Source organism: Asticcacaulis endophyticus, assembly GCF_014652575.1.
Taxonomy (GTDB): domain Bacteria; phylum Pseudomonadota; class Alphaproteobacteria; order Caulobacterales; family Caulobacteraceae; genus Asticcacaulis; species Asticcacaulis endophyticus.
Genome location: NZ_BMZB01000001.1, coordinates 747568 through 862910, shown reverse-complemented (window position 1 = coordinate 862910; position 115343 = coordinate 747568). Strand labels below are relative to the sequence as shown.

Genomic DNA, 115343 nt, shown 5'->3' with positions numbered 1-115343 from the left:
CCGCCGGCAGCTTTGCGGCGTCGCTGGCCACCACCCTCTGGGATCGCATGGAAGCCGTCCATCAGACCCGCCTGTCCGAGATCATGAGTTCCGGTTCGCCTCTGTGGATCGAAACCATGCAGAAACTTCAAGCCGCCGGATTGTCGCAACAGCAGGCGGTCGGCGTGATTACGTCTCAGGTTATGTCACAGGCTTACCTTCAGGCCGCGCTCGATTTCTTCCGGATTTCGGGCTGGCTGACGCTGTTCCTTGTACCGCTCATCTGGTTTGCCAAAAAGTCGATGAGCAACGGTGCCGTTCATGCGGCTGATTGATCCGCTAAATCAATCAGCCGTTTGAATGAGGCCGCCCGCTCCCCCCCTCCCTTGGGCGGCCTCAACCCTTTTGTTTGTCGCGATGTTGCAGCCAAAAACCGCTAACACTTTTTGGTACATCGCTCTAAAAAAGCCCTCCGTCTTTTCGGGAGGGCTTTAGATATCATCAGATCGCCTGACCGCCGGAAACCTCGATACGCTGGGCATTGATCCAGTTACTGTCGGGCGCTAGTAGGTTTGAGATGGCCCCGCCGATATCATCAGGCAAGCCGACCCGGCCCAGCGCCGTCACGGACGCGACATACTTATTGATCTCTTCGTTATCGCGCACACGCCCGCCACCAAAGTCGGTTTCAATCGCACCGGGGGCTATGGTATTGACCGAGATTCCACGCGGCCCCAGTTCCTTGGCCATGTAGCGGGTCAGTACCTCAACCCCGCCCTTCATGGCCGCATAGGCGGACGCGCCCGGATAGGCAAAGCGCGTCAGGCCGGTGGAGATATTGACGATACGGCCACCGTCCTTGATCAGCGGCAGCAGCTTTTGCGTCAGGAAGAACGTCCCCTTGAGGTGAATATTCATCAGGGTGTCGAACTGGTCTTCGGTCGTGTCGGCAAAGGCGGCATGACCACCAATCCCGGCATTATTGACCAGATAATCGAACGTATCGCGACCCCAGACCCGGTTCAAAACCTTGCCCACCTCAGCGGCAAATTCCGCAAAGGTTGCCGATTTGCCGACATCGAGTTGAATCGCCACCGCCTTGCGGCCCAGCGCTTCTATCTCGGCCACGGCCTGATCGGCTTCGATCTTGTTAGAATTATAGGTCAGGATGATGTCGGTGCCCTTGCGCGCCAGATGAATGGCGGTGTTGCGGCCTAAGCCGCGGCTGGCTCCGGTGATGAGTGCGATGGTCATGAGGATATCTCCAATGGTTTTTCACTGGAGACCATCATACTGTTTGTCAAAATCATGATAAATATCGTAAATATGATATCACTGATCGCAATTTACGAACAATGCGAGGCTATATGGACCGTCTTGAGGCTATGAAGATTTTTACCCGCGTGGCTGAGCTATCCAGCTTCAGTGGTGCGGCCCTTGATCTTGATCTGCCGCGCGCGACCGTCTCAACTCAAGTGCAGGCGTTAGAGGCTTATCTCGGCACCCAGCTTTTGTATCGCACGACGCGCCGTGTTCAGCTTACCCACGATGGCGAGGTGTTCTATGCCCGCGCCCGCGACATGCTGGCCGATATGGATGAAATGGAGGCCCTGTTTCAGCAAACCCCCGCCTCGCTCAAAGGCCGGCTCAGGGTTGATATGCCGCAGGGATTGGCCCAAACCCTGTTCATGCGCCATTTGCCCGAATTTATGGCCCAGCACCCGGAGTTGGAAATTGATCTTTCCTGCACTGACCGGCGGGTCGATATCATCGCCGAAGGATTCGATTGCGTGCTGCGCGTCGGCACGCTTAACGATTCAGCCCTGATGGCACGCCCCCTCGGCCATATGGCACTGATCAATGTCGCCAGTCCGGACTATCTCAAAGCCTATGGCACGCCCCGGACACTTGAGGATTTATCGCACCACCGGCTGATCCATTATGCCGCCAATATCTCTGCCCGCGCTGAAAGTGGCGACGCCGGATTTGAGTATTTTGACGGCAAAGAATACCAGACCCTGCCCATGCCGGGGGCGATCACGGTCAACAATACCGCCGTCTATAGTCAGGCGGCCCTGATGGGGCTGGGGATCATTCAGGTGCCACGCATAGGCGCCGCGCCGCATCTTTTGTCCGGCGCATTGCTGGAGGTTTTGCCCGACCATAAGGCCGCACCCATGCCGGTCAATCTGATCTACCCCAGACGCCGCCATCTGGCGCGACGGGTACAGGTGTTCATGACCTGGGCCACGGCTCTGGTGAAGGATCATATTGAGGCGTGAAGGATTTAGAACTGGTTTTTTGTGAAATTACCCGTAAACAGGGAGCCATATTTCGCAGACGCACATTTGAATTGACCCCACATGACCGCCCCCGCAGCCCCCGCGACCCCTGTGTTGAAAAACAAGGTTCTGACGATCCTGATCCTGGGGATTCTGACGACCATCAGCCCGTTCACCATCGACATGTATCTGCCGGCGTTTCAGCAGATCGCCGATGACTTAAGCACCACGACGGGTCAGGTGTCGTTGTCTCTGTCGAGCTATTTTGCGGGCATGGCGATCGGTCAGATCATCTATGGGCCACTGCTGGACCGGTTTGGGCGCAAGAAGCCGCTCTATGCGGGCCTTACGCTCTATGTCATCTGTTCGCTGGGCTGCCTGTTATCGCAGAATGTCGAAACCCTGATCGGGTTGCGCTTTGTTCTGGCGCTCGGCGGCTGTGTGGCGCAGGTCGCGACCATGGCTATGGTGCGCGACTTTTTTCCGCCCAAGGACTCCGCCAAAATCTTTTCGTTGCTGGTGCTGATTTTAAGCGTTTCACCGCTGCTGGCCCCGACCGCAGGCGGATTTGTGACGACCTATCTGGGCTGGCACGCCATCTTTATCTTTCTGGCGGTGATCGTAGCCCTGATCATGGTGCTGACCCACTTTTTCCTGCCCAGCGTCTATAAAGGTGATCCGACCGTGTCGCTGAAACCTGCGCCCGTCATTGCCAATTTTGCCGCGGTGATCAAGGTGCCGCAATTCTACACCTATGTGTTTTCGTCAGCCTTTGCCTTTACCACCCTGTTTATCTATGTGACCGCGTCTCCGATTATCTTTCTCGATATTTTCAAGGTCACGCCGGATGTGTATGGCGCTATCTTTGCCTTTATCGCCGTTGGGATCATCGGCTCCAATCAGGTCAATGTCTGGCTGACCCGCTATTACAGCAGCGAGCAGATTTTCAAGTCCGCCATGATTGCCCTGGCGGTCATCAGCACGGTGTTCCTGATCGGCAGTTATCTGGGGTGGTTCGGATTGTGGCCGACGATTTTCTTTTTCTTTGCCATGCTGTCCTGCCTTGGGATGACCAACCCCAACGCCAACGCCCTGGCACTGGCGCCCTTCACCAGCCATATCGGCAGCGCCTCAGCCCTGATCGGGTTTTTGCAGATCGCTCTGGCCACGATTGCGTCCTCGTTCGTCAGCATATTGGGGGGTGAGCATGTCTATCCCTTGCTGGGGATTATCGTCGTGGCGGTCTATACCGGCCTGATCATCCTGTGGCTAGGCAAGCGTCAGATCGTGCGCGCCGCCGCCTCAGAGGCGTGAGGGTATCCGGGACAGGACGGGGGAGATCGCCTGCATAAAAGGGGATAAGACTGAAAAAGGTATGGCTGAAAAGGTGGTTTAGCCTAATATCATCCCGCCCCGGATGGTTAATAGCAACACCTTGAAACCCGTTTGTCACCTATAATCCGATGCAAATAAGTGCCACATAGTGAAACTTATGTTGCAAACTATTGCAACCCTGAGTTACGCCGTGATCAGGCCCTGACCACACCCAGCTTATTTGACAATATATCCGGCAGGATGGGCTTTGAAATATAGTCGTCCATCCCGGCCTCCAGACAGCGTTCACGGTCCCCGGCCAGAGCGTGGGCGGTCACCCCGATGATGCGCTGCGGTGGCAAACCGCGCTCAGATTCCAGCTCCCTTATCCGGCGGGTCGTCTCAAGGCCATCAAGGCCATGCATCTGCACGTCCATCAGGATAGTGTAATAGGGTTTATCGGCCGCCATAATCATATCGAGCGCCTCAAGACCGGATTCCACGGCCACGGCCTTAAAGCCCATGTCCTCCAGCATCAGGGTCGCCACCATGATGTTGGGCGCATAGTCTTCAACGATCAGCACGGTTGGCATGGTATCGGCATTGACGCTGCGGGCCACCGGCACCGGGGCGACCGGACGCACAGGGGCTGCGGGTGCCGCCCGTTTCAGCTTAAGCTTAACATGAAACACCGAGCCGCGGCCTTCGTGACTATCGACTGTGATGGTGCCGCCCATAAGCTCAATCAGCGACTTGGCAATCGACAGACCAAGGCCCGATCCGCCAAAGCGCCGGGTAATGGTTTCATCAGCCTGAGTGAAGGTATCAAAAATCAGCGGCAGCTTGGAGGCTTCGATGCCGATGCCGGTGTCGCGCACGCTGATGCTGAGTTCGGCCAGATCACCATAGACGCTGCGCAGATCGGTAATGACTTCGATTTCGCCCTGATCGGTAAATTTCAGGGCATTGGACACCAGATTCATGATGATTTGCTGCAGGCGGGTGCGATCGCCCAGCAAGGCAGCGCCCTCCGTGCGATCGGTCATAACCAGCTTTAGGCCTTTACGCGCGATGTCAGACTCAAACATCACCCGGATATCGTTGAGGATCTCACCGGGCACAAAGGCGATAGTTTCAAGATCGATACGACCGTCTTCGATCCGGCTGATATCCAGAAGGTCATTGATCAGCTTCAGCAGCAGATCAGCATTGGTCCGCAGGGTGTCGACCATTTTCTGCTGATCACCGTTGAGTGGCGATTTGGCCAGTAAGGTCGCCAAGCCATTGACCACGTTCATCGGTGTGCGGATTTCATGGCTCATGGTCGCCAAAAACCGGCTCTTGGCCTCAGACGCGGCTTCGGCCTTTTCCTTGGCGGCTTTGAGCTCCTCCTGCTGGCGGGCGTTTTCACGCAGCAGGCGTTCCTTAGTGTAGGCCGCCAGCATAATCGCGGGCAACAGGTCGAGATAGGTCTGGTTGACATCCTTAACCGCATAGTCAGCCGCGCCATTTTCCAGCGCTTGCAGGGCGATGCGTTCATCCCCCCCGGCCGTCAGGATGACGGCGGGCGGCACCGGATCGAGATCAGTAATGTGCGACAGCAGCTCAAGCCCGCTCATGCCCGGCAGATTATAATCGATCAGCAGCAGGTCGTAATCGGTCTTTTGAATCAGCGCCAAAGCCTCTTCGGCGGTTTCGACCGTCTCCACGATCAGGCCGTTGCGGGCCATGCGCTTTTGCAGCAGACGCGCCAGAGCGGCATCATCTTCAACATACAAAACATGCTCAAGCGTCGCCGGCACCGCCGAACGGTTCGGGCGGCGGCCATCAGCCGATATCGTCGCAGACACTGGTTTCATTCTTTCATCCCTGATTATGGGGAACCTTAACGACATTGAGCATGAGCCCCAGCTTACGGATGGCATCCGCAAAGGCTTCATAACCCACAGGCTTGGTCATATAGACATTGCAGCCCAGAGCGTAACATTCGTCTATGTCTTTAGGGTTATCAGTCGTGGTTAAGACGATGACCGGAATATTTTTCGTGTGCTCATCGGCCTTGAGGCGGCGCAGAATCTCAAACCCGTCGATTTCCGGTAAGTTGAGATCAAGCAGGATCACCGTCTTATCGTGCTGATCCGGACGGCGCTTATCGTTAAAGAAATAATCGAGCGCCGCTGCCCCGTTGGGCACATGGACAATCTGATTGGCCACCCCGGCGCGCTCAAGATTCTTGATGATCAGGCGCGCATGGCCTTCATCGTCTTCGATCATCACCAGCTTGAAGGGTTCGTTAAACAGCTTGATCATGCCTGTTGCGCCTTTCGAACCGGCAGGGCCTGAGCGGCAGAGGCCAGAACGGTATTTGGCTCATCAGCCACATCATTGACCCCATTGCGGCGGGGTAGGCGCACAAAAAAGGTCGTGCCGACGCCAACCGCCGACTCAAACCAGATGGCGCCATCCATCTTGCGCAGGGTGGTTTTGACAAAGCTCATGCCGATCCCTAAGCCCCGCACATCAGAGGTATTGCGGGCGCGGCGGAATATCTCGAAAATCTTACCGGAATCCGCCGCATCGATCCCGCGGCCATTATCGCGGATGTAAAAGACAAAATCACGAGCCGTTTGCTGGCTACCGATCTCGATACGGCCCTTGCGCTCAACCGTGAGATATTTGACGGCATTATCGAGCAGGTTAGAAAACACCTGCTCCAGAGCCAGAGCATCGGTCACCAGTTCCGGCAAATCATGGACAATGACCTCAGCGCCTTTGTTCTGGATTTCAAAGCTTTGCGCACCAATGCACTTATCGATAATGGCGCGGGAATCGACCATCTCATAGCGATGCACATAGCGGCCAATGCGCGACAGGTCGAGAATAGCGGTCGTCAGCGTATCCATGCGCTCAACCCCCTTGCCGATAAAGGTCAGGGCTTCGGGGATGTCGCGGTGCAGGTTGAGATCGATCTTGGACCAGTCTTCGGGTTTGATGCTGTCCTTATAGGGCGTCAGGGTGTCTGAGACTTCGGCGATCGCCATGTCCAGCTCGCGCGAGAAGCCCTTAAGATTGACCAGCGGCGAGCGCAGATCGTGAGAGGTGATATAGGTGAAAGTTTCCATGTCGGCGTGAAGCTGACGCAGTTCTTCTTCGCGGTTTTTCTGGTCGGTAATATCGGTGTGCGCACCCACCATCGACCGCATCCGGCCATCGTCTCCGCGCTGAGCGACCGCGCGCGACATGATCCAGCGCCAGGTGCCATCCTTATGGTGCATACGAAAAACATTGGTATAGAGCGCCGACGGCCCTTCGCGGAACGCCTTAAGCGTGGCCAGAGCCGCGTCCTTATCGTCAGGGTGGATCAGGTCGATAGTGGCTTTAAAATCGTCCTTGATGTCCGCCTCATCATAGCCGAGCATCGACTTATATTCCGGCGACATATACATGGAATCATTGATGAAATTATATTCAAAGACGCCATCGTTGATGCCGTTCAGCACGGTCTTGAAACGCTCTTCTGACCGCCTATGGGCATCTTCAAATCGCTGATTGGCGACCTCCAGATTGATGATGGTCACGGTCCCGACCAACAGGATACCGATCATCAGCACATTACCGAGCACGATCACGGTCAGGAAATTGTTCTTCTGCGACTGGGCGGCCTTGGATTGCAGCCGCAGGGTTACCCCGCGCCGGGCAATGCTCTGATCCAGCATCTGGCGCAGTTCGTCCATCTGCGCTTTTTGGGCGTTGAGCGCCGCACTTGACGGCGATCCGGCGCCACGGGTGCGCACGTCGGTAATCTGATCGGCCAGCAGCTTTTGATAATTATCAATGACCTTAAGCCAGCTATTGACCTCCTCACGGGCGGCCACTTCGGGATAGGTGGTGTTGCGAAGGTTGACGATCCCGCTTTGCAGGCGCGCATAGGCCGTGAAATAGGGATCAAGAAAGGCCTCATCGCCGGTCACCATAAAACCGCGCACACTGGTTTCCATATCGACCAGATCAATGACAATAAGACGGCTCTGATCGATGACCTGAGATTGATACAGCGAAAAGTCGTTGTGGGTCTGAACCTTGTTGTACTGCTTATAGAGCACAAAGCTGAACGTGACAAACGCCAGGGAAATCAGGCAGAAAACCGCAATGTAGTAGTGTTTTCGCGCGATCGCCCACGGCAGTTTCATAGGGTAAAACCAGTCTGTGCGGGTGCAGGTTGTCTGCCCCCGCACATATTATCTCAGTTATTGTTTGCCGGCATCCTGAATGACTTCACCGGTAGATTCGACGTCCTTACCGACGCCCTGAACTGTGTTGCAAGCTGCCAGAACGGGCAGAGAGACTACAAATAGCATAATGGCCAAGCGCTTCATATTAGCTCCGATACTTATGATCGATGGGTTGATTGCCAAACCCGCACCCCGAACTTAAGACAGTAGAGACTCGGAACGTAATGTAACAATAGGCGCGCTGACGAGATAAATAAGGAACCCATAAATATGGTTAAGATTATCTTAAGCTGTGCCCCTGCGGTGACAGTCCGCCCTACAGCTTGCGCCCGGCCTTAAACCCCTCAGCAAAGGCATGGATGACGCCTTCGGGTTTGTGGTCATCGGGTTTGTGGTCGCGCTCACCGTGACGGTCACGCCCGTCATTGGCGATCAGATCAATATTCTGACGCACATTTTGCCACAGCTTGCGGGCGGCATAGAGACCCAAACCGACCACCGCAACGACTACGATCACAGCCACAAGCGTCGCCGCTAACGGCCCGCTATTAGGGGCAATCCAGATATAAAGCCCCGCAATCAGGCCGCAAAAAGCAACCCCCGCAATCAGCATCAGAAATATGCCGATCATGATCAAGCCGGTCAGCGACGCCAGCAGTTTTTCGACAAACGGAGAGGCGGTTTTCAGGCGGCGGCTGACACCGAACACATCAATCAGCTTCCCCGCCAGAGGTGCTACCACCGGTGCCAGTAACGATAGTCCAGCCAGATTCCAGGCCATGTTTTAGTCCCCCAAAGAACCGAAAATAAAAAAACCGGCAATGTCACTTAAACATAAGCGCCATCACCGGTTTTACGAAAAAGGTTTCGGCTATTAGCGGCGGGTCAGAAGCGCGCCCAGGATAAAGCCAACGCCCAAAGCCACCATGCTGGAGCGCACAGGGTTGGACTTAATCTCAGATTCGACATTGTGCGACACATGGCTGACTTCGTCGACCGCCTGATCATAGATATGGCGCACCTTTTGGCCCGCATCCGAAGCATAGTGGGACACGTCGTCCATAACGCTTTTGGCTTCGCGCTCAACCTTATGAAGGGCTTCACGAGCCGACGTCTTTACATCATTTTCGGCCAGACCTTTGGTCACACCGGCGGCGGTTTTGGTGGCTGCGGACAACATGGGTTGTGCCTCCTGAAGATGTTGAGGGGAAAAGAAAGGGTTTCACGTTCACGGGCCGTAAGAACCGGCTATACAGCAAACCGTAAGGTCGGGAAACCTTATGGCTTAAGAGTTCGGGGCAAGGGGGGCTGGGGTCGGGGTGAACCCTTAAGGGTCTGCCTTTCGCCCGTTCCTGAAACCCGTGAACGTGATGATCCCAGATTATTCGGCCCCGGTTAAGGATGCCATGTGCCGTTAGAGCCCGGCATGTAAAAAAGCCGTAAACCTTAAAGACCGTTATCTCATTTTTACGAACCCCGCCCATAGCGGGTGCGTCATATTTATACGCGGTTCCTTATAGTGAACGTCACGCGGTCATCCCTGTGGCCGGCGATTTCATTCCTTAAAGGAGATATCATTATGTCTATCAAAGGTAAGATCAAAGAAACTGCGGGCGCTGCCGAAGAAGAACTGGGCGAAGCTCTGGATAACGAAAAAATGGCCAATGATGGCCGCCGCCTGCGTAACGAAGGCCGCCTCGAAGACGGCAAGCTGCCCAAGGTGACCAAGGTCGGCTCAGAGAAGTAGATCTGTTTTTTTAGATTTGTGACTTCCTCAGAAAACTTCAAAGCCCGCATCACATGCGGGCTTTTCTTTTTATTTTTAGCCCCTTGCCGGGCGGTGGCTACGCCACCTTGGCCGCCGCCTCAACGGAGGCTTGAGCGGAATGTTTCCATAAAGTCATTCCGCTCTAAAAAAAACCGCTCCGGCCATGCGCAGCCGAAGCGGATAATAGTTGCAGGGAGGAAACCCATGAAAGGGCATAACCTTTATGCACCGACAGTTGAGCGATTGTGAGGCGCATACATGTCCAGAATGGGGCCATTTGGTACAATACCCGTCGGATTGATGTTCAGATGGCTTTGGTAGTAGTGACCTTTGATGTGCTCAAAATTAACCGTCGACGCGATATCGGCCGTCTGGAAAATATCGCGCACATAGGCCGACAGGTTAGGGTAATCGGCAATCCGCCGCAGACTGCACTTGAAATGCCCAACATAGACCGGATCAAAACGGATCAGGGTGGTGAAGAGGCGGATATCGGCTTCGGTCAGGACATTACCGACCAGATATCGCGTGCGCGACAACCGATCTTCCAGCCAGTCCAGGCTGTCAAACAGCGGCGATACCGCATCGTCATAGGCAGCTTGTGTGGTCGCAAACCCGGCCTTATAAACCCCGTTATTGACGGTGTCGTAGACCCGTTCATTGACCCCATCGATCTCAGTTCGCAGATTTTCCGGATAATAGTGGCCCGGTTTGGCCCCCAGTCCGTCAAACGCAGCATTGAACATCCGGATGATTTCTGAGCTTTCGTTGCTGACGATGCGGTTTTGATGTGTGTCCCACAGAACCGGCACGGTTACGCGTCCGCTATAGGTCGGGTTATCGCGGGTGTATATCTCGTACATGAACTTCGCATACAGCGGATCGGGCACAACGCCGGGGCCGTCAGCAAACGTCCAGCCGTCTTCGCGCATAAGCCAATGCACCACGCTGACCGATATCAGGCCCTCCAGCCCTTTCAGGTGGCGCACAATCAGGGTGCGATGCGCCCACGGACAGGCCAGACTGACATAGAGATGATAGCGGCCCGCATCGGCCTTAAACCCGCCCTCACCCGACGGCCCAGGTGAGCCGTCTGCCGTCAGCCAGTTTCGATACTGCGCTTCCGAGCGGATAAACCGACCACCGGAGGCCTTAGTGTCGTACCACTGATCATGCCATTTACCGTCAACCAACAGGCCCATCGGAAATTCCTCTTACGGTTAGGTCGCCTCCCCTTTTGACAGGGGAGGCTTGGGTTTTTAAGCCGCCAGCTTCAGCAACTCAGCGGTGGCCGCTTCAATCGCTTCGGCCTTGAACTCCGGCCCGAAAGCGATTTTCTCAGCGCGCACCACGGTCACATCCGTGATGCCGATAAAGCCGAGCATAGTCTTGATGTGGCCTTCCTGAAAGTCGATCGCCGCCAGTGGGCCTTCGGAATAGAGACCGCCGCGGGCCAGAACGATGATCGCCTTCTTGCCTTTCAGGAGGCCTTCAGGGCCGGACTCGGTGTAGCGGAAGGTGCGACCGGCGCGAAGGACATAGTCAAACCAGGTCTTAAGCAAGGCCGAGATACCGAAATTGTACATCGGTGACCCAATAACCAGAAGATCAGCGGCTTCGAGTTCGGCAATCAGAGCATCAGATGTCTGCGACAGGGCGATCTCGGCAGGGTTTTCACCGGCGGTACCGGCAAAACCGGCGATGTTCAGGCTGGATAACGGTGCCAGCGGAGCCTTGCCGAAATCATGTTCGGTAAAGGTAGCCAGCGGATTGGCGGCGGCATATTTAGCCTTAAACGCGTCGGTTAATTGTGCGGAAACCGAGCCGTCACCGGTGGCTGCGGAATTGATGATTAGGACTTTAGACATGATAAATCTCCTTAAACGGTTGGAAACCGTAATAGTTACTGTTATCTATTTAGGCCTGATGCGGGCGTTAGATGCGCACGCATCAGAGAGGTTGTGAGGGCCTCAATACCCCTCCCGCAAGGTTAGCGGCTGTGCGGGAGGGGCATTTGCATCAGGGCGTACGACTTGTTGTTGATCGCTACGTCATAGCGAAAAACCGCGAAGTCATAGCGAAAAACCGCGAACACTTTTTCGCACGTAGCTTCAGAATTTGCCGCTTTGGTAGTCAGCAAAAGCCTGATGGATTTCCTGCGGCGTGTTCATGACGAACGGGCCATGGCGGGCGATAGGTTCTTTCAAGGGCTTACCTGTCACCACCAAGGCACGGGCACCGTCAGAGCCTGCGGTCAACACCAGAGATTGACCGGCCGTCAAAACCGCCGCCTGCCCCTTAGTCACGACCGTGTGGTCGATCTCAACCGCACCGTCGAACACATAGACAAAGCCATCATGATCAACTGGCACCGGCAGACCGATATCCCCATCAGCTTTCAGCGTGACATCGACGATAAAGGGCTGCGTCGTCGGTGAGGCAATCGGGCCTTTCAGATGGCGGTACTCACCGGCAATGACCTTGAGGTGGGCATCGTCGTAGGTGATTTCCGGAATAGTTGCGGCCGGAATATCCTGATACTTGGGATCAAGCATCTTTTCCTTGGCAGGCAGGTTGAGCCAGAGCTGAAAGCCCTGCATCAGACCGTCTTGCTGCTCTGGCATTTCCGAATGGACCAGACCGCGCGCGGTCGTCATCCACTGCACATCGCCAGGGCCCAGCAGGCCTTCGTTGCCTTTTGAGTCCTTATGGCGCATCCGGCCGGCCAGCATATAGGTGATGGTCTCGAAACCGCGATGAGGATGATCCGGGAAACCGGCAATATAGGCCGCCGGATCATCTGAGCGAAACTCATCCATCATCAGAAATGGATCAACGGCGGGCAGGGCCTGCGTGCCGAGCACCCGGTTAAGCTTGACACCGGCACCATCAGTTGCGGGGATGCCACGCACCAGACGGGCGACCGAGCGGGTCTTATCAGTGCGGGTATCGCGAACGATCGAGTTGGTAACGGACATTTTCGTACCCTTCTATTAGGACAAAATGATCTTGTGAGACGATATATAGGCCGCTATGGTCGTTGCCAGAAGATACTAAATCGGAACACCGGTGTTGCATTAGATGGAACAGCTCAAAGTCGATATCGATGATCTGTCGGCCTTCTTTCTGGTGGTCGAAACCGGCAGCTTTGCGCGCGCTGCCGATCGCTTAGGCACCTCAAAATCGATCATCAGCCGGCGGGTCATGCGGCTGGAGGAAACTCTGGCGGCGCGGTTGCTAACCCGTGGCGCTAAGGGCACGCAACCCACCGATGTCGGCCAGACCTATTATGAACGTGCCCGCGAAGCCCTGGCCCAGCTAGAGGCCGCCGGTGAAGCTGTGGCCGAAGCCGTGTCCGATGTAGCGGGCCCTATCCGTTTGTCGGGGCCTTTAAGTTTTGGCGTCAGCCATCTGGCCCGTGCCCTGTCAGAATTTGCCGCCGCTTATCCAAGAGTTGAGCTTGATATTTCGTTCGATGATCATTCGGTCGATCTTATTGGTGGCGGTTATGATCTGGCGGTACGCATCGGTGAATTGGCGGATTCGTCGCTGGTCGCCAAACGCATCGGTAAGGTGCATACCGTCACGGTCGCCAGCCCCGCCTATCTTGAAACCTATGGCCGACCTGAACATCCTGATGACCTGAGTGCCCATCGCGGCATCCATTATACGAACGTGGCGCCGACCGTGAACTGGCGCTATGCCGATGGCGACGGCTTCAAAAGCTACCGAATTAACGGCATTATGCGCTCGGACAATGGCGATATGATGCTGGAAGCCGTGAAATCGGGATTAGGCATCGCGCGTTTGCCGACCTTTATCGCCAGCCGCGCCATCCAGTCCGGCGAAGTTGAGGCTATACTGAAGGCCTTTGAACGGCCACCGGTACCCATGCACGCCGTTATGCCGCCGGGTAGGGCCACCACCGCCCGCGTGCGCGCTTTGGTCAGCTTTTTGAACTTGAAATTCGGCACCGAGCTGCTTTAATTTTTCGCGGGTTTGTTGCGCAGCAATTTGTAATAGAGCCGATCTGGCATGTAGCGCAACGCCTTGATCAAAACCGTCAGGCGCTTAGGGAAATTGATCTCAAACCGGTCAGACAAAAGCCCCTTCATGATCCTCGCAGAGGCATCTTCGGGCGTGAGCAGGAACGGCATATTAAATTCATTTTTGTCGGTCAGGCGGGTTTTGACAAAGCCCGGATTGACCAGTTGAACCTTGATGCCGCTGCCCGCCAGATCCAGCCGCAGGTTTTCGGCCAGATGAATGATCCCGGCCTTGGACGCCCCATAACCAATAGCATTGGGCAGCCCCTTCATCCCCGCCAGCGATCCGGTCAGGACAATGTGGCCTTGGCAGCGCGCCATAAAGGCGGGCAAAACCGGCTCCAGTACCCGAAACGCGCCCATGAAATTGGTGTCCGCCACCATGATCGCCGTATCCGCATCATAGCGCGTGGCCGACATCGGCTCATAGGCCCCGGCATTATAGATGACCATGTCGGGCATGCCGTGGGCTTTATTCAGCGCTACCCAGGCCACATCAACAGAGGTTTGCTGCGTGACATCGAGCGGGTAAACGCCGTGGCCGTCGCCTTTCAGCTCGGATTTCAACGCCTCAAGCTTGGTCTGATCGCGCGATGACAGCGAAAGTTTCGCTCCCGCCACGGCCAGATCACGCGCCAGTTGCGCCCCAATGCCGGTGCTGGCGCCAATCAGCCAGATATGTTGGTTTGTGAATGACATATATTTAGTACGCGCCACCACGCCCAAAGGTTCAGATCAAACCCGATTTTTCAAGCCGATCACGCAGGGGTGACAGTTGCTCTTCATACCGCCTCCACGCGCCCACCCCTTCGCGATTGATGGGTTTGCGCACCTGAGCGGAACTGGCGGTCGCCACCGCCCCTTGCGCTTCGTGGGGCGACAGGCAGGCGTCTTCAAACGGCAAATCGCAGGCTTTAAGTAAACGCCGGATTTCAAATTCCGGGCACTGGATCAGGGTTTCAAGCTTTACATCGATCACCCCAAACGCCTGCCAATGGTCCATTAGCGTGCGGTAGTGACCATAGTGAACGGCCAGATCCTGAAAACTGTAGGACCAGCGATGGGCATGGGCGAACAACAGCTTATAGGCCCCGAACAGCGAATCCATCGGATCACGCCGGACGTGGATAACCAGGGCATCGGGAAAGGCCCGCCGGATCAGGCCGACATAATCATGATTGTGCGGCAGCTTATCGATGGTGTGGCCCTTACCCATCTCCAGATAGGCAACTTCACGGTCATAATAGTCCGCCAGCCTGACTGGATCTATACCGCCTGACGCCATAACCATTGCCGCATCAATCAGATTGCGGCTGCTATCCCCCGACAGATGCTTAACCCCAAGGCCGAACACCTGTAGTTCGCCCAAAGCCTCAACATCCGTGTGGCTGGCCAGAATCCGCTCAACCAGAGTGGTGCCTGAGCGCGGCAGACCGACAATGAAGATACGACGGGGACGGCGAGACGCAGGCTTATCCGTCAGTCGGGATAGCGGATAGTGCCTTATTAACGCCTCGACGGTCGCCGCTTCATCGGCCGCCTTCCAAGGAAAGGTAGTTTTTGCCGCATCTGCCCCAGTTTGCAGGGCCGCCCACGCCGCGCCCAAATCGCCGATATCGTCATATTCCTTGAAAAGCGCATAGCCGACGCGGGCCATATCATTACTGTCCGCGGGCTTCAGGGCTTTTAACCGATCAATGTGATTATCCTCACGCGTCCATTTTTTTAGCCGCGCCAGACCGACGTGCGCCCCCATATGTTGCCCGACGCGGATCGCTTCTTCGTAGCTCGCCTCAGCCTGAGCCATGTCACCGGTAAATTGCTGCACACCTCCGAGGCTATACCAGTAATCGGCGACCGCTCGGTCCGAGTTGGTTGCCCGTTTTAGCAGCGGCAGGGCTTTTTCCGTCAGATGCGCCTGAGACAGGGTGGTTCCAAGAATATGCAGACTGACGCCGTCCTTAAGACCGCACAGAAGCGCCGCGGTCACAGCCTCGCTGGCCTCACGACCGCGACCTAGCGTCACCAATGCCCGCGCTCTCTGCACCAGAAACCGCCCTTGAGCGGGAGTGCGCGGCGGGCACAGTCCAGCACCGTGACCAAGCACCTGTTCGGCCTCATTGAAGGTTTGCGCGTGCATGGCTACAGTCCCCCACAAATACCAGGCATCCAGTCGGCCGGGGGCCATATCCGTCACCTGACGGGCCGCAAGGATGGCTGCGGCATAATCACCCTCACGCTGGGCCATCGACGCGCGCATTATCAACTGATCAACTCTTTGAGCGTGGGGTCGCAAAAGCATGTTCCAAAATAAAAACCTCCCGCACCTTACGGGCGGGAGGTTCGTTCAAGCAATGCTATTCAAGGCTAAAGTCTGCCCGAGTTTAATATTTTTTATTGATGGATATACCAATGACGCGGGGACGGATCGGAATATCGAACTTACCCTGCAAACCGTATGTAGCTTCGCCCTGCGACGCCACATAGGCATATTCATCAAAGACATTATCGACATAAAGTTTGATGCCAAGATTGTCTTTCGGCTCCCATCCCAACGATAGGTTAGTCTGGGTAAAGCCTTTCAGCGTCTTATAATCCAGGTTGGCATCATCACCCCGGAATGGTTCGGCTGAGGTCGTTATTTCCGATGAATAAGAAATATCGCCGTGAAGCGTGAGCGCACCCCAATCTGAGAATGGCAATAAGTAATCAGCGGCCAGACCTATTTGCTGTTCCGGGGTACCGGGTAGCACTGTGCCCTCTTTGAAGTCAGCTATAACCCGGCCGTTGGTTCTTTCCTTGTAAAAATCCTCCGACAGCTTGGCATTGGTATAGGCATAGCCAAAGCTTAAGGTCAGGGCGTCAGTGGCCCGCCACAGGGTTTCCAGTTCTATCCCCTTGGAATTAGCCTCACCGGCATTCGCCGTGATCGGCAGGTTGCCGGGCGCCAGGGATGACAGTTGAACGTCCTGCCATTTAATATTGAAGATAGCAGCGTTAACCGTCAGCTTACGGTCGAACCATTGCGAGCGAACCCCCAGTTCATAGTTATCGACGGTGTCAGGCGCATATTCACGTTGCGACGGATCGATATCGAAGACCTGACCGCCTTCGGGCGGCAAGATGTTGGTGCCACCCCGGCGGAAGCCCTGGGAGAAGGTGCCATAGACCATTACGTCCGGCGTCCATTGATAGGAAGCATTCAGCTTATAGATGGTGTCCTTGACTTCGCCCTTACCAACGTCTTCGTTACAGGTGTATCCATTGTTGTTGGCGTCTTCATAGAGTGGAAAAACCGTACATTCCGATGATTTGGTGTTCAGCTTGAAGCTGCGCGCACCGCCGGTCACCTGCCACTGATCCGTTATGTGCCAGGTCAGTTCCCCAAACACCGCCCATTCCGAATAAAGGCTGCGACTACGACTATAGTATTCGAGGTTATCCGTGCGCGTACCACCGATAAATTCGGCAAAGCCCGGCGTAAATTCTTCGGATGTGCCAAAGAGGTTTTCATTGTCATAATACACCCCAGCGACGTAATCGAAGACGCCGCCATCATTAGACACCAGACGAAGTTCCTGAACCACCGCCTCGAAATCATCTATTTCGCGAGTGATGGCCCGGAAATCAGGGTAACTCTCATAACCATAGCCCAGACCCAGCAGCAAATCGGTCTGATCGCGCCGGCCCAGACCGGTGCGCTTGGTGTAGGAGGTTGACGAGATGATATCAGCAAAGCCAAGATCATATTTCATCTCAAGCGCCGTCAGCTTATAAAACGTGGACTGCGGCTCTTCAAAGCGTTGGCCAATCTCGTAATCACCGAGTACCCGCCCGATCATGGCGGCGCTGTTGGCCGGATAGGAGTTGGTGTAACCGTCCCCATTGCCGTCGGCTGCAGCCGGCAGCACAAAGCCCGGATTTCCGCCGGTGCGGCCGCCCGATTTGACGTTATCCATATAGTAGCTGAGGTTCGCCTCAAAGTCTTCGGTCGGTGTCCACAAAAGGGATGCCCGCGCCGTAACACGCTCCTCATAGTCGAGGTCGGACTTCGGGCCTGAGATTATAAACGGATAGTCGGTAAAACCGGAATCGTCCAGATACTGCGCCGCAACCCGCACGGCCAGTGTGTCACTGATCAGCGGCAGATTGACCATGCCATTGACCTGATAGGATACGTCGTCGGCCTCGGCGATCTGATAGACCTTGCCGCCGGCTGAGGCCTCGTACTTCATCTTCGGATCAGCCACGATATAGCGGATAGCACCACCCAGAGAACCTGAGCCGTAAAGTGTGCCCTGCGGCCCACGCAGCACTTCGACCCGCTCAATATCAAAAATTTTCGGCTGGTTAAAGACCGGTGTGTCATTGATATAAACAGCAACTGAACCGTTATCGCCGGCATTCGATACCCGCAGAGGATCAACCGACAGGCCACGCAGGATGATCGAGGCATTATCGCGTGAACCGACATCGCGCACCGACAGACCCGGTATGGCGCGCGACAGTTCCGACAGCTCGGTTATACCCTTGGTGCTGAGGTCACTGGCCCCGATAACCGAAATATTATAAGGCACTTTCTGGACGCTGGTGGCACGCCGGGTGGCGGTGACAATCACCTCCGTCACATCGGCAGCCGGATCTTCCTGCGCCATGGTGGGCAAGGCAGCACCCATGTTAAGCGCGGCGACCGAAGCCGTCGCCAATAAAGCCAGATGAATTCCGGCTTTCCCTGTCACTCTTTTATGTGTCGTCATAAATCTATCCCCTGAACACAACAAACCAATACCGAACCCAGACCCATTTTGGACACACACCCTCGCACACGCAAAAGTTTGCGCGGGATCACTAACTGCTTACGCAGCCTTGGGTTCAGCTCTTGGAGAACCCACAGGCTCACACATGTTTTTTGGCAGCGCAATATAAATATTGTTAATTAAACAATTATCAGTCTACGGATTATTTTTCATAAAATTCATATATTTCAGTCTTTTAACAAAACCTTCCCTGTGGCTTTTATGACGCGCTTTTGAAGTATCGAATTTTTCAACGGCGATGTGATCACGGTGACGCGCGCGGAGATTTAGGTTAAAATACAACTCGACCCCGTCTCAGGCCAACGCGTAAGGAGGCGCAGACCATGACGACCCATCTCAAAATCCTGTCCGAAGGTTCCTATGCCGGAAACCCGCGCAATGAAGATCGTTTAGGCTATGTTGGCGATGCCGCCTGGTTGATGGATGGCGCAACCGGACTTGGGCCCTCGAAATTCAGCGATAAGACCGACGCCGAATGGCTGGTCGGGGCGGTGTCCGGCTTCCTGACCGAAACCTTTACCAACGACCCGGAAGTCGACACGCTTGACGCCTTAAGCCACGCCATCGAGGCGGTCGGTGAAGGTTATAGGCGGGCCACCAACAACGCCGACCTCGAAGCCTTTGCACGACCATCCGCCGGTTTGTCGCTGGTTCGGGTTAATGGTGAGGATGTGGAATTGTCGCATCTGGCCGATGTGAAGGCCTATGTGTTCGACAAAGTCGGCGGCTATAAGGTTTACGGTGGCGGCCCGCTGGAAGCCCTCGACAACAGCGCGCTTGAGGCTCTGCGCAAAGTGCAGGCTCAGCAGGCTGAGCCTGACCTGAAGGCCGCCCGCGAAGAGATCAATCCGGTTCTGCGCCAGAACCGCGCCCTGATGAACACGCCCGGCGGCTATTGGGTGCTGACGCTTGATCCGGTCTGCCTTGAGGGGCTGAAAACCGAATATCTCAAGGCCGCCGATATCAGCTATATTCTGCTGGCTACGGACGGGTTTTACGACCTATGGGAAAACTATGTCATTGGCGGGCTGCACGACATCAAGCGCCGACTGATTGGCGGAGAAGACGATACCATCATTGCCGAACTGCGCCGTATCGAGACTGATGATCCCCACGGCATCAAACATACGCGCTTTAAGCTGCATGACGATGCGTCCTGGCTGTTGCTGGCGATCGAAGGCTTTGGCGAAAAGGCCAGATCGCGCACCGGCCCGGAACGGCGCGAATAGTCAAAATCTTATGTGTTTTTAATATCAGTGCGGATAAGCTGGTGGCGATGAAGGTTTATCCGCTATGAAGTTTTACCTGAAAAGCGCTGACGCCTGGGCCGCGATGGCTCAGGCCTGTGAGCAGGCCACGACCTGCATCGATTTTGAGCAATATATTGTACGTGACGATGAGGTCGGGCAGCGCTTTTTGGGCCTTCTGGCCCGCAAAGCGCGCGAAGGGGTCAAGGTGCGCATTGTGCTCGATGCCTTCGGAAGCCGGACACTTTTGACCAGCAAGATTCTGGAAGAGACCCGCAAATCCGGCGCCAAAGTCATCTTTTATCATATGCGCAAGCCACGCCGGTTCGTGCGGATCGGGGGCCTGTTTCCCCGCACCCACGCCAAATTGCTGCATGTCGATGATAGCGCCACCTATCTCGGCAGCATGTGCATGGCCGAATATATGCGCCACTGGCGTGACACTATGGTGGCGCTGGAAGGGCCTGCCGCCATCGCCGCCCGACGCGATTTCGATGTGCTGTGGCGCGATCTGGATGACGGGCAACTGGACGGTGACCCGGGCATCATTGGCGGCAATCGCGGCGGGGTTTATCTGGCGCAAAATCCCAAGGGCGGACAGCGGCCTCTTTATGAGGCGCTTTTGGCCGCCATCATGACATCGCGCCATTCGATTCGGCTGGCGACCCCCTATTTCTTTCCGCCCAAGCGCCTGCGCCGTGCCCTGAAAGACGCACAAGGCCGCGGGGTCAAGATCAGCCTTCTGCTGTCGCAACATACCGATGTTGCCATAGCCGATCTGATCACCCATGCTCTGCTGGGGCAGTGGCGGCGGCTGGACTACGACGTGCGCCTTTATCAGCCAACCGTTCTGCATGCCAAATATGCGGTCATCGACGACGATTGGGCGACGCTGGGCAGTTGCAACTTTGATCACTTAAGCCTGATTCTGAACCGAGAATGTAATCTGGTGATGCGCGATGCGGACGATGTGGCTTTGCTGGCCGCGCAGTTTGAAGAAGATTGCCGCCATGCCCTGCCCGCCGGATCGGCCACAGTTTTGAGAACCCGCTGGCATCACCGTCTGGTCGGGCGACTTGGCGCCATGATTTCTCAGGCCCTGTAAATGAAGATATTGTTCAGCAATCTGGGTTATGCGACCGGCATCAGCGGCAGCCTGTATCACCATGTCACGCGCGCCTATCGCCACCTGTATCAGGCCCCCGCGCAGCAACGCCGGGTGCTGGCGCAATTCCGCCAGATCATGGAGGCCGAAAGACCCGACCTGTGTTGTCTGGTCGAGGTGGATCGGGGATCGCTTCATTCCGGTTTTTTCAACCAGATCAAGGCCTTACAATGCGCCCAGTACGACACCTTTGATATTGCCGATAAATATGGTGAGGGCAGTCCGTTTTCGCGCCTGCCGTTCCACGATGGCAAAAGCAACGGCTTTCTGGCCCGCACGGCCTATCCGTTTTCCCGTCTTTACTTTCGCCATGGCACCAAACGCCTGATCTACCGCATCGAGATGGATGAGGGTTTGACGGTTCTGTTTGCCCACTTTTCGCTCAAACCCGTCGTCCGCCAGAACCAGTTTGAGGAAATTACTGAACTGGTGGCAGGCATAGGCGGCGAGGTGATTGTGCTCGGCGATTTCAATACGCTGGGTGGCCTAGGGGAACTCGACAGCCTGCTGGCGGGGGATCGCCTGCGCCTGCTTAACCGGCGCGATGAGGCAACCTTCACCTTTCATCAGTGGCAGCACACGCTTGATCTGTGCCTTTATACGCCGGGGCTTGAGGCGCGGCTTGGCCTTGCCATTATCCCGCAGCCGTTTTCCGATCATGCCGGATTGCTGGTGAATATAGATTAGGCCGCCGCTTTTTGACTCAGACTTTGCTCGCCGCCGATCCATACGCCTTTCAGGTTCAGATCACGATCCAACCAAACCAAATCAGCCCGTGCCCCGGCATTGAGGACGCCATACTGGGCGTCGAGGCCTAAGAACCGTGCGGGGGCGGCTGAGGCCATGACAGCAGCCTCATCAAGCGTCAAACCAACCATTTCTACGGCATTTTTCACAGCGGTGGCCATATCAAGATCAGAACCCGCCAGGGTGCCGTCAGGTCCGACACAGACGCCGTCCTCAACCCGGATCAGCTTGTCCTGCAACATGAAGGTCTTAGTCTGGGAACCGACCGTCGGCATGGCATCGGTGACAATCATGAAGCGGTCGTGAGGGCGACAACGCACGGCGATTTTGAGCGCCACCGGATCGACATGGCGGCCGTCAATGATCAGCCCGCAATAGATGCTCTGGTTCTCCAGCGCCGCCCCCACCACACCGGGGGCGCGGTGGGTGAACGGCGACATGGCGTTGAACAGGTGGGTGATGCCGGTGACGCCCTCATTAAAGGCCTGCGCCATCCGGCCATAGCTGGCATCGGTATGACCGGCGGCGACAATCACGCCCGCCTGCGTCAGGGTACGGATATCGCCCGACGTGGTGGTCTCTGGTGCCAAAGTCACCAGTGTCTTGCCATGCTTCAGGCCGGACAGCAGTTTCAGGCTCTGGTCGGTCAGGGTGCGGAACTTGGCCGGATCGTGGGTGCCTTTGCGAGCCTCATTGATGAACGGGCCTTCGATATGGATACCGAGCACGCCGGGCGCACCGTCTTCGATCGCCTGTTCAACCGCGCGCATGGCCGCATCAATGACCTCAAGCTCATCAGAGATCAGGGTCGGCAAAAAGCCGGTCGTACCATATTGGCGGTGGGCGGCGCCAATGGCGGCAATGGCCTCAAATGAAGTGTCGTCATTGAACAAAACCCCACCGCCGCCATTGACCTGAGTGTCGATGAAGCCCGGCAGCAGATAGCCGCCGTCAAGGTCGATGGCCTCACCGGCAGACGCAGATTTTGACGCCTCAAGGCTTGCGATCCGGTCGCCCGCGATGGTCAGGACATGATCAGTGACAAAGCCTTCGGGGCTGAGGATCGATCCGTTGCGGAAGGTGGTCTTGGGACTCATACGGTTCGGGTCACTTTGTTGAGGTGCGGCGGGGCGTCGGGGTTAAGGCCACGGCGCAGGGACAGGGCGTTGGCGAAGCGGTAGAAGCTCTGGATCATCAAGATTGGCTCCAGCGCCGGTTCAAAACGTCCCGCAGGCAGGGTTGAGGTCACGCCACCGCCGGCATCGGCCAGCTCGACCTTAGCGCCGCGTGACAGGAACTCGGCCGCCACCTCACGTACCCCGTCGCCAGCCGTATCAGAGGTCGCGAAGGCCAGAATGGGGAAGCCTTCGCGCACAATCGCCATCGGGCCATGACGGACCTCAGCCGAGGAGAACGCCTCGGCATGGAGGGCGCAGGTTTCCTTGAGCTTTAACGCGGCTTCCTGAGCGATGCCAAAGCCGTAGCCGCGCCCGATGACAAACAGGTTGGTGGCGTCTTCCAGCGTCGGCAGGGCGTGGGACCAATCCCGATCAAACGCAGCACGTAACTGATCGGGCAGGGCGTAGACGGCGGCTTTCAGGCCATCATCACCGGCCCATTCGGCCACGAGGGCGGCAAGGCCCGCCAGCGACACGATATAGGACTTGGTCGCCGCTACCGACAGTTCAGGCCCCGCGCACAGCGGCAGGGCCTCATCAGCAAGGTCTGCCAACGGCGAAGTGAAGTCATTGACCAGAGCGACCACAAACGCGCCGGAGTCCTTATGGGCCTTGACCGAGGTCAAAAGGTCAGGGCTGCGGCCGGACTGGGAAATAGCGATGCACAGGCTGTCAGCCGCCATAACCGGGGCGTCATAGATCGAGGCTACCGACAGCGCCGCCGTTGAGGTCGGCACACCGATCAGGGTCTCGATCAGGTACTTGCCATAGGTGGCGGCATGGTCGGATGATCCGCGCGCGCAGGTCGTAGCCCCTTTGGGCGGATCTGCCCGCAACCGTTCCGCGATCCGCGTAAGCGTTGACGCGTTGGCCTCTAAAAACCGCGCCACCGCATCGCCACCCTCGCCCGCCTCACGGTGCATAAGCGTGGTCGCCGGATTGATGGTCGAAACCGCCATTTGATCTATGGCCATAATGAAATTCCTTTGTTGGGTACGGCTCAGGCCGCCAGACGCGCACTGTCGGTCACGATCTGGCGCAGGCGCATGACGGTCTGAAGATCCGTGGTTTTAATGTGGGACGGCACGAATCCAAGGGCGAGCGCCCTCGTGTCCTGAGCCGGAAGCGTTACAGCACCAGACGCATGAATGGCCCGCACGCCGGTGATGGCAATGATATTGGCCGCGTTATCCGGCGTGATACCGCTGCCCGCCATGACCTCAATGCGCCCGGCGGCACGCTCAACCATGGCCGTGATGATCTCAAGCCCGTCCGCGGCATGAACCGCACCGCCGGAGGTCAGGACCGAGTCAAAGCCCAGATCTGCGGCTATATCGACCGCCGCCACCGGATCAGGCGTCAGGTCGATGGCACGATGAAGGGCGATCTCCAGCCCCCCGGCATGATGACGCAGTTGCATCAGGGTGGCTTCGTCCAGATGACCGTCAGGCCGGTTGGCACCGATCACGATCCCCGCCAGACCCGCCTGACGCACCGCATCAATGTCACGGCGCATCGCATCGACATCATAACGGTCGCAGACAAAATCACCGGTGCGCGACCGGATCATCGCCCGCACCGGCACAGGGCTGAGGCGCGCCAGTTCCATAAGGCCCGGCGACGGGGTTAATCCGCCCACGCTTAAGCCCAGACACAGCTCTATCCGGTCAGCGCCACCTTCGACCGCCGCTATAAATCCGGCGGGACTATCGACACAGATTTCGAGCCGGATTGTCGTCATGACATCACCGCCTCAACAGCCATGCCGTTGGGAGCCCCGTGGGCCAGCAGGATCGCCCCTTCGATAGCATCATGTTCGGGCACAGCCAGCACCGACCGCGTCCAGGGCGCCAGCCACGGCGTCAGGACATCGGCCATACCCCCGACCAGACAGATTTTCGGCGCGCCGATCTCATTTAGCCGCGCCAGATATTTCCCCAGATCCTGAGCGGCGCGCTCAACTATGCCGACCGCAATCAGATCACCATCGGCCGTATGTGACATGATCATGGGGGCCAGCGTTCCGTAATCGCCGGGGCGAGCCGTCGTCACCCATTTGACGACATCCGAGGGATGGCCGCCAAAATGGGCCATAATCGCGCGGGTAAAGGCGGTGTGCGGCGCCAGCCCGTCAAAGCCATGCAAGGCCGCGCGGATTGCTTCGCGCCCCAGCACTGCTGCCGAGGCATCGTCATTGACCTCAAAGCCCCAGCCGCCGACCGCATGGCCGCGCCCGCCGACCCACGCATAGCCCGCCGAGCCGGTGCCAGTAATCATGATCGCGCCATCACGGCCTGAAAACGCCCCAAGGCAGGCGGCATGGGCATCAGTGGCGGCATTCGCAAAGGCAAAGCGTGGGCCCGCCGCGATAGTGCGTTCACAATCCGCGCCGGTCGTTATCCCCGCTAGCCCCAGACCAAGGCTGGTATCGCTGAAAATCGCGCGCGTCAGGTGAGCCTGCGCCAAAGCCCCGTCGATGGCATCAAGAATGTGCGTCCAGATCAGATCCAGCCCCAGCCGGATATTGGCCGATCCGCCAACCCCTTCGCCCAGCAACGCCCCGTCACCGGTCACGCCTGAGGGGGCGGCCGCGCGCAGACGGGCCCGGCACTTGGTGCCGCCACCATCAATGCCAATATAAAATGTAGTCGGCTTCATTATCCGGCGACCTTTCGGGTGCCTGCTTTGGAGCCCATAATAGCAAAGAACAGGATATAGAGATAGGCCGGGACCATCAGCGCCAGAAAGACGAGTTGAAAGTCATAGGTTTCTTTGAGCACCACAAACGCCTGCGGTATGATAGCGCCGCCGCAGATGCCCATGATCATGATCGCTGAGCCGGTTTCGGTGTGACGGCCCAGGCCGCGGATCGCCAGCGGGAAGATCGCTGGCCACATCATTGCATTGGCAAAACCGAGGGCGGCCACAAAACCGACCGACACATAATCACGCGTCAGATAGGCGGCGATCACAAAGATGACACCCAGGATGGCCGAAAAGGCCAGATAGCGCTCCTGAGAGGTAAATTTGGGAATGACAATCAGACCCACAATATAGCCCACCAACATGCCAACCAGCGTAAAAGACGTGAAATAGGCCGTCTGTTCGATCGGCAAACCAAAGGCATGACCATAGGTGCCGATAGCATCACCCGCCATGACCTCAACCCCGACATAGAGGAACAGGCAGACCACACCGAGCCACAGATGAGGATAGGAAAACAGGCTTTTGCCGCCATTGGCACCGGAATCTTCCACCCTGGATTCGCCCTTGATTTCCGGCAGGGGGGATTTCAGAACAAACAGGGCCAGCAAGGCCAGAAGCCCGGCCATGGCCAGATAGGGGTAGTGAATCTTGGCCGCAAAGGCGTTCAGCAAGGCATCTTTCGCTTCCGGCGTTGTGGCGGCGGCCACCTGCTCATCCAGTTCACCCACACCTTGCAACACCAAGGCTCCGATGACGATGGGCGCCAGAATCCCGGCGAACTTGTTACAAATCCCCATGACGGCGATGCGTTGCGCGGCACTTTCAATCGGGCCGACAATCGAAATATAGGGATTGGCCGCCGTTTGCAGCACCGCAAGACCGGCCCCGATAATGAACAGGCCGGTCAGCGCGCCCTCAAAAATACGCATGGTCGCCAGTTGACCGAAAATCGCCGCCCCTATCGCCATGACCAGCAGCCCCAGCGCCATGCCCTTTTTCATGCCGGTGCGCTTTAAGATAAACGCCGACGGCAGGGCCAGAAAGAAATAGGACATGTAGAAAACCATCGGCACCAGAAAGGCTTCGACATCTGACAGGGTAAAGGCCAGTTTGACGAAGGTGATCAACGGCCCGTTCAGCCAAGTCACAAACCCGAAGATGAAGAACATGACGCCGATAATCCCGATCGTCATGAACTGGGACGCGCCTTTAAGCGGCTGGGCCGAGGCAGATGTGGTTTCCATGGGCTGCACAATACCTTTTCGAGAGGCCTATATATGACCTATTTGCCATTTTGGTATTGTTTATTAGAATTATAAATCAGGGCCGATGTCTAGGAAAATATCACTATTGCGCGATAGAAAATGAATAGCCGATCAGAGAAATTTTTCAAAAACTACGAATTATTCAATTAAAACAATTATATAAAATTAGGCACGCGCGCATTGTCGCTTAAAAATAATACCGCAGGACTGACGATTTAAAAATCAGACACTTTTACAATTGGAACTATATTGGGTCTATTTTCAGCCGCTCGACCTGCTACAGGTCGTTCAGTTCAGCCACGACGTCATAGGCATCGCCGCGATAATAGGATTGCGTGAACTCCGCCGCCCGACCGTCGCTGAGGAAACCCCTGCGCTCAATAAACAGCCCCGGATCACCGGCCCGGATACCGAGCGTTTCGGCCTGATCCGTTGAAAAAGATATGGCGCGCAAGCGTTGGAGGGCCCGAACTGGCCGATGCCCGGCCCGTTCCAGCGCCTCATACAATGAGTTTTGAACCGCCTCGATCGACGGCAGGCAATAGCCGGGTATGGTCGAATATTCGAGCGCCATGGTCGCATCATCGGCATAGCGAATCCGGTGAAACCGATAGACCAGCGACCCCGGCGACAGGCCCAGCGACAGGGCCTCTTCCGGCGTCACGGCCCCTGCGGATTTAGACACCCAAACGCTGTGGGGCTTACGCCCGCGTGAGATCATGTCTTCGGAAAAGGACGACAGTTTTGAAAAGCTTTTCTCGACGCGGGTGGCCACAAACGTGCCCGCCCCCCGGCGGCGGGTCAGCAGCCCCTCAGAGACCAGACCATCAATCGCCTTACGCACCGTAATGCGTGAAACCTCGAAATCTTCGGCCAGATCGCGCTCCGGCGGGATGGCGTCTTCAGCCAGAATAATTCGGTTTTTGATCGCTTCACGCAGCACTTTTTGCAGTTGCAGGTAAAGGGGTGCCGGATCTTCTTTTTGCAGACGTCCAACCGCCTCGATAAACGACATTCTGCGCGCTCCGCCATTCAGGGCGGCCTCTACGTGCCGCCAGTCTGATTGAATATCTATTATATTGGTATGTATCCGTCAAATTCAAAACAGATCGCTTAAGCGACGGCCTTGCACATTTCAGCTGAGGCATAATTTCGCCTTAACCCCTTTAATATGTTGCATTTGTCTCAGAGACATTCAATTTTCAGTCAAAATAATGTCCTGCGGACATTTCTGCCACCGCGTAACATAGGCGGCCAAATTGGTCCTATATAAATCGGTGTTTGAAAATTAACGCCCTTCCCTAAACGGTGAGGGCCGATTAGGCTGAGTACGAACATAAAAACAGATGCTGCAAACCCCCAGGAATTCCATGTTTAAACCCTTCATGTCCGCCCTTATGGCCTGCGCCGTCATTAGCCTTACAGCCGTCGGCGCGCAGGCTGAAACACAGCTTCTGACCGGTGCCTATAGCGATGGCGCGCTCAAAGGCATGAAGCTGTTAAAGTTTGATGCCGACCGCGATGAGTTCACCATAATCAAATCATTTGAATCGATAGAAAATGCGTCCTTTGCGCTTTACGATGCGGACAACGGCCGCCTCTATGTGACGGGTGAGGCCGATACCGGTCAGGTCGGGGCTTTTAAACTCTCCGAAGATCATATGACCCTGACATCGCTCGGCTATGTGTCATCTTTGGCGGGCTCGCCTTGCTATCTGGCGCTCAGCCCTGACAAATCACGGCTGGCGGTCGCCAATTATCACGGCGATATCGTGGCGGCCTTTAAGATTGATGCGGTAAGCGGCGCCATTCAAAGCGACCCGGACGTTCTTAAAGGGACTGACGCCACAAAGATGGGACATGCCCACTGGGTGCAATGGTCACCCGAAGGCGACAAAATCTACATGGTCGATCTGGGCCATGACGAAGTGCGCGCCTATCCTTATGATATCAAGACTGGAACAATCGGCGCGGCAACCAGCGCCTTTAAAGCACCGGTGGGTTCTGGCCCACGCCATCTGGCCTTTTCACCGGACGGACGGTTTGCCTATGTGGTGACCGAATATGCCAATACCGTCATCACTCTTAAGCGCGAAGCAAACGGCACCCTGACGGAACTCCAGACCATTTCGACTCTGCCTGCCGATTATAAGGAAAAGTCATTTGCCGCCCACATTCAGATAAATAAAGCAGGCGACACCCTCTACATGACCAATCGCGGCCACAACAGCCTGAGCGTATTCCGCATCCAGGGCGATGGGCAGCTTACGCCGCTTCAAACCATCTCAACTGGCGGTGACTGGCCCCGCTTTTTCCTGTTGCTTGAGGATGAGAAACGGCTGCTGGTTGCCCACCAGAGGAGCAACGACATCCGCACGTTTCACATCAATACCGACGGATCACTGGCCGCAACGCCCGTTAAATTTGCCCTGCCCAAGCCGGTGATGATCGTGCCGTTGAAATAGGTTACAGACTTAAATCTGCATCCGCCGCGCGGATTTCGTCTATATCTTCAGGACTGTAACCGGCGGCGACCAGACTACTCATCAGATACCCACGCACGGCAGGGGTTGGCTCAACGCCGTTAACACAAACCAGAGTGACCTTGTCGCCGTCATCGACCACAAAGGCGGCAATCTGCGGCGCCAGAGGTGATGGCGATGTCATATTTGCTGATATCAGGCGGGCATAGGCATGGGCAACCTGATCCCGATGCACGCCACTGACATAGCCTTTGTAGAGCGCGGTCACGCGCGTACCGCCGACCATAACGGTGTCAAACCCGCTCACACTAGGCCGCGCCACTATGGGCTCGGCAAGCGATGGCACGGTTAGCAGGGCACTCAGCAGACTGGCGGCAATAATCGTTCTGATTGATGTGTACATGGCAGTATACCTTTCGGGACACCGCCTATATGGGACGCATTTGGGGCTTTGCCAGACCACCGCGCTTTAAAATGTAACCGCGCCCCCTACAGAGCCGCGACTGTTACATTTGCGTCACATATGGAATCAGGGATTGATATCGGAATTGTAGTTAGGGCGAATGCCAGCTTCACGCATAGCCTGAAGGCTTAGGATGCCCAGAATTTTCGGCGCGCCTTCGGTGCCCTTGGCCACAATACCATCCACATCATAGCGATAGTCGCCAATATGGAAGAGGGCCGGGTTCTGACGGTCCTTAAAAGCCTGAAGCGGTTGTTCAGCCCCTTCGATACGGACCCAGGCGCTGTCATATAATCGGATACTCATCAAAATATACTCTTAGGATAAATGGCTAAAAAAAACCCGCGACACGGCTAAGGGGCTTCATAGCACGCCGCTTCGCGATGTGGGATGCTATTTGGAATAAAATTTATGTCATAGGGCGCGAACCTTAAAATAATGTCGCCAGTCCGGTGATTTCCATCTGGCGGGCTGTGGTCCTAAATACCGGAATATCATGCACATAATCCCTGAATGTGCCTTTATTGAGATAGCCCCGGCAAAAGCGCTCCGCATCGAACAGATCATCGATCAGATCAAGCAAGGCCCCGGTCAGATAAATCCCGCCGCGCGCGCCCATGATCAGGGCAACATCCGAGGCCATCCCGGCCAGCCAGTCGGTCACGATGCCGATCGCCTCCTGCGCACGCCGGTCGCCTGATCGGGCGCGGTCAACCACGCCCGCCGCATCCGTCGCTGTGACCGGCACACCGTCAATCAGACTGAGCGTCTCCCACACCGCACACAGGCCGTTAAGCGAAATCCCCATTTCGCGCGACACATGGCCAAAGCGATGCTGCATCACCTTAAGGACAGCCCATTCCCGGTCTGTTTTCACCGGCAAATCCGAGTGCCCGCCTTCACCGGGCAAGGCCGTCCAGCCGCCCGCACCATCAGCCACAAGTGCGGCCAGCCCCAGACCATAGTGCGGCCCCAGCACGGCAATCACGGTCTCTTCGGCGTTTTCACCTCCGCATATTTTTGAGCGTTCATTGCGCTTCAAGGTCGGAATGGCCAAGGCGCGCGCCACGAAATTATTGACCAGATTGACCCGCTGAATATCCAGCAACTGCCGCAGTTCATCGCGCGACAAGGTCATATTACCTTCGGGCAAATGGATGATGCCGTCATCTTCCCAACCGCGCGAGGATACCGCCGCCCCTTTCAGACGCGGATTGTCCTTTCGTTTGAGAAAGTCGCGGATCGCGCCGTCCAGATCGCTGCGGCCGGCACATTCATATTGTTCCGCCAACTGAGGCCTATGGCCCGGATCGGCCAGAGCCAGATTGACATGCGATCCCATAGACAGATCGCACAACAGAACCTGATCGCCCATTGCGTACTCCTGATGTTACTTGTCCCTGCGTGGCGTCTGATGCGCCCTTTATGGATCAGGAGTATCGGGCCCATTTCATAAGAAAGAAATAATAAATCGTCAGGCATCAATCCGCTGCAATGAGGCGCAGGTTTGCGCCACATGCTGCTCATGAGACGGCAGGCCGCCGACGCGAGCGGTGACACCTTCGCGGATACGACTGAGGCGATATCTGAATTCTTCTTCGGCCATGACATCGGCAACCGGGTGATGGGCCTGGGGGGCGAGCCCTTGGCCCACCAGAACGGCAAACCAACTGGCCTCTTTGAATAGTTCTTCGTGCCGTACCAGTGTCAGGCCATGCCGTTTGAAGCTTTCCAGCCGGTCTTTCAGGCTGTCGGGGATATCCATATGCTTGCAATAGGCCCAGAACGGCGTGTCTTCACGGGTCGTCAGTTTATAATGCGCAATCAAGAAATCTTTGACATTGGTATATTCGGTCAGCATTTCCTGATTGAAGTGGTCACGCTGATGGTCACTGATCCCGTCTTTCGGGAAATAGGTCATCAGCTTTGAAATCGCCGCCTGCACCAGATAGATTGAGGTCGATTCCAGCGGCTCAAGAAAGCCCGACGACAGGCCCATGGCGACGACATTGTGGTTCCACATCTTTTTGCGGTGGCCGGTGACGAATTTCAACAGGCGCGGCTCGGCCTGGGCCTTGCCGTCCAGCCGCTGCAGGATCAGTTCGCTGGCTTTGGCCTCATCCAGATAGGCGTCGCAGAACACATAACCATTGCCGGTGCGGTGCTGGAGCGGAATGCGCCATTGCCAGCCGGCTTCCTGCGCGGTCGAGGTCGTGTAAGGGGTGGCCGGCCCGACTTTGTCGCACGGCACGGCGACGGCGCGATTACACGGCAGCCATTTTGACCAGTCCTCATAACCGCTTTTGAGCGTTTGCTCGATCAGCAGACCGCGAAAGCCGGAGCAGTCGATGAAGAAATCGCCCTCGACCACACGGCCATCGCTCAGGGTCACGGACGTGATATCACCGCTGTCGCCATCCTGCGTCACATCGACAATCTTGCCTTCCTGCCGCACCACGCCCAGAGCTTCGCCGAACCGGCGCAGGAAGCGGGCGTAAAGGGCCGCGTCAAAATGAAAGGCATAGTTGATGGCGGGCAAGGCGGGATTATCGTTAGGCACCCGCGCAAACCGGTTTTGCCGGGCCGCCATGGTTTCGGCATTAAAGATACCAAAATCAGGCGAGCCGCCCGCCTCCACAAAACGCCGCCAATAGTGCAGAAAACCGATCCCGTTCATATCGACACCGTAGACGCCGAACGGGTGGAAATAGTCGCTGCCCAAGGCCGACCAGTTCATGAAGCGGATGCCGAGCTTAAACGTGGCATTGGTCTCACGCATGAAGACGTTTTCATCAAGGCCCAGAACCTTATTGAAAAACTGCATCATCGGAATGGTCGCTTCACCGACCCCGACGGTGCCGATCTCATCGGATTCGATCAGGGTGATGCTGTGGTGGCGCGTCCCCAAAAGCTTTGATATGGCCGCCGCCGCCATCCACCCGGCCGTGCCGCCACCCACGACCACGATTTTACTGATCTGTTTCATGTCCCTGCTCACGTTTATGGTTCAGGTTTTACCATCGATACCGCCGCACCAGAATAAAAAAAGCGCGCCGATCTGAATGACCGGCGCGCCGTTTAAACCCTGGTCAGGCTTTAGTATTTCAGGCGGATACCGACCTGAATGCGGCGGTCATTTTCGTACCAACCGGCCGGCATGAACTTAGCCGCGGTATTCGGATTGGCTTCCGTCGGGCCTTCGACCTGTTGCAGGAACTTGGTCTCCGTACCGAGCAGGTTTGAGCCCTGAACGTTCAGTTCGATATTGTCGGTCAGCTTATAGCGGAAGGAGGCATCGAGGAAGCCTTCGGCCTCATTCCATACCGGCAGACCGATACAGCAGTCGTTGACCGAAATCAGATATTCCGAACGCCAGTTATAGGCCAGACGCGCGCCAATCCGATCTTTTTCGTACATCAGGACGACGTTATAGGCATCATCCGACAGACCTTCCAGACGGCCCGGATTGATCGAGCCCGTCTCGGCTGAGCCTGCGGTCGCTCCACCGTCAGCCGTATCGATCACAATATTCTGGGTCGCCACACCATCGTTTTCAATACGGGTATAGTTAGCCTGAATACCCAACCCATCAAACGGGGCAGGCAGGAAGTCGAAGTAGCGCTGATAGGCCAGTTCAAGACCCTTGAGCGCCGCACCATCCCCGTTAACCGGGCCGGTTACGCGCACATCGCGGGTCACGCCATTGTTGGTGATCGGTACAATGAACGTGCCGTTCTGGATGTAGTCCTTAAACTCCTTGTAGAACAGGTTGGCAGTGAACGACCCCACGGCGGCAAAGTAATGCTCAACCGTGATATCGAACTGATCCGCCATAACCGGTCTCAGGCGTGGATTGCCGGTCGATCCGGTATAGCTGTAGTTATAGCTGAACGGCTGGCCATTCGTGCCCAGTACGATATTGGGGTTACCAACCCTGATATCAGCCTGATTCAGATTACCACGACCCAGTGCCATATAGTTACGCAGCAAACCGATATCGGGTTTAGACATGGCCCGTGACGCGGCAAGGCGCACGACCCACTTGGGGTTAACGTCAAACTTGATGTTGAAGCTCGGCAAGGTCTTAAGGGTTGAGGACTCAACCGTCGACAACGCGCTGCCGAAGTCACTGAAAGCCTGATCGTCGAGCGAATTTACCGCCAGACACTGAGGTGTTACCGCATATTGCCCGGGCTGAAGCTGGGCGATCTGCTGTGGTGTCATCGGCTCACAGTTCAGGTCAGCCGTCGTAAAGGCGGTGGGGAAGCTGATACCCCCGGCACTGGTGACTTCTGTTTTTACGACACGCAGCCCGATGTTACCCGATACACCGATACCATCGAAAATGGTGGCGTCCGGCCCGCCGAATTTCAGCATGACGTAGGCCGCCTTGGACTTTTCGCTAACGTCCAGGATTTCCGAAGGCGTGAAGCAGGAGCCGGAAATTTCGGCAGCCCGTTCACAGATCGGACTCCATGAGGATGAGGCGACGCCACCTTCATCGGTTTGGCCGCCAATGCTAAACCGTTTGGCCAGTTCCGATGCGTTTGAAATCACATCATGGGTAATGAACGGGAAAACGCTTTGGCTCAGAAGGTTATCGTCCAAAATCCCGCTAATGCTGCGGTTCTCGATATAACCCGGTTCATAACCCTGGAACGCCCCCGCAGGCCCGACACTGGGGCCGGAGTCGACAAAGTAGGACTGCGCCGCATTGGTGCTCCAGATACTGGCGACGTTCGCCCAGTTATAATTCGACCACTGATGCTGCTGCTCGCGATCGGCATAACGCACCCCAGCGCGCACGCTGTCCAGCCACGGGCTGTCCATGTCATAGGCGACATCGGCACGGAAGGCTTTTTCAGTGCCCTTTGAGTCCGTGACGTGATCCATAATCCATTCAGGTGAATAGTTACGCGGATCAGCCAGACCGTCACCAATCAGGTTGTAACGGGTGGGGTCTTCGAGTGTGATCTTGGGATATTCGCCGGTCAGGTCGAGATTGACATTGGCAAAGGACTTAAGCCCCATGCTGACATCATAGTTTTCGGTCGAGGCCTTGACATACTGACCATCGAAATTGAAGCGCAGCTTATCGGTCGGATTCCAGACGAAGTTGAGGCCGAGATCTTCAACCACGCGGGTTTCCGTCGAATAGCGCGATGAGGTAACAAAGCCGACACCGTATTCGCAGTTACGATTACCGTGCGTTACGCCGGAATTGATACAGGGTTGAATAAACGGCACGTCCACGCCGTGCTGGTTGTGGGTGCCGAACTGATCCGTAGACCCATCCAGCCATGATACAGGGTTGGTGCCCCAGTTAATATCACCCTTACCCCAGCCATCGCTGGCCGTGGTGATGACACCGGTCTGGAACAAACCATCGGAGCGGAAGGTAAACGGAACCCCCGGCACATAACAGCTCGCGCAGTTTTCGTCGGTCAGATCCGTCGGCGTGATCAGGTTCGGGTCGGTGAACGGGGTCGTATGGGTGTTGGTCGCCGGGTTGACCCAGTAGAAGGTGCTGCCGACCGAATCTTCGAACCATTCATTGGTGTAGCTGGAACGGTTATATTGCGCGGTCGCCAGCATGGTGCGGTCAGGGCTGGCCCACTGCGCCGCAAAGGACACGCCCTCGCGGGTGCGCTCATAGAGGTTGTCGTTGATTGAGAAGCCCGACGGAATGTAGACCGTTTCCGTATTGCCATAGGTGCCCGGCACAAACGGCATCATGCGCGGCAGGGTCGTGCCCTGAGAATTGGTTTCGACCACCGAATAGGTTGCGTTGCCGAGCAAACCAAATTCACCCAGATCGGTATCCCAGCGATTGGAGATCAGGGCCGACACGTTCGGCGTCGTGCTCTTGGCCAGATCGCCGTAGTTGGCTTCAAGCGTGCCGGAGATCAAACGGCCCTTCTGGTCAAACGGCAAGCGCGTGCGCAGATTGATCGTCCCGGCAATCCCGCCTTCGATCAGTTCCGCAGTCTGGTTCTTATAGATATCGACCCCGCCCATCAGTTCCGGCGAGACGTCCGACCAGTTCAGACCATAGCCTGACGTCGCGCTGAACGTATCACGGCCATTGAACTCTGAGCGCACCTGCGCAAGGCCGCGCACTACGACGCCCGACGGCTCGGCCGAAAAGCGCATGACATCGTTCTTGGCCGCAAAGCGGGTCACGGCCACACCGGCAACCCGTTGCAGGGCTTCGGCCACCGACTTATCCGGGAAGGCACCGATATCGGTGGCGGTGATCGAGTCCACGACCGTGTCGGCATTACGCTTTAAGGTCTGCGCATTTTGCAGAGCCTTACGCACACCCACGACGACCACTTCGGTCGGCGCGTCATCTTCGGAGGCTTCGGTGGTGTCTTGCGCATAGGCCGGCGCCATGGCGCCCAACGCGGTCAAGGATGCGCACAGTATAAGCGCGGCGTGCGACACGCCACCCTTCATGGTCTTCAGCATAAAATGTCCTTCCCTGTGAAATCCAATGCCGCTTTCAGATCTTTTTTGATCTGTTGATACACGACACCGGACAGCTATTTGTGCGCACAATTACCCTGTGCGTACATCGCTTCTATCCTAGAGATAACTCAGGTCTGAACGGCTGAAAAGACATTAAATAAAATTGATATAATTAAACAGCGAGCTGTGACAAATTAACGTCACACAATTGCCAGAATTGTACGATGGTGACTTTACGCCTACGCGGCTTTGGATTCAGGAGGAACGGCGGGCCCAAACGCGCCCAGAATATGCTGGATCATTCCCTTGGCCAGTTCTTCCTCGCCAAAGAAGACCGTGCCGAGTTTTTCCTCTCGGATGAAGTTCATCTCATCTTCGCTGTGGGTGCGGATCACCAGCTTTATACCTGGGTTAAGCCTTTGGGCGATCTCGCTCATCCGGCGGACATTAAGCGAATCCGGCGTGGCGATAACCAGCATGGCGGCATGTTGAATGTGGGCCTGAATCAGCACTTCGGGTTCGGTGGCATCGCCCGATACCGCAACCTTACCCATCTGGCGCAGGTCTTCGACCCGTTCGCGGTTTTGCTCGGCAACCACATAGGCGATATTCTGGGACTCCAGCGCATCGGCAATGCGCTTACCCACCCGTCCGTAACCCACCAACACGACTTGCCCTTTGAGGTATTTTGCCTCGGTCGTGGCGGGCAGTTCGGCATAGGGGTCTTCGCGGCGGTCCAGCTTGCGCCCCAGATCCGAATGCTCGACGAACCAGTTTGAAAACGGCTTGATGGCGGCAAAGACGAACGGGTTAAGCGCGATGGAAATAATCGCCCCCGCCAGCACCAGCGACATGCCTTCTGGCGGCAGCAGGTTCAGCGACATACCAAGACCGGCCAGAATAAACGAGAACTCACCGATCTGAGCCAGGCTGGCCGATACGGTCAGCGCCGTCTTAAGCGGATAGCGGAAGAACAGCACCAACCCCGCCGCGGCAATGGATTTACCGATAACGATAATGGCCACCACGCCCAGGACCTGAAGCGGCTGGGTCAGGATAATTTCGGGGTCGAACAACATGCCGACCGAGACGAAAAACAACACCGAAAACGCATCGCGCAGCGGCAGGGTTTCTTCGGCGGCGCGGTGACTGAACTGAGATTCGCGCATCACCATGCCTGCGAAAAACGCCCCCAGCGCAAACGACACTGAAAACAGCTCTGCCGCGCCGAAGGCGATGCCGATCGCCACCGCCACCACCGACAAAGTGAACAGTTCGCGCGATCCGGTGCGGGCCACCTGCCACAATATCCACGGCAGGACGCGTTTACCGACAATCAGCATCAGGGCAATGAACGCCCCGACCTGCAACAGGGTCTGGCCGATCGTGACCCAGATACCGGCCGAGACGGTCGCTTCCTTGCCCGACAACAGGCCCGACAGCGGCGGCAGCAGCACCAGCACCAGAACGGTCACCAGATCTTCAACCACCAGCCAGCCGACCGCGATCTTACCGTTCATGGTATCGATCAGATTACGGGCCTCCAGCGCCTTGAGCAGCACTACGGTCGAAGCACAGGACAGACACAGGCCAAACACGATCGCGGGTCCCACGGCCCAGCCCCACATCATCGCCATCCCGGCCCCAAGCGCGGTCGCCAGCCCCATCTGCACGATCGCCCCCGGAAGGGCGATACGCCGCACCGACATCAGATCATTAAGCGAGAAATGCAGGCCCACCCCGAACATCAGCAGCATGACGCCAATCTCAGAAAGCTGCGAGGCTATGCCGGCATCGGCGACAAATCCGGGCGTTGCCGGACCAATCAGAAACCCCGCCACCAGATAGCCAACCAGTGCCGGCAGCTTGATGCGCTCAGCAATAAAGCCAAACACCAGCGCCAGCCCAAAGCCCCAGGCTACGGTCGTAATCAGCGAGATATTATGATGATCCATGCGCCGGGCGATCCTTTCCGTGTTTTGATCCGTTATAGTCTGCGCCATAAGCGGCAGACACAACCCCAACGACGCGCGTGACACATCACGCACAGCATAGCTAACGTGCCTATTAGTCCTGAATGGACGGGACGCACGCAAATATGGGGAACCGGCACATCAAAATGCGCCATCGCCTATTAATGTCAGGTCTGACACCTCAAAGGTCAAGTCTAAATACGTATAATTTTTCTTTATTTTTGTAATAAAGCTGAGAGATAAGAAATTATACATACCCTCATAAAAATTAATCTGACCTACGGGTTTGTATAAAGCCGAAGATCAGACGCAGGCGGAATATAGTCTAAAGGCTGGTCACGGTTGGGCGGGTACGCCGTCCAGGCCAGCACATAGACCTCGCCTTTCGGGCCTTTGGTCTCAGCGGTATTAATCTGCTGTCCTTCCGGCACAGCGATGCGAGTTTTCAGGCGATCCGCAACGGACGCGACTGTGCGTTCTTCGATCAGCTTAAGGGTTTGCGCATCAAGAATAAGATCTATGGCCTGCCCCAGACGAACGACCCGCACCACCAGCCGCCCCTGATCCAGCGGGCGCGCCCCCTCGACAAAGAGTTCACTGTTCAGAGAGCCCGTGCCTTTAAAATCCCAGCGATAGCCCTGCCAGTCACTGATCTGACGCCGGTTCCAGCGGCTGCCCTCACGCCGCGCCACCCAGATCTGGGTGTTACCGGCCTGATCATACTTATGATAGGTGATCATGGCCCGCCCCAGATCATCAAAACCCACAACCGTATTGTTGTTGATCATCCCGCCCTTGACCGGCACCTGATCAACGATATCGGCCTCAGATAGACGGATCGGCAGAGTGAGCGGGCGGCCATCGGCGGCCTGCCAGTTTATCAGGTCACGGCTTTTGGCGTAGCTTAAGTCATGATTGGTTTCAGCGTGCGGGCTGTCGCGCCATACCCAGGCTATGTGGAAAAACCCGTCCGGCCCCTGCACCGGCCCGACGAAATAGGCATTGCGCTTGCCCTCACCATCGACCAGCGGGGCCGAGGTCAGCGCCTGCCAGCGACCGGTCGTTTCATCATAGATATTGTAGATTTCGTTGCCCCGACCGGATGTGCCATCGCGGTATTTGAAGATCAGCCGCCCGGCACCGTCTTTGAGGAACACCGGATAGGTCATGGCGGTCTCTTTGGCCGCATCAACCAGGACCGGCATGCGCTCTAGGGTGCGGACATCGCCGGACGGGTCGCTACGGAAATAGGTCAGCGGATCGACATGCATATTGCCCGCTACATGCACGGCGCCGTCTTTGTCGATCGCCACGGCAATCAGGTTATGACTGTCCCAGCCCAGCCAGGTATCGACCTTGTGATAGACCCAGTGGGCCGGATTGTTGAGCGGGCGCTGAGCGACCGTCAGTTGCCGGTTCGCATCATAATAGGCGACGTAAATGTGGGAGGCTGAGGTCGTGACCGCAAAGCCGACACTGTGCCCGGCCCAGACCTTATCGATCGCCTCTACGGACTGCGCCTGAACCAGAGGTGCAAACAAAAGTGCCGCGATGACCATCAGATATTTCAGCATCATGAACCTTAAGATATCCGGCGCGGAAAATAGAGCGCCGCCTCCGGCCGCCACAGCCCTTTGAGGTCAGCATAGGGCACGACATAGTAATCACCCATGCACGCCCCGATCACATGGGGCAGATCGGTCAGGGAAAACACCAGCCCCTTATCGTTGAACGACAGGCTGTAGTCGCGGTCAAAGCCCTCACCCAGACAGTCCTGTGGTGCCTGCTGTTTAAGGTCATAGGCCGATCCCGGTTCCAGCCTTGCCCGCAGGTGCGCATATTCCGCCCCATCCAGTTTCAGCAGCCGGTTGAGATCCAGCTCCTCACCGCGGCGCAGATCATAGAGCGCATAGCGAAAGCTGTTATTGGGATAGGCCCCGCCACAGTAGGTCGAGCCGCCTTCACGAATAACCATGACGCTTTCGGTGATAAAACTGACTTCGGATTGGTACTCATCCCAGCCGCCCAGGGCGCCGCCCCCGGCATCCTCGGACTGTGCGCGGCAATCGAGGCCGTACTGGGTCATGCGGTAGCGCTCGCGGTCCAGCAGCCGGTTGACCCGCGTCAGAATGTCGAGTGACGGATGGCGCGACAGGCGCGGATAGTGGATGCCCGTGCCCTTATCGGTCGCCATGACATAAGCCACCGCGCCTGCGCGCACCTCCGGCCCGTAGGTGGTCGTGGCCGCCAGTTGCCGCCACAGATAGGGATTATCGCTGACCTCATAGTCGCTCAGGTCATCAAGGGCGTAATAAAGCCCCGCGGCCTCCTGCACCGCCATCACGGCACCCACCTTGCGGTCGCCAACCGATTTCAGCATCACCGGCAAACCGCTTAAGCGTCCGGAGGCAATCCATTGCCCGCTTAAGCCCCCTGTGCGCGGCGTCAGGGTAAAGCTGGCTTTCGCCGGACACTGATCGCTTTGCAGATAACAGGCCGGGTCATATTCGCGCAGAATCAAGCGCACCCCGCGCCGTTCCACACCCAACTGAATATGCGCGCGGTGCTGACGATAGAAATAGCGGGCCGCTGAGACGTCCTGACCGGCATCCGTCCGGGTGCTCAAAATCTCCAGCACAATGGGGTGTTTACCGAGCGTGCCTTCATAGACCTGCTGATGGATCACGGGGGCGGGTTGCGCCCCGACGGGGCTGCTGAACACGGCCATAGCGGCCCAGATGGCCAATGCTGTGATACGCAAAGCGCACGCCTTCCCCTCAGTGACGGTCAGACGTTTATAAACGCCGAACCCCTGATTGCAAAGGCCTTATGCGCCGAACAATAACGCCGTTGTCCCGCGCACCATATCCTGAAGCGTTTCGCGGCTGGCGCCTGCGCGGGCGCGCACGCCCAGATTAGCGGTCAGGCCGATAATCATCTGCGACAGGGCCTTCGGGTCCTGATCGGCGCGAATGAAACCCATATCGCGGGCCTGAGCGAAAAAGGTTTCAAAGCGGATGTCAAACTGATCAATGGTGTTTTGCAGCATCTCAAGGATGCTCTCGTGCTGCGGAGCTTCGTTCAGCGCCGTACACATGAAGGCACAGCCCAGCGGATGCTCGGCCTCTCCGGTATAGGTGTCGATCATAATGTCGAAATAGCGCCGGATAATCGATCGCACCGTATCATTTTGCCCGCTGCAGGTCAGCACCGCATCAAGCTGGCTGTCCGTGCGGGCGCGGTAACGCTGCATAGCCTTGAGATAGAGCGATTCCTTATCACCAAACCCGGCATAGAGGCTGGGACGATTGACGCCGGTCGCTTCGACCAGATCATCCAGCGACGTGGCCGCAAAGCCCTTTTGCCAGAAAACCTTAAGCGCCTTATCCAGGACTTCACCCGGATCATAGGCACGCGGACGGCCACGGGCACGGCTGACGCGGGCATAGGCGCAGGCAGCATCATCGACGGCTTTTCCGGCACATTCCGCCGTTCCCGGCAGTTCCAGTTCCGCTTCAACCTCAATCCCATCGGGCTTAATCCCATCAGATTGGGGCGATGCCTTGGACCAGACTTCGGCACGATAGTGAACCATGATACCCAATACTCCTAAACGCGACCATATCCGTGCCGCGCGTTACGCCCCTTATCTTATTATTGCTGGCCAGTGTTTCAAGTCACCGCCGACATTGCCTCAAGTGTAACCGCATCAAGTGTTAATTGCCAATGCGTAAATGCCGCACCGGTTTTTGAGCGGCAATCCACCCATTATGAACTAATTTTGTGCGATTTAGTACAAAATTATTTACAAAACGTCGTTCCGGGTCTATTAATTTGCGAACCAGTACATAAATAGATCACGTTCGCGGTTATTCAAGAGCTAAAATAACCCTTTTCCGCGCTGACGGCGGGCCTTGCGTGATCGCGTACCTTTAAAAATTTTACCCCTTTCTCCCCGAAGGACACTCACATGCGCACTTTTTCTGTTTCCCAGTTCTATAAGGAACGACGCAAGACCCTCGTGGTCGCCGGCGCGTCGCTTCTGGTGCTCGGTGCCGCCACTGGCGGCCTGATCATCGCTTCATCGTCAACCGCCGCCTCCGACAAAACGGCCACCGCTGCCGCACCGGCCATTCCGGTCGGCGTCGCCATCACGACCGAGAGCAATGTCACCGCCTGGGAAGAGTTCTCCGGCCGATTAGAGGCGGTTGAACGCGTCGAAATCCGCCCGCGCGTCGCCGGGCAAATCAAGTCGGTGCACTTCCGCGAAGGCGCTTTGGTCCGTCAGGGCGATCTTTTGTTCACCATCGATCCGGCCCCTTACGCGGCTGAATATGCCCGCGCCAAGGCACAAGTTGCCGCAGCTTCCGCCCGTCTGAACCTGACCCGCTCCGAAGAGGCCCGCGCCCAGCGTCTGCTGGCCGACAATGCCATTTCCCGCAGTGAGGCCGAAAGCCGCCAGAACGACCTTCAGGAAGCTCAGGCCAATCTTGCCGCCGCTTCGGCCCAGTTACAATCGGCCAGCCTGAACCTCAGCTACACTCAGGTGCGCGCACCGGTCTCCGGCCGGGTCGGGCGCATTGATGTCACGCAAGGCAACCTTGTGGCCGCTGGTCCATCGTCATCCGTTCTGACCTCGCTGGTGTCGGTATCCCCGATCTATGCTAGCTTTGACGCTAACGAAGAGGTCATCACCCGCACTTTATCTGAACTTAAGGGCGCTAATGGCAGTATTGCCTTTGAGCGCGTGCCGGTAACGCTGGAGGTCGGCGGTGGTGAGCCGGTGACCGGCAAGCTGCAACTGATCGACAACCAGTTCGATGCCTCAAGCGGCACGGTCAGGGCCAGAGCGGTCTTTTCCAACGCCGATGGTGCGCTGATCCCCGGCCAGTTCGTGCGCGTCCGCATGGGCGAAGCTTCGACCAAGCCCGCCGTTCTGATCCACGAATTGTCGGTCGGCACCGATCAGTCCAAGCGCTTCGTGTGGGTCGTCGGCAAGGATAACGCCGTCGAATACCGCGAAGTCACGCTGGGTGCTTCGGTTAATGGTCTGAAGATCGTCACCTCCGGCCTTAAAGCCGGAGAACGGATTGTCGTGACCGGCCTGCAAGCCATCCGCCCCGGTGCGGTCGTGGCCCCGCAGATCGTCGCCATGACTGACGTCGGCAAGCCCAAGGCCTAATCCAAGAACTCCCCCTCCAAGAAGGGGAGTTCTAAGAAATCAAATTATTCAAATTCTCGCCCACAAAGGGGCAACGCTATGAATCTGTCCAAATTCTTCATCGACAGGCCCATTTTCGCCGGGGTCTTGTCGCTTCTGATCCTGGTGGCGGGGCTGTTATCGCTTCGTACCCTGCCGGTATCGGAATATCCCGAAGTCGTGCCGCCGCAGGTCGTGGTGCGCGCCGTCTATCCGGGCGCCAGCCCGAACGTGATCGCTGAAACCGTGGCCACGCCCATCGAAGAAGCCGTCAACGGCGTTGAGAACATGCTCTATATGTCCTCGACCGCCACCTCTGACGGCGCGATGACCCTGACCGTAACCTTCAAACTAGGCACCGATGCCGACCTTGCCCAGCAGATGGTGCAAAACCGCGTCTCTCAAGCCGAAGCCCGCCTGCCCGCCGATGTGCGCGCTCTGGGGGTGACTACGCAAAAGAGCCAGTCGTCCCTGCCGCTGGTGGTGCATCTTTATTCGCCCAATGACCGCTATGATGTAAATTACCTGCGTAACTACGCCCTGATCCACATCAAGGACCGTCTGCAATCGGTAAAGGGCGTCGCCCCCGTGCAGATGTTCGGCGGCGGCGAATATTCGATGCGGATCTGGCTCGATCCGCAAAAGGTCGCTGAGCGTGGGCTATCCGCCTCTGATGTCGCGCAAGCGATCCGCTCTGAAAACGTGCAGGCCGCAGCCGGTACGATCGGTTCTTCACCCGGCGTGCCTGATATCACCCTGCAAATGTCGGTGAACGCCCAAGGCCGCCTCAAAACCGAAGACGACTTCCGCGAAATCATCGTGAAGTCAGAAAACGGTGCGGTCACCCGTCTGGGCGACATTGCCCGCATCGAGCTGGGCGCTGCCGATTACGCCCTGCGTTCCCTGCTGAATAACAAAGCCGCCGTCGGTATTCCGATCAATGAAATGGCCGGGGCCAACTCGCTGCAATTGTCACGCGATATCCGCGCCACCATGGACGAACTGAAAAAGTCCATGCCCGAAGGCGTCGACTACCGCATCGCCTATGACACCTCGGAATATGTCCAGGAATCGATTGATTCCGTCATCCATACCCTGATTGAAGCCATCATTCTGGTGGTGATCGTGGTCATCATCTTCCTGCAAACCTGGCGCGCCTCGATCATCCCGCTGCTGGCCGTGCCGGTCTCGGTCATCGGTACGTTCGCCGTCATGCACCTGTTCGGGTTCAGCATTAACGCCCTGACCCTGTTTGGTCTGGTGCTGGCGATCGGGATCGTAGTCGATGACGCCATCGTCGTCGTCGAAAACGTCGAGCGCAATATCGAAGCCGGGAAAACCCCGCGTGAAGCCACCTATCAGGCCATGCGCGAAGTCTCAGGCCCGATCATCGCCATCGCTCTGGTGCTGGTGGCCGTGTTCGTGCCGCTGGCCTTCATCACCGGCCTGTCGGGTCAGTTCTATCGCCAGTTCTCGCTGACCATTGCGATTTCGACCGTGATTTCGGCAGTTAACTCCCTAACCCTGTCGCCAGCGCTTGCTGCCCTGCTGCTCAAAGGCCATGATGCCCCAAAGGACGGCTTAACCCGTTTTATGGACAAATGGCTGGGCGGGTTCTTTAATGGCTTCAACAAGCTGTTTAAGACCGGCTCAAACAACTATGCCAAGGGCCTCGGCGGTATCATTCCGCGTAAAGCCCTGATGATGGGCCTTTATCTCCTTCTGGTCGGCCTGACCATGGTGATGTTCAAAACCGTCCCTACCGGCTTTATTCCGGCGCAGGACAAGGCCTATCTGGTCGGCATGGTGCAACTGCCCGAAGGGGCCACGCTGGACCGCACCGAAGCTGTCGCCCGCGAACTGAGCGCCATTGCCATGAAGCAGGAAGGGGTTGCCGATACGCTGGCTTTCCCCGGCCTGTCGATCAACGGCTTTACCCTGGCGTCCAATCAGGCGGTGGTGTTCATGCCGCTGAAATCCTTCCATGACCGTAACTCCAAAGAAACCAGCGCCGGTGCTATCGCTGGGGCTTTGAACCAGAAGTTCCAGTCGATTGCCGGCGGCTATGTCGTCGTCTTCCCGCCCCCGCCTATTCTGGGGCTTGGCACCACCGGCGGCTTTAAACTACAGCTTCAGGACCGCGGGGCCTTAGGTTCCGACGTGCTTGATAAGGCCGCCAAGGACTTTGTCGCCAAGGCCTATCAGACTCCGGAACTTGCGGGTGTGTTCACCAACTATCAGGTCAATGTGCCGCAAATCTATGCTGACATCGACCGCACCAAGGCCCGTCAGTTGGGCGTCAACGTCAATGACGTGCTGGAGACCATGCAGATCTATCTGGGCTCACTCTACGTCAACGACTTCAACCGCTTTGGCCGCACCTATTCCGTCCGTCTGCAAGCCGACGCGCCTTACCGCGCACGGGCCGAAGACATCGGTAAGCTTCAGGTACGTTCTAACACGGGTGAGATGATCCCGCTATCGGCGCTGATGAAGATCGACCCGTCATTCGGGCCCGTGACTGCCAGCCGCTATAACGGCTATCTGACGGCGGACATCAACGGCGGCCCGGCGCCTGGCTTCTCGTCCGGTCAGGCTGAGGCGGCGGCCATGAAGATCGCTGCCGAAGTCCTGCCGCCCGGTATCGAGTATGAATGGACCGACCTGACCTATCAGCAGATTCTGGCAGGCGACTCATCGACCATCATCTTCGCTCTGGTGATCCTGCTGGTCTTTCTGGTGCTGGCGGCTCAATACGAAAGCCTTGTCCTGCCGCTATCGATCATCCTGATCGTACCGATGGGCCTGCTGGCCGCCATGTTCGGGGTTTGGGTATCGGGGGGTGATAACAACATCTTCACCCAGATCGGCCTGTTCGTCCTGATCGGGCTATCGGCCAAGAACGCCATTTTGATCGTGGAATTTGCCCGCGAACTGGAACTGGCGGGACGGAAACCGCTCGATGCCGCCATTGAAGCCTCTCGCCTCAGATTGCGGCCGATCCTGATGACGTCGATTGCCTTTATCATGGGCGTGCTGCCGCTGGTCACCTCTACCGGTGCCGGTTCGGAAATGCGCCATGCGATGGGGGTTGCGGTGTTCTCAGGCATGATCGGGGCGACTATCTTTGGCCTGTTCCTGACGCCGGTTTTCTACGTCACCTTACGCGCCCTCAGCGGCAACCGTCCGCTTAAGGCCCACACCCCGCACACTGATGATGCCGGACATCCGGTCATTGAAGGTACGCCGGTATCCTTATCGGCACACACGGAGGGAAATCCTCATGCTTAAGTCTATTACAACCCTCTCGTTGGCAGCCCTGCTCCTCGCAGGGTGCGCCACCGAACCCCTCAACTCCGCCGCCCTGACCGCACCACCGCTCGCCTTTAAGGGCGAAGCGGCCCCGGCGACGGCGGCCACGCCACCTCTGGCTATGGGTCAGTGGTGGAAGGTGTTTGCAGATCCGACCCTTGACGGCCTGATCGAGCGGTCATTGGCCCGCAACACCGATATCCGTATCGCCGCCGCCCGGTTGGAGCAGTCAAAAGCTCTGGTCAAATCGGCCCGTTCCAGCCTGTTCCCGCAGGCTGGTATCGGCTACGGGGCGTCCCGCGCCACTGAGATCGGCCAGGACCCTAAAGCCTCGACCCTGCATAGTGCTGGCATCGACCTGTCTTACGAAGTCGATATCACCGGTAAGCTGTTCAGTGCCGCCAGGGCGGCTCGTCTGGATGCGCAGGCGTCCGAAGCTCTGCTTGACGACACGCGGCTTCTGATCACAGGCTCTGTGGCGGAAACCTATTTTGCCCTGCGTGCGCTGGATGAAGAACGGGCCATTGTGCGCGAAACCTTAGCGGCCTACCGCACCACCTTAGATGTTACCCAAAGACGTTTTGAGGCCGGTGATGTGGCCGAACTCGATGTGGCGCGCCTTCAGACCGAAGTGTCGTCAAACGAGTCCGAACTGCTGGCCCTTGATCGCCAGCGTGCCCAAATCGAAAACGCGCTGGCCGTGCTGACGGGTGAGATGGCCACGACCTTTGATGTGGAATCGCAGAGCTGGGCTTCCCAGCCGTGGGCCGGTCATGTGCCGGTCGTGCCTGCCGGTATCCCGTCCGACGTGCTGAAACGCCGTCCGGACGTTCAGGCGGCGGAACTTTCCATGCAGGCCGCCCAACGGCGCGTCGGGATCGCTAAGGCCGCCTGGTTCCCATCTCTGACACTGACGGCCTCTGGCGGCTATGCCTCCTCCGACCTCAGCGACCTGTTTGAAGATGCCGGACGCAACTGGTCACTGACCGGTCTGCTGGCTCAAGCCATCTTTGACGGTGGCCGCCGCAATGCCGATATTGCTCTGGCCAAGGGTGATCTTGAGATTGCCTTTGCCGGCTATCAGCAGCAGGTTCTGGTGGCGTTTGCCGATGTTGAGGATCAACTGGCCGCGCGTCAGACCCTTGAGGCACAGGCCCGCACCCAGACCGAGGCGTTGAATGCGGCGTCCCGTGCGCTCAACCTGTCACAGTCGCGCTATCGTAACGGCTATGTGTCGCAGCTTGATCTGCTCGATGCCCAGCGGTCGGAACTACGTACACGGCGACAAGCCTTGCAGGTCAAGGCGGCCCAGTACCAGTCCAGTGTGCGCTTAATCCGCGCATTAGGCGGCGACTGGAACACCATCTGACCCGTTAAGTATTTAGCTGAAAACATCAAGCCCCTTGCGTCTCCTGCTCTAAGGAAACCGTAAGGGGCTTTTTTTATGTGGCTCTGATTTTCCGCTCTCAACTCACGCACTGATGCCTTGTGAGGCTTAAGCCTATAGTCGGCTTAACGACCTCGCAGACCAAGGAGAGCCTGCCGTGCTTGATGTTCAAAAAACTGAGACGCTCGATACCGCATCCGACCATGAGGTTATGGGATCAATTGTGCCGCAAGCCCCGCAACCAACTGAGGACGCAGTCACAGCACCCACTACAGATTACGCCACCTCGCTTGATGCCGCCCAGTGTCTGGCCAAGGATATCCGCCGCCTGATGGACGGCGTGGAAAACACCGCCCTCAAAGGCGACGTGAAATCGCGCATCGAGAACCTTAACCGCTGGGCCAAGACCTATTGCGAAGGGCTCAATGCCGCCCGCAAAATCGGCAACCGCGGCCTGAGCGGTCTTTATGAGGCGCAAAAAGAAATCTCCCTGGCCCTCGAAGAATATCTGCGTCTCGACGACGAAGGCGGTCAGCCGTCGACCGACGATGATGCCCGCAAAACCGATGAGCTCAGACATGCCCTTAAACGGATCAACAGGCTCATCCCCGCCATTGAAAATTCTTTTGGACAGCCCACCGAGCTAAGCCCCGCAACCGGCATTGCCTCGGCCATCAAGCCGTCCTGAAACCCACATAACAAAAAAGGAGACACCCATGACTGCCTATAATGCGACCCGTTATATCCCCCCTGCGCATCCTGTGGTGCAGCCTTATGCCGGTGGATATGACGCGGTTGAGGTTCGACCCGAACCGCTGTTCGAAGACCTTTATGATGTCCATGACGACTTTAACGATATTGCGCTCTATGTGACGCGCGCGGAGGGTTATCGCGATGAATAAGAATCTGGTTATTGCCTCCCTCATTGGCCTGCTGGTCATCGTGGCCGCGGCCGTATTCATGAACATGCCCGACAATCGCACCGCCGGAGAGCGGGTCGGTGATGCGGTCGATACCCTGCCGCAAGGGGTGGATAAGGCCGCTGAACAGCTTGAGGATCGCACCCCGGCTGAGCGTCTGGGCGACAACATCAAAGAAGGCGCTGAGACCACCGAACAAAAGGCTGAAAATGCCACGGACGGCAATCCCGCAACTTAAAGAGTAAACCTCATGAAACCCTTATTCCTGTGGCTATTAGGCATCCCGATCCCGGTTATTATTCTGCTGTTTGTGTTCGGCGTATTTTAACCCCAGCCATTCAGGTTTGCGATTGCGCTCAGTCCCCGTCCGCGTCCAAAACCTGATCCGAGAGGGAGCAAGTTCACCGCTTGCTCCCTCTTTTTCCGCTTAAATCTTATCGCGTGATCACTGTCTTTGTTTGACCTTGGTGGCGTTGTATTGGTAATGACATCCTATGAAAAGTGATCACACGCCCCCGTCGAAAGTCAGTGAAAATGGCCCATCGACGAGCCATGCCTCCGGTACGGCGTCACTGGACGGGCAGTCTCACGATGAAATCCGTGAGCATCTGCACCGGCAGATGTTGTCGGCGGTGTCTCATGACCTTAAGACGCCTCTGTCCACCGTCATCGGATCGCTGGAAGTGATCAACCTGATGGGGGCGCGCCTGTCGGAAGATAAGCGCAAAACCCTGATCGGGTCGGCCCTGACCGAAGCTTACCGGCTGGATAACTTCATCACCAATATTCTCGATATGGCCAAGTTTGAAGCGGAGGCCGTCAGGCCGCGCCCGCAGCCGGTCGGCCTTAATCAGCTCATTCAGGACGCCCTGACGCGGCTGGGGCCGCTCAAGGCCCGCGGACGGATCGAGGTCATTCGCGGCGCCGGTGATGATGGTTTTGTCAGCGATCCTATGCTGTCAGCGCGTGCCATTGGCCTTGTGATCGAAAACGCTTTAAAACACGGCGGCAGCCGTGGCCCCGACGGTGCCGAAGCGCCGGTCATCGAGATCAGTCCGGGCTTTGAAGAGGGCCACCCGTGCGTACGCATCCGCGATCATGGCGCGGGCATACCCGCCGATAAGCAGACCCTGATCTTTGATAAATATACCCGCCTCAGTAAGGCCGACCAGCAAAATGCGGGCACAGGTCTGGGGCTTACCCTGTGCCGCCATATCATGACGCTGATGGGCGGGCAGGTGTCGGTCAGCAACCATGAGGATGGCGGCGCCGTATTCAAGCTGTGCTGGCCAAAGTAATCCTTTAAACTCAAGGCATAAAAAAAACCGGCCCTCCCAGGCCGGTTTTTGTCGCTTAAAATAGTGTAGCTTTAGAGCGGCGGATTGGCGTTGCGCCCGGTCACCATACGGTAAATCAGGCCCACGACAAAAAGCACCACAAAGATAACCGCGATGAATTTGGCAATATCGGCAAATGTACCGGCCAGACCACCGAAGCCAAAGAACGCGGCCACGACCGCCAGAATAAAGAACGTGATAATCCAGTTGAGCATGATATTCCTCCTTTAGCGCATCTTCCGCATGATGGGGACGAAAACGCGTAATTCAGTGTAAACGGCTTAACCGTAGCGCGTGCGGCGATGCCTCAGTACCCAAACTAGATTTCCGCCGATAAAGAAACAAAACCTAGTTTCAATCTGAATATAAGTAAGCGGTAAGATATGAAAAACCCCCTCGGCACAGGCCAAGGGGGTTGTTAGACATAGGGGTAAGATTTCGCTTACATCACCAGATCCATGCGGTAGCCGATACCGGACTCTGAGACGATCGATTTGCCGAGACCCGGCACGGTCTCCAGCTTTTCACGTACCTGACCGATATAGACGCGCAGATATTGCGTATCATCAAGGTGGGCCGGGCCCCAGACTTCTTTCAGGATTTGCTTGTGGGTCAGCATCCGCCCGCGATTGACCAGGAAGTAACGTAGCAGGTCATATTCCTTGGGTGTAAAGGCCACGCGCTCATCACTGATGAAAACTTCGTGGCGCACCAGATCCATGCGGATCGGGCCGTGGGAAATGTCAGGCTCACCGACTTCTTTCACCGCCCACTTGCGCAGGTTGGCATTGATGCGCGCCAGCAGCACTTCGGCTGAGAACGGCTTGGTGACATAATCGTCCGCGCCCATATTTAATGCCGGGGCGGCATCAAGATCTTCGGAACGAGCTGTCAAAACCACGATCGGCACATTCGACCATTCTCGGATCTGGGTGATAACGTCCTTACCGTCCATATCCGGCAGACCCAGATCGAGCAAGATCAGGTCGGGGCGCACCGAAGCGCTCATCCGCAGGGCCTGCTTGCCGGTCTCACATTCACAAACCTTGAAATCCGCCACATCCAGAAAGATGTTGAGCATTTTGCGGATTTCTTCCTCATCATCCACGATAAGGATGGTGTTTTTCTTCTCTAACATGGACATGACCTGTCTTAGTGGGTTGTGAGGCTGCGGGACAAATTTACCGTTTCTGAACGGAGTTTACGACCGCGTTTATGTATTTAGAACTACGCACCCAAAAATAAAATTTAAATGCGTCCATAAGGGTTTACAAAGCGGTTTCCGCTAAAGGCGCCTAAAGGCGAACAAAACGCGGACCGATCAGGATAATCGCCGCCCCGATCAAGCAAATACCGGCTCCGACGAAATCCGTCATAAGGGGGCGTACACCCTCAATCCGCCAAAGCCAGATCAGCGAGGCGGCAATATAGACCCCGCCGTAAGCCGCATATGACCGGCCAGCATTATCCGCCTCAATCAGGGTCAGAAGATAAGCAAACAGAGCCAGCGACGCCATGCCGGGGATCAGCCACAGCGGCGACTTATCCAGCCTGAGCCACGCCCAGAAACTGAAACATCCGGCGATTTCGGCTAGTGCCGCCGCCCCATAGATCAGAAACCCTTTCACGCCAGATGGGTCTTGAAAAAGGCCAAGGTGCGGGCAAACGACTGCTCGGCGATTTCGGCCTTATAGACTTCCGGGCGGGTCTTATTGAAAAAGGCATGGTCAGCCTCATAGCTAAACAGTTCCGGCGGATTGCCGGCACCCACCATAGCGATCTGAATGTCGGACACCACCTGCGGCGTGACCCAATCGTCCTGGCTGCCGAAATGGCCCTGAAACGGGATCTTAATATCCTTGGGGTCGGCAAATTCCTTGGGGGGCACACCGTAATAGCAGACCGCCGCCGCAAACCCATCAAGCCTTGCTGCCGCCGCGATGGTCAGGGCCCCGCCCATGCAAAACCCCATAATGCCAATTTTGCCGCCTTGAGTTTTCAGGTAATCGCGGGTGGCGACAATGTCCTGATGGACCGCGCCCGGAAAATCGAGGGTGTTCATCATGTGGCTGGCTTCATCGGGATCACCGGTGACACGGCCATGATAAAGATCGGGGGCAATGGCGTTAAATCCGCCCTCACTCGCCATACGGTCAACGATCCATTTGATGTGGTCGTTCAGGCCCCACCATTCCTGCAGCACGATGACGCTCGGTTTTGCCGGATCAAGGTCGGATACATAGGCCTGAAATGTGCCGCCATCGGGTCGGGTAAGGTCAATAAGCTGTCCCATAAAAACGCTCCTGCGAACATGATAACGTAAGGGGTACGCCGGTTACGCGTTATGGATCAAGGTGTTTTTGCAATTGATTTGCGCGCATTTTTGATCAAAAGTGCGCAAAATCATAATCACAGATCAGGCGGAAACCCTATGCGATTTTCAAGGCTATTGAGCACGACTCTCGTATTTTTGGCCTGCGCAAATGTCGCTGACGCCGCAGACACCGTGCTGTTCGATACGCAAATCCGGCCTGCGGTTATTCACGATAAGGATATACCGCTCACCCATGCCGCAGAGCTTTTGGGCCGCGACCTTGAGGGCCTGACCGGCACGGCCCCGAAACTGTCCGGTGACCTAAAAGCGTGCGGCACGGTCTGTATCGTCATCACGACCCTCGACAGCCCGCTGTCAAAGCGGCTGGTCAAACAGGGTACTATCGACCTGTCGGCCTTGAGCGGCCAATGGGAGCGCTATGGCCGGGCGGTTATCACCACGCCTGATCAGACCATTGTGCTGATTTCCGGCTCAGATACCCGCGGCGCGGTCTGGGGCGTCATGGATCTGACGCGGGAACTGGGCGTATCACCGTGGGAATGGTGGGCCGATGTCACCCCACGCCGGGTCGATCGTCTGACGCTTAAGTCAGGCAGTATTTTGTCCGACGCGCCGACCGTCAAATATCGTGGTATATTCCTGAATGACGAGGACTGGGGCCTGCAACCGTGGGCCGCCAAGACCTTTGAGACCAACACCAAAGACATTGGCCCAAAAACCTACGCCAAAATCTTTGAGCTGATGTGGCGGCTAAAGGCCAATACGATCTGGCCGGCCATGCACGATTCCACAAAGCCGTTTTACCAGATCAAGGGTAACCCTGAAATGGCGCGCGACTATGCCATCGTGGTTGGCACCTCCCATGCCGAGCCGATGATGCGCAATAATGTTCGTGAGTGGGATAAGGCAAAGAACGGCGATTTTAATTTCTTCACCAACCCTGAGCGCATGATCAGCTACTGGCGTGAGCGCGTGCAAGAGGTCAAGGGCTTTGAAAACATCTATTCGGTCGGCGTGCGCGGTGTGCACGACTCCGCGATGGAAGGGGCCGAAACGCCGGAACAGGCCCGTGATGCGGTGGCAGAAGTGATCGGCATTCAGCGTGATCTGCTGGCCCGCGCACAAAAGAAACCGGCCATCCAAATCCCACAGGCCCTGACGCTCTATAAAGAAGTTCTGGATGTCTATAAGGCCGGATTGAACGTGCCCGACGACATTACGCTCGTCTGGCCCGACGACAATTACGGCTATATCCACCAGTTAAGCACCCCCGATGAGGCCAAACGCTCCGGCGGTGCTGGAGTCTATTATCACATCTCCTATTGGGGGCGGCCGCACGATTATCTGTGGTTAGGCACAACCCATCCGGCCCTGATCCGTGAGCAGATGCAGCGCGCCCATGTCACGGGGGCCCACGATATCTGGATCGTCAATGTCGGGGATATCAAACCGGCGGAATATCTGACGCAGTATTTCCTCGATCTGGCCTTTGATGCCAAAGCGTTTGATGCCACCCCCCGCGATCACCTGATGGCCTGGAGTGCGCAACAATTCGGCGCAGATCAGGCCGCTGAGATTACCGATATCCTGACCGACTATTACGATCTGGCGTGGGAACGCCGCCCGGAATTTATGGGCTGGAGCCAGACCGAACCGACCACCCCAACCCGCCAATCCGACTATATCGGCAGCGACGGATCGGAGGCCCAGGCACGCATTGGCGCATATGCGGCCCTGACCGCCCGCAGCGAGGCCGTTGCTGCCAAACTGCCGGAAGATCGACAGCCTGCGTTTTTTGAACTGGCGCTCTATCCGGTCAGGTCAGCGGCCAACCTCAATGCCCGCATCCTGAAACTTGATCTGGCAGCCTTTTATGCCCGTCAGAGCCGCGCCACCGTCGCCAATAGTCTAAGCGCCGAGGCCAGGGCCGCCCATGACGGCATTGTTGCCGATGCCGAAACCTACAACACCCAGCTTGGCGGCAAATGGCGGCATATGATGGATATGGCCCCGCGCCGCTTGCCGGTGTTCAACGCTCCGGCGTTTCCGGTCTATGCAGCGGCTAATCCGACCACGGATAAACCTTTACCCAAGCCCGTCGCACCAGTTGCGATCACCTATAACACTGAGGTGGCCAAGGTGGTGACCATACCCGCTGCCTTTACCACGTCACCCGATTGGCAAATCGTGCCCGGACTGGGGTCTTTGGGCCAGAGCCTTCGGGCGCGGCTTGATCTGAAACCACAAGGATTTACGACCGCAACACCCGCCACCTATCGCTTTGACACCCGCACAGATGGCACCGCGACGCTCAAAATCATAGCGCTGCCTGTCCATGCCCTGACCTCACAATCGGGCGTGAAGGTGGCCGTCAGTATCGATGATCAGCCGCCGGTCATCCTTGATTTTGAAACCGTCGGCCGCAGCGATGAATGGAAACAGAATGTGCTGTCTAACAATGCGGTGCGCGAACTGACCGGCCTGAAACTTAAACCGGGCCGCCATACCCTTAAACTGTACGCGCTCGATCCCGGTGTGATCATTGATCGCTTTGAGGTGCGCTTTGATGGCGCCAGGGCCCGATATGGCGCGGTAAAATAATTTAATTCGGCTTGCCGGTTTAAATGCGTCATCCATCGGCTTAAATGCACAGTATCAGTTCATAGGAGCCACCCCATGCAATATCGTCAACTTGGCCGTTCAGGTCTTAAGGTTCCTGTTTTAAGCTTCGGCACCGGCACGTTCGGAGGCAAGGGCGACATGTTCGCCAAATGGGGCGCTACCGATGTGTCCGAAGCGTCGCGCCTGATTGATGTCTGCCTCGATCACGGCCTCAATTTCTTTGACACCGCCGATGTCTATTCGGCGGGCGCGTCCGAAGAGATCTTAGGCGCTGCCCTCAAAGGCCGCCGCGATCAGGCGCTGATCTCGACCAAGGCGACCTTTACCACCGGCAGCGGGCCCAACGACAAAGGCTCATCGCGTTACCATATTGTGCGCGCCGCCGAAGCCAGCCTGAAACGGCTCGGCACCGATCATATCGATGTTTATTTCATGCACGGCTACGATGCCCTGACCCCGCCCGAAGAAATGCTGTCGGCGCTCGATACCCTGATCACGTCGGGCAAGGTCGGCTATATCGGCGCGTCGAACTATTCCGGCTGGCACCTGATGAAGTCGCTGGCTACCGCCGACCGCTATGGCCTGAGCCGATTTGTCGCCTATCAGGGCTATTATTCCCTGATCGGGCGCGACTATGAGTGGGAGCTGATGCCGCTGGCCCAGGATCAGGGCGTGGGCACTATGGTGTGGTCACCTTTGGGTTGGGGGCGTTTAACCGGCAAGATCCGCCGCGGCGTTCAAGCCAGCGAGGGCCGCATTGCTCAAGGCGGCGATACTGGCGGGCCAGCGGTCGATGACGAATATCTCTATGATGTCGTCGATATCCTGACCGAGATTGCCGCTGAGGTCGAGAAGACCGTGCCACAAGTGGCGCTCAACTGGCTGCTGCAACGCCCGACCGTGGCCAATATCGTCGTCGGCGCCCGCAATGAAGCGCAACTGACGCAGAATTTAGGCGCTCTTGGCTGGGATCTGACATCGGATCAGGTCGCACGTCTGGATGCTGTGTCTGCGCGTCCCAAGCCCTATCCCTACTGGCACCAGATGGACTTTGACGAACGCAACCCAAAGCCGGTAAAGTGGTGATCTGAGGTTCAACAGGGGATACACATAATGCGGCAACTGCCCCTGATTCTGCTGCTTATGGGCAGTTCTGCGTTGGCCCAGACCCCGACTGTGGTTATTGAGGTCAACCGATCGTCCGCAAATCCAATCGACACCCTACGCCAAAAAACCGACGATGTGGCGGGGGCGACCGAGTTTCTGAGTGCTGCCGACTGGGCTGACCGGCGGGCCATTACGCTCAAGGACATGGTCGATTTCACGCCGGGGATTGTTGCCCAAGCGCGCAACGGCGCGGAATCCATGCGGCTGTCTGTGCGCGGATCAGGGCTGACGCGAACCTTTCAGGGACGCGGGATTTTGCTGCTTCAGGACGGTGTGCCGATCAATACGGCGGATGGCAGTTTTGAGTTCAACACCATCGATCCCTGGCTGATCTCAAATATGCAGATCTTGAAAGGGGCCAACGCACTTGAGCAGGGGGCCACCCAGCTTGGCGGCTCGATCAATATGATTACCCCCACGGGCCGTGATAACGGTTACGGCGTGCGGTTAGAGGGCGGGCCGGACGGCCATCAGCATCATCTTATCCGATACGGTTTTGCGGATGGTGCCGTTGACGGCTTCATAGCCGCCACTTGGCTGGCGCAGGACGGCTATCGCCGCAACAACGGCCAAGAATCTACGCGGATCACCGCCAATTTCGGCTGGCAGACCACCGATCAGTTTGAGCAGCGCCTGTTCCTGACCCTGAGCCACGCCGAGGCGCAGATCCCCGGCACGCTGAATTTGGCTGAAATCGCCGCCGACCCTCGCCGCGCCAATCCGGCCAATGTGGCAGGGCGTTTCCGGCGCGATGTCGATCTGGGGCGGGTAGCGTACCGCGGCACCTACACTGACGGTCTGTCGGAATGGCAGGGCGTACTCTACGCCAGCTACCGTGACCTCGATACGCCAGTGACCGTGGCGATCCAGAGCCAGTCGCGCGAGACAGGGGTGCGCCTTAAATACGGTTACGGCCTGCGCCCTAATCGCTTTACAGCGGGGCTGAATGTCTATTATGGCCTTGAAAAAGAAAAGCGTTTCGTCAATTCGGGCGGGGTAGCGACCACGTCTATTGTCCGGCGCGACCTTGAGGCCCTGACGACTGAGGCCTATGCGCAATATGAACACCTGATTGCCCCGCACACCACCGCTATTGCCGGACTGCAGGCAGCGTCGGTTCAGCGCAACATTGCGCAGCATTTTCCCACAACTGAACAGCGCGACCATGATTTCAACGGCCTCAGCCCGCGGCTTGGGTTGCGCTATGAAGGCGAAGCGGTGACCATATTCGGCAGTCTCAGCCGGTCCTATGAGCCACCGACTTTGAGCGAATTGTCCGGCGGCAACGGGCCTGGGTTCAATAGTTTAGACGACCAGAGCGCTACCACGCTTGAGGTCGGCGCACGCGGAAAGCTGAACGATATCCGCTGGCAAGCCGCCGTCTATAACAGTGAAATCGACGGCGAATACATCATTCTGCGTCAGCCGGACGGCTCCTCCGAGGCCGTCAATGCCAACCGCACCCGCCATTCCGGCATCGAACTGGGTGCCGGCGGACGGTTGAGCGAGAAAGTGTCGTTTAACGCAGCTTACACCTATAGCCGCTTCCGGTTCCGCAATGATCCGGTTTACGGCGATAATGTCCTGCCGGGCGCACCTGAGCATTACCTGCGCGCCGAGCTGGGCTATGATATCGGCCCTGTGACGGTGACGCCTAACGTCGAATGGCCGCCGCAGGGTTATCCGGTTGATATGGCAAACAGCTTAAAAACTGAGGGCTATACGGTGTGGGGTTTGCGCGCCAACTGGAAGCCTGTGAATGCCGACTGGTCGGTCTATGCCGACCTCCGCAACCTGACCGATGAGACCTATGTGACCACCACCAATGTCATCGCCAATGCCTTTGGAAATGATGGTCGTCATTTCTACCCCGGCGAAGGCCGCGCCCTTTATGTGGGTATCAGCTATAAATCGCGCTGAGCACAAAGGCCGAGGTCGAGACCACGATCAGCGACAATATGAAGCCCATGCGGATATAGTCCGTGAACTGATAACCACCCGGCCCCATGACCAGCAGATTGTTTTGGTGACCAATCGGCGTCAGGAAGTCCGATGATGTGCCGACCAGCACGGCCAGCAGCATGGCATCGGGCGACACGCCCAAAATCCCCGCCAACTGGATGGCGAGCGGCCCCATGATCACGGCGGTCGCGACATTGTTGAGCAGGATCGACAGCAGCAAGGTCAAGGCGCACATAGCCGCCAGACACCCCACCAGCGGCAGACCGGTCAGGACTCCGCCAATGGTCTCCGCCACAATACTGGCCGCGCCACTGGCTTGAAAACTGCCGCCGACCGGGATCATGGCGGCCAGCAGTACAATGATGCTCCAGTCGATTGACTTATAGGTTTCCCGCGCCGGAATAAGCCGTGCTGCGGCAATAACAATAGCGGCACCCAGAAAGCTGATCGACGGAGGCACATCGGCAAAGACGATGGCCAGAATGGCCGTCACGAATATACCGACCGTCCAAGCCGCCGTGCGTAAATTGACCGGCACCGGATCATTGCGGTCGATTTCCAGCAGTCGCTCCCGCGCGCCGAACGCGGCAATCGCCTCAGATCGGCCGGTGATGTAAAGCTGATCGCCAGTTTGAATGGTCAGTTGCGATAAGGGTTTGCGCATCACCGCTGCCTTGGGGCCCACCGCAGTCACCCGCAAATCTCCGTCCGATCTTTGGCGGATGGTATCGTGCCATTCCCCGATCAGGGGGGAGCCATGGGCCACCACCATGCGGGCGGTGACGTGATCAGGATCACTGAGCGCCGGGGCGACTTTGAAACTTATCTTGTCTTCGATCAGTGAGCGGCCTGAGCGCGACAACAGCAGCAGTTTATCAAGACGTTTCAGTTTATTATCCGACGGCCATTCCAGCACTTTTTCGCGCCGGATAAAGGCCAGCAATCGTGAGGTCGTGCCGCGCAATTCGGCCACGATTTCCTTACGCGTGCGGGTAAGACCTTCGGTCAGTTGCAGTTCCAGCACCCGCCATGGGGTATCATTGGCACGGCCCGCGCCTTTGCGCACCGGCAACAGCCGCCAGCCGACAAGGCCCAGATACACAACCCCAATCACAGTGACGATGATCCCAACCGGGGCCATAGTGAAAAACCCAAACCCTTGGCCCAAACGGTCTTCGCGCACTGACGACAGGATCATATTGGCCGGTGTTCCGATCAAAGTCGTCATGCCACCCAAAATGGTCGCAAACGACAACGGCATCAGGGTAGACCCGACCGGACGCTTATTCTGGCGGGCAATCTCTGCCGCCAGCGGCATGGTGATAACGAGCGCCGCGATATTGTTCATAAAGGCCGATAACAGCGCGCCGCCACCCATCAGCAGGATCAGTTGCAGGCTGAACGGGGCCTTGGGTGGAATTAAAACCCGCGCCAGTTTCGACGCCACGCCGGTCATTTCAAGGGCCCGACCGACCACCAGCACAGACGCCACCGCAATGACCGCCGGATCGGCAAACCCCCGCAAAGCCTCATCTGGCGACACCAGCCCGGTCAGCAAACAGGCCATCAGCGCAATCAGGGCGACCAGATCATGGCGCACTTTTTCCGACACAAATAGCGCCAGCGCCATAACCAGAATGGCCGAACTTAGGATCGGCGCAGATATGTAATCGGTCAGGGTCACTATAATCAGGCCTGAGCCGTCTCATGGGAATGGGTTCGCGCGATTTCTACGATCACATCACCGGCCTGCAACGCATGGGTCTCAGCCTCCCAGTAGCCGTAGATTTTACCGTGCCGACAAATGCGCACCCCCTTACCGGTGGTCAGCGCGTCCAGCGATTTACCGACTTCTTTGGCGGTGATTTCGCGCTCCCTCAGCACAACCTTGCCATCGGCAGACGCCAGATCGGTGATGTATTCGACCACATGCCGGCCTTCGGACGCGCGCGCCAGCAAATGCCCGCCCATGCTAACCGGATTGATGACGTTGCCGGCACCTGCCTGACGCATCAGGTCTTCGTTTTCCGCGGCACGCACCGCCGCACTGATTGAGACGTGCGGGTTCATCTGGCGCGCACTCAGCACGATCAAAACCGTCGAATCGTCGCGGTGCGTGGAGATGATGACCGCCCGCGCGGTTTTGATGCAGGCGGCGTCCTGAACGGCATTCATGGTGGCGTCGCCTTCGATGCCGGTCACACCCCGTTCGGTCGCCGCCTCAATGCGGGCGGGACTTTGATCGACGACCACGATCTCCTGCGGTTTCACCCCTTGGCGCAGCAATTCGGTGACCGCCGCTTCGCCGGTCGCGCCATAACCATAGACGATGATGTGATTGTTCAGCCCCTGACGGATCATGCGCGTTCGCAACCGCTCCCATGTACTTTTAAGCACCAGAGTATAGGCCGTGCCGAAGAAAATAATCCATATGAAAAGCCGGATCGGGGTGACCACAAAGGTATCAAACATCCGTGCGCGATCCGTGACCGGCACGATATCGCCGTAGCCGACCGTGGTCACCGTAATAGCGGTGAAATAGACCACATCGGAAAAGGAGACCTCACCGTCGATATTGTCGCGCAAGCCGTCGCGGTCGAACCAGTGACCGGCCATAGCGATCCCCAAAAGACCGATAACCAGCACGGCCCGCAGCCATAGCGACTGCCAGACATTTAAGCCGCCCTTGCGCTTCAGCACTACCGGCGACGACGGTTTAGGCGCAAAGTGCATGGGCGCTTGCCTTTCCCGGATAAAGGATAATCATCTTCGGCCTCCCTTAGAGCACGTCCCTATTGGATCGGAACTGTGCTCTAAGCCGCACCTGACTACAGGGTCTTTCGATAAAATATCTATAATCGGTTTCGAGCGCGATGCCAGAGCCGATAACCCAAGCCGAATTGACACAGGCATTTATATCTAATAATCATGATATATGGATAAAATGCAATCTCTCAACGCCTTCAGCGCCTTAAGTCAGGAAACCCGGCTCGATGCCGTGCGCCTGCTGATCACAGCCGGAACCGATGGCATGGCGGCCGGTGAAATCAGTGACGCTCTGGGCGTTAAGCAAAATACGATGTCGGCGAATCTGTCTGTGCTGGCCCATGCCGGACTGATCCGGTTCGTGCGCGAAGGCCGCAGCATCCGCTATTTTGCTGACTATGATGGCCTCAAGGGGCTTTTGGGGTTTCTGATGCAGGATTGCTGCGGTGGCCATAAGGATCTGTGCCAGCCGTTTATTGATCAGGTCATGTGCGGGTGCTGACGGTATGACCTATGCCTTGGGACGCAGGGTGTTGGCCGAAGGAATCGGGACGGCGCTGCTGCTGGCCACTGTCGTGGGCTCAGGTATCATGGCCGAACGTCTGTCGGGCGGCAATATCGCCTTGGCTTTGCTTGGCAACGCACTGGCCACCGGGTCAATGCTGATCGTGCTGATCACTGTGTTTGGCCCCATCTCCGGCGCCCATTTCAATCCGGCCGTGACCCTGATCTTTGCCATCAGGCGCGACATTTCGCCCCCCCATTCGATAGCCTATGTCGGCGCGCAAGGCATGGGCGCCATGTCAGGAGTGTGGCTGGCCCACGCCATGTTTGATGAGCCCCTGCTTCAGGTTTCGCACCACATCCGCACAGGGCCGTCACAATGGCTGTCGGAAGGGATTGCGACCTTTGGCCTTGTCTTCGTCATACTGGCGACGCTCAGAGCCAGAGCCGATTTCATTGCCGTGGCCGTTGGCCTCTATATCACCGCCGCCTACTGGTTCACGGCGTCGACCTCATTCGCCAACCCTGCCGTGACTCTGGCCCGCAGCCTGTCCGATAGCTTTGCCGGTATCCGCCCTGTGGATGCCCCAGCCTTCATCGCGGCGCAGATCGCCGGGGCGCTTATGGCCTATGCGGTCTGTGCGTGGCTTCTCAAACCCGAAACGGAGCACACAGCCCCATGACGATTACAATATGACGATTACGATTTACCACAACCCCGACTGCGGCACGTCGCGCAACGTGCTAGCCATCCTTGAAACGGCGGGTTACGCACCCACCGTCGTTGAGTATCTTAAGGCGGGTTGGCAACGCGATCAGCTTATGGGTCTGCTGGCCGATGCGGGCCTGACACCGCGCACGGCGTTGCGGGAAAGCAAATCACCGGCAAAGGAGCTGGGGCTGCTTGATCCTGCTATAAGCGACGACACCCTGCTGGAGGCGATGCTGGAACATCCCATACTGGTCAACCGTCCGATTGTGGTCACGGACAAAGGCACAAAACTGTGCCGCCCCAGCGAGGCCGTCCTTGATCTAATCGATAAATTTCCGGCAGGGCCGTTCTATAAGGAAGACGGCGAGCTTCTGATTGATGCGGAGGGTAACCGTGTCGCCTGACCCAAAAACCGGCCACAAAAAACCCCGCACAATGGCGGGGTTGTTTTGGTGGAGCTTAGCGGGGTCGAACCGCTGACCTCTTGCATGCCATGCAAGCGCTCTACCAACTGAGCTAAAGCCCCATTATCAAAAATGGTCTCAGGCCGCGTGTCGCGTCCGAGGCGGCGACTTCTAGTGCAGGCCAATTTGGAGCGCAAGCCCTTTTTCAAACTTTTCCAACTTTTTCACAGTCAAATACCTGCGCCCAAAGAAAAGGCCGCACCCTTTGCGGGATGCGGCCCAAACTTAAAGTAAGCGTGTTTAGATGTCGTCGTCTTTTTCCGGACCGATGCCGTCGATATCTTCATCGAAGGTGTCGTCATCCTCGTCTTCGAGGAACGGCACATCATCATCGTCAGCATCGTCAACCAGATCGGCATCTTCGATGTCCATATCGACCGCATCAGGGGTAATGCGCGCCGGATCAGCGGGATCGAGGTCTTCGTCTTCGTCGATCAGCACCGGATCATCGGCAACCACTTCGTCGATTTCCGGCGTGATGATTTCGGGCTCTTCATCCTCATCCTCGTCATCAGCGGCCTTACCCTTGACCTGATCTTCGGATTCTTCTTCAGTATCCTCATAGTCGGTCGGTGTGGCACGCGTGCGCACGCGACGAACCTTGATCGCTTCTTCGGGGTCGAATTCATGGGCGCACTTAGGGCAGTGGGCCGGGCGTTTTTGCAGATCGTAGAATTTTGCCGTGCAATTCGGGCAAATCTGTTTGGTACCTAAGGCGGGATCAGCCACGAGACGTCCTTCTTTAGAATGTGCGCTTAAAAACCCTTTGAAACGCTTCGTCAGGATTTCAGCTTTTTTGTTTGCGGCCCACGGTCATCCGGGCACACAGAAATTTTTGAGTCTTGGCCCATGCCACTAGAGAGGCCGTCTGTCAAAGGCTTAAATATGCCCCGCCCCTAAAATTTATCGTGTTTTTGCGCCGAAAGCGTGCGGGTTAACGCAAAGCCGCCTGATGCCGCGTCGTTAAATGCCCGCAAATGATGATTGTGCATTGGCCATTATTTGCTACTAAGCCCCATGACCTCTGATCAAATGCCCAATTCTGCCGCCGTACGGCTCACCCCGCCTCAGCATAAACTCGCAGGCTCGATCGCCTTGCCGGGATCAAAGTCGATCACCAACCGGGTGCTGCTGATCGCGGCTCTGGCCAGCGGCAAAAGCCACATCAGCGGCGCGCTCAAAAGCGATGACACGACCTATATGGCGCGCGCCCTCAGACAACTTGGTGTGACGGTTGAGGATGCGGGCGAGACCGATTTTGTGATCGACAGTTCGGGTGAGCTTACGCCGTCATCTGAGCCGTTATTTCTGGGCAATGCCGGCACGGCTGTGCGGTTTTTGACGGCGGCCGCCGCCAATATCACCGGAACGACCGTCCTCACCGGCGATGAGCATATGCAAAAGCGCCCGATCGCCCCTCTGGTTCAGGCCCTGAATGAGGCCGGTGTGACGGCCGTAGCCCCGACCGGCTGCCCGCCGGTGACGGTCACCAGCGATGGCGGTTTTGCCAATCGCGCTATTGAGGTCGATGCCAGCCTTTCCAGCCAATATGTCTCTGCCCTGATGATGGCCGGGGTTAAGGGTGACACCCCGTTCAGCCTTAAGGTCAAGGACGGCGATATCGGCGCGCGCGGCTATATCGACATTACCTTAGAATGTATGAAGGCGTTCGGTGCCGAAATAGAACAGACAGGCCCGTTAAGCTGGGACATCGCCAATCGTCCCTACTCCGCCCGCGACTACTGGGTCGAACCGGACGCCAGCGCCGCCACATATATCTGGGGCATCAATGCGCTGCTGGGTACCGACATCGACATCGGTATCGCCCCCGGCGACATGATGCAGCCCGACGCCAAGGCTTATGATTTTATCGCGCAGTTTCCGAACCTGCCCGCCGTCATTGACGGCAGCCAGATGCAGGACGCCATCCCGACGATCGCTGTACTGGCAGCGTTCAATAATCATCCGGTCAGGTTTGTGGGCATTGCCAACCTGCGCGTCAAGGAATGTGACCGCATCAATGCGGTCGCGACCGAACTGAACCGTATCCAGCCGGGTCTGGCCGAAGAAATTGGCGACGATTTGCTGATTACACCCGACCGCACCCTGATCGGTAAAACGATAGAGGCCGATATTCACACCTATCATGACCACCGTATCGCTATGGCGTTCTCACAAGCCGCGTTAGTGATCGAGGGCCTGCGTATTCTCGACCCCGCCTGCACCGCCAAGACCTATCCCGGCTACTGGCGCGACCTGAATAGCGTGGGCGTTGAAATGGCGTTTGAGTAGCCGGCTAAAACAGGGCCTGACTGTGTTTGACTATAGCGTCTAAATTCTTGATCAATACATCAAATCCGGTCTCATTGGCGTCAAAAATATCTTTTTCACCTTTGAGTGTACCTCTAATGTTATAGGCGTTTTCTTCGAAATAGTCTTCAGCGAAGGTGTCAACCACACCCTTTTTAAAAGGGCTTGCATGGCGCTGGGTAATATATTCCTCCAGCATTTTAGTTGATCTCATAAAGCCCGAGACTTTGGACGTTTTAAGCAAGCTAATCATATTCGCAAACATAGCCGCCGCTACAGCAGTTTCTGTATATAAACATTTCTGATTGTAGGGCAGCCTGAAGTGTCCGGCCCGCGTAACCAACTTCCCAACATCCGCTCCAAATTTCTGGCTTAAAACAATCTTATCCAACTGAAGCCTTAGCGACGGTAATTGCTTAGGTATATTCGCGCTGTTGCTTTCATAAGCCTTTTCAAGCGTGTCAATTCGGTCAAGATAAATTTTGAGCTCTTTTCTGGCTTCAGTTATCTCATTAATCAGAGACAGAGCGGCTTTTATAGCTTCAGCCTTTCGCTTACGGTTTTGTCGAAACGGATAAGCCAGGACAAAGACCAGCATCACCGCTATGAGCACAGCCATAGCGCCAATTACCATATCCCATGTCAGCTCTATATCCATACGCCCCCCCGACGGCTACGACCTTTACTATTAGTTAACTCTTTTAAAAATGTAACCCTAATTTGTTACACGCCGCTTTTTCGCAAGTCCGGCCGCGTATAGGCCTTGCTAAAAATCCATTCCGGTTTAATCGGTAATTCCGTTCATTGATCTCAGCAGAGTAGCTGTTGGTATGGTGTTTGAAATATGAGGAACTTAAGGCTTCCTGGCCATGACGAGGTACTTAGTTATTTCGACGCCTTAATCGACGGTTCTAAAACACCGGAAGATGTATCGACTTGGGCAAAAGCCTACTTTCCCAATGATGAAATCGATATTCCTGATAACGCTTGGCATATATGGGAAGCTTTAGATTATTTATACGGGTGCGACTTACAGGCTTCTAAAAACGTGGCCTTACACAGTCGGGAAAACTTTATTGATGCGCGCGCTGAGTTTTTAGAAAAATCAAATTTAACAAATAACATGACCCAACCTCTTCTGATCGCGTTTGATGGCCCGGCGGCGTCCGGCAAAGGCACGCTGGCCTCGGTGATTGCTGCCGACTACGGCCTGCCGTTTCTGGACACCGGATTGCTGTACCGCGCGGTCGGTCATGTGGCGCGCGAGCGTGGCCTAGATCTGGAGGATACCCAGGCTCTGGGTGAGGCCGCTCAGTTCATCCACCCGACCCTGCTCGAAGACGATGCCTTGCGCGGGCGTGAGGCCGGTGAGTGGGCCAGCCGCGTCGCCGCCATCCCCGAAGTGCGCGCCGCCTTGAAACAGTTCCAGATCGATTTTGCCCATCAAACGTCCGGCGCCGTGCTGGATGGCCGCGATATCGGCACGGTCATCGCCCCCGACGCGACCGTTAAGCTGTTTGTGACCGCCGATCCTGAGACCCGCGCCAAACGCCGCTTCCTGCAACTGATCAAGGCTAATTCGGCGCTTACGTTTGAGGATGTCTTAAGCGATATCCGCATCCGCGATGAGCGTGACAGCTCGCGTTCCAGCGCCCCGCTGGAGATGGCGCGCGATGCGGTCTTGCTTGATACGACTAATTTAGATATAGAGGCGGCCATCGAAGCTGCGCGATCCATCGTGAAGGCCCGCCGTGGTGGCGTTTAAACGTCACCAAATTTACCCGGCGCTGCGCTTATAAGGATCACTACGGTCGCTCATTTCAGGGTCATTTTTGGCCTGCGGCTTCAAACTAAGTCCGTTTGTAGATCATCCGGACTCCGACTCCGCAAAATAACCCCACTAAAGCCGCCCCCTTCGGGTCAGGCTATGCGCCGGATATCCTTATGTCCTGACGTATCGCCACCAACGCCCCTGAGACATGCGCCAACAAAGTCAAAAATCTATATGAGCGATTATAATCCCTCCCGCGATGATTTCGCCGCCCTTCTCGACGAAAGCCTTCATGGCCGCGAGATGCTTGAAGGCCAGGTCGTCCACGGCCTCGTCGTCGGCGTCGAAAAAGACTTCGTTATCGTCGATGTCGGTCTGAAGACCGAAGGCCGTATCCCGTTGAAAGAGTTTGGCTCGACCGAAGCCGGCGCCGCACTTAAGGTCGGCGACAATGTCGAAGTCTATCTTGAGCGCGTCGAGAACGCCATGGGCGAAGCGGTCATCAGCCGCGAGAAAGCCCGCCGCGAAGAAGCCTGGACCCGCCTCGAAGTTATCTTCAACAAGGGCGAGCCGGTCATGGGTACGATCGTGGGTCGTGTCAAAGGCGGCTTTACGGTCGATATGGACGGCGCTTCGGGCTTCCTGCCGGGCTCTCAGGTCGATATCCGCCCTGTGCGCGACGTGGCCCCGCTTATGGGCAAGGAACAGCCTTTCGCCATCCTGAAAATGGACCGTCCGCGCGGCAATATCGTCGTATCGCGTCGTGCTATCCTCGAAGAAGCCCGTGCCGAACAACGCACTGAGCTGGTCGGTCAGTTGGCCGAAGGCGAAATCCGTGACGGCGTCGTCAAGAACATCACCGATTACGGTGCGTTCGTTGACCTCGGCGGCATCGATGGCCTGCTGCACGTCACCGACATGTCCTGGAAGCGCGTCTCGCATCCGTCGCAAGTCCTGGCGGTTGGCGATCAGGTTCGCGTTCAGATCATCAAGATCAACCCGGACACCCAGCGCATCAGCCTCGGCATGAAGCAACTGCAATCCGATCCGTGGGAAAATGTTGACGTTAAGTATCCCGTCAATGGCAAGTTCTCCGGCCGTATCACCAACATCACTGACTACGGCGCGTTCGTTGAGCTGGAATCAGGCGTTGAAGGTCTGGTGCACGTTTCGGAAATGTCGTGGACCAAGAAGAACGTCCATCCGGGCAAGATCGTCTCGACTTCGCAGGAAGTTGACGTGGTCGTCCTCGAAGTTGACGCCTCCAAGCGCCGCGTGTCTCTGGGCCTGAAGCAAGCTCAGGAAAACCCATGGGAAGCCTTCGTTTCGGCCCATCCGATCGGTTCGACCATCGAAGGTGAAGTTAAGAACGCGACCGAATTTGGTCTGTTCGTCGGCTTTGAAAACGACATCGACGGCATGGTTCACCTGTCGGATCTCGACTGGAACGTGGCCGGCGAAGAAGCCATCGCCAAGTACAAGAAGGGCGATGTCGTCAAGACCAAGGTTCTGGACGTTGATGTCGACAAAGAACGCATCAGCCTCGGCATCAAGCAACTGGCCGAAGATCCGATGACCGGCGACACCTACCGTAAGGGCCAGACCGTGACGGTTACCGTCACCGAAGTCACTACGGGCGGTATCGAAGTCAAGTTCGGCGACGACAGCGCCCCGATGAGCGCCTTCGTGCGTAAGTCGGACCTGTCGCGCGACCGCAACGAGCAGCGCGTTGAGCGCTTTGCTGTCGGCGACCGCATCGACGCTCAGGTCACCAACATCGATAAGGCGGCCCGTAAGGTCAGCGTTTCGATCAAGGCACTTGAAATGGCCGACGAAAAGCAGGCTATCGAGCAGTACGGTTCTCAGGACTCGGGCGCTTCGCTCGGTGACATCCTGGGTGCAGCTCTGCGCGGCGCCACCAAGGAGTAATCCTTAAATAAACGCCGGATTGAGGTTTATCCCCCAATCCGGCGCATTATCCAATTAAGCTCCCGCATCCTATAGGGTTTTCGTACCCGATACCGGATGCGGGAGCTTTTTTATGGTTTCCATATTTTTTACCAAGGTATAATCGCTTAAACCGCACAGCCGTTGCATTTGTTAGCGGTAACATAAGCGTTAACACTAAATAACCCCTTGAACTGCCTTTCGTTTTAAATCATGCTCGTGTCTTCAAGGTTACATTGGCTGGTTTAACCCATTATCTGCTTTAAACTCTTGGGGGAGTAAATGCTGAAGTCCGAACTCATTGAGCGTCTGGCGTCGGAATATCCGCATATGACTCAAAAAGATGTCGAGCGGGTCGTGAATCTGATTCTGGACTCGATGATCTCGACCCTCGAAAAAGGCGGTCGCGTCGAACTGCGTGGTTTTGGCGCTCTGTCGGTGCGTTCACGCCCGGCCCGCGTTGGCCGCAACCCCCGCACCGGTGAATCCGTCAACGTCCCCGCCAAGCATGTGCCCTTTTTCAAAAGCGGCAAAGAACTGCGTGAACGCCTGAACCTGAGTGGCGACGACAACGAATAATTTTAATTTTTAAACCCGGCACCCAACCTGTGTGAACGGGTTTTTTGCGGCCAGCGTTTATTAACCATAAGGACGAGATCTTGAGCATTGTCTCTGAATTCAAAACCTTTCTTATGCGCGGCAATGTCATCGATCTGGCGGTCGGTGTGGTCATCGGCGGCGCGTTCGGTAAGATCGTGACGGCTCTGGTCGACAACATCATCATGCCACCGATCGGGATGCTGACCGGCGGCGTTGATTTCTCCGAACTTAAGCTGGTTTTGAAACCGGCTGCCGGTGATGTGGCGGAAGTGGCCATATCCTACGGCCTGTTTATCAATACCCTGATCCAGTTCGTCATCATTGGCGCCGCCATCTTTATGGTGGTCAAGGCCATCAACCGTCTGATGCCGCCCCCGCCGCCGCCCGCCGTGGTCGCAGGCCCGACTGAGCAGGAACTTCTGGCCGATATTCTGGCGGAACTGAAAAAGAAGTAAGCCCCGGCTGAGACTATAAAATTTAAAAGCCCGCGCCGTCATTGCGCGGGCTTTTGTTTGGCCTATATAGAAACCTGAATATAAAGAGGTGTGTTATGAGCTTGCGCGTCGCCATCCAGATGGACCCGATTGAAAATATCAACATCGCGTCCGACACCACCTTTCTGTTGATGATGGCCGCGCAATCCCGTGGCCACAGCCTGTGGGTTTACGATCCCGCCCACCTCTCGCTCGAAGACGGCAAGGTCTATGCTCGCGCCCGCAAGGTCACGCTGCGGCCCGTTAAGGGCGATCATGTCACCGCCGGCAATTATGAAACCCTGAACCTGCACACCGACATAGATGTCGTGCTGATGCGCCAGGACCCGCCGTTTGATATCGCCTACATCACCGCCACCTACCTGCTGGACCGCATCCACCCGCAGACCCTGGTGGTCAATAACCCGACCGCCGTGCGCGATTGCCCGGAAAAGCTATTTGCGACTGCCTTTGACGGCCTTCAGCCCCCGACCCTGATCAGCGCCGATCCGGTCGCCCTTAACGCCTTCCACGAAAAGCATGGCGATGTCATCTTAAAGCCCCTGCATGGCGCGGCCGGCTCAGGCATCATCAAGCTTGCGGCAGGGGACCGCAATCTCGACGCCCTGATTGAGCTTCATGCCTCAATCAGCCGTGAACCCTTGGTGCTGCAAAAATTCATCCCCGCCGTAAGCCTTGGCGATAAGCGCATTATCCTGATCGATGGTGAGGTGGCAGGCGCGATCAACCGTGTCCCCCCAAAAGATGCGGTACGCTCCAACCTGCGCGTCGGTGGCGTGGCCGAACCCGTGCAATTAACAAAACGTGATCTGGACATCTGCGCGGCCGTAGGGCCAGTGCTCAAAGAAAAAGGCCTTATGTTTGTGGGCCTTGATGTCATCGGCGATTACCTGACCGAAATCAACGTCACCTCACCCACCGGGGCGGTACAACTAAAGGCGTTTGAGGGGGTTGATGCCGGGGATATTTTGTGGGATCGGATAGAGCAGAAACGTCTCCCCACCTGACCTTAAATCGTTATCCGTAAGCCCTATTGGGCACGCCCTAAACGGCGCATAGATTTTATTGCGCGTTTGTTCATTTTTTGTTCTTGATTTGTCTTTGAGAATATGTTGAGCTGTGGATAAGTTCTGCGTTTGATTCCACACTCCCTGCATAATTATTCCGTAAAAGGCATTCCTGCATGCGCGTAACTACCATTGCCTTTGAAGGGGCAGAGGCCCGCCGGGTCGAGGCCGAAATTCAGCTCACCGGCGGACAGGTGGCCTTTTCTATTGTGGGTCTGGGGGATAAGGCCGTCGCCGAAAGTCGGGAGCGGGTGCGCGGGGCCTTTGCAGGGCTTGGCCTTGGCTGGCCGGGTAAGCGTATCGTCGTTAATCTGGCGCCTGCCGACCTGCCCAAGGAAGGCTCTCACTTTGACCTGCCGATTGCCCTGGCGTTGATGTCCGTCATGGGCATTATCCCTGCCGATGCGCTCGATAACTATGTCTGTGTGGGAGAGCTAAAGCTCGATGGTTCCATCGGGGCTATTACCGGCGCCCTGCCCGCCGCTATGGCCGCCTCCAGCTTTGGCATGGGGCTGATCTGCCCCGAAGACAATGGCCGCGAAGCCGCCTGGGCCGGTGATGTCCCGATCCTTGCGCCGCGGTCGCTGATTGCCCTGATCAACCATTTCAAGGGCCACAGCCTGCTGTCGCGGCCTGAACCGGGTGAAATTTCACTACCCTCTAAACCGATGGATCTCAATGAGGTCAAGGGTCAGGAACTGGCTAAGCGCGCGCTCGAAATCGCCGCGGCGGGCGGCCATAATCTGTTGTTTGTCGGCCCACCCGGTTCAGGCAAATCCATGCTGGCCCAACGACTGCCGGGCATATTGCCGCCTCTGACCTCACGCGAATTGCTGGAAACCTCACAAATCTGGTCGATGGCGGGGTTATTGAATAAGGGCGAACTGACCCGCGATCGCCCCTTTCGCTCCCCTCACCATTCCGCGTCCATGGCGGCCTTGACCGGGGGTGGCCTGCGCGCCAAACCGGGCGAGGTGTCCTTAGCCCACAACGGCGTGCTTTTCTTAGATGAACTGCCGGAGTTCTCACCACAAGCTCTGGATTCTCTGCGCCAACCCCTTGAAACATCAGAAATTGTGGTGGCGCGGGCCAATAACCACATCAAATACCCCGCCAGAGTTCAGTTAGTTGCCGCCATGAACCCATGCCGGTGCGGCTATGGTGGTGTCGGCAAAGGCGCGTGCGGCAAGGCCCCAAAATGCCTGCGCGACTATCAGGGCCGGGTGTCCGGCCCGTTGATGGATCGCATCGACCTGCAAATTGACGTGCCGCCAGTCACAGCCGCCGACATGGCCCTGCCTCCCCCGGTAGAGGGCTCAAAAGAGGTCGCCGCCCGCGTTATGGCCGCGCGCGAAACGCAAATCAGGCGCGCGGAGCAACTTGGGCTGTCATCGGATAATACACTTAATGCCACGGCTTACGGCGCGGGCCTTGATGCCATTAGTCCGCTGGATAACACCGCCCGCGACCTGCTCACCCAAGCCGCACAGCAATCAGGTCTGTCGGCACGTGGCTGGACGCGCTGCGTGCGACTGGCGCGCACCATTGCGGATCTGGAAAGCGCCATGTCAGGTATATCCACACCCATCCTGCGTCGCCACATGGCCGAAGCTCTGATTTATCGTCGCACCACGCAAAGCGAGGGGGCACAAATGGTTTCTTCACCGAAAGCGGCGAGCTTTTTGGCGGGACATTAACTTTTTACGTCTAAGATCAGGACCGGGTAAGAATTATCTGTAGGGGGAGTCTATGACCGCTCACCAAGGTGCGCAAAATTTCAGTGCGGATGAGTTTGAGGCAAAGCTTGCCGAAACCCTTGCCGCCGAAGAACGCCTCAAAGGCCGCGAAGATTTCCTTAAGCTGTTAAGCCACGAAATCCGCACGCCGCTCAATGGGGTCATGGGCATGTTGTCGCTTTTGTCGCGCACGGACATCAGCGCGGAGCAGGAATCCTATATTCGTACCGCCCGCGATTCCGGCGAACATTTGCTGTCGATGGTCAATGACCTGCTGGATTATGCGCGCATTGATGCCGGTCATATCGAGCTTGAAACCACGCGCGTCGATCTGGAATCCCTGCTGCAAGGGGTGGCCGAGCTGTTGTCGCCGCGCGCCTATAGTGGTGGCATTGAGATCGTCTGGAGCCTTGATCCCCAGCTAGAAACCATTCAGGCCGACGAAGGCCGTTTGCGTCAGATTCTGTTTAATCTGGCCGGTAATGCGCTTAAATTCACCACCACTGGCGGCGTACTTATTCATGTCGGGCTGACCCGCGCCGGACTTATCCGGTTTAGTGTCACCGACACCGGCCCCGGTATCCCGCTTGAGGCGCGCACCCGCATTTTCGAAGAATATGGTCAGGTTGACCCCAAACGCGATGCGGCCCGTTATGGCGGCGCAGGGCTTGGGTTGATGATCGTCAAAAAACTGGTCGCCGCCATGGGTGGCGCGCTCACCCTCGACAGCGAAATGGGCATAGGCTCGACCTTTGCTGTTGAATTTCGCGCCCCCTACAGCTTGCGAAAAAAGACAGCGGCCCCCGACATGCCGCATGAGGTTACGCTGGTGTCGGTCAATCAAAGCCTGCATGAAGGCGCAAAGGCTCACCTGAGTGCCTATGGCACCGAGGTTCACCTGAGCGACACGGCGCAAGGAGCCAGCATAATCCTTGCTGATCGCAGCCATATGGCCGAAGGGCCCGTCACTGCACCCGGTCCGCGCTGCCTGATCCTGCTGACACCTGAGCAGCGCGCTGAGATTCCTAAGTGGCGGGAACTGGGCTGGGCGGGTTACCTCATTAAACCGTTGCGCCGGAAATCGCTTAAAGAACAGATTGAGGCCCTGCACAGCCAAAACCCCAATCGTGCCACCGCACGGCCCGCCAATGATGACGATGAACGCATAACAGGCGCAGACGAGGTAAAAATTAGCGGTGAACCGCATGTGCTTTTGGTCGAGGACAACCCCGTCAACGCCTTGCTGGCGAAGATCCTGCTGCAACGGGAGGGCTGTCTGGTCGAGCGGGTTTGCTCCGGCGAAGACGCCATTGCCATTCTGCCCGAGCGTAACTTCGATATTGTGTTTATGGATCTGGGCCTGCCCGGCATTGATGGACTGGGCGCCACCCGCCAGATCAGGGCCATGAACATTACCACCCCGGTCGTAGCCCTTACCGCCAATGCCTATGACGAAGACCGGCGCGCCTGTCTTCAGGCCGGCATGAACGACTTTTTGACCAAGCCGATCGAGATAAATGCCCTGCGTCAGATGCTGGTGACCTGGACACCCAAAACCGCGCAAACTTAAGGCTTTATCCCCGTCAGGTTTCGCGTTACCAAAGTGGCTAAGGCGTGATTTGATCGACGGGATTTCATAGCGTTCATGACTGATAAAACCGGTGCGGCCCCGAAAAAGAGTTTCAAGGATGTTCTGAAAATCTTTTTTCAGCGCCGCACTCTGGTGATGATAGGCTTGGGGTTCGCGTCGGGCCTGCCGCTGTCGCTGATCTTCGACACCCTATCGATCTGGCTGCGTAGTGTCGATTTATCGCTGACCGCCATTAGCTATTTCTCGCTGGTGACCTTTGTCTACAGCCTGAAATTTGTCTGGGCGCCGGTTCTTGACCGCATCAGCATCCCCGGCCTGACCTACCTGATGGGCCATCGCCGCGGCTGGATATTGCTCAGTCAGATCGTGATCATGTTTGGACTGTGGGCCATATCGACGCTCAATCCGCAAACCCAGCTTCCCCTTGTGGCACTGGTGGCCATACTGATCGGCTTTGCAGGCGCAACCCAAGACGTCGTGATCGACGCGTGGCGAATCGAAACGGCGGGCGATTCCACTGACAATCAAGCTGTACTAGCCACCGCCACCGCCTGGGGGGCGCGCATCGCCCCGTTCGTGTCTGGTATTGTGCCGCTGCTACTGGCCGACACACTCGGCTGGGGGTTTGCCTATGCGCTGATGGCCGCATTGATGGGCATAGGCGTTATAGCCGTGCTATTCGCCCCCAAGGAAGCCGAACATAAGGTGCGGCCCATCGACTATGGCGACGCCGAAGCCCGCCCGGCGCTGGAGGCGCTGGAATGGGCCGGACGTTTGCTTGTTATGCTCTTCGCCATCTGCCTTTTAGGCGCAGGCCTTACCGCCAATGTCGACCTGTTCAAAGGCCTGTTCCCCAGTGAGTCCGCCTTTGATGCCGTCAAAACCGTCTGGACGGCCCGCGAAACCGGCATATTTCTGCAATTACCCGCAGTGTTAATGGGGTTGGGGCTTCTGGTCATGGCCTGTCTGCCGCTACCCGGCACACCGACCCGACCCGGAGCCTATCTGCGTCAGACCTTTGTGGTGCCGATCGTGGCGTTTTTTGAACGCTACGAAAATATCGCGTGGCTGATTCTGGCCATGATCTGCATCTACCGCGTTTCGGATTTCGTGCTGAACGTCAACGGTGCGTTTTATGTCGATCTGGGCTTTGACCTGCCGGTTATTGCTGAGGTGCGCAAAATTTTCGGGGTCATCATGACCATGGCCGGTGTGGCGCTGGGCGGGATCGTCATGACCCGTTTCGGGATCAAGTTTTCGCTGATTTTCGGTGCCATCGTGGGATCGTTGTCCAACCTCGCCTATGCGTGGCTGGCGACCAAAGGCAATGACGTTATGGCGTTTTCGATCGCTCTCGGTATCGACAATGCCTCCGGCGGGGTCGCGGGCACGGTGCTGATCGCCTATATGTCGTCGCTGATCTCCAAAGGCTATGCGGCGCAGCAATATGCGCTGTTTACCTCGCTCTATGCCTTACCGGGTAAGCTTTTGGCATCGCAATCGGGTAAAATCGTCGAAGAGTCAGCCAAGGCTTCAGACGGGCAATCGTGGGTCAGTGGGGTTTTTGCCAATACGCCCGCCATCGCCTATGCCAAACCGGCGGAGACCCTGGGTGTATCACCTCAAGCCTTGGGAGCAGGCTATATGCTGTTTTTCACCTACACAGCTCTGATCGGGGTGGTGGCAATCATATTGGCCGTATGGGTGATCCGCGCCTATGACCCGGATATGAAAAAACCGGCTGAAAATCTTCAGCCGGTCTAAACATTTATTCTATTTGAAGAAGATTACCCGCCGATATCAGCGCGCACATCATAGGCGGCAAAGGTCGCCATGGTCAGGATTTTCGACACCGAATCCGACAACTGACAGATTTGCACCGGCTTTGACAGACCGAGCAAAAGCGGGCCGACCACGGTTGCCCCGCCCAGAGCCTCAATCAGCTTGGTGCCGATAGAGGCCGACTGAATGGCTGGCATGATCAGCACATTGGCCGGAGCCGTCAGGCGCTGGAACGGATAGTTGGCCCAGGTGTCGGGATTGAGCGCCACGTCAGGCGGCATATCGCCTTCGAACTCAAAATCGACGCCGCGCTTTTCGAGCAGTTCCACGGCGCGGGCCACACGTTCACCGCGCTCCCCGGCCGGGTTACCAAAGGTGGTGTAGCTCATGAACGCGACGCGCGGGGTGTGACCCATGCGGCGCACCGCCATGGCCGCTTCGATCGCAATATCACCAAGCTCTTCCGGGGTCGGCAGTTCGGCCACGGTCGTATCGGCGATAAACACCGTCTTGCCCTTAGCGAGGATGATCGACATGCCCATGACACGGCCGCCCGGTGCCGGATCGACCACGCGCAGCACGTCCTCAAAGGCCTGATCGAACGACCGCGTCAGGCCAGTGACCATACCGTCGGCGTGGCCGGAAATCAGCATGGCGGCGGCAAACGAGTTACGGTCGAGGTTGATCAGACGCTCCACATCGCGCTTTAAGTAGCCTTTGCGTTGCAGGCGGGAATACAAAAGCTGCGCATAGGCGTCGCGGCGGTCGGTCAGACGGGCATTGATGATTTCAATGTTCTCTTCCGCCGGATTGAGACCCGCTTTACGCATGCTCTCATGCACAAGACTTTCACGACCGCACAGGATGGGCGTCCCCAATCCTTGCGCCTTAAAGGCATGGGCGGCGCGGATGACGCGAATGTCTTCGCCCTCAGCAAACACGATGCGCTTAGAGGGGCGCGACCGGACTGACGCCGTGATATTTTGCAAAAAGCCCGCCGACGGATCGAGACGCTGGGCCAGTTCCTTGCGGTACGCTTCCATATCCTCAATCGGCTTGCGCGCCACACCGGTGTCCATGGCGGCCTGAGCGACAAACGGCGGCACGTACCAGATCAGGCGCGGATCGAACGGCGACGGAATGATGTAGTCGCGCCCGAATTTCAGGTGACGGCCCTGATAGGCGGCGGCCACTTCGTCGGGCACATCTTCGCGCGCCAGTTGGGCCAGAGCCTGGGCACAGGCGATCTTCATTTCATGGTTCACGCGGCGGGCCCGGACATCGAGCGCCCCACGGAAAATGTAGGGAAAGCCCAGGACGTTATTGACCTGATTGGGATAGTCCGAACGACCGGTGGCAACAATAGCGTCGGATCTGACCTTGGCCACATCTTCGGGGGTGATTTCCGGATCGGGGTTGGCCATGGCAAAGATGATCGGCTGAGGGGCCATGGTCGCGACCATTTCCGGCGTCAGCACGCCCTTGGCCGACAGACCTAAGAACACATCGGCCCCGACCAGAGCTTCGGCCAAAGTCCGCTTAGGCGTATCGGTGGCGTGGACCGATTTCCATTGGTCCATATCGATGGTGCGGCCTTTATAGACCACGCCGTGAATATCGACGACCGTGGTGTTTTCAGGCTTCACGCCCATGGCCTTGATCAGGCCGAGCGACGACAGGCCCGCCGCCCCGGCACCACACAGGACAACCTTGACGTCTTCAAAGCGTTTGCCGGTAACCTCAAGTGCGTTGATCAGACCGGCAGCGGCGATGATGGCCGTGCCGTGCTGATCGTCGTGGAAAACCGGAATATCGGCCATGTCCTGCAAGGCGGACTCGATGATGAAACATTCCGGCGACTTGATGTCTTCAAGGTTGATGCCGCCGAACGCTGGCGTGATGTTTTTCACCACCGTGATGAACTCATCCGGGTCCTGCGTCGTCACTTCGATATCGAAGCTGTCGATATCGGCAAAGCGCTTAAACAGCACCGACTTGCCTTCCATGACCGGCTTTGAGGCCAGCGCCCCCAGATTGCCCAGCCCCAGAATAGCGGTGCCGTTCGATATCACCGCCACCATGTTGCCTTTGGCGGTATAGTCGTAGGCGAGGTCTGGGTTTTCAGCAATTTTGCGCACCGGCACGGCCACGCCCGGCGAATAGGCCAGCGCCAGATCGCGCTGGGTCGCCATGGGCTTGGTGGCCATCAGAGCAATCTTGCCCGGTTGCGGAAATTGGTGAAGGTTTAGCGCTTCTTCATCACTGAAGGTTTGTTTTTCAATTGGCATGAGATACTCGGTTTCGGCCTTTTATATTATAAATTCCCGGTGGTTTTTATTTTACGGGCTTTATATCAACACCTTAACGACAAAGGCGACTAAAATTTGTGCGCACAAAACTTCACTTAAAATATGCGTTTGTTTCGCAGGCGCCGCACACTTACCCTTGGGTCAACTAAGGCTTTGAAAAATGACTGTGTAATGTGCCGCATAATAGCTAGGCACAAAGGTTAACAGTGTTTAAGTTATGGACATGAATGCTTCGTTTTCGACCCCCGAAATTACTCCCGAAGAATTGGCGGCGCGCTTAGAAGGTGCGACGCCCGTTATCGCGCAATATATTGAGACCAAGGCGTCTCAACCCGATGCACTTTTGTTTTTCCGCATGGGCGATTTCTATGAGGTATTCTTTGACGACGCCGTAAAGGCTGCCGCCGCGTTAGGGCTGGCGCTGACCAAACGCGGTAAGTATCAGGGCGAAGACATACCCATGGCGGGCGTGCCGGCCCATGCCGCCGAAGCCTATATAGCCAAGTTAATCCGCGCCGGTTTCAGAGTCGCCGTGTGCGATCAGCTCGAAGACCCGGCAGAGGCCAAGAAACGCGGCTCAAAATCGGTCGTCAAACGCGGGATTGTGCGCATCGTCACCCCCGGCACCCTGACCGAAGACAGTTTGCTGGAGGCCAGTGGTGCCAACCGGCTGGTGGCCATATCTGCGCGGGCCGGGGTTATGGCACTGGCCTGTGTGGAACTGTCGACCGGCGACGTCGAATGTCTGGAGGTCACGCCGGAAAGTCTGGGGTCGCACCTGTCGGCGCTCAGGCCGTCTGAGACTCTGGTGGCCGACCGCCTGCTGGGCGATGAGGCGGTTTACGGTCTGGTCAAGGTCTTGGGCGGCGTCATTCAGCCTCAAGCTGCGGCCCTGTCCGATCCGGCGGCGGGCTTAACGCGGCTAAAGCGGCTTTACGGCGTTGAAACCCTTGATGGTTTTGGCGCGTTCAGTCCAGCGGAGGTGTCGGCGCTTGGCCTGATTGCCGCCTATATCGATGTCACTCAGGCCGGTAAGCTGCCGGTGCTCAAAGCGCCGCGAAGGCTGGGGGCCCAGACCTTTCTGGCCATCGATCCGTCAACCCGGGCCTCGCTCGAAATCGACCGGGCCCAGCGCGGTGGCCGCGAAGGCTCATTAATTGCCGCCATCGACCGCACCATGACGTCAGGCGGTTCGCGCCTGTTGTCGGCACGGCTGGCGCGGCCGCTGATTGATCCGCTTGCGATCAATGCCCGCCTTGATGCGGTTGAGTGGCTGATCGAGCGTAGAGGTTTGCGTCAGGAGGTTCGCAATACTTTGCGCGGTCTGCCCGATATGGCGCGCGCCCTGTCACGGCTCGGCCTTGGGCGCGGTGGCCCGCGTGACCTTAAGGTCATCAAGGACTGCCTCAGCCATGCGGGCGGGCTGATCCAACGGCTGCAATCGGCGGATCGCGATAGCTCGGCGCTCGATACCCATCCGGCTGAGATCATGGCCCAGATTACGTCGCTTACGCCTTCCGAAGCCGTTGAGGCCCTGAACTACCGCTTAGGTCAGGCGCTGGTCGATGAGCCGCCGCTTATGGCGCGCGACGGCGGCTTTATCCGTCCGAACTATAACGCCAATCTCAACGCGGCGATCAATTTAAGGAACGATAGCCGTCAGGTCATTCTGCAACTGGAAGCCCAACTTCAGGGCGAGACGGGCCTGCCGCTCAAGATCAAATATAATGGTGTGCTGGGCTACTTTATCGAACTGTCAGCCAAACAGGCCGAAGGCATTGCCACGTTACCTAATGCCGCGCACTTTATCCATCGCCAGACTCTGGCCAATCAGGTGCGTTATTCGACCACGGAGCTGATCGATCTCGATAGCCGGATTCAGCGCGCGGCCTCCGATGCCCTGACGCTGGAACTCGCCATTTTCGAGGACTTGCGCGAAGAGGTGCGTCATCTGACCCACGAATTGCAGCAGATGTTCGACGCGGTCTGTGGGCTTGATGTCGCCTGTGCGGCCGCCGAGTGGGCCGAGGATCATGAGGCCACCCGCCCGGTCATTTTCGATGGGCCGCTGTTTGACGCCAAGGGCGCCAAGCACCCGGTTGTGGTGCAGGCCTTGCGGTCTGAGGGCAAGCCGTTTACCCCCAATGACTGCTGCCTTGATGCGTCGGGGCAAGCCGGAGCACGACTGTCGCTGGTCACCGGGCCGAACATGGCCGGTAAATCGACCTTTTTGCGCCAGAACGCGATCCTGATCATTATGGCGCAGGCGGGGCTTTATGTGCCCGCCGCATCGCTTAAGCTGGGCGTGGTCGACCGGCTGTTTTCCCGCGTTGGGGCCGGTGATGATCTGGCGCAGGGGCGTTCGACCTTCATGATGGAAATGGTTGAAACGGCGGCGATCCTCAGTCAGGCCACGGATCGCTCATTCGTTATTCTGGATGAAATCGGGCGCGGCACAGCGACCTTTGACGGGCTGGCGATTGCGTGGGCTTCCGCTGAAAACCTGCATGAAACTATCAAATGCCGGGCCCTGTTTGCCACCCACTACCATGAGATGTCAAAGCTGGAGCAACTGCTGTCGGCATGCGAGAATATCTCCCTGACCGCCAAAGAACATAACGGCGATCTGATCTTCCTGCACGAAGCCAAAAAGGGGGCAGCGGATCGCTCTTACGGGGTGCAGGTCGCCAAACTGGCCGGTATGCCGCCCCGTGTCGTGGCCCGAGCCCGCGATATTCTGGAGCGGTTAGAGTCGGAAAACGCCACCCGCCTCAAGCTGGATGACCTGCCGTTGTTTGCCAGCCTCCAACCGGAACCGGTCAAAAATGTTGCGCCGCAACAACAATCCGAAGCCGAAAAAGCGCTGTTAGCGCTAGACCCTGATGATTTAAGCCCCAGAGAAGCCTTAGAGGTCATCTATCGTTTACGGAATCTGGTTAAGATCGATGCTTAAGTTGCCAAATCACGTTGCCAAACATCCCTGGCATAACCACCTGTAGTTCATGTTGACCCATACCCACCCGCATCCTTACCAGTTCCGCATCAACGGGCAGCTCCTGCGTCAAAAGCTGACGCAGGCCTATGAGGACTCGACGGGCGATGTCTATGATCTCAGACGGCGGGCGATTGCGATCCTGAAAGAAGCTTGGGATCAGGGTAGGGAAAGTATTCTGGCCAATATCGACCATGAAAAAGGCGGCTTATCGACCGCCCGCGCCGTGGCGAAATGTGCCGATGAAATCATCAGCGCCCTGTGGGACTTTACCCTGACCCACGTCTACCGCGCCCGCAACCCGACCGAGGGTGAGCGGTTATCGCTGGTCGCCGTGGGTGGTTACGGACGGGGCGAGCTTGCCCCCTATTCCGACATCGATCTTTTGTTTCTGCGGGCTTGGCGCGAAACGCCGCACTCAGAAAGCGTGATCGAATTCATTCTCTACAGCCTGTGGGATCTGGGCTTCAAGGTCGGCCATGCCTCGCGCACCGTCGATGAAACCCTAAAATATGCCAGGGATGATCACACGATCCTGACCGCCGTGCTGGAATTCCGGCCCATCGCCGGTGATCTTGATCTGGTGCAGAACCTCAAAGACAAGCTGGCGTCAGATGTCATCCGCAACGGTGCCTACGCCTTCATTGCAGCAAAGCTGGATGAGCGCGACAACCGCCATGCCAAGCTCGGTGATGCCCGCTATGTGGTTGAACCCAATGTCAAAGAGGGCAAGGGGGGGCTGCGTGATCTGCATACCCTGTTCTGGCTGGCCAAGTTTCTGGCCGGTACCACGCCGTCGCCGGTCAATAAGGGCTGGTTTGCGCTGGAAACCATACTGACCGATAAGGAACGCACCACCTTCCTCGCGGCCTTTGAGTTTTTGTGGAAGGTGCGCATATTGCTGCACATCATCTCCGGACGGGGCGATGACCGGCTTGGGTTTGATGTCCAGCCCGAAATCGCCCAGCGCATGGGCTATATTGATAAAAACGGCGAACCGGCCGTTGAGCGTTTCATGCGCCGTTATTTTGTGGTCACCAAGGAAGTCGGTGCCCTGACCCGTATTTTCTGCACCAAACTTGAGGCCCAGCAGACCAAGCCGCTGCGCAAACTCAGCTACATGATCCAGTCGTCGATCATGTCGCTGGCCAAGCCCGACCATCCGGGCTTTATCATCGACGCGGGCCGCTTAAGCGTGCAGTCGCCCGACATCTTCATCAAGTCGCCCGAAGCGATGTTTTCGCTGTTCAAGATGGCCGACCGGCTGGAGCTTGACCTGCATCCGGATGCCTTTACCGCCATCAACCGCAATTTGAAGCTGATCAATCCGGCTTTGCGGCGCGACCCCAAGGCCGCCAAGCTGTTCCTCGATATTCTGGTGCGCGGCAAAAACCCGTACCGTACCCTGTCGCTGATGACCGAAACCGGATTGCTGGGCCGCTATATCCCTGAATTTGGCCATATCGTCGCCCAGACCCAGTTCAATATGTATCACGCCTATACGGTCGATGATCACACCCTGCGCGCTATTGGCATCATCCGCGATATCGAAACCGGCCGCTATACCGAAGACCACCCGCTGTCGTCGTCGATCCTGCCGCATCTGGCGGACAAAGAGACGCTGTATTTGGCCATGCTGCTGCATGATGTCGGTAAGGGCGGCGAAGACGGTCAGGAGATCGGCGGCGAACGGGCGGCGCGTAAGGCCTGCGATAGGTTGGGCCTCAAAGACTGGCAGATCGATCAGGTGGCATGGCTGGTGCGCAATCACCTGGTGCTATCGGATTTTGCGCAAAAACGCGATGTGTCCGATCCTGAAACCATCGCCGCCTTTGCGCGGATTGTTGAAACGCCGGAGCGTCTGCGGTTGCTGCTGGTGCTGACCGTGGCCGATATCCGCGCGGTCGGTCCCGGTGTGTGGAACGGCTGGAAAGGCCAGTTGATGCGCGATCTGCTGCACGCGACGGAGGCCGTCTTCCGCGGTGGCCGTGAAGCCGATGCCGCTGGCTTTGCCCGTGAAAATATCCGCGAACGCTCTGAGGCCGCGCGCACCCATCTAATGGCCCAAAAGCCGGATATCCGTGACTGGCTGGCCACGATGGAAGATTCCTATGTGGTGGCGTTTAGCGAAAGTGAAGTGCTGGATCATGCCGTGCTGGCGCGCTCAGCCGAGGCCGGTCATCCCTCGGCTCTGGCCTATGTTGACCCTAAGCGCAATGCCACGGCGCTGTCTGTCGCCGCCAGGGACCGGCCCGGCCTGTTTGCCGATCTGTCGCGGGCGCTGGCCAATTTGGGCGCCAATGTCGTCGGCGCGCAGGTGTTCACCTCAAAAGACGGGCTGGCGCTCGATATTTTCTACGTTCAGGATATTCAGGGCCTGCCTTATGGCCACGATACCGAACGCAACCTGAAACTGGCCCAAAGCGCGCTTGAAAAGGCGGCAGTCGGTGGGGCAAAGCCGCTGGAGATGGGGCGCAAACCGCTGGCGGCGCGCATGGCCGCATTTGCAATCGCGCCGACGGTGGTGTTTGACGACGATAGCTGTAATCACGCCACCATTATCGAAGTGTCCGGCCGCGACCGCTCCGGGCTTTTGGCCGATATCGTCGACGCTTTAAGTCAGGCGAAACTGAATATCGCCTCGGCCCACATCGATTGTTACGGGGAGCGCGCGGTCGATGCGTTCTACGTCAATCCGGCCAATGATGATCATGCGCACCTGAACAAGAGTCAAAAATCCCAGCTTAAAAAAGAACTGCTGAAAGTGCTTGATCCAGAGTTGAAACAGACGGGAAAAGTGCTGGCCAAGGCGCGGGCGTCGCTCGCACGTTAGTACCACTTATGTTCCGAAGCGGGAATATTCTTCCGGAATCTCAATGCCATAGAGATAGCCGCCGTACATGGCCATCAAAAGATAGGTCACATAGCCGCCGATACCGACCACCAGCAACAGCATGACCCAGGCGGCGGGCCGGTTCTTTTTCTTGAATATGTCAAAGGCGATGCAGCCCATGTGGGTAAACAGCGCCATGATCGCCAGCCCGTAAAAGCCGTACGCCACATACTGCCACGGCCAAACCTGAAACTGAGCGGCGATGAAATAGGCATTGGTATCGAGATTGAACACATAGCGCGCCACCCCGATCATGGCGACATGGACAATCATAAAGACGGCCATGTAGATACCGGACGCCGCCTGTAGCTGATGGATAATATCCTTGCGCTCCGTCCAGATATCGCGGCACAGGGCGTAGCCGGTGATGATCTGTAAGGTCAGGGCCAAAAACAGGCCCATCTCAACCACCGGATGGCGGTAAACCAGACGCACAGCGTCCATGAACTGAAGGGCAGCGTCAATGCCCATCAGTCCCACCAGATGATTTGTCAGATGTAAAATAAGGAAAGCAAAGACGACTGCCCCCGAAGTCTTATGCAGGCTTTCCATCTGTACGCTGCGGGCCCCCGCCCCTCGAAACCGTGCCTCATTTAAGTCTCATTTTCAGGCGGCTGAAAAGAGGTTTTTTCAAAAAACTTATCTAAATCTGATTTTTGTGGCATTCATGCCGAACATTAGCGCATCAGGCGAGTTTTGCACCATGCACTATGCGGTTACCGTGGCTTTCTGACAAAATCGAAGAAGATCGGCGCACAATCGCCCAACTTTTTTTCCTCATAGCGCGTGGTGACATGGTCGGCCGGCGGTGTATTCCACGCGGCCTGACCTTCGGCGGGCCAGATGAAATCCGGACTTTTCAAAAACCGCTCCAGCGTCCAGTCGGCATAGTCGGCCCAGTCGGTCGCAAAACGCACCCGCCCGCCGTCCTTTAGCACCCGCGCAAAGGCGGCAATCGTCTCAGGTTGAATAAAACGGCGCTTATGGTGGCGCGCCTTGGGCCACGGATCGGGGAACATGATGAAAATGCGCTCGATAAATCCATCGGGCAATTGATCAATCAGCGGCCGCACATCCCCGGCCAGCAGGCGGACATTGTTAAGTCCCGCCTCATCGATATGGCGCAGGGCCGAACCGACGCCATTCAGGAACGGCTCCCCGCCCATGATCAGGGCGTGCGGATGATGACCGGCTTGGGCGGCCATATGCTCACCGCCACCAAACCCGATTTCGAGCCAAACTTCGGTTGCGTCAGCATATTCGATGCGGGGATCAGCCACGATTCTGGCCAACCGCGCCTCATCCAGTACGATCTGCGGCAAAAGGCTGTCGAACAGGCTGGCCTGACGCGGCTTTAAGGTGCGCGCCTTGATGCGTCCAAATGAACGCATCGGCCCCCAGGTTGGGGTATCTTGAGATTTGGTGTCGTCGGTCATGCGGCGCTTTTAGGCACTATTTTAAAGAAACTCTAGGGGGCAAGCCCCCTAGAACACAAAACTTTCGCTTATGCCTCGACTAAAACGCTCCGTGCAGGGCTTCGACCAGATCGGTCTTTTCCCATGAGAAGCCACCGTCATTATCCGGCGTGCGGCCAAAGTGGCCATAGGCGGTCGTGCGCTCATAGATCGGCTTATTCAGACCCAGATGGGTGCGGATGGCGCGCGGCGTCAGGCCCCCGATCAGTTCCGGCAGCAGCTTCTCCAGCGCCTCAGCATCGACTTCGCCGGTGCCGTGGGTATCGACATAAAACGACAGCGGCTTTGACACCCCAATCGCGTAGGACACCTGAAGGGTGCATTTTTTCGCCAGACCCGCCGCCACAACATTCTTAGCCAGATAGCGCAGGGCATAGGCGGCTGAGCGGTCCACCTTAGTCGGGTCTTTACCCGAAAACGCACCGCCACCATGAGGGGCCGCGCCGCCGTAGGTATCTACAATGATCTTACGGCCCGTCAGGCCAGCATCGCCATCCGGCCCGCCGATGACGAAATTGCCAGTCGGATTGACCAGCCATTCGGTCTCATCGGTCACCATGCCTTCGGGCAAGACCTCAAGCGCCAGGGGCTTGATGATCGCCGCCACATCTGCGGGGCTTAGGCCATCATGATGCTGATGTGACACCAGAATTTTCAGGATACGGCTGGGCACACCGTTTTCATAGAGCACGGTCACCTGCGATTTTGCGTCAGGCTCCAGAGACTTGGCCTCACCGCTATGGCGGGCCTGTGCCAGACGATGCAGGATATTGTGCGACCATTGCAGCGGCGCGGGGGTCAATTCATCCGTTTCATCGGTCGCGTAGCCGAACATAATGCCCTGATCACCGGCGCCTTCGTCCTTATCGTCACCAGCATCAACGCCCATGGCGATATCCGCTGATTGGGCATGCAGGTGGCAGGCATAGTCCGCCGACGCCCAGTGAAAGCCCTTTTGGGCGTAACCGATGTCCTTGACGGCGTGGCGCACCTTGTGCTCCAGCCCACCAATAATGTCCTCGATCAGTTCGTCATCAGCGCGCACTTCACCGGCCAGAATAATGCGGTTGGTCGTGACCATGGTCTCACAGGCCACGCGCGCTTCGGGGTCACGTCCTAAGAAGGCATCGACCACCACATCGGAAATGCGATCGGCCACCTTATCCGGATGGCCTTCGGAAACGCTTTCGGATGTAAAGATATAGGAAGGACGCATGGTAAGGCTCCGCCGTGAACTAATGCCATAACCATATAAAGATATGTTTATATGACTTCAAGGATTATCGTCACGCAAATAAGCCCCGCCGGTTGGCAGGGCTTATTTATCAGGGTTTAAAAAATTCAAACCCGCTTTTAAGCGTCTTCGTCTTCCGCCAGCGTGCGCACCAATTCAAGAATACGGCGGCGCTGCTTGGTGCTCTTGATCCGAGGAAAGGCTTCAGCCAGTTCGATGCCTTCGGTCGTCATCAGGAACCCATGCACGAACTGTTCAGACTCGGATTCCGAGAAACCCTCAACCGCCTCTGACTGACCATAGCCCTCAAAGAAATATGCCACCGGCGCCTTAAGAGCCTTGGAGATTTCATAAAGTTTTGAGGCGCTGATGCGGTTCGAGCCACGCTCATATTTCTGGACCTGCTGGAAGGTCAGATCTATCGTTTCGGCCAAACCTTCCTGCGACATGCCTAAAAATTTACGGCGCATCCGTACGCGTGCGCCGACATGCAAATCGACCGGGTTTGGCGACCGGTCTGTTTTTGATATATCGTCCAATTTCTGCCTCTGTAAAAAACTACGCCTGACCTAAAAGGCTGGGTCACCAGATTTAATTGCTACTAGCCATATACGCAGCTATCGCTTAACTGGTTTTTTTGACCGGCCTTAACAAAGTATTATACGGCAGAAGAATCAAGCTAAAAATTGTAATAAAGATGACATAAATGACATAGAATTTTCCATATACGGTAAGTTTTACCACTTTTGGTATCATTACATCAATGTAACCCGCATAGCCTACTCCAAGTTTAGTTGACGGTATTACACGACCAAGTGGATCAACAACCACAGATATTCCCGTAGGCGTTGATCTCACCATAGGTAAACCTTGCTCAATCGCCCTATAAGCTGAAAGGTTTAAATGCTGAACCGGACCACTTGTTGGGCCAAACCAGGCATCATTTGAAATATTAACAATCCATTGCGGCCGCTTATCTGGTTTACCAAAGCTGTAATTACTTTGATCAAGCGCAGGAAACAGTCCCTCATAACAAATAAGCGGCAGAAACGATGGTATACCTTCTACAGTCATCGTTTTTGTTCTGTCGCCGGGTGTGAAGCCGTCGCCAATATTGACCAGATTTTTAAACCCAATCTTAGTCAGCAGATTCTCGAACGGCAAAAATTCTCCGAACGGGACTAATTTAAATTTATCATATGCCGCAACAATGCGCGTTTCATGCGCTTTTTGCTGAATAACCAGCATGGTATTGCGCCAGACCATGTTGCCGCCCTTATCAAGATCAGAGCGATAGACCCCCATCATCAGGGTCTGATCCGGCTCCAGCAGGCGCGCAAACACCTCTGATGTCCATGAACTGGCCGAGAATAATTCTTCTGCCGACGCCGGTAATGCGCCTTCTGGCCAGATCACAATATCAGGGCGTCGCCCGTAATCAGCACCCGTCGCCGACCATTTGGCATATTTGGGTTTGGCTTTGGTCATGGCCACATAGTCGCGGACAATGCGTGAAAACTCACTTTCCGTCCATTTGGCCTCCTGTCCGATATTGGTCTGCACCAGACGCACCGACGTATCGGACGGTGTGATCTCAGTACGGATCAAACGATACTGGCCAAAAGCGAAACAGACTAATAAGGCTCCCGCCGCGACCATGACCGGGCGATAACCTTTAAGGCCCTGCGCCGGTTTGATAATGGCAATGCTGGCAAAGGCCATGACCGTGATCAGGCTCAGGCCGTAAACCCCGACCAAGGCCGCCATCTGCGACATGGCCGAGCCCGCCATCCAGCTTGCGCCGGCCGGATTCCACGGAAAGCCGGTGAATATCCAGCCACGGATCATCTCAAAAGCGCAGAACCAGACCGCAAAACACATGAGGCTTTTCACGCCGGATTTGGGCGCGAACCGCGCATAAACGACGCCGAACAGACCCCAGAAAAAGGCGATCATGGCGGGCAGGATCATCACCGCGAACGGGGCCATCCAGCCAAAGGTTTCGGCATCGACCAGAAACGCTTCGGCCACCCAGAAACAACTGATCAGGAAATAGACAAACCCGGCCCAGAACCCGACCGCAAACGCCCGCCTGAGCGGTTTTGGCCCCAGATCGCCATTGAGCACATAGAGCAACAGCCCGTACCCAAACAGACCCGGCAAAAATCCAAACGGCGGATGAGCCAGCGCCGCCAGCGCCCCGGCAAGCGCCGCCAGCCGTTTTGGCCCAACATAGCGCCTTAAGGGCGAAAGCTGTTGGCCGAACGCCGCCATCCGTGTTCGGAGATCCGCTGAAAGCATGTTGCGCCCTTATTCGTCTTTGTCGGTGTCTTCGGACAATTGCGCCTCAGTAAGCGGATGCAGACGCAGGCGCTTGATGCGGCGGGTATCGGCATCCATGACTTCGATATCAAAGCCCGCAGATTTATGGCGCACGACCTCGCCTCGGCGCGGCACCCGCCCCGCCAGAACGGCGACCAGCCCGCCCAGAGTATCGACCTCTTCTTCGGTATCTTCAGGATAAAGCGTAAGGTTCAGCCGTTCCTCAAGGGTTTTAAGCTCGACCCGGCCATCGGCCTCAATCACGCCCGCGCCATGTTCGATAATATCAAGGGCGGCGTCATCATCATATTCATCGTCAATGTCACCGACCACGGCTTCGATCAGGTCTTCCATCGTCACCAGACCGTCTGTGCCGCCAAATTCATCGATGACCATGGCCATGTGGGTACGCTCGGCCTGCATTCGCAGCAGCAGTTCGTGGGCCTTCATTGACACCGGCACATAGAGCACATCGCGGCGCAGGCGGTGCAGGATCGGCTCGGCCCAGTTCGGCCCGGAGCCATCGACATTCTCCGGCGACAACACCTTAAGCAGGTCCTTGATGTGCAGAACCCCGATCGGATCATCCAGAGTTTCACGAAAGATCGGCAGGCGCGAATGTTCGCTCTCAATGCAGATCCTGACCACGTCCGCCAGAGTACAAGACACATCAGCCGCCACAATATCGGCGCGTGGCGTCATGACATCCGCGACACGCAGGGTCTGAAATTCACGGGCATGATTGATGAGGTCGGCGGCGACATCCTTAGCCGGACTGAGGGGGTCCGCGTCGGCGTCCTCAGCGGCGGGTTTGCCCCACCCAAACAGGGACAGGATGGATTTTTTTGAGGATGTCTGTGGCGATGGACTCGCCGGGTCGTCGGAGCTGGGCATGATGTTAGGCCGTAAACTCATAAATTTCATGATATTGGCGACTGAAAGGGCTAAATAATGCTAGGAAATAGACACAGATCAGGGCCATCCCCTGTTCAAGTCTATTTCCGACGCAGTATGACGCCATTTCGTCGTCCGCCCGTGAAAACACGGTTTTGTTTTCACAAAACCTAATGGGATGCGGACCGTTTGCACGGACTACGGTGTCGTAAAATTTTGAAAATGTAAGCATTTCCAGCAATTTTTCTCCTGGTATCCGCACAAACGGCCTCACACCAATATTATGAAATTTATGAGTTTACGGCCTAAGGATATCAGGTCTCATCTGTCAAATAGGGATCGGCAATATTCAGGCTTTTGAGGACGTCGCGCTCAAGGTCTTCCATCTCTTGAGCCTCAGTCTCAACCATATGATCATAGCCTAATAGATGCAGCGCGCCGTGTATACTGAGATGTGTGACATGGTTGGCCAGAGTCTTATTCTGCTCCTTGGCCTCACGCACGCAGGTCTCAAGCCCCAGCGCCATGTCCCCCAGATGGGCGATGTCGGTAACACCCGCAATCTTAGGCGCCGGAAATGACAGCACATTGGTCGGCGCGTTCTTCTGGCGGTACTGCTTGTTGAGATCTTTCATCTCGGCATCGTCGGTCAGCAGCACGACTATGTCGGCCTGCTGGCTGGTTTCCAGATGGGCAAAGGTCGCCTCAATCGCCGTTTGGATCAGGTGCGGGGCCTCCGGCAGCACGTCGAGCCAGTCTTCATGCTCAACCTCAATGTCTACCAAAACCGGACTTTCCATCAGGATTCCTTAAATTCGTTATCATAGGCGCGCACGATCCGCGCCACCAGTTCATGACGCACCACGTCATCGGCGGTCAGGCGTGACACGCCCACACCCTCCAGCCGCCCCAGCAGACTGACCGCGTGGGCCAAACCTGACTCGCGCGCATTGGGCAGATCGACCTGCGACGGATCGCCGGTCACCACCATTTTTGAGCCTTCGCCCAGACGGGTCAGCACCATCTTCATTTGCTGCTTCGTGGTATTTTGCGCCTCATCGATAATCACATAGGCGTTCGACAACGTCCGACCGCGCATATAGGCCAGAGGCGCCACCTCAATCTCATTGCGTTCACGCCGCTTTCGCAAACCGTCCGCCCCCAGAATATCGTCCAGCGCCTGCCAGATCGGCATCATGTAGGGATCGACCTTTTCATTCAGGTCACCGGGCAGAAACCCCAGTTTTTCACCGGCTTCAACGGCGGGACGCGCGATCACCAGCCGATCAACCGCGCCCTTCATCAAAAGCTGCGTGCCGTGCGCCACCGCCAGAAAGGTCTTACCCGATCCGGCAGGACCAAGGCCAAACACCAGTGATTTGGTCAGAAGCTGCTGAAAGTAACCGGCTTGCCCCTCGGTCTTAGGCACGACCGCGCCCTTGCGGCCCATGACGACGACATGAGAGTTTGAGTGATGATCGGCCCAAGCCGGGGTCTTACCCAACGGATTCTGGATCAGTAACCGCACATCGGCTTCAGAGATATCAAGGCCCTTATCAAAGCGTTTTTTGAGGGCCCCAAATATCGCCTTGGCCTTCTGACGGCCCGCCACATCGCCGGTGACGCTTAAGCCCCCGCCCGGTGTTTCGACCAGTACATTATAGGCCGCTTCGATCAGCGCCAGATAGCGCTCATTCGGGCCGGTCAGGGCCAGAACCCCGTCTTCGCTCAGTTCGATAAAATCGTCGGTTACGGTGCTCAAACAAGTTCCTTAATCAGTTCGCCCTGCAAACTGTTATTGCCCAGAGCGACAATTTTGACCGGCACGATCTGTCCGATCAGGTGGGCGGCGTCTTCGGCAAAGACCGAATGCAGCCACGGCGAGCGGCCAATGCCCTGCTCATTATGACGCCCGCGCTTATCGAACAACACGTCGATCGTGCGCCCGATCAGCCCAGCCTTAAAGGCCTGCTGCTGCTCTATGATCAGGGCCTGCAGCGCTTTCAGGCGCTCATCGGCGACCTTGTCGTCAACCTGACCCGGCATGGCAGCGGCGGGCGTACCCGGACGCTTTGAGTATTTAAACGAGAATGCCGAGGCGTATTCGACCTGACGGATCAGGTCCATCGTGTCCTCAAAATCCTTATCAGTCTCATCGGGGAAGCCGACGATGAAATCACCGGACATAGCGATGTCAGGATTGGCGGCCTTGATGCGGGCGATCAGCTCGATATAGCTTTCGCGCGTATGTTTGCGGTTCATGGCCCGCAAAATCTTGTTCGAGCCCGACTGCACCGGCAGATGCAAGTACGGCATCAGTTGCGGGATATCAGCATGGGCCTGAATGAGATCATCACCCATATCGTTGGGGTGGCTGGTGGTATAGCGAATGCGGTCAAGGCCGTTAATCCCGGCCAGGGCTTCAATCAGCCGCGACAGGGTCGATTCCGCACCGCTCTTGTCCGCGCCGTTGAACGCATTGACGTTCTGGCCCAAAAGCGTGATTTCGCGCACACCTTTATCGGCCAAACGGCGGGCTTCATCCATAATCTGCGCTACTGGCCGCGACCACTCCGCCCCGCGCGTATAGGGCACCACGCAGAAGGTGCAGAACTTGTCGCAACCTTCCTGCACCGTCAAAAACGCGGTCGGGCCGGAAACCTCGCGCTCGACCGGCAGCTTATCGAATTTTTCATCGGCGGCAAAATCGGCCATCAGGCGCTCACCGCGCGCGCGGGTGGTGCGGGCAATCAGTTCCGGCAACTGATGATAGGCCTGCGGGCCGACCACCAGATCAACCGCCGGCGCCCGGTTCATGATCTCAGCGCCTTCGGCCTGGGCCACGCAACCTGCGACGGCAATGGTCATGCGACCGCCGCCACGGGCTTCTTTGTCTTCGCGCATTTCCTTGAGGCGGCCAATTTCGGAATACACCTTTTCGGCGGCCTTCTCACGGATATGGCAGGTGTTCAGCAGCACCAGATCAGCATCTTCCGGTGCATCGGACATGACATAGCCCAGCGGGCGCAGAACATCGGCCATGCGCTCACTGTCATAGACGTTCATCTGACAGCCGTAGGTTTTAATATGCAGACGCTTTTGGCCCAAAGACTGGGAAGTCGATACGGTTTCACTCATGCCGGTGCTTATGAGCGTTTGGGCCTTTTTTTTCAAGAGAGAAGACAGGATTTTATCCACAAGGCTGCGCCGGATATCGCGCGCCACCCATTGATCAATCCTGATTGTTTTTGATCGTTTTTTATGATAATTGGAGAAAAACTATAAAACCGAGGAAACATCCATGCGGAAATCCGCGTTCTGGCCTAGTCTTGCTCTGGCGATAGGGCTCTACGCTGCCACAGCTCAATCCGAAAGCCTCTATGAAGGCTTCACCACGCCCGCTGACGAAGCGCGTCCTATGGTGCGTTGGTGGTGGTTTGGACCGAATGTTGATGACGCCGAACTGGTACGCGAAATCAAGGCCATGAAGCAGGGCGGTTTTGGCGGCTTTGAGCTGGCCACACTCTATCCCCTGACGGTGGATGGCAATGTGCCCTATCTGTCTGACCGCCATATCGAAGCGGTACGGCTGGCCAATGAAACCGCGCGCACCGAAGGCTTAAGGGTCGATATCACGCTCGGTTCCGGCTGGCCGTTTGGCGGGCCCCACATCACCCCGGAACTGGCGTCATCACGGGTAAAACTTATCAAGCTACCCCTGCCCGCTCGCACGACCTCTGTGTCCCTGCCTGACCTCAACCCCGGTGAGCGGATCGTCGCCAGCTTTATCGGTACGGATGCGCAAACTGCCGAACTGGTCGAACCCGCCACTAAGGATGTCGCCGTCTGCGCCACCCCTGATGAGCGCACGGTGTTTATCGTCCTGCAAACCCCGACCGGACAGCAGGTCAAGCGCGCCTCGGTCGGCGGCGAAGGCTATGTCCTCGACCACATGAACCCCGCCTCGGTGAACGCTCACCTGAGCACCGTCGGTGACCGGCTGATGACGGCGTTCAGCGCTGGCCCGCCCTATGCCGTTTTCAGCGATAGCCTTGAAGCCTACGGCACCGATTGGACCGGCGATATGCTCAGTGAATTTCAAAAACGCCGGGGCTATGACCTTAAGCCACACCTGCTCAAATGGTTTGAAGACGCCCCAGATAGTGCCGCCATCCGCCGCGACTGGGGGCTGACCCTGGCTGAACTGGTGGAAGAACGCTATCTCACGCCGGTCAATGACTGGGCCAAAACCAAAGGCACGCGCTTTCGCTCCCAGACCTATGGCCACCCGCCGGTCAGGCTGTCGTCGGTGCGCCTGACCGATCTGGCCGAAGGCGAAGGGGCGGACTGGCGCATCTTTTCGCGGCTGCGCTGGATCAGTTCGGCCAATCATCTTTATGGCAAGCCGGTTACTTCCGCAGAGGCGTGGACCTGGCTGCATCAGGGCGCCTTTCAGGCCGCACCTATAGACATCAAGTCCGAAGCCGACACGCTCATGCTGCAAGGGGCCAATCAGTTTATCGCTCACGGTTGGCCCTACTCGCCGCCGGAAGCGGGCGAACCCGGCTGGGCCATGTATGCCGCCGCCGTGTTCAATGACCATAATCCGTGGTGGATCGTCATGCCGGACATCAATCTCTACCTCCAGCGCATGAGCTGGCTGCTGCGGCAGGGTGAGCCGGTGGCCGATGTCGCCATCTATCTGCCGCAGGACGACGCTTTGGGCGCCTCAAAACCCGGCAATGTATCGATTGACGGCCAATTGGGCCGCCGTATTAGCCGTACACTCACCGCACAAATCCTCGATGCCGGATTCAGCTTTGACTATGTTGACGATCAGGCCCTGTCAGCGCCCGGCTTTCGTCATAAGGTGCTGATCCTGCCCAAGGTTACGTCGATCAACCCGCAAACCTTTAAACAGATCGAAGCCTTTGAAAAGGCAGGCGGCGCGGTGATCGCCGTCGATCAGGCTCCCACCGGTGCCCGCGTGTTTAACACGATCCCTGAATCAGACTTAAGCGCAAAACTGGTAACCCTCACCACGCCGGACGTCATCGGACTCACGCCTGAGGTCGGGTTTGTGCATCGTAAATTAAACGACAGCGATCTCTATTTCGTCGCCAATACCGGCAACAGGGCCGTGACCCTGCCGCTTAAGTTTCGCGCCGGATCGTCCGGTCAGTGGTGGAACCCGATAGACGCTACGGCCCACATCTGGGGCGGCGAACCGGTGACACTGGCCCCTTATGAATCGCGGCTGTTCGTCTTTGGCGCGGCCGATAAGGCGGGGCCTGCAAAGAGAACGCCCCCTCAGCGCCGCCCCCTTGACGGTGGCTGGAGCATTGCCTTCGGGGATCAACCCGCCAAGCCTTTAGCGACCTTCGGATCATGGACTGATGACCCCGCCAAGGCGCATTATTCGGGCATCGTGACCTACAGCCGCACGGTTAAACTCACCCCTGCCGATCTGGCGGCGGGACTGACGCGCTTAAGTTTCGGCGAAGGCACGCCGGAATCCATTCCCTCTGACCGCCGCACCGGCAGTCAGGCCTGGCTGTCCGCGCCGGTGCGCGATGCTGCCGAAGTTTTCGTCAATGGCAAACGGGCCGGCGCGGTGTGGACATCGCCGTTTTTCATCGACCTGAAGCCCCACCTCACGGCTGGTAACAACCGCATTGAAATCCGCGTTGCAAATACCGCCATCAATACCCTGTCAGGTCAGCCGCCCGCCAATTACAGCGCCCTTACCGCCAAATATGGTGAGCGCTTTACCCCGCAAAACATGAACAACCTCAAACCCTTGCCCTCCGGCCTGATGCAGGCGCCGGTGCTGGAGACCGCGCCATGATCAAGCCACCCCTTTCCCGCCGTTCCGTGTTGTATGCCGGGTTTGCCGTCCCGCTGCTTGGGGCCTGTGCGGGTTGGTCGCGGGGCTTGTCGTCCAAACAGGTTTCAGTCACCGCCCCGTTTGATATGCCCTCAATCACGGTTCCCGATTTTACGGATGCGCCGCGTTTTGTGATCAGCGATTTTGGTGCCTCGCAGGGAACGTCTTTGGGGGATCAGGCCGCCACAAGTGCCGCCATATCTAAGGCCATAGATGCCGCCCATGCGGCAGGTTCTGGCACCGTTATCATCCCCCAAGGCATGTGGCCGACCGGGCCGATCCATTTCAAAAGCCATGTCAATCTGCACTTGGCCAAAGGGGCGGTTCTGCTGTTTTCCGAAAAGCCTGCGGACTATCTGCCCGCCGTGCAGACCTCATGGGAGGGGATCGAGTGTTTCAACTTTTCGCCGCTGGTCTATGCTTTCGACTGCGAAAATGTCGCGATTACCGGTGAGGGCACGCTCAAGGCCAGGCTCGATGTCTGGCAGGTCTGGTATAAACGCCCCAAACCGCACATGGACGCGCTGGTGGCACTCTATAACATGGCCTATCAGAACGTGCCGGTGGCTGAGCGCAACATGGCGGTCGGCGACAATAATCTACGGCCACATTTTGTGCAGTTCAACCGCTGCCGCAACGTCCTGATCGAAGGCATTTCCATTGAGAACAGTCCGTTCTGGACGATCCATCCGCTGCTATGCCGCGATGTCGTCGTCCGCCGCGTCAAGGTCCGCGCCCACGGCCATAACAACGACGGTGTCGACCCGGAAATGAGCCAGAACGTGCTGATCGAAGACTGCGTGTTTGATCAGGGTGACGACGCCATTTCCGTAAAATCGGGTCGCGATATGGATGCCTGGCGGCTGAATACGCCGGCCAAAAACATCGTCATGCGCAACTGTCAGATCAAAAACGGCCATCAGCTTATGGCCATCGGCAGCGAGCTATCCGGCGGGATCGAAAACGTGCTGGTCGATAACTGCCATTTTGTAGGGGATGGCAGCGGCGCCGACGGTCACGCGGTGCCAATCAATAACCTGCTGTTTGTCAAGACCAATGAGCGGCGCGGCGGCTTTGTGAAAAACATCCATATGTCGAACGTCAGCGCTACCAAAATCGCCGGTAGTGTGCTGGCCGTAGAAACCGACGTGCTCTATCAGTGGAAGACCCTGCTGCCGACCTATGTGCGGAAATTAACCCCGATCGAGGGTCTGCATGTGTCAAACATCGCCGTGGGTGAAGCTAAGCACCTGTGCGCCATCTCAGCCGAGGCCGAAATGCCGGTGAAAAACGTCAGTCTGCGGGGCGTGGCGGCGCAGACCTTAACGGGTGCGCCGGTCGTGACAAAACATGTCGAAGGCTTTGTGAACGGGACTTAGGCCTTGGTGTCTTCATCGAGCGGCACGCCATAGAGCTCAAGCTTATGGCCGACCAGCTTGAAGCCCAGCTTTTGCGCCAGCGCTTCTTTTAAAGTCTCAATCTCCTGATCGAAAAACTCGATGACCTGACCGGTCTTGATATTGATCAGGTGATCGTGGTGGTCGTCGCCAGCCTGCTCATAGCGTGAGCGGCCATCACCGAAATCGTGGCGTTCGACCACACCGGCTTCTTCAAACAGGCGCACGGTGCGATACACGGTCGCCAGCGAAATATGCGGGTCAAGGGCAGCGGCGCGGCGATACAGCTCTTCGACATCCGGGTGATCGGTCGCCTGAGACAGGACGCGCGCGACGATGCGGCGCTGATCGGTCATGCGCATGCCTTTTTCAATGCACTGCTTTTCGATACGATCCATGAGGACAACGCTCCCGTATTTAGCTTTATTCGACGCGGTTTCAACGCGGCCAAACCCAATGAAGCACAGGTTTAAGGATTGATGACCGCAAGCGCAAGACAGAATGTCGCAGGCCCTGACCAAATTCAGCCGCAGCACAGATCAAGGCGCAACACATCCCCATCGACCGGCGGACCGATACGGCGGCTATAATAGGATTTACGCTTGCCCACCCGCACAAAGCCGAACTTTTTATAAAGTGCCCATGCTGCCGGATTATCGACCGCAACTTCTAAGAAAATGCTCTCGCATCCGCGACCTTTCAGGTCATCGATAACGGCGTTTAAAAGTGCGGTGGCCAGACCCCGGTTGTGCGCATCCGCGCGTGTCGCCAGCGTTAATATTTCTGCTTCTTGAGAAATAAATGACAAAAACACAAATGACTGAATTTCATTATTTATTTTTACGTATTTAGCCAAAGTCGTATTTTTGGCCAATAATTCTATAAATTCAGAATCTTTCCAGACAAAATCGAAATTTTGTTCGTGAATTATAGAAATATCAGGCGTATATTGACCAATATCCTCAATAATCATGCCCGTGGACGCTCCGTATCGAAGCGGACAATCCGTTTATCGGACACCTTGGCGTCGGGTTCACGGATATAGACCGGTTTAACATCTGAACGGTCTAAATCATCAAATCCCAGACGCGCCATGGCCTGAGTTGAGGGACAAATCTGCGGTATGACCAAAGCTTGCGGCCAGTATGACCGGACATGATCGCCGCCATTGCCGGTCAGAACGCCCACATCAGGCACAGTGTTCGCATAGGCAGTAAGGGCTTCATTATCATTAATATTCAATGATATAGGTGAAGTTATGGCGGCCATACCGTCAAAGGCCTGCACATAGACCTGCCCGCGTCCGGCCTCGATCACCACCAAACGGCGCGTGTCCGTAAGCCCCTCAAACGCGGCCATCGCCTCTAAGGTTGAAAAACCGCGTAAACGCACACCCGCACCTTCGGCCAGCCCCTTGGCAAAGGATAAACCGACCCGAAGCCCGGTAAATGACCCCGGCCCAAGCGTCACGCAGACCCGGTCAAGAGCTTTTGGATTAATTCCGGCTTTATGGAAGCAATTCCAGATTTGCGGGCCGATATGCTCCTGATGGCCGCGGCTCATAAGTGCGGTATCATCATAAAGGCACGTCAGGCCATTCGGGTCGCTTTCATAGAGCCCGACCGTACAGGCGCCGACCGATGTATCGATAACCAGCCCCAGCACCTAAAGCACCGACTCCACATGCTTTACTTCGGGGACATAGTGCTTCATCAGCGATTCAACACCCTGTTTCAGGGTTGCCGATGAAGACGGGCAACCCGAACAGGCGCCGCGCATGTGCAGCCATAAGGTTCCGCTATCTTCATCAAAGCGATCAAACTCAATATCGCCGCCGTCCTGAGCCACAGCCGGACGCACCCGCGTATCGAGCAGTTCCTTGATTTCGGCCACGATCTGACCCAGTTCGCCCTCATAGACGACCGCGTCTTTTTCGGCCTCGGCCTCATTCAAAATTGGCTTGCCGGAGCTATAGAAATCCATGATCGCGGCCAGAATCGGCGCCTTAATCTGCGCCCAGATCAGGCCCGATTCCGGGTCGCGGCGCACGGTCAGAAAATCATGGCCGAAATAAACCCCGGATACACCGTCAATCTGAAACAAAGCCAGAGCCAGCGGTGATTTTTCCGCCTCGGTCTCGGTGCGCAGATCAAGTGATCCGCCGCTTAAAACTTCACGGCCGGGGATGAACTTGATGACGTCGGGATTGGGCGTGGCTTCGGTCTGAATAAACATAAGCAAATTCCTGAAGGGCCGTATCGCTATAGTCGCCCTAGATTTTGGGGTGTCGCGCAATTTATCCAAAAACCGCTTCACACTTTTTGGATTGCGCTCATACGCCTCACATGGCCCTAAAGCGCCCAAAAAACAAGCCCCATCAGACCAGATCGAGAATCGCCGCCTCGTCCAGATCGCCCGGCACGATGGTGATGGGGATAGGCCGCCCGCCGCCGAGACTGGCCACCCCATCGCGCATGAGGCTTGAAATCAGCGGCCCCGGATCACGGCCGGAGGCTGAGGCCAGCACCAGAATTTTCAAGCCGCGATCCTCAGAGATCAGGGCCTTGATGGCATCACGCACGGCCCCGATCTTGATAATGATTTCCGCCGGATGGCCCGATTTGACGGCGGCAATATCGGCAAGCTTGGACAACAGGGATTCGGCCTCGGCCCGTTGTTCGCGCTCGATCTCATCGCGCACCCCGGCCCATTGGGTGTAGTCGGTTTCCGGCAGAACCCTAAGCAGGGTCACCACCCCTTGGGTCGCTTTCGCGCGCCCACAGGCGTAGGTGAGTGCGGCCTGAAACTCAGGGGAATCGTCGGCAATAATCAAAAATTTGCGCACGAAGGGGCCCTATAACCTGTTGATCCATTCCCTGAGCACCGCATTAACGATGGTCAGCTTGGCAAAACTCCAGGATGCGGCGGCCCCCTGAGTGGATTGCTCGATATCTTCTATCATCTGACGGGCCGGATCAATAAGCGCTTTATGCGCCTCGGCCCAGTCGGCCAGTTGCGCCGCCGGATCGATAAGCGCCGGACCACTTCCTAAAATCGCCGCCACAACGCTTTTGTGTTCGGCCAGCAGGTCTTCGGTCAGGCGACGCAGGGCCATGCGGTCCCACGGATCGGCGCTGAACAGCTCATGCGCCCCGGCCCGCAGGCGATCAAAGCCGAACCGCTCACCGGCCAGATAATAGAGCCGCGCCACGGCCTTAAGGTCAAAACCATGCTTTACCGACAGGTCGATGATATCCGTAGCGCTGGTGAACGAGCGCAGATAGGCGATGCGGCCCGCCAAGGCTTCGTCCGCACCCGTCGCCTTCAGGCGCTCAAGCCGACGCGCGACATTGCCGCTGTCATACACACTGATCAGATCAGGCCCGTGAGCCAGCAGTTCGGCAACACCGGCCTGATAGTTTGAGACCAGCTCATCAACCGCCTTGCCTTCTGTGCCGAACCGACGCGCCAACCAGTAGGTCTGGCGGCGCAGGAACAAAGCGATTTCCTGATAGAGCGCGGTCTGGGCCGACGCCGGGATGATATTATCGAGCTCGGAGACCTGATCCCACAGGGCGTTAAGGCCAAACAGCCGCCTTGCAGTCTCAAACGCCAGCACCAACACGCGCGCGTCGACACCGGCGGACTTCACCAGACGGGCCGGGAAACTGGCGCCCGTCATATTGACGATATCGTTAGCCAGAACCGTACTGATGATTTCCCGCTTCAGGCGGTGGCCGTTGATCTCAGTGACATAGCCATGCAGGGCATCGGGGAAATAATCGATCAGCATCCGCTCAAAGGCCGCATCATCAGGCGCTGATGAGGCCACGATATCGTCAAACAAAACGATCTTGGCATATGCCGTGGTGACAGCCAGTTCCGGCCGGAACAGTCCCTGATTTTGGCTTTTGCGGGCTTCGAGGACGGCATTTGAGGGCAGGCCCTCAACCTTGCGGTCCAGTTTCCCGCGCGCCTCAAGCCCCGACATGAACATCTGAGCCGCACCATTATCGGCAAAGGCACTGGCTTCCTGCAGGGTCAGCGCCAAGGTCTGACGGTAATTATGTTGCAGCACATGGCTTGCCACATCATCGGTCATGGAGGCCAGCAGCGCATCACGCTCCGGCATGGTCATCCGTCCACCCGTGACCAGCGACCCCAGCAAGATCTTGATATTGACCTCATGGTCGGAACAATCGACCCCGGCGGAATTATCAATGGCGTCGGTATTGAGCCGCACACCATTTTGGGCCGCTGCGATCCGTCCGGCTTGGGTCATGCCAAGGTTCGCCCCTTCGCCAATGACGTGGGCGCGCACTTCGGTCGCGTCGATACGAATGGCGTCATTGGCCTTGTCGCCGACCTCAAGGTGGCTCTGGGTCGGGGCTTTGACATAGGTGCCGATGCCGCCGAAATAGAGCAGTTCCGCCTCGGCCTTAAGGATCGCCTGCATCAGGTCGAACGGCGAAACTGCATCGGCCTCGATCCCCAGCAGGGCCTTGATTTCCGGCGTCAGGTCGATCGATTTCAGGCCGCGCGAAAACACGCCCCCACCGGTTGAGATCAGGGATTTGTCATAGTCCTGCCAGCTTGAGCGCGGCAAGGCAAACAGCCGCTCGCGCTCTGTGAACGAAGTCTCCGCATCCGGGTTGGGGTCTATGAAAATATCGCGGTGATCAAAGGCCGCAACCAGCTTGGTCTGGTGCGACAGCAACAGGCCATTGCCGAACACATCGCCCGACATGTCGCCCACACCCACGACGGTGAACGGTTCAGACTGAATGTCTTTGCCCAATTCGCGGAAGTGGCGCTTAACCGCCTCCCACGCTCCGCGCGCGGTAATGCCCATGGCCTTGTGGTCATAGCCCACACTGCCGCCCGAGGCAAAGGCGTCTCCCAGCCAGAAGCCATAATCGGCCGAGACGCCATTGGCGATATCCGAGAACGTGGCCGTGCCCTTATCGGCGGCGACCACCAGATAAGGGTCGGGCTCATCCCACATGACGACAGCCGCCGGATGCACAATCTCACCCTTGGGGCCGATATTGTCGGTCAGATCGAGCAGTCCCGACAGGAAGGTCTTATAGGCGCGAATGGCCTCATTGCGAATGGCATCGGGCGTGCCGCCCTTGGGCAGGGATTTGGGGAAGAACCCGCCTTTGGAGCCGACCGGCACAATGACGGCGTTCTTGACTTGTTGCGCCTTGACGAGGCCCAGCACCTCGGTGCGGAAATCATCCTTGCGGTCGGACCAGCGCAAGCCCCCGCGTGCCACCGGCCCAAAGCGTAAGTGTACGCCGTTAACATCGGGCGACCAGACAAAGATTTCGCGGAACGGCTTGGGGTCGGGCAGATCGATCAGGTCACGGCTTTTGACCTTGAACGAGATATAGGTCTTGGGCTGGCCGTTGGCAGCAGGTTGATAATAGTTGGTGCGCACCATCGCCCCGATCAGGGCCGCCAGACGGCGCAGCACACGGTCCTGCTCGAAGTTGGACACGGTTTGCAACAGGGTATCGATGCGCGCTTTGGCGGCCTCAACTTCGGTTGTGCGGGCCGTAATGTCCCCACTGGCAGGATCAAATTTCAGCTCAAAATAGCGCCACAGGGCTTCGGTCACGTCACGGTTTTCACGCAAGGCCTGCTGTTGCACCGCAGGCGATGGATCAAGGCCCGATTGCTGGCGATAGAGGCACAGGGCCCGCAGCAAGGCGGTCTGACGCCAATCCGCGCCCGTCACCAGCAGGGCGTTAAAGCCGTCGTTTTCGGTCAGCCCCTGCCACAGGGCAAGTGCGCCCGCCTCAAAGCGCTGCCTGAAGGCGGCAAAATCGCTGATCTTTGTCGGCGAATGGACGATGAATTCGTGCACCCAGAAATAGGTCTTGCCGTCCGGCCCATCGACAATGACTTCACTGCCGTCTTCTTCGAGGGTTTTCAGGCCCATATTGTCAAGGATAGGCAGGATATCCGACAGGGCAATGGCCGTGCGGGCGCGCTGATACAGCTTAAAGGCAAACTGGGTTTCCGAATCCTCCAGCCGCTGATAGGCGCGCAAATTGAGCGGCGATGAGGCTTCCAGCCGCGACAGATACCAGATGTCTCTTATGGCCTCATAGGGGTCATAGCGCTCCTGATAGCCGCTCGGTAAAGCGCGCGCCCAGGCATGCCAGCGGATATCGCCCGGAAAGGCGTCCAGCCCCAATATGGTTTGGGGATCACCGTCGTGAACCAGAGCCTCGACCTTTTGCGGCCACGCCCGCGTCAGGTTTTCGATATCGGTTTCAAGGTCCGAAACGGAAGGATCGAAATGATCGCCCGGCGTCACCCCGATAATGTAGTGCAGGCACGACAGCAGTGAATCACTGACATACGGATAAACCGCCGACACGCGGCCCATAAAGGCGTCAGCCAGACGCGTCCCGATTTTTTGGTGCAGGACGACCTGATAAAGCTCACGCGGGATATAGACCAGCACGGAGATAAAGCGGTCAAACGGATCGGGACGGGTAAATATCCGCACCCGCGGCCGGTCCGACAGGTGCAATATACCGCGCGAAATGCGCAGCAAATCGGCCGCTTCCATTTGGAACAGCTCGTCGCGCGGATAGGTCTCAATAATGTTTTTCAGGCGCTTATCGGCATAGCCGCCGTTATTGAAGCCAATGACCTTGGATTGGGTCAGGACATAGTCGGCCTTTTTGCGGATCAGCGGCACTTCGAATGCTGGGCGATCGTAAGCCTCAGAGGTGAACAGGCCGACAAAGCGAACCTCACCGGACGGCTTGCCATCCTCGCCATACCGCTTGATGCCGATATAGTCCATGTAGACCCGGCGGTGGACGCGGGATTTGAGATTGGCCTTGGCCACCGTCACCGGCTCAGAATTTTCAAGCTGATTGAGGATTTGCGCGCTGAGGACTGCCGGCTCCGATGAGCGGCGCAGGATCGGACGGTCGGCATCACGCAATATGCCAAAGCCTTCCTGCAACAGGTTTAGCGGCCCCTCCTGCGTATATCCGCCATCGGCGTCACGCGGATAGACATAGCCCTTGGCGCCCAGGAAAACGAAATGGTTGTTTTGCACCCAGCGCAGAAAGGCCAGGTTTTCATCCAAAATGGCCGGATCGATTTTAGCGTTTAAGCCCTCCAGCGCCTCGATCTCATGGGCCAGCAACTTGAGCATACGCGGGAAATCCAGCACCGCCAGCCGCAGATCATTCAGGGTCTTATCGACCCCCTCCAGAATACGCCCATGAACCTCCGTCGGCTGTCGCTCGACAAACACCATGATCATGGACTCTTTGGCAGTTCCGTCCTCAACCCGGCGACCCGTATCATCACGGTCAACCGCCACGACCGGATGGAACATGGAACGGATCGACACGCCCTGATCGATCAGTTCGCCCATCAGGCTTTCGACGATAAAGGGCGCATCCGACTGAATGACGCTCAAGATATCATAGCCGCCAGCCGCCGTAAGCCGGGTCAGCACCTGATTGCCGCCCTGACGGACATCGCCCATTGCCCAGAATTCAGCCAGATGGTGCGCCAGATCAGCGGGGGCAAGATCGGACAGCTCTTCCGGATCGTAGTCTTCGATGATCTGGTGGACAAAGGCACTTTGCGCCGGGTTAAGCTGCTCAGGCGGCACGCCAAGAGCCGCAGCAAAGGCCGCGATCAGCGCAGGACCTGCCCTTCCCTCATCCTGCCTGGCCTCTTCCTGTCCGGTGGTTGCGGGGCGGCGAAGGGCATTGTCGTCCATAATCGGTCTGCCTTAAGTCAAATCAGAGGTCGTTTGGCGCGGGATGATGATCCACATTTCTTAACAAAACAATCCCCTAAGACCCATCACCCAGACCGTGCGCCGTTCACATCTACTTCACCGGCTCGACTATCGGCTGGCTGGCCTGTTCGGCCCCGACGCCCAGATGATTCAGGATATCTGAGATGCGCGCCGTCACGAACCGGATCGAGGAATCGGCGACTCCATAAGGGATCATGATCCACTCACCCGCCCGCATGCCGCCGCAGGTATAGACCACGTTCGGCACATAGCCTTCGCGGGTTTCCTCATCCGGCGACAGCAAGGGCACGGTTGAGCGCGCAATGACCTTGCGCGGGTCTTCCTTATCCAGCAGGGCCGCCGCCAGTGAATAGCGCCGCATGGCACCAACGCCGTGGGTCAGTAACAACCAGCCTTCGTCCAGTTCGATCGGTGAGCCGCAATTGCCCATCTGCACCAGCTCCCACGGATAGACCGGCTCAATGAAACGGTCGCCATAGTTCCAGACCGTCAGATCATCGCTCTCCAGGAAATACAGGCTTTCATGGTCAAGTCGTCCAATAGCGGCGTAACGGCCATTAATCTTACGCGGGAACAGCGCCAGCCCCTTATGGCGGGCGGCCTCACCGCGAAACGGAGTCATACGGAACGTCACGAAATCATCGGTTTCAAACAGCTCACACCCGATCTCACGTCCGGAATAGGCGGTATATGTGCCGATATAGGTAAAGCGACCGTTCTCATCTTGAAAATGCACCATGCGCAGGTCTTCAAGCCCGTTAGCCTGGGCGCGGGTGATGGGGAAAATGACCGTCGAGGAAATATTGCAAGCCGAATGACGGCGCAGTTCGATGGGGCCATCGGCACCCACATTATGGATAGGCGATGCCGCCACCACAAAATCACTTTCGTCCTTAAGCTCAATATTGCCGCTGCCACTCAGCACCCCCTCACGGAAGGAGATGGTCGAAATATGACCTTCACCCACGGTCCGCAGCGACATGATAAAGCGCACCTGGCCCTCCGCCATGCCCGACTGATCCGGGTGCGGCACAACCGACGGGTTCATGACGGCGGCGGCTTCAAAACTGTATTCGTGGGAAAAATAGGCCCCGATCAGCGCGCGATGATCGTCATCCAGATTATCCATACCGCCGATCAGTTGCTGTATCTGATTGAAGCGGTCGATGAAGATTTCACGGGTTTGCCAGTGGCGACCCTGAAAGTCGCGGTTCACATTGGCCAGTTCGGCCTGACACTGTTCCCGCGTCAGGCTAACCAGTTGATTGCAGATCCGGTGGGCACGCGATGCGCTGCCCTGCGCCGACCCGGTAGGCTGCACCGAGATTGAGAACGGACGCAAGACGACGCGCTCAGGGTTGGCGGTCAGCACGATCGGGCTGTGGTTAAGATTGGTCATTGGTTGTCCCCGTACTGCGTTGCTCAAAGGTTGGCCATCATGGCGGTCCAGCTCAGGTGATAGGCCAAAAGCGATTCCGCCCCCTGATTCTGGTTGCAGCCTTCCGGCGTCAGGCCGTCAAAGCAGCCGCCATCCGCCGTAATCAGCGACAGGCCGTGATCGTTTTCACCATGGAACCACGCAAACGCCCGAAACGCTTCGTCCTTCCAGCGCGTATCCTGCGTCACTCGCCACGCTGTCAGGCAGGCATTGAGGGTCGCCTGCACCTCCAGCGACTGCTGATCAAATAGCGCCACGGTCTGACCGCCCTGATCAAAGCGCGAGGTAGGCACCGGCCGGAAATGGCCGCCTTGGGTGCAGGTCTGCTGCGCCATCAGCCACGACAGAGTATCCGCCCCCTCATCAATCAGGCTTTGATCGCGTAAGGTTTCCCCGGCCAGAATAAGCCCTTCCGGCAGGCGGGCATTGTCATAGCTTAAGGCGGGCTCAAACCAGGCATGGCCGCCGTCGCTATGGTCGCTCAGGCCATTGCGCAACAACCGGCTCAGTTCGCGGATACGGGTGCGGATATCAGCCTCATCCCCGACATGGCCCAGAGCCCGCGACAAAACCCGGATCAGTATGGCGCGCGACCGCTGCGACGTCCAGTTCTCGCTCTGCGGGATAACGCGCTGGGCCAGTTCCTTGGCCCATAGCCTTAGATCATCAGGCAGGTTTGAGCGAACCGTGTCGATCAGGGACTCCAGCGTGCGCGCGCAGCAATCGTCCGATCCGCCGTCATCCAGCCAGTGGCGGCCATAGTCCATAAAGTTGCGGAACCGCTCACCCGTCCAGGCATGATTGACAAAGGCGGCGTAGGTATAGGCCAGCCGGTCACGGGTCGCACTTTCTTCGACCCACCCCGATTGCAGGGCGATCAGCGACAAAGCGCGGCAGTTATCATCGGTGCAATAGCCGTGATTTCTGTCGGCCAGCCGGAACTTGCCGTGCTGAAAAATGCCGCAGTCATCGCTCATGCGCTCAATGGCTTCCCACGACGGCGGATGGGTCAGGTAGTCGCGGGGGCGCTCAGGCTTTACGGGCCGCCCCGCGATGTTTCCGGCCGCGATCTTTCCGGTATCTATGTCGGCGGCGGCGCGGTTGACATAAGAGTCCGCGACCGCACTCCAGCGCGACGGGCGGGCATAGTCATAGGCGCGCTGAGACATGGCGGCGCGATGTTCGTCCGAGGTCAGAAGGTTTGAGATTTCGCGCGCAAAGGCCGCGCTGTCTTCAAACGGGCATATGATCCCGACCCCGTCCGCCAGCGCCTCTGCGGCATGCCAGTACGGCGTCGACACCACCGGACGGCCCAGCGCCAGCGCGTAACTCAAAGTTCCCGACGTGATCTGGGTTTCGGTCAGGTACGGCGTCACATAGATATCGGTCGCCTGAAGGATATCGATCAGTTCGGCATCATCCATAAATCGGTTCACAAAGACGATGTGGTCTTCGACGCCCAACTGGCGCGCCATATCCATCAGGCTGTCGCGGTAAGCTTCGCCCTGAGACGCCACCAGATGGGGATGGGTGGCGCCGACGATGAGATAGCTTAAGTCCGGCGTGCTATCGAGAATATCCGGCAGGGCCCTGATGATGGTCTCAATGCCCTTATTCGGCGACAGCAACCCAAAGGTCATCAGGGTTTTTTGGCCGCCCACGCCGAAGACTTCTTTAAATCGCTCCGTATCCCCCAGCGGGCGAGACGGCGCGCCATGCGGGACCACAAGGATCTGGGCATCGGGCACCTTATAGACCTCGCGCAGGATTTTCGCCCCGCGCTCGGCCATGGTGATCAGGGTTGATGAGACGCGGATCAATGCCGCCATGACCCGCTTCTGGTCATCATTGGGCGTTTCCAGCACCGTATGCAGGGTCGTCACGACCGGCATGTTCAGACGCTCAAGACATTCGATCAGGTATTCTCCGGCTGGGCCGCCGAAAATGCCAAACTCATGCTGCACGAACATCACATCGATACCGTCCGCATTAAGGCTTGCGGCCAGACGGCGATAGGCATCAGGGTCGTTCTGCGGGATCTGGTCGGTGACCACATCCGGATAATCATAAGCACCGTTCGGATCATTCATGGCAACCACCCGCCAGCCCGCCTTGGGCAAGGCGCGCGACAGGCAGGCATACATATCGCGGGTAAAGGTCGCCAGCCCGCACATACGCGGCGGGAAGTTACCCATAATGGCGGCGCGACGGATTTTAGGGGCAGACTGCGCCCGTTGGCTGGATTGCGGTGCCACCACCGCCACGTCAGCTAATTCAAAGGTCATATCCGATGACCCCACTCCTACAGTCTGTTCTTGCAGCATGATCCGACCTCAAATATGAAATGAACGCGCACCTCCACTGGCTGACAAACCGGGTTTGTCAGGTAAAATTCTAGTATCTTGAAGTAGGGTCCGGCGTAAATACGCCGCCTTTTACCGCAAACAACTTAGTAACGGTGGCTGGCACAAATTGTACGTTTAATACCTGTGCTATTTCCCATAAGAAAGCCATGGTAATTATAAAAATCAACCATCAGGAACGCATTAAGACCTTAAAACACCGTCCGTTCACGATGTTTTGAGCCGGCAGGGCCGCGGCCCTGCACCCGGAACCTGGCGCAGACGGACAGGTCGGTGCCTTTTTCTCCTCCCCTGTTTACGGGGGAGGTGGCGGCGAAGCCGTCGGAGGGGGCCATCTTTTTTCTCCTCCCTATCGCAGATGGGGAGGTGGCATTGAGCGCAGCGAAAATGACGGAGGGGGATAGAGCCGCCTGATTTCCGCCCACCGTCCTTAGTTTGCGTGATGCCTTAAAGCCGGTGCAGGCCACCTCGCCTCAGCCGTCCCCCTCCGTCGCGGACTACGCCGCGCCACCTCCCCATGCCTTTTAGCGCGCTACCGCTTCGCTACTTGAGCGCAGGCACAGGGAGGAGAAGAGAACTTATCCCCGTCCCGTCGATTTCCCCCATGCTAAAGGGATGGCATCCGACACGCACACCGCTGAACGCTACACGCCGCAAGAGCGGCGCGCGCGGCTGCGGGCCTTTGCCGACCGGATGCTGGGGCACCTCGAAGACTTAGACCCGCCGCAGGACGCATCTGAACTTGAGCGCACCGTGCGCGTGGGCCTGATGATCGAACGGCTCTATGCCCGCGTCGATATAGCTGAACGCCGAGCACCACCGCCGCCGCTCACCCCTGAACAAGAGGCTGCCGAGGCGGCTGAGGCCGTGCAAAGACGCGCCGAACATCACGCCTACTGGGTGGACCGCGTCAACGGTTTGCGGCTGATGCGTGAAGCCGAGGAAGCCAAAACACTTAAGCCCGCGCCTGCGCCGGTTTCGGCACCCTCGCCGCCCGTGTATACTGACTGGCCAAAGACCTGCGATGACGATTTTGAAGGCTACGGCGACGAAGACGACGACCTGATCGATGACCTGTCCGATGAGGTCATCGCACCTGTCGCCAAACCTGAGCCGCCCTTAGCGCGGGTTATCGACCCTCAAGACCCTCCGCAACGACCGGACTACGGCGGAGGGTAAGTAAGAGGCCCCCCTCCGACGGCTTCGCCGCCACCTCCCCCGGTACACCGGGGGAGTATGAGAAATCCCCCATATTTATACCTCCCCAACTTGTTGGGGAGGGGGACCGCACGAGCCGAAGGCGAGATGTGGTGGTGGGGGCTCTTTAAAACCGAACCGTCAGCCCTTCACGCGATCAATCAACGCCATGGCCGCCGCTGGATTAAGCACCTTATGGCCGCTGATGACAAAGGCATAGACATCGCGCGCCCTGCCATCGGTCGTGCGCTCAACCGCGTCGAGATCATCCGGAACCTTCCCGGCGGCATAGGTTTTAAGCCGCGTCGCCCAGGCGTCCAGCTCGGCCTCGCTGTAGCCTTTCGCCTCGCCTTCCCGCGTGCCCATCAGACGCAAATACACAAACGACGCGGTCACATCAGCGATTTGCGGAAAGTCTGAGTCCGCCGCCGTGATCACCGCGACGCCGTAGTGGCGCGCCATCTGCACAAATTCCGCACAGCGAAAGCTGTCATGGCGGACCTCAACCGCGTGCGTCAGATCGATGCCGTCGTGACGCTTTGGCAATAGTTTCAGGAACCCCTCGAAATCCACCGGGTCAAACTTTTTGGTAGCCATGAACTGCCAGTTGATCGGCCCCAGCTTGTGATTAAGCTCAGTGATGCCAGAGGTGATGAACTTTTCGATCGATTCACCCGCTTCGCTCAGCACGCGCCGGTTGGTGGTGTAGCGCGACCCTTTGAGGGTAAAGACAAAATCCTGCGGCGTCTCTTCAAACCATTTGATATAGGACGCCGGCTTCATCGAACCGTAATAGGTGCCGTTGACCTCAATCGCCGTCATCTGGCGGGCGGCATATTCCAGTTCGCGCTTCTGCGTCAGGCCATCAGGATAGAACGGCCCGCGCCAGTCCTCATAGGTCCAGCCGCCGATGCCAATGCGGATTGTTCCGGTCATGATGCGTATCCTGCTGATGATGTGTAAGGATACGGTGCCTTGTGCCGTTCGTAAAGCGGGCCTATCGTCAGGCCCTCCACAGGAGCCCTCCATGTTACGGTATCTGACACTGGCCATAATCGTTTTTTCAGCCTCTGAAGCGGCCGCGCAATCGCCGGATTGCGTAAACGCCATGACCCAGGCCGATATGAATATCTGCGCCGATCGCGACTATGCCCGCGCCGATGCCGAGCTAAACCGCATCTATAAGCAGGTCCGTGAGACCTTGAAGCCCGACGCAAAAGCCACGCAACTGCTGATCACCGCCCAGCGCCAGTGGATTGGCTTTCGTGACGCGACCTGCGGGTTAGAGGCGTACCCAAATACCGGCGGCAGTATGTACGGCATGGTGCTGACGACGTGTAAAACCGGCCTGACCGACGCCCGCACCAAAGACCTGACCGGCATACTGGAGCGGTAGAGGCGCTCAATCCAGAAAGGACGTATCGGCCAGCATCAGCCTGATCAGTTCGGTCAGATCATCATCGCCAAAGGGTTTGGGCAGTTGTGCATCTATGCCCATCTGGCGGCTCATGCTTAAGGCCCGTGACCCGCTGATCCGGCCTTCAAGCCCTGCCGACATGGCGACCACCTGAATATGCGGAAAGGTTTGCTTGATGTGGTGCATGCCGCGCAGGCCCCCGGTACCGCGCATGATGACCTCGCACAGCACCAGATCGGCATGGGCCATATCGACCCGCTCAACCGCATTATCGACATCAGCAAAGTCACTGACGCGGTAGCCGCCGGCTTCCAGAATCCGCCGGATATGCGATCTTATCCCGGCATTACCATCGATAACCACAATATGTTTGCGGGGCACGGCCTGATCGGGAATTGCGAAACAGGCTTCAAAAATCTGGCCAATGTGGTCCGGTTTAAACGGTTTACGCAGGACAAAATCCGCCGCCGTCTGGCGCGCCCGGCCCAGCGTCGTCTCCGTGGCCTCATGGCTGGCGCCCGCCGTCATCAGGATCAGCGGCGCCCCGCCGGTAAAGGTTTTCATCCGGGTGACATGGGCCAGGGCATCATAGGCGCCGACAAACACATCCAGAAACAGAGCCTGTATGGCCCGGCCGTGGCTTTTTCGGGCATTCAGCACATCATAGGCTTCCCGCAGGGTCGGGCAGTGCCGGCACGCCCAGCCCTGAGCCTCAATCATGCGCGATATGATCTGCGCCTGCGCCAGACTATCCTCAACAATAAGCGCCTCCGGTATGCCGGCTGTATTCTCAAATTGTTTTAAAGCCGCCATGCCATCGCCCTCCTCTTATGTACAAAAGTAGACACAGGGCGGCGGCTATGGGTTAAATGCGTGATCACAAACGCACCTGATTCGACATACGGTGTGTATAGACCTGTGAGGCGTGGGGGTAAGCTTTGGACGGCCAGATTGATCGCAGCGGTATTGCGCACATAATTCACGAAGCCCGCGAACTTCGCCGCCACCCTGAGTTTGACACGGCCCTGATCGAATATACGTCAGACCTGATCCAGTTTCGCAAAAGCCAGCGCCGCCTGAACAAGATCATCGCCCAGCAGTACCGCTTTCGGGTGATTGGCCATCTCTTGCACCAGCATGGCCTCAAATGGCTGAACGACCAGACCGGCGGCGTCACCTATACTGAACTGGCCCATGCCTGCGCCACCTATGACAGCAGCCCGCGCCATCTTAAGACCATGCTGGGCCTGATGCAGGTGGTGGGCTTTGTTAAGGTTGCCCGCGATCCGGACGATAACCGACGCAAGCTCTATGTGCCGACCGACCGGCTGATGGGCTTTGTACGTAAGCGGGTCATGTGCGCGGCCATCAGCCTTGATATCCTGCAACCGCGCCTGCGTTGCAGCCAGATCCTGATGGAAGATAAGACCGCGACATTGCGGGTATGGGCGACCGGCGGTTTTGAGTTTGCCCTCGGCCAGCTTGCCGCCGAAACCCTGCCAGAGTTTTTTCCGTTTTTCCGCCGTCGTGATGGCGCCGCACCGCTGATATTTGCGCTGATGCATGCCCGGTTCAACGCTCAGGATTGCTCCAGCCGCGCAGTGATTGCTGCGCAGTTTGGCCTGTCGAAAACGCAGGTCAGCAATCTGGTTCACGAAGGGGCGGAGTTAGGGCTTTTCACGCTCGATGCTAAGGGCGTACCTTCGCCCACAAACTTACTGAGCGATAGCTACCGGCAACTGGTGTCGATTGAACTGGCGTTCTTTGCCCGCCATATCAGGCCCGGTTCTGTCGCCTAGTTGTAATCAACCGGGATGGGCAGATACATCAGGTAATATTCCAGCAGGCCCGACACCTTATAGGGTTCGGTGGCATAGATATACCCATAGACCCCCACCGCCAGTACAATCACGCTCAGCAGTACCAGCGCCACGATCTGCGCCAGACTAAGCTTACGGCCTGATGTGGGGGCGGCGTTTCCATCGATCTGAATGATCTCGGTCGGGCTGGTGCGGAAAGCGCCAAAATCAATGCCCAGATCGCGTTCAGTGACCACAATACTGCGGGCTACAACGCTGGGAGCTACAACGCTGGGAGCCTGACTGTTCATGCCGCGAAACAGTGACCCGGAGACAATGTCGCTAAAGCGGCCAAAGCCCAGACCATTAAGGGGGCTGTCGATATCGGCGCGGTCGATGCTGAGGTCGTGTTTCATCGTGAGAACTCCGGTCACCACAAATACTGATGACTATTGTCCTACGGTCTGTGCCCGAAATTCTATATGGGGATATAGCTGCGTCTTTATAAGAAAGCGGTAATATCACGAGGGTTGGTGCCGCAGCCCTCCCCCTTAACCCGGATGGACAAATACCTGAAGGTGTGGTCACTACCGCACAGGTATAACGACTGTTACACAGATCCTGCGAGCTACCGATGATCCCGTCTCCGGGCGTAAGCCTGACCCACAGTCTTCTGGAACGTCTGGGGCAATCCATTGTCATGGGGACCTATGACACCGCCCCCTTTCCGACCGAGGCGGATATCTGCACCCGTAACGGCACCAGCCGTACCGTGACCCGTGAAGCGCTGAAGATGCTGACCGCCAAGGGGCTGTTGAGTGCGCGCCCGCGGCTGGGGACCAAGGTTGAGCCGCTCAGCCGGTGGAACCTGCTGGACCCGCAGGTGCTGCGCTGGCTGACTAGGCGGCCCCTGACCCCCGACCTTATCCTGGAGTTCAATCAGGTTCGTCTGGCTTTTGAGCCGATGGCGGCGCGACTGGCGGCGCGCCACGCCGGACAGGGACGTGATCCGGCGGCCCTGCAAACCATAAAGCAAAGTCTGGACCTGATGATCCGCCACCACGAAGACCGGGCCTTAAGCATCCATCACGATATCGAATTCCACGGCCACATCCTGGAGGCGTCGGGCAACCCGTTTTACCGTCAGTTGCGTCCCCTGATCAATACGGCGCTGACCCTGTCGATCAGCCTGACCAGTCTGGCCCGCGATCCGTCCGACAGTCACAATGATCATATCCGCGTTTACAACCTGATCGAGGCGGGTGAAGGCCCGGCGGCTGAGGCCCTGATGCGCGATCTGATCACCAAGGCGATCGCCGTGATTATTGAGGAAAGCCCGAACCTGTCCAGACGAACCTCTTAAGGTTGGGGCAGGCCGCGATTATAGAGGGTCGCAGGGCCGACATCGACGGTTTGGGCCTGACCCGCCAGATAGACAATCAGATTGGCTTCACCGGCCTTGAAGTCATGGGGCGCTACGCCAGCCACAGTGAATTCCTGCCACTGGGGCGTCAGGATAAGATGAAGTTCCTGCATGGCGGCATAAGGCGAGCGCGCGTTCTGAAGCCTTAAGGTCGCCCGACCGGTCTCCTGCCCATAAGATGCCCGCTCCAGCCGCAGCCACACCCGCCCTTCGATGCGGTCGCCGCGCTGGATCGGCTTTACCGTGTTGGTGTGGACCAACACATTCCACGGGTCGTGACCGGCCTTGGTCACCCTGACGCGCAGCGCGCGGTGGCCCGGCACCGCCGGTACCACAATCTCTTCGCGCTCCACCAGCGGAAAGTCGAATACATT

Annotated in this window: 97 protein-coding genes, 1 tRNA gene and 1 pseudogene (2 of these 99 only partly in view); 40 read left to right on the top strand and 59 right to left on the bottom strand. The window is 57.2% G+C overall.

The window, feature by feature from the left end; genetic code table 11:
• On the top strand, positions 1-314 hold the end of the coding sequence (locus IE102_RS03930) for a DHA2 family efflux MFS transporter permease subunit (RefSeq protein ID WP_189485067.1). It extends 1252 nt beyond the left edge of the window; the window shows 314 of its 1566 coding nt (coding positions 1253-1566); its start codon lies off the left edge, out of view; its stop codon occupies positions 312-314.
• 166 nt (positions 315-480) lie between these two features.
• On the opposite strand, the gene IE102_RS03925 is transcribed toward IE102_RS03930, so the two are convergent.
• Complete coding sequence (locus IE102_RS03925) at positions 481-1233, bottom strand: SDR family NAD(P)-dependent oxidoreductase (protein ID WP_189485066.1); 753 nt, start codon at positions 1231-1233, stop codon at positions 481-483.
• A 113-nt stretch (positions 1234-1346) separates the two neighbouring features.
• On the opposite strand from IE102_RS03925, the gene IE102_RS03920 reads away from it, so the two are divergent.
• Complete coding sequence (locus IE102_RS03920; protein ID WP_189485065.1) at positions 1347-2261, top strand: LysR family transcriptional regulator; 915 nt, start codon at positions 1347-1349, stop codon at positions 2259-2261.
• 81 nt (positions 2262-2342) lie between these two features.
• Positions 2343-3575 carry a multidrug effflux MFS transporter gene (locus IE102_RS03915; protein ID WP_189485064.1) on the top strand — a complete coding sequence of 411 codons (1233 nt, stop codon included), beginning with the start codon at positions 2343-2345 and terminating at the stop codon, positions 3573-3575.
• A gap of 215 nt (positions 3576-3790) precedes the next feature.
• Here the strand turns inward: IE102_RS03915 and IE102_RS03910 are convergent, their stop codons facing one another.
• The 6 genes from IE102_RS03910 to IE102_RS03885 all read right to left on the bottom strand — a co-directional run bounded on the left by IE102_RS03910 (position 3791) and on the right by IE102_RS03885 (position 8987).
• Positions 3791-5434 (bottom strand): hybrid sensor histidine kinase/response regulator, encoded by a 1644-nt coding sequence (locus tag IE102_RS03910; protein WP_189485063.1) that lies wholly within the window; start codon positions 5432-5434, stop codon positions 3791-3793.
• 4 nt (positions 5435-5438) lie between these two features.
• Complete coding sequence (locus IE102_RS03905) at positions 5439-5885, bottom strand: response regulator (protein WP_189485062.1); 447 nt, start codon at positions 5883-5885, stop codon at positions 5439-5441.
• Positions 5882-7765 carry an ATP-binding protein gene (locus tag IE102_RS03900; RefSeq protein ID WP_189485061.1) on the bottom strand — a complete coding sequence of 628 codons (1884 nt, stop codon included), beginning with the start codon at positions 7763-7765 and terminating at the stop codon, positions 5882-5884. The genes IE102_RS03905 and IE102_RS03900 overlap by 4 nt, the downstream gene beginning before the upstream one ends.
• Positions 7766-7822: 57 nt before the next feature.
• Positions 7823-7951, bottom strand: coding sequence for an entericidin A/B family lipoprotein (locus tag IE102_RS03895; protein ID WP_189485060.1), 129 nt, complete (start codon positions 7949-7951; stop codon positions 7823-7825).
• Positions 7952-8123: 172 nt separating this feature from the next.
• A complete protein-coding gene (locus tag IE102_RS03890; RefSeq protein WP_189485059.1) occupies positions 8124-8588 on the bottom strand; it encodes a hypothetical protein in 465 nt (154 codons plus the stop codon).
• A gap of 93 nt (positions 8589-8681) precedes the next feature.
• Positions 8682-8987, bottom strand: coding sequence for a DUF883 family protein (locus IE102_RS03885; RefSeq protein ID WP_189485058.1), 306 nt, complete (start codon positions 8985-8987; stop codon positions 8682-8684).
• Positions 8988-9386: 399 nt separating this feature from the next.
• On the opposite strand from IE102_RS03885, the gene IE102_RS03880 reads away from it, so the two are divergent.
• A complete protein-coding gene (locus IE102_RS03880; RefSeq protein WP_189485057.1) occupies positions 9387-9554 on the top strand; it encodes a hypothetical protein in 168 nt (55 codons plus the stop codon).
• A gap of 242 nt (positions 9555-9796) precedes the next feature.
• Here IE102_RS03880 and IE102_RS03875 read toward each other — a convergent pair whose 3' ends face one another.
• From IE102_RS03875 to IE102_RS03865, 3 genes are all read right to left on the bottom strand, one after another.
• Positions 9797-10777 carry a glutathione S-transferase family protein gene (locus IE102_RS03875; protein WP_189485056.1) on the bottom strand — a complete coding sequence of 327 codons (981 nt, stop codon included), beginning with the start codon at positions 10775-10777 and terminating at the stop codon, positions 9797-9799.
• A gap of 57 nt (positions 10778-10834) precedes the next feature.
• Positions 10835-11443 (bottom strand): FMN-dependent NADH-azoreductase, encoded by a 609-nt coding sequence (locus IE102_RS03870; RefSeq protein WP_189485055.1) that lies wholly within the window; start codon positions 11441-11443, stop codon positions 10835-10837.
• Between the two features lie 243 nt (positions 11444-11686).
• A complete protein-coding gene (locus IE102_RS03865; RefSeq protein WP_189485054.1) occupies positions 11687-12553 on the bottom strand; it encodes a pirin family protein in 867 nt (288 codons plus the stop codon).
• Positions 12554-12656: 103 nt separating this feature from the next.
• On the opposite strand from IE102_RS03865, the gene IE102_RS03860 reads away from it, so the two are divergent.
• Positions 12657-13562: a LysR family transcriptional regulator gene (locus IE102_RS03860; protein WP_189485053.1), complete on the top strand. Its 906-nt coding sequence runs from the start codon at positions 12657-12659 to the stop codon at positions 13560-13562.
• On the opposite strand, the gene IE102_RS03855 is transcribed toward IE102_RS03860, so the two are convergent.
• The 3 genes from IE102_RS03855 to IE102_RS03845 all read right to left on the bottom strand — a co-directional run bounded on the left by IE102_RS03855 (position 13559) and on the right by IE102_RS03845 (position 18378).
• Complete coding sequence (locus IE102_RS03855) at positions 13559-14320, bottom strand: SDR family NAD(P)-dependent oxidoreductase (RefSeq protein ID WP_189485052.1); 762 nt, start codon at positions 14318-14320, stop codon at positions 13559-13561. The two genes, IE102_RS03860 and IE102_RS03855, sit on opposite strands and share 4 nt — an antisense overlap.
• A 31-nt stretch (positions 14321-14351) precedes the next feature.
• Positions 14352-15881, bottom strand: a complete 1530-nt coding sequence (locus IE102_RS03850) for a tetratricopeptide repeat-containing sulfotransferase family protein (RefSeq protein WP_189485051.1) — start codon at positions 15879-15881, stop codon at positions 14352-14354.
• Positions 15882-16005: 124 nt separating this feature from the next.
• Positions 16006-18378: a TonB-dependent receptor gene (locus tag IE102_RS03845; protein WP_189485050.1), complete on the bottom strand. Its 2373-nt coding sequence runs from the start codon at positions 18376-18378 to the stop codon at positions 16006-16008.
• Positions 18379-18761: 383 nt separating this feature from the next.
• Here IE102_RS03845 and IE102_RS03840 point away from each other — a divergent pair, with 383 nt between their 5' ends.
• From IE102_RS03840 to IE102_RS03830, 3 genes are all read left to right on the top strand, one after another.
• The gene (locus tag IE102_RS03840; RefSeq protein WP_189485049.1) at positions 18762-19667 is read left to right on the top strand and encodes a protein phosphatase 2C domain-containing protein; all 906 of its coding nucleotides are present in this window, start codon (positions 18762-18764) and stop codon (positions 19665-19667) included.
• Between the two features lie 64 nt (positions 19668-19731).
• Positions 19732-20790 (top strand): phospholipase D-like domain-containing protein, encoded by a 1059-nt coding sequence (locus IE102_RS03835; protein WP_189485048.1) that lies wholly within the window; start codon positions 19732-19734, stop codon positions 20788-20790.
• The gene (locus tag IE102_RS03830) at positions 20791-21537 is read left to right on the top strand and encodes an endonuclease/exonuclease/phosphatase family protein (protein WP_189485047.1); all 747 of its coding nucleotides are present in this window, start codon (positions 20791-20793) and stop codon (positions 21535-21537) included. It begins immediately after the preceding gene.
• Here the strand turns inward: IE102_RS03830 and nagA are convergent.
• The 6 genes from nagA to IE102_RS03800 form a co-directional block, all read right to left on the bottom strand.
• Positions 21534-22694, bottom strand: coding sequence for an N-acetylglucosamine-6-phosphate deacetylase (gene nagA / locus IE102_RS03825; protein WP_189485046.1), 1161 nt, complete (start codon positions 22692-22694; stop codon positions 21534-21536). The two genes, IE102_RS03830 and nagA, sit on opposite strands and share 4 nt — an antisense overlap.
• Positions 22691-23749 carry an SIS domain-containing protein gene (locus IE102_RS03820; protein WP_189485045.1) on the bottom strand — a complete coding sequence of 353 codons (1059 nt, stop codon included), beginning with the start codon at positions 23747-23749 and terminating at the stop codon, positions 22691-22693. Before IE102_RS03820 ends, nagA begins: the two co-directional genes overlap by 4 nt.
• A 26-nt stretch (positions 23750-23775) precedes the next feature.
• Positions 23776-24516, bottom strand: coding sequence for a copper homeostasis protein CutC (locus tag IE102_RS03815; protein ID WP_189485044.1), 741 nt, complete (start codon positions 24514-24516; stop codon positions 23776-23778).
• Positions 24513-25433: a glucosamine kinase nucleotide-binding domain-containing protein gene (locus IE102_RS03810; protein ID WP_189485043.1), complete on the bottom strand. Its 921-nt coding sequence runs from the start codon at positions 25431-25433 to the stop codon at positions 24513-24515. Before IE102_RS03810 ends, IE102_RS03815 begins: the two co-directional genes overlap by 4 nt.
• Positions 25433-26725, bottom strand: a complete 1293-nt coding sequence (locus IE102_RS03805) for a sugar MFS transporter (RefSeq protein ID WP_189485042.1) — start codon at positions 26723-26725, stop codon at positions 25433-25435. Before IE102_RS03805 ends, IE102_RS03810 begins: the two co-directional genes overlap by 1 nt.
• Positions 26726-27023: 298 nt before the next feature.
• On the bottom strand, positions 27024-27761 hold the full coding sequence (locus IE102_RS03800) for a GntR family transcriptional regulator (protein ID WP_189485041.1): 738 nt from the start codon (positions 27759-27761) through the stop codon (positions 27024-27026).
• A gap of 355 nt (positions 27762-28116) precedes the next feature.
• On the opposite strand from IE102_RS03800, the gene IE102_RS03795 reads away from it, so the two are divergent.
• Entirely contained in the window at positions 28117-29211 is a 1095-nt protein-coding gene (locus tag IE102_RS03795) for a lactonase family protein (RefSeq protein WP_189485040.1), read from the top strand.
• A gap of 1 nt (position 29212) precedes the next feature.
• Here IE102_RS03795 and IE102_RS03790 read toward each other — a convergent pair whose 3' ends face one another.
• The 9 genes from IE102_RS03790 to IE102_RS03750 form a co-directional block, all read right to left on the bottom strand.
• A complete protein-coding gene (locus IE102_RS03790) occupies positions 29213-29632 on the bottom strand; it encodes an MBL fold metallo-hydrolase (RefSeq protein WP_189485039.1) in 420 nt (139 codons plus the stop codon).
• Positions 29633-29758: 126 nt separating this feature from the next.
• Positions 29759-29998: a hypothetical protein gene (locus tag IE102_RS03785; RefSeq protein WP_189485038.1), complete on the bottom strand. Its 240-nt coding sequence runs from the start codon at positions 29996-29998 to the stop codon at positions 29759-29761.
• A gap of 124 nt (positions 29999-30122) precedes the next feature.
• The gene (locus tag IE102_RS03780) at positions 30123-31067 is read right to left on the bottom strand and encodes a glucokinase (RefSeq protein WP_189485037.1); all 945 of its coding nucleotides are present in this window, start codon (positions 31065-31067) and stop codon (positions 30123-30125) included.
• 99 nt (positions 31068-31166) lie between these two features.
• The gene (locus tag IE102_RS03775) at positions 31167-32678 is read right to left on the bottom strand and encodes a tryptophan halogenase family protein (RefSeq protein WP_189485036.1); all 1512 of its coding nucleotides are present in this window, start codon (positions 32676-32678) and stop codon (positions 31167-31169) included.
• 110 nt (positions 32679-32788) lie between these two features.
• Entirely contained in the window at positions 32789-36163 is a 3375-nt protein-coding gene (locus tag IE102_RS03770) for a TonB-dependent receptor (protein ID WP_189485035.1), read from the bottom strand.
• 239 nt (positions 36164-36402) lie between these two features.
• Positions 36403-38118: a cation:proton antiporter domain-containing protein gene (locus IE102_RS03765; RefSeq protein WP_189485034.1), complete on the bottom strand. Its 1716-nt coding sequence runs from the start codon at positions 38116-38118 to the stop codon at positions 36403-36405.
• A gap of 296 nt (positions 38119-38414) precedes the next feature.
• Positions 38415-39713 (bottom strand): BNR repeat-containing protein, encoded by a 1299-nt coding sequence (locus tag IE102_RS03760; RefSeq protein WP_189485033.1) that lies wholly within the window; start codon positions 39711-39713, stop codon positions 38415-38417.
• Between the two features lie 5 nt (positions 39714-39718).
• Entirely contained in the window at positions 39719-40897 is a 1179-nt protein-coding gene (locus IE102_RS03755; protein ID WP_189485032.1) for a hypothetical protein, read from the bottom strand.
• Between the two features lie 66 nt (positions 40898-40963).
• A complete protein-coding gene (locus IE102_RS03750) occupies positions 40964-41731 on the bottom strand; it encodes a TetR/AcrR family transcriptional regulator (protein ID WP_189485031.1) in 768 nt (255 codons plus the stop codon).
• A 375-nt stretch (positions 41732-42106) separates the two neighbouring features.
• Here IE102_RS03750 and IE102_RS03745 point away from each other — a divergent pair, with 375 nt between their 5' ends.
• The 7 genes from IE102_RS03745 (at position 42107) to IE102_RS03715 (ending at position 50253) form a co-directional block, all read left to right on the top strand.
• Entirely contained in the window at positions 42107-43318 is a 1212-nt protein-coding gene (locus tag IE102_RS03745) for an efflux RND transporter periplasmic adaptor subunit (RefSeq protein ID WP_189485030.1), read from the top strand.
• Between the two features lie 78 nt (positions 43319-43396).
• Positions 43397-46627, top strand: a complete 3231-nt coding sequence (locus IE102_RS03740) for an efflux RND transporter permease subunit (RefSeq protein ID WP_189485029.1) — start codon at positions 43397-43399, stop codon at positions 46625-46627.
• On the top strand, positions 46620-48017 hold the full coding sequence (locus IE102_RS03735) for an efflux transporter outer membrane subunit (RefSeq protein WP_189485028.1): 1398 nt from the start codon (positions 46620-46622) through the stop codon (positions 48015-48017). The genes IE102_RS03740 and IE102_RS03735 overlap by 8 nt, the downstream gene beginning before the upstream one ends.
• A gap of 175 nt (positions 48018-48192) precedes the next feature.
• Positions 48193-48723: a hypothetical protein gene (locus IE102_RS03730; RefSeq protein WP_189485027.1), complete on the top strand. Its 531-nt coding sequence runs from the start codon at positions 48193-48195 to the stop codon at positions 48721-48723.
• A 28-nt stretch (positions 48724-48751) separates the two neighbouring features.
• Positions 48752-48937, top strand: coding sequence for a hypothetical protein (locus IE102_RS03725; protein ID WP_189485026.1), 186 nt, complete (start codon positions 48752-48754; stop codon positions 48935-48937).
• Positions 48930-49193, top strand: coding sequence for a hypothetical protein (locus IE102_RS03720; RefSeq protein ID WP_189485025.1), 264 nt, complete (start codon positions 48930-48932; stop codon positions 49191-49193). The genes IE102_RS03725 and IE102_RS03720 overlap by 8 nt, the downstream gene beginning before the upstream one ends.
• A 256-nt stretch (positions 49194-49449) precedes the next feature.
• Positions 49450-50253 carry a sensor histidine kinase gene (locus tag IE102_RS03715; RefSeq protein WP_189485024.1) on the top strand — a complete coding sequence of 268 codons (804 nt, stop codon included), beginning with the start codon at positions 49450-49452 and terminating at the stop codon, positions 50251-50253.
• Between the two features lie 71 nt (positions 50254-50324).
• Here IE102_RS03715 and IE102_RS03710 read toward each other — a convergent pair whose 3' ends face one another.
• The 4 genes from IE102_RS03710 to IE102_RS03695 form a co-directional block, all read right to left on the bottom strand.
• Positions 50325-50507, bottom strand: a complete 183-nt coding sequence (locus IE102_RS03710; protein WP_189485023.1) for a DUF1328 domain-containing protein — start codon at positions 50505-50507, stop codon at positions 50325-50327.
• A 227-nt stretch (positions 50508-50734) separates the two neighbouring features.
• The gene (locus IE102_RS03705) at positions 50735-51436 is read right to left on the bottom strand and encodes a response regulator (protein WP_229807547.1); all 702 of its coding nucleotides are present in this window, start codon (positions 51434-51436) and stop codon (positions 50735-50737) included.
• A 151-nt stretch (positions 51437-51587) separates the two neighbouring features.
• A complete protein-coding gene (locus IE102_RS03700) occupies positions 51588-51920 on the bottom strand; it encodes a YnfA family protein (protein ID WP_189485021.1) in 333 nt (110 codons plus the stop codon).
• A complete protein-coding gene (locus tag IE102_RS03695) occupies positions 51917-52585 on the bottom strand; it encodes a dienelactone hydrolase family protein (RefSeq protein WP_189485020.1) in 669 nt (222 codons plus the stop codon). The genes IE102_RS03700 and IE102_RS03695 overlap by 4 nt, the downstream gene beginning before the upstream one ends.
• 156 nt (positions 52586-52741) lie before the next feature.
• On the opposite strand from IE102_RS03695, the gene IE102_RS03690 reads away from it, so the two are divergent.
• From IE102_RS03690 to IE102_RS03680, 3 genes are all read left to right on the top strand, one after another.
• Positions 52742-55228: a glycosyl hydrolase 115 family protein gene (locus IE102_RS03690; protein WP_229807546.1), complete on the top strand. Its 2487-nt coding sequence runs from the start codon at positions 52742-52744 to the stop codon at positions 55226-55228.
• 75 nt (positions 55229-55303) lie between these two features.
• Entirely contained in the window at positions 55304-56335 is a 1032-nt protein-coding gene (locus tag IE102_RS03685) for an aldo/keto reductase (protein ID WP_189485018.1), read from the top strand.
• 27 nt (positions 56336-56362) lie between these two features.
• Entirely contained in the window at positions 56363-58336 is a 1974-nt protein-coding gene (locus tag IE102_RS03680) for a TonB-dependent receptor family protein (protein ID WP_189485017.1), read from the top strand.
• On the opposite strand, the gene IE102_RS03675 is transcribed toward IE102_RS03680, so the two are convergent.
• Both IE102_RS03675 and IE102_RS03670 read right to left on the bottom strand, forming a co-directional pair.
• Positions 58317-60062 (bottom strand): SLC13 family permease, encoded by a 1746-nt coding sequence (locus IE102_RS03675; RefSeq protein ID WP_189485016.1) that lies wholly within the window; start codon positions 60060-60062, stop codon positions 58317-58319. The two genes, IE102_RS03680 and IE102_RS03675, sit on opposite strands and share 20 nt — an antisense overlap.
• A 5-nt stretch (positions 60063-60067) precedes the next feature.
• Entirely contained in the window at positions 60068-61111 is a 1044-nt protein-coding gene (locus tag IE102_RS03670; RefSeq protein ID WP_189485015.1) for a potassium channel family protein, read from the bottom strand.
• Between the two features lie 202 nt (positions 61112-61313).
• Here IE102_RS03670 and IE102_RS03665 point away from each other — a divergent pair, with 202 nt between their 5' ends.
• The 3 genes from IE102_RS03665 to arsC are packed head-to-tail and all read left to right on the top strand — an operon-like array spanning position 61314 to position 62764.
• Positions 61314-61646 carry an ArsR/SmtB family transcription factor gene (locus IE102_RS03665; RefSeq protein ID WP_189485014.1) on the top strand — a complete coding sequence of 111 codons (333 nt, stop codon included), beginning with the start codon at positions 61314-61316 and terminating at the stop codon, positions 61644-61646.
• Between the two features lie 4 nt (positions 61647-61650).
• Positions 61651-62331, top strand: a complete 681-nt coding sequence (locus tag IE102_RS03660; RefSeq protein WP_189485013.1) for an aquaporin — start codon at positions 61651-61653, stop codon at positions 62329-62331.
• Positions 62332-62341: 10 nt separating this feature from the next.
• Positions 62342-62764 (top strand): arsenate reductase (glutaredoxin), encoded by a 423-nt coding sequence (gene arsC / locus IE102_RS03655; RefSeq protein WP_189485012.1) that lies wholly within the window; start codon positions 62342-62344, stop codon positions 62762-62764.
• Positions 62765-62810: 46 nt separating this feature from the next.
• Here the strand turns inward: arsC and IE102_RS03650 are convergent.
• Positions 62811-62886: transfer RNA gene (locus IE102_RS03650), tRNA-Ala, on the bottom strand.
• 178 nt (positions 62887-63064) lie between these two features.
• Positions 63065-63553 carry a TIGR02300 family protein gene (locus IE102_RS03645; protein ID WP_189485011.1) on the bottom strand — a complete coding sequence of 163 codons (489 nt, stop codon included), beginning with the start codon at positions 63551-63553 and terminating at the stop codon, positions 63065-63067.
• A gap of 288 nt (positions 63554-63841) precedes the next feature.
• On the opposite strand from IE102_RS03645, the gene IE102_RS03640 reads away from it, so the two are divergent.
• Complete coding sequence (locus tag IE102_RS03640; protein ID WP_229807545.1) at positions 63842-65116, top strand: 3-phosphoshikimate 1-carboxyvinyltransferase; 1275 nt, start codon at positions 63842-63844, stop codon at positions 65114-65116.
• Between the two features lie 4 nt (positions 65117-65120).
• Here the strand turns inward: IE102_RS03640 and IE102_RS03635 are convergent, their stop codons facing one another.
• Positions 65121-65792 (bottom strand): hypothetical protein, encoded by a 672-nt coding sequence (locus tag IE102_RS03635; protein WP_189485009.1) that lies wholly within the window; start codon positions 65790-65792, stop codon positions 65121-65123.
• A gap of 186 nt (positions 65793-65978) precedes the next feature.
• On the opposite strand from IE102_RS03635, the pseudogene IE102_RS18145 reads away from it, so the two are divergent.
• The 9 genes and pseudogenes from IE102_RS18145 to IE102_RS03595 form a co-directional block, all read left to right on the top strand.
• Positions 65979-66203 (top strand): annotated as a pseudogene (locus IE102_RS18145) (YxzC family protein); the annotation flags it as partial.
• A gap of 54 nt (positions 66204-66257) precedes the next feature.
• Positions 66258-66899, top strand: a complete 642-nt coding sequence (cmk, locus tag IE102_RS03630; protein WP_189485008.1) for a (d)CMP kinase — start codon at positions 66258-66260, stop codon at positions 66897-66899.
• A gap of 240 nt (positions 66900-67139) precedes the next feature.
• On the top strand, positions 67140-68834 hold the full coding sequence (gene rpsA / locus IE102_RS03625; protein ID WP_189485007.1) for a 30S ribosomal protein S1: 1695 nt from the start codon (positions 67140-67142) through the stop codon (positions 68832-68834).
• A gap of 300 nt (positions 68835-69134) precedes the next feature.
• Positions 69135-69431, top strand: a complete 297-nt coding sequence (locus IE102_RS03620) for an integration host factor subunit beta (protein ID WP_189485006.1) — start codon at positions 69135-69137, stop codon at positions 69429-69431.
• A gap of 80 nt (positions 69432-69511) precedes the next feature.
• Positions 69512-69907, top strand: coding sequence for a large-conductance mechanosensitive channel protein MscL (gene mscL, locus IE102_RS03615; RefSeq protein WP_229807544.1), 396 nt, complete (start codon positions 69512-69514; stop codon positions 69905-69907).
• Between the two features lie 95 nt (positions 69908-70002).
• Positions 70003-70953: a glutathione synthase gene (gene gshB / locus IE102_RS03610; protein WP_189485005.1), complete on the top strand. Its 951-nt coding sequence runs from the start codon at positions 70003-70005 to the stop codon at positions 70951-70953.
• Between the two features lie 176 nt (positions 70954-71129).
• Positions 71130-72710, top strand: coding sequence for a YifB family Mg chelatase-like AAA ATPase (locus IE102_RS03605; protein ID WP_189485004.1), 1581 nt, complete (start codon positions 71130-71132; stop codon positions 72708-72710).
• Positions 72711-72762: 52 nt separating this feature from the next.
• Complete coding sequence (locus tag IE102_RS03600; RefSeq protein WP_189485003.1) at positions 72763-74319, top strand: response regulator; 1557 nt, start codon at positions 72763-72765, stop codon at positions 74317-74319.
• A gap of 75 nt (positions 74320-74394) precedes the next feature.
• The gene (locus IE102_RS03595) at positions 74395-76104 is read left to right on the top strand and encodes an AmpG family muropeptide MFS transporter (protein ID WP_189485002.1); all 1710 of its coding nucleotides are present in this window, start codon (positions 74395-74397) and stop codon (positions 76102-76104) included.
• A gap of 23 nt (positions 76105-76127) precedes the next feature.
• Here the strand turns inward: IE102_RS03595 and IE102_RS03590 are convergent, their stop codons facing one another.
• The gene (locus IE102_RS03590) at positions 76128-78410 is read right to left on the bottom strand and encodes an NADP-dependent malic enzyme (protein ID WP_189485001.1); all 2283 of its coding nucleotides are present in this window, start codon (positions 78408-78410) and stop codon (positions 76128-76130) included.
• Positions 78411-78654: 244 nt separating this feature from the next.
• Here IE102_RS03590 and mutS point away from each other — a divergent pair, with 244 nt between their 5' ends.
• Positions 78655-81384: a DNA mismatch repair protein MutS gene (gene mutS / locus IE102_RS03585; RefSeq protein WP_189485984.1), complete on the top strand. Its 2730-nt coding sequence runs from the start codon at positions 78655-78657 to the stop codon at positions 81382-81384.
• A 49-nt stretch (positions 81385-81433) separates the two neighbouring features.
• Positions 81434-84256, top strand: coding sequence for a [protein-PII] uridylyltransferase (locus IE102_RS03580; protein ID WP_189485000.1), 2823 nt, complete (start codon positions 81434-81436; stop codon positions 84254-84256).
• A gap of 6 nt (positions 84257-84262) precedes the next feature.
• Here IE102_RS03580 and IE102_RS03575 read toward each other — a convergent pair whose 3' ends face one another.
• From IE102_RS03575 to miaB, 9 genes are all read right to left on the bottom strand, one after another.
• Complete coding sequence (locus IE102_RS03575; RefSeq protein ID WP_229807543.1) at positions 84263-84787, bottom strand: hypothetical protein; 525 nt, start codon at positions 84785-84787, stop codon at positions 84263-84265.
• Positions 84788-85032: 245 nt separating this feature from the next.
• Positions 85033-85752 (bottom strand): tRNA (guanosine(46)-N7)-methyltransferase TrmB, encoded by a 720-nt coding sequence (trmB, locus tag IE102_RS03570; protein ID WP_189484998.1) that lies wholly within the window; start codon positions 85750-85752, stop codon positions 85033-85035.
• A gap of 79 nt (positions 85753-85831) precedes the next feature.
• On the bottom strand, positions 85832-87007 hold the full coding sequence (gene metK, locus IE102_RS03565; RefSeq protein ID WP_189484997.1) for a methionine adenosyltransferase: 1176 nt from the start codon (positions 87005-87007) through the stop codon (positions 85832-85834).
• 137 nt (positions 87008-87144) lie between these two features.
• Positions 87145-87564 (bottom strand): helix-turn-helix domain-containing protein, encoded by a 420-nt coding sequence (locus tag IE102_RS03560; RefSeq protein WP_189484996.1) that lies wholly within the window; start codon positions 87562-87564, stop codon positions 87145-87147.
• 85 nt (positions 87565-87649) lie between these two features.
• Positions 87650-89326: an apolipoprotein N-acyltransferase gene (gene lnt / locus IE102_RS03555; protein ID WP_229807542.1), complete on the bottom strand. Its 1677-nt coding sequence runs from the start codon at positions 89324-89326 to the stop codon at positions 87650-87652.
• Positions 89327-89335: 9 nt separating this feature from the next.
• A complete protein-coding gene (locus tag IE102_RS03550; RefSeq protein ID WP_189484995.1) occupies positions 89336-90241 on the bottom strand; it encodes a hemolysin family protein in 906 nt (301 codons plus the stop codon).
• A 314-nt stretch (positions 90242-90555) separates the two neighbouring features.
• Positions 90556-91041, bottom strand: coding sequence for an rRNA maturation RNase YbeY (gene ybeY / locus IE102_RS03545; protein WP_189484994.1), 486 nt, complete (start codon positions 91039-91041; stop codon positions 90556-90558).
• Positions 91041-92003: a PhoH family protein gene (locus IE102_RS03540; RefSeq protein WP_189484993.1), complete on the bottom strand. Its 963-nt coding sequence runs from the start codon at positions 92001-92003 to the stop codon at positions 91041-91043. Before IE102_RS03540 ends, ybeY begins: the two co-directional genes overlap by 1 nt.
• The gene (miaB, locus tag IE102_RS03535) at positions 92000-93379 is read right to left on the bottom strand and encodes a tRNA (N6-isopentenyl adenosine(37)-C2)-methylthiotransferase MiaB (RefSeq protein WP_189484992.1); all 1380 of its coding nucleotides are present in this window, start codon (positions 93377-93379) and stop codon (positions 92000-92002) included. The genes IE102_RS03540 and miaB overlap by 4 nt, the downstream gene beginning before the upstream one ends.
• Positions 93380-93542: 163 nt before the next feature.
• On the opposite strand from miaB, the gene IE102_RS03530 reads away from it, so the two are divergent.
• Together IE102_RS03530 and IE102_RS03525 are read left to right on the top strand one after the other, a co-directional pair.
• Positions 93543-96089, top strand: a complete 2547-nt coding sequence (locus tag IE102_RS03530) for a glycosyl hydrolase (protein WP_189484991.1) — start codon at positions 93543-93545, stop codon at positions 96087-96089.
• Positions 96086-97507, top strand: coding sequence for a glycoside hydrolase family 28 protein (locus IE102_RS03525; protein WP_189484990.1), 1422 nt, complete (start codon positions 96086-96088; stop codon positions 97505-97507). Before IE102_RS03530 ends, IE102_RS03525 begins: the two co-directional genes overlap by 4 nt.
• Here IE102_RS03525 and IE102_RS03520 read toward each other — a convergent pair.
• The 8 genes from IE102_RS03520 to IE102_RS03485 form a co-directional block, all read right to left on the bottom strand.
• Positions 97504-97923 carry a Fur family transcriptional regulator gene (locus IE102_RS03520; protein WP_189484989.1) on the bottom strand — a complete coding sequence of 140 codons (420 nt, stop codon included), beginning with the start codon at positions 97921-97923 and terminating at the stop codon, positions 97504-97506. The genes IE102_RS03525 and IE102_RS03520 overlap by 4 nt on opposite strands.
• A gap of 125 nt (positions 97924-98048) precedes the next feature.
• Positions 98049-98498 (bottom strand): GNAT family N-acetyltransferase, encoded by a 450-nt coding sequence (locus IE102_RS03515; protein ID WP_189484988.1) that lies wholly within the window; start codon positions 98496-98498, stop codon positions 98049-98051.
• Positions 98495-99190, bottom strand: a complete 696-nt coding sequence (tsaB, locus tag IE102_RS03510; RefSeq protein WP_189484987.1) for a tRNA (adenosine(37)-N6)-threonylcarbamoyltransferase complex dimerization subunit type 1 TsaB — start codon at positions 99188-99190, stop codon at positions 98495-98497. Before tsaB ends, IE102_RS03515 begins: the two co-directional genes overlap by 4 nt.
• Positions 99191-99760 (bottom strand): NifU family protein, encoded by a 570-nt coding sequence (locus IE102_RS03505; RefSeq protein ID WP_189484986.1) that lies wholly within the window; start codon positions 99758-99760, stop codon positions 99191-99193. It abuts the gene before it with no gap.
• Positions 99761-99902: 142 nt separating this feature from the next.
• The gene (locus IE102_RS03500; protein ID WP_189484985.1) at positions 99903-100370 is read right to left on the bottom strand and encodes a universal stress protein; all 468 of its coding nucleotides are present in this window, start codon (positions 100368-100370) and stop codon (positions 99903-99905) included.
• Between the two features lie 9 nt (positions 100371-100379).
• The gene (locus IE102_RS03495; RefSeq protein WP_189484984.1) at positions 100380-105290 is read right to left on the bottom strand and encodes an NAD-glutamate dehydrogenase; all 4911 of its coding nucleotides are present in this window, start codon (positions 105288-105290) and stop codon (positions 100380-100382) included.
• 112 nt (positions 105291-105402) lie between these two features.
• Complete coding sequence (locus tag IE102_RS03490) at positions 105403-106731, bottom strand: glycoside hydrolase family 130 protein (RefSeq protein WP_189484983.1); 1329 nt, start codon at positions 106729-106731, stop codon at positions 105403-105405.
• A gap of 23 nt (positions 106732-106754) precedes the next feature.
• Positions 106755-109055: a glycosyltransferase family 4 protein gene (locus IE102_RS03485; protein ID WP_189484982.1), complete on the bottom strand. Its 2301-nt coding sequence runs from the start codon at positions 109053-109055 to the stop codon at positions 106755-106757.
• Between the two features lie 693 nt (positions 109056-109748).
• Here IE102_RS03485 and IE102_RS03480 point away from each other — a divergent pair.
• Positions 109749-110312 carry a hypothetical protein gene (locus tag IE102_RS03480; RefSeq protein ID WP_189484981.1) on the top strand — a complete coding sequence of 188 codons (564 nt, stop codon included), beginning with the start codon at positions 109749-109751 and terminating at the stop codon, positions 110310-110312.
• 159 nt (positions 110313-110471) lie between these two features.
• Here IE102_RS03480 and IE102_RS03475 read toward each other — a convergent pair whose 3' ends face one another.
• Complete coding sequence (locus IE102_RS03475) at positions 110472-111266, bottom strand: DUF72 domain-containing protein (protein WP_189484980.1); 795 nt, start codon at positions 111264-111266, stop codon at positions 110472-110474.
• Positions 111267-111357: 91 nt separating this feature from the next.
• Here IE102_RS03475 and IE102_RS03470 point away from each other — a divergent pair, with 91 nt between their 5' ends.
• Positions 111358-111726, top strand: coding sequence for a lysozyme inhibitor LprI family protein (locus IE102_RS03470; protein WP_189484979.1), 369 nt, complete (start codon positions 111358-111360; stop codon positions 111724-111726).
• Between the two features lie 6 nt (positions 111727-111732).
• Here IE102_RS03470 and IE102_RS03465 read toward each other — a convergent pair whose 3' ends face one another.
• The gene (locus IE102_RS03465) at positions 111733-112560 is read right to left on the bottom strand and encodes a response regulator (RefSeq protein ID WP_189484978.1); all 828 of its coding nucleotides are present in this window, start codon (positions 112558-112560) and stop codon (positions 111733-111735) included.
• A 125-nt stretch (positions 112561-112685) separates the two neighbouring features.
• On the opposite strand from IE102_RS03465, the gene IE102_RS03460 reads away from it, so the two are divergent.
• Positions 112686-113546 carry a hypothetical protein gene (locus IE102_RS03460; RefSeq protein ID WP_189484977.1) on the top strand — a complete coding sequence of 287 codons (861 nt, stop codon included), beginning with the start codon at positions 112686-112688 and terminating at the stop codon, positions 113544-113546.
• On the opposite strand, the gene IE102_RS03455 is transcribed toward IE102_RS03460, so the two are convergent.
• On the bottom strand, positions 113543-113962 hold the full coding sequence (locus IE102_RS03455; RefSeq protein ID WP_189484976.1) for a hypothetical protein: 420 nt from the start codon (positions 113960-113962) through the stop codon (positions 113543-113545). The genes IE102_RS03460 and IE102_RS03455 overlap by 4 nt on opposite strands.
• A 218-nt stretch (positions 113963-114180) precedes the next feature.
• Between IE102_RS03455 and IE102_RS03450 the strand changes: the two genes are divergently transcribed.
• Positions 114181-114909 carry a FadR/GntR family transcriptional regulator gene (locus IE102_RS03450; protein WP_189484975.1) on the top strand — a complete coding sequence of 243 codons (729 nt, stop codon included), beginning with the start codon at positions 114181-114183 and terminating at the stop codon, positions 114907-114909.
• Here IE102_RS03450 and IE102_RS03445 read toward each other — a convergent pair.
• On the bottom strand, positions 114906-115343 hold the 3' portion of the coding sequence (locus tag IE102_RS03445) for a hypothetical protein (RefSeq protein WP_189484974.1). 183 nt of this gene lie beyond the right edge of the window; only the last 438 of its 621 coding nucleotides appear in the window; its start codon lies off the right edge, out of view — the gene reads right to left on this strand; the stop codon is at positions 114906-114908. The genes IE102_RS03450 and IE102_RS03445 overlap by 4 nt on opposite strands.

What these genes read in the sequence shown, in the direction of transcription:
- IE102_RS03705 (WP_229807547.1), bottom strand. Translation starts at nt 51,436, where the DNA reads ATGTCCATGTTAGAGAAGAAAAACACCATCCTTATCGTGGATGATGAG.
- IE102_RS03820 (WP_189485045.1), bottom strand. Translation starts at nt 23,749, where the DNA reads ATGGCCATAGATCAAATGGCGGTTTCGACCATCAATCCGGCGACCACG.
- IE102_RS03740 (WP_189485029.1), top strand. Translation starts at nt 43,397, where the DNA reads ATGAATCTGTCCAAATTCTTCATCGACAGGCCCATTTTCGCCGGGGTC.
- IE102_RS03660 (WP_189485013.1), top strand. Translation starts at nt 61,651, where the DNA reads ATGACCTATGCCTTGGGACGCAGGGTGTTGGCCGAAGGAATCGGGACG.
- IE102_RS03670 (WP_189485015.1), bottom strand. Translation starts at nt 61,111, where the DNA reads ATGCACTTTGCGCCTAAACCGTCGTCGCCGGTAGTGCTGAAGCGCAAG.
- IE102_RS03925 (WP_189485066.1), bottom strand. Translation starts at nt 1,233, where the DNA reads ATGACCATCGCACTCATCACCGGAGCCAGCCGCGGCTTAGGCCGCAAC.
- IE102_RS03635 (WP_189485009.1), bottom strand. Translation starts at nt 65,792, where the DNA reads ATGGATATAGAGCTGACATGGGATATGGTAATTGGCGCTATGGCTGTG.
- IE102_RS03470 (WP_189484979.1), top strand. Translation starts at nt 111,358, where the DNA reads ATGTTACGGTATCTGACACTGGCCATAATCGTTTTTTCAGCCTCTGAA.
- IE102_RS03910 (WP_189485063.1), bottom strand. Translation starts at nt 5,434, where the DNA reads ATGAAACCAGTGTCTGCGACGATATCGGCTGATGGCCGCCGCCCGAAC.
- IE102_RS03795 (WP_189485040.1), top strand. Translation starts at nt 28,117, where the DNA reads ATGTTTAAACCCTTCATGTCCGCCCTTATGGCCTGCGCCGTCATTAGC.
- IE102_RS03525 (WP_189484990.1), top strand. Translation starts at nt 96,086, where the DNA reads ATGATCAAGCCACCCCTTTCCCGCCGTTCCGTGTTGTATGCCGGGTTT.
- IE102_RS03805 (WP_189485042.1), bottom strand. Translation starts at nt 26,725, where the DNA reads ATGGAAACCACATCTGCCTCGGCCCAGCCGCTTAAAGGCGCGTCCCAG.
- IE102_RS03515 (WP_189484988.1), bottom strand. Translation starts at nt 98,498, where the DNA reads ATGATTATTGAGGATATTGGTCAATATACGCCTGATATTTCTATAATT.
- IE102_RS03450 (WP_189484975.1), top strand. Translation starts at nt 114,181, where the DNA reads ATGATCCCGTCTCCGGGCGTAAGCCTGACCCACAGTCTTCTGGAACGT.
- metK (WP_189484997.1), bottom strand. Translation starts at nt 87,007, where the DNA reads ATGCGTCCTTCCTATATCTTTACATCCGAAAGCGTTTCCGAAGGCCAT.
- IE102_RS03680 (WP_189485017.1), top strand. Translation starts at nt 56,363, where the DNA reads ATGCGGCAACTGCCCCTGATTCTGCTGCTTATGGGCAGTTCTGCGTTG.
- IE102_RS03900 (WP_189485061.1), bottom strand. Translation starts at nt 7,765, where the DNA reads ATGAAACTGCCGTGGGCGATCGCGCGAAAACACTACTACATTGCGGTT.
- IE102_RS03490 (WP_189484983.1), bottom strand. Translation starts at nt 106,731, where the DNA reads ATGACCAATCTTAACCACAGCCCGATCGTGCTGACCGCCAACCCTGAG.
- IE102_RS03800 (WP_189485041.1), bottom strand. Translation starts at nt 27,761, where the DNA reads ATGTCGTTTATCGAGGCGGTTGGACGTCTGCAAAAAGAAGATCCGGCA.
- IE102_RS03870 (WP_189485055.1), bottom strand. Translation starts at nt 11,443, where the DNA reads ATGTCTAAAGTCCTAATCATCAATTCCGCAGCCACCGGTGACGGCTCG.
- IE102_RS03895 (WP_189485060.1), bottom strand. Translation starts at nt 7,951, where the DNA reads ATGAAGCGCTTGGCCATTATGCTATTTGTAGTCTCTCTGCCCGTTCTG.
- IE102_RS03715 (WP_189485024.1), top strand. Translation starts at nt 49,450, where the DNA reads ATGAAAAGTGATCACACGCCCCCGTCGAAAGTCAGTGAAAATGGCCCA.
- IE102_RS03815 (WP_189485044.1), bottom strand. Translation starts at nt 24,516, where the DNA reads ATGACGACAATCCGGCTCGAAATCTGTGTCGATAGTCCCGCCGGATTT.
- IE102_RS03830 (WP_189485047.1), top strand. Translation starts at nt 20,791, where the DNA reads ATGAAGATATTGTTCAGCAATCTGGGTTATGCGACCGGCATCAGCGGC.
- IE102_RS03845 (WP_189485050.1), bottom strand. Translation starts at nt 18,378, where the DNA reads ATGACGACACATAAAAGAGTGACAGGGAAAGCCGGAATTCATCTGGCT.
- trmB (WP_189484998.1), bottom strand. Translation starts at nt 85,752, where the DNA reads ATGACCGACGACACCAAATCTCAAGATACCCCAACCTGGGGGCCGATG.
- IE102_RS03595 (WP_189485002.1), top strand. Translation starts at nt 74,395, where the DNA reads ATGACTGATAAAACCGGTGCGGCCCCGAAAAAGAGTTTCAAGGATGTT.
- IE102_RS03720 (WP_189485025.1), top strand. Translation starts at nt 48,930, where the DNA reads ATGAATAAGAATCTGGTTATTGCCTCCCTCATTGGCCTGCTGGTCATC.
- IE102_RS03850 (WP_189485051.1), bottom strand. Translation starts at nt 15,881, where the DNA reads ATGCGCGCGTCGATGGCCCAGCGTGAGGGTGATTATGCCGCAGCCATC.
- IE102_RS03550 (WP_189484995.1), bottom strand. Translation starts at nt 90,241, where the DNA reads ATGCCCAGCTCCGACGACCCGGCGAGTCCATCGCCACAGACATCCTCA.
- miaB (WP_189484992.1), bottom strand. Translation starts at nt 93,379, where the DNA reads ATGAGTGAAACCGTATCGACTTCCCAGTCTTTGGGCCAAAAGCGTCTG.
- IE102_RS03685 (WP_189485018.1), top strand. Translation starts at nt 55,304, where the DNA reads ATGCAATATCGTCAACTTGGCCGTTCAGGTCTTAAGGTTCCTGTTTTA.
- IE102_RS03480 (WP_189484981.1), top strand. Translation starts at nt 109,749, where the DNA reads ATGGCATCCGACACGCACACCGCTGAACGCTACACGCCGCAAGAGCGG.
- IE102_RS03640 (WP_229807545.1), top strand. Translation starts at nt 63,842, where the DNA reads ATGACCTCTGATCAAATGCCCAATTCTGCCGCCGTACGGCTCACCCCG.
- mutS (WP_189485984.1), top strand. Translation starts at nt 78,655, where the DNA reads ATGAATGCTTCGTTTTCGACCCCCGAAATTACTCCCGAAGAATTGGCG.
- IE102_RS03775 (WP_189485036.1), bottom strand. Translation starts at nt 32,678, where the DNA reads ATGAAACAGATCAGTAAAATCGTGGTCGTGGGTGGCGGCACGGCCGGG.
- IE102_RS03855 (WP_189485052.1), bottom strand. Translation starts at nt 14,320, where the DNA reads ATGTCATTCACAAACCAACATATCTGGCTGATTGGCGCCAGCACCGGC.
- IE102_RS03760 (WP_189485033.1), bottom strand. Translation starts at nt 39,713, where the DNA reads ATGATGCTGAAATATCTGATGGTCATCGCGGCACTTTTGTTTGCACCT.
- IE102_RS03880 (WP_189485057.1), top strand. Translation starts at nt 9,387, where the DNA reads ATGTCTATCAAAGGTAAGATCAAAGAAACTGCGGGCGCTGCCGAAGAA.
- rpsA (WP_189485007.1), top strand. Translation starts at nt 67,140, where the DNA reads ATGAGCGATTATAATCCCTCCCGCGATGATTTCGCCGCCCTTCTCGAC.
- IE102_RS03790 (WP_189485039.1), bottom strand. Translation starts at nt 29,632, where the DNA reads ATGTACACATCAATCAGAACGATTATTGCCGCCAGTCTGCTGAGTGCC.
- IE102_RS03745 (WP_189485030.1), top strand. Translation starts at nt 42,107, where the DNA reads ATGCGCACTTTTTCTGTTTCCCAGTTCTATAAGGAACGACGCAAGACC.
- ybeY (WP_189484994.1), bottom strand. Translation starts at nt 91,041, where the DNA reads ATGGAAAGTCCGGTTTTGGTAGACATTGAGGTTGAGCATGAAGACTGG.
- IE102_RS03770 (WP_189485035.1), bottom strand. Translation starts at nt 36,163, where the DNA reads ATGCTGAAGACCATGAAGGGTGGCGTGTCGCACGCCGCGCTTATACTG.
- IE102_RS03885 (WP_189485058.1), bottom strand. Translation starts at nt 8,987, where the DNA reads ATGTTGTCCGCAGCCACCAAAACCGCCGCCGGTGTGACCAAAGGTCTG.
- gshB (WP_189485005.1), top strand. Translation starts at nt 70,003, where the DNA reads ATGAGCTTGCGCGTCGCCATCCAGATGGACCCGATTGAAAATATCAAC.
- IE102_RS03575 (WP_229807543.1), bottom strand. Translation starts at nt 84,787, where the DNA reads ATGGGCATTGACGCTGCCCTTCAGTTCATGGACGCTGTGCGTCTGGTT.
- cmk (WP_189485008.1), top strand. Translation starts at nt 66,258, where the DNA reads ATGACCCAACCTCTTCTGATCGCGTTTGATGGCCCGGCGGCGTCCGGC.
- IE102_RS03580 (WP_189485000.1), top strand. Translation starts at nt 81,434, where the DNA reads ATGTTGACCCATACCCACCCGCATCCTTACCAGTTCCGCATCAACGGG.
- IE102_RS03865 (WP_189485054.1), bottom strand. Translation starts at nt 12,553, where the DNA reads ATGTCCGTTACCAACTCGATCGTTCGCGATACCCGCACTGATAAGACC.
- IE102_RS03840 (WP_189485049.1), top strand. Translation starts at nt 18,762, where the DNA reads ATGACGACCCATCTCAAAATCCTGTCCGAAGGTTCCTATGCCGGAAAC.
- IE102_RS03785 (WP_189485038.1), bottom strand. Translation starts at nt 29,998, where the DNA reads ATGAGTATCCGATTATATGACAGCGCCTGGGTCCGTATCGAAGGGGCT.
- IE102_RS03765 (WP_189485034.1), bottom strand. Translation starts at nt 38,118, where the DNA reads ATGGATCATCATAATATCTCGCTGATTACGACCGTAGCCTGGGGCTTT.
- IE102_RS03600 (WP_189485003.1), top strand. Translation starts at nt 72,763, where the DNA reads ATGACCGCTCACCAAGGTGCGCAAAATTTCAGTGCGGATGAGTTTGAG.
- IE102_RS03860 (WP_189485053.1), top strand. Translation starts at nt 12,657, where the DNA reads ATGGAACAGCTCAAAGTCGATATCGATGATCTGTCGGCCTTCTTTCTG.
- IE102_RS03735 (WP_189485028.1), top strand. Translation starts at nt 46,620, where the DNA reads ATGCTTAAGTCTATTACAACCCTCTCGTTGGCAGCCCTGCTCCTCGCA.
- IE102_RS03905 (WP_189485062.1), bottom strand. Translation starts at nt 5,885, where the DNA reads ATGATCAAGCTGTTTAACGAACCCTTCAAGCTGGTGATGATCGAAGAC.
- IE102_RS03890 (WP_189485059.1), bottom strand. Translation starts at nt 8,588, where the DNA reads ATGGCCTGGAATCTGGCTGGACTATCGTTACTGGCACCGGTGGTAGCA.
- arsC (WP_189485012.1), top strand. Translation starts at nt 62,342, where the DNA reads ATGACGATTACGATTTACCACAACCCCGACTGCGGCACGTCGCGCAAC.
- nagA (WP_189485046.1), bottom strand. Translation starts at nt 22,694, where the DNA reads ATGAGTCCCAAGACCACCTTCCGCAACGGATCGATCCTCAGCCCCGAA.
- IE102_RS03835 (WP_189485048.1), top strand. Translation starts at nt 19,732, where the DNA reads ATGAAGTTTTACCTGAAAAGCGCTGACGCCTGGGCCGCGATGGCTCAG.
- lnt (WP_229807542.1), bottom strand. Translation starts at nt 89,326, where the DNA reads ATGCTTTCAGCGGATCTCCGAACACGGATGGCGGCGTTCGGCCAACAG.
- IE102_RS03810 (WP_189485043.1), bottom strand. Translation starts at nt 25,433, where the DNA reads ATGAAGCCGACTACATTTTATATTGGCATTGATGGTGGCGGCACCAAG.
- IE102_RS03875 (WP_189485056.1), bottom strand. Translation starts at nt 10,777, where the DNA reads ATGGGCCTGTTGGTTGACGGTAAATGGCATGATCAGTGGTACGACACT.
- IE102_RS03530 (WP_189484991.1), top strand. Translation starts at nt 93,543, where the DNA reads ATGCGGAAATCCGCGTTCTGGCCTAGTCTTGCTCTGGCGATAGGGCTC.
- IE102_RS03915 (WP_189485064.1), top strand. Translation starts at nt 2,343, where the DNA reads ATGACCGCCCCCGCAGCCCCCGCGACCCCTGTGTTGAAAAACAAGGTT.
- IE102_RS03520 (WP_189484989.1), bottom strand. Translation starts at nt 97,923, where the DNA reads ATGGATCGTATCGAAAAGCAGTGCATTGAAAAAGGCATGCGCATGACC.
- IE102_RS03725 (WP_189485026.1), top strand. Translation starts at nt 48,752, where the DNA reads ATGACTGCCTATAATGCGACCCGTTATATCCCCCCTGCGCATCCTGTG.
- IE102_RS03710 (WP_189485023.1), bottom strand. Translation starts at nt 50,507, where the DNA reads ATGCTCAACTGGATTATCACGTTCTTTATTCTGGCGGTCGTGGCCGCG.
- IE102_RS03750 (WP_189485031.1), bottom strand. Translation starts at nt 41,731, where the DNA reads ATGGTTCACTATCGTGCCGAAGTCTGGTCCAAGGCATCGCCCCAATCT.
- IE102_RS03695 (WP_189485020.1), bottom strand. Translation starts at nt 52,585, where the DNA reads ATGGGACAGCTTATTGACCTTACCCGACCCGATGGCGGCACATTTCAG.
- IE102_RS03465 (WP_189484978.1), bottom strand. Translation starts at nt 112,560, where the DNA reads ATGGCGGCTTTAAAACAATTTGAGAATACAGCCGGCATACCGGAGGCG.
- IE102_RS03920 (WP_189485065.1), top strand. Translation starts at nt 1,347, where the DNA reads ATGGACCGTCTTGAGGCTATGAAGATTTTTACCCGCGTGGCTGAGCTA.
- IE102_RS03590 (WP_189485001.1), bottom strand. Translation starts at nt 78,410, where the DNA reads ATGCCAATTGAAAAACAAACCTTCAGTGATGAAGAAGCGCTAAACCTT.
- IE102_RS03455 (WP_189484976.1), bottom strand. Translation starts at nt 113,962, where the DNA reads ATGAAACACGACCTCAGCATCGACCGCGCCGATATCGACAGCCCCCTT.
- IE102_RS03620 (WP_189485006.1), top strand. Translation starts at nt 69,135, where the DNA reads ATGCTGAAGTCCGAACTCATTGAGCGTCTGGCGTCGGAATATCCGCAT.
- IE102_RS03495 (WP_189484984.1), bottom strand. Translation starts at nt 105,290, where the DNA reads ATGGACGACAATGCCCTTCGCCGCCCCGCAACCACCGGACAGGAAGAG.
- IE102_RS03485 (WP_189484982.1), bottom strand. Translation starts at nt 109,055, where the DNA reads ATGACCTTTGAATTAGCTGACGTGGCGGTGGTGGCACCGCAATCCAGC.
- IE102_RS03780 (WP_189485037.1), bottom strand. Translation starts at nt 31,067, where the DNA reads ATGGGCGATCAGGTTCTGTTGTGCGATCTGTCTATGGGATCGCATGTC.
- IE102_RS03475 (WP_189484980.1), bottom strand. Translation starts at nt 111,266, where the DNA reads ATGACCGGAACAATCCGCATTGGCATCGGCGGCTGGACCTATGAGGAC.
- IE102_RS03665 (WP_189485014.1), top strand. Translation starts at nt 61,314, where the DNA reads ATGGATAAAATGCAATCTCTCAACGCCTTCAGCGCCTTAAGTCAGGAA.
- IE102_RS03505 (WP_189484986.1), bottom strand. Translation starts at nt 99,760, where the DNA reads ATGTTTATTCAGACCGAAGCCACGCCCAATCCCGACGTCATCAAGTTC.
- IE102_RS03605 (WP_189485004.1), top strand. Translation starts at nt 71,130, where the DNA reads ATGCGCGTAACTACCATTGCCTTTGAAGGGGCAGAGGCCCGCCGGGTC.